105 protein-coding genes and 2 riboswitches (2 of these 107 cut by a window edge) are annotated in these 112897 nt (G+C 62.7%); of the genes, 61 read left to right on the forward strand and 44 right to left on the reverse strand.

What is annotated here, in order from left to right; all coding sequences use genetic code 11:
• The 6 genes from alr to tsaD all read left to right on the forward strand — a co-directional run.
• On the forward strand, positions 1-1053 hold the 3' portion of the coding sequence (gene alr / locus AC1Q6C_RS20035; protein ID WP_158170550.1) for an alanine racemase. 150 nt of this gene lie to the left of the window's left edge; only the last 1053 of its 1203 coding nucleotides appear in the window; its start codon lies beyond the left edge, outside the window; its stop codon occupies positions 1051-1053.
• Complete coding sequence (locus AC1Q6C_RS20040) at positions 1050-2102, forward strand: alpha/beta fold hydrolase (RefSeq protein WP_492666742.1); 1053 nt, start codon at positions 1050-1052, stop codon at positions 2100-2102. The genes alr and AC1Q6C_RS20040 overlap by 4 nt, the downstream gene beginning before the upstream one ends.
• A complete protein-coding gene (gene tsaE / locus AC1Q6C_RS20045) occupies positions 2092-2583 on the forward strand; it encodes a tRNA (adenosine(37)-N6)-threonylcarbamoyltransferase complex ATPase subunit type 1 TsaE (RefSeq protein ID WP_003940673.1) in 492 nt (163 codons plus the stop codon). Before AC1Q6C_RS20040 ends, tsaE begins: the two co-directional genes overlap by 11 nt.
• Before the next feature lie 107 nt (positions 2584-2690).
• Positions 2691-3374, forward strand: coding sequence for a tRNA (adenosine(37)-N6)-threonylcarbamoyltransferase complex dimerization subunit type 1 TsaB (gene tsaB, locus AC1Q6C_RS20050; protein ID WP_065455183.1), 684 nt, complete (start codon positions 2691-2693; stop codon positions 3372-3374).
• A 10-nt stretch (positions 3375-3384) separates the two neighbouring features.
• Entirely contained in the window at positions 3385-3879 is a 495-nt protein-coding gene (gene rimI / locus AC1Q6C_RS20055) for a ribosomal protein S18-alanine N-acetyltransferase (RefSeq protein WP_125052561.1), read from the forward strand.
• Entirely contained in the window at positions 3876-4913 is a 1038-nt protein-coding gene (gene tsaD, locus AC1Q6C_RS20060; protein WP_054827677.1) for a tRNA (adenosine(37)-N6)-threonylcarbamoyltransferase complex transferase subunit TsaD, read from the forward strand. Before rimI ends, tsaD begins: the two co-directional genes overlap by 4 nt.
• A gap of 18 nt (positions 4914-4931) precedes the next feature.
• Here tsaD and AC1Q6C_RS20065 read toward each other — a convergent pair whose 3' ends face one another.
• Positions 4932-6521 (reverse strand): Hsp70 family protein, encoded by a 1590-nt coding sequence (locus AC1Q6C_RS20065; RefSeq protein ID WP_042922496.1) that lies wholly within the window; start codon positions 6519-6521, stop codon positions 4932-4934.
• A 161-nt stretch (positions 6522-6682) separates the two neighbouring features.
• Between AC1Q6C_RS20065 and AC1Q6C_RS20070 the strand changes: the two genes are divergently transcribed.
• Entirely contained in the window at positions 6683-7243 is a 561-nt protein-coding gene (locus AC1Q6C_RS20070; protein ID WP_054782245.1) for a potassium channel family protein, read from the forward strand.
• 19 nt (positions 7244-7262) lie between these two features.
• Here the strand turns inward: AC1Q6C_RS20070 and AC1Q6C_RS20075 are convergent, their stop codons facing one another.
• A complete protein-coding gene (locus AC1Q6C_RS20075) occupies positions 7263-8978 on the reverse strand; it encodes a TIGR03767 family metallophosphoesterase (protein WP_492666743.1) in 1716 nt (571 codons plus the stop codon).
• Between the two features lie 233 nt (positions 8979-9211).
• Between AC1Q6C_RS20075 and groES the strand changes: the two genes are divergently transcribed.
• Both groES and groL read left to right on the forward strand, forming a co-directional pair.
• Positions 9212-9511: a co-chaperone GroES gene (gene groES, locus AC1Q6C_RS20080; protein ID WP_003940763.1), complete on the forward strand. Its 300-nt coding sequence runs from the start codon at positions 9212-9214 to the stop codon at positions 9509-9511.
• 86 nt (positions 9512-9597) lie between these two features.
• Complete coding sequence (groL, locus tag AC1Q6C_RS20085) at positions 9598-11208, forward strand: chaperonin GroEL (protein WP_003940715.1); 1611 nt, start codon at positions 9598-9600, stop codon at positions 11206-11208.
• Between the two features lie 74 nt (positions 11209-11282).
• On the opposite strand, the gene AC1Q6C_RS20090 is transcribed toward groL, so the two are convergent.
• The 4 genes from AC1Q6C_RS20090 to AC1Q6C_RS20105 form a co-directional block, all read right to left on the reverse strand.
• Positions 11283-12020 (reverse strand): anti-sigma factor, encoded by a 738-nt coding sequence (locus AC1Q6C_RS20090; protein WP_064443365.1) that lies wholly within the window; start codon positions 12018-12020, stop codon positions 11283-11285.
• 1 nt (position 12021) lies between these two features.
• Positions 12022-12690 carry a sigma-70 family RNA polymerase sigma factor gene (locus tag AC1Q6C_RS20095; protein ID WP_007728615.1) on the reverse strand — a complete coding sequence of 223 codons (669 nt, stop codon included), beginning with the start codon at positions 12688-12690 and terminating at the stop codon, positions 12022-12024.
• 88 nt (positions 12691-12778) lie between these two features.
• Positions 12779-13444, reverse strand: coding sequence for a fasciclin domain-containing protein (locus AC1Q6C_RS20100; protein WP_007728616.1), 666 nt, complete (start codon positions 13442-13444; stop codon positions 12779-12781).
• A 192-nt stretch (positions 13445-13636) separates the two neighbouring features.
• Positions 13637-13933, reverse strand: a complete 297-nt coding sequence (locus AC1Q6C_RS20105) for a WhiB family transcriptional regulator (protein ID WP_003940939.1) — start codon at positions 13931-13933, stop codon at positions 13637-13639.
• Positions 13934-14701: 768 nt separating this feature from the next.
• Between AC1Q6C_RS20105 and AC1Q6C_RS20110 the strand changes: the two genes are divergently transcribed.
• The 3 genes from AC1Q6C_RS20110 to AC1Q6C_RS20120 all read left to right on the forward strand — a co-directional run bounded on the left by AC1Q6C_RS20110 (position 14702) and on the right by AC1Q6C_RS20120 (position 17076).
• Positions 14702-15400 carry a hypothetical protein gene (locus AC1Q6C_RS20110; RefSeq protein WP_003940892.1) on the forward strand — a complete coding sequence of 233 codons (699 nt, stop codon included), beginning with the start codon at positions 14702-14704 and terminating at the stop codon, positions 15398-15400.
• A gap of 175 nt (positions 15401-15575) precedes the next feature.
• Complete coding sequence (locus tag AC1Q6C_RS20115; RefSeq protein WP_003940953.1) at positions 15576-16154, forward strand: sigma-70 family RNA polymerase sigma factor; 579 nt, start codon at positions 15576-15578, stop codon at positions 16152-16154.
• A complete protein-coding gene (locus tag AC1Q6C_RS20120) occupies positions 16138-17076 on the forward strand; it encodes an anti-sigma-D factor RsdA (protein ID WP_231917247.1) in 939 nt (312 codons plus the stop codon). Before AC1Q6C_RS20115 ends, AC1Q6C_RS20120 begins: the two co-directional genes overlap by 17 nt.
• Before the next feature lie 102 nt (positions 17077-17178).
• Here AC1Q6C_RS20120 and AC1Q6C_RS20125 read toward each other — a convergent pair whose 3' ends face one another.
• Entirely contained in the window at positions 17179-17583 is a 405-nt protein-coding gene (locus AC1Q6C_RS20125) for a DUF5319 domain-containing protein (protein WP_003940777.1), read from the reverse strand.
• A gap of 243 nt (positions 17584-17826) precedes the next feature.
• Between AC1Q6C_RS20125 and guaB the strand changes: the two genes are divergently transcribed.
• The 3 genes from guaB to AC1Q6C_RS20140 all read left to right on the forward strand — a co-directional run bounded on the left by guaB (position 17827) and on the right by AC1Q6C_RS20140 (position 22445).
• A complete protein-coding gene (gene guaB, locus AC1Q6C_RS20130; protein ID WP_003940903.1) occupies positions 17827-19350 on the forward strand; it encodes an IMP dehydrogenase in 1524 nt (507 codons plus the stop codon).
• A 27-nt stretch (positions 19351-19377) separates the two neighbouring features.
• Positions 19378-20517, forward strand: coding sequence for a GuaB3 family IMP dehydrogenase-related protein (locus tag AC1Q6C_RS20135; protein WP_003940976.1), 1140 nt, complete (start codon positions 19378-19380; stop codon positions 20515-20517).
• Positions 20518-20690: 173 nt separating this feature from the next.
• On the forward strand, positions 20691-22445 hold the full coding sequence (locus tag AC1Q6C_RS20140) for a GMC oxidoreductase (RefSeq protein WP_003940689.1): 1755 nt from the start codon (positions 20691-20693) through the stop codon (positions 22443-22445).
• A 69-nt stretch (positions 22446-22514) separates the two neighbouring features.
• On the opposite strand, the gene AC1Q6C_RS20145 is transcribed toward AC1Q6C_RS20140, so the two are convergent.
• Both AC1Q6C_RS20145 and AC1Q6C_RS20150 read right to left on the reverse strand, forming a co-directional pair.
• Positions 22515-24272, reverse strand: coding sequence for an Ig-like domain-containing protein (locus AC1Q6C_RS20145; RefSeq protein ID WP_003940813.1), 1758 nt, complete (start codon positions 24270-24272; stop codon positions 22515-22517).
• Positions 24273-24323: 51 nt separating this feature from the next.
• Entirely contained in the window at positions 24324-26090 is a 1767-nt protein-coding gene (locus AC1Q6C_RS20150; RefSeq protein ID WP_492666744.1) for an Ig-like domain-containing protein, read from the reverse strand.
• 367 nt (positions 26091-26457) lie between these two features.
• Between AC1Q6C_RS20150 and guaA the strand changes: the two genes are divergently transcribed.
• Positions 26458-28029 (forward strand): glutamine-hydrolyzing GMP synthase, encoded by a 1572-nt coding sequence (guaA, locus tag AC1Q6C_RS20155; RefSeq protein WP_007727510.1) that lies wholly within the window; start codon positions 26458-26460, stop codon positions 28027-28029.
• A gap of 53 nt (positions 28030-28082) precedes the next feature.
• On the opposite strand, the gene AC1Q6C_RS20160 is transcribed toward guaA, so the two are convergent.
• Together AC1Q6C_RS20160 and AC1Q6C_RS20165 are read right to left on the reverse strand one after the other, a co-directional pair.
• Positions 28083-28316, reverse strand: a complete 234-nt coding sequence (locus AC1Q6C_RS20160) for a hypothetical protein (RefSeq protein ID WP_003940832.1) — start codon at positions 28314-28316, stop codon at positions 28083-28085.
• Positions 28313-29698: a PspC domain-containing protein gene (locus AC1Q6C_RS20165; RefSeq protein ID WP_161120810.1), complete on the reverse strand. Its 1386-nt coding sequence runs from the start codon at positions 29696-29698 to the stop codon at positions 28313-28315. Before AC1Q6C_RS20165 ends, AC1Q6C_RS20160 begins: the two co-directional genes overlap by 4 nt.
• A gap of 236 nt (positions 29699-29934) precedes the next feature.
• On the opposite strand from AC1Q6C_RS20165, the gene AC1Q6C_RS20170 reads away from it, so the two are divergent.
• From AC1Q6C_RS20170 to AC1Q6C_RS20180, 3 genes are read left to right on the forward strand one after another with little or no spacing between them, the layout of a single operon-like run.
• Entirely contained in the window at positions 29935-31215 is a 1281-nt protein-coding gene (locus AC1Q6C_RS20170; RefSeq protein WP_037125680.1) for an ATP-binding protein, read from the forward strand.
• Entirely contained in the window at positions 31212-31871 is a 660-nt protein-coding gene (locus AC1Q6C_RS20175) for a response regulator (protein WP_003940972.1), read from the forward strand. Before AC1Q6C_RS20170 ends, AC1Q6C_RS20175 begins: the two co-directional genes overlap by 4 nt.
• A gap of 49 nt (positions 31872-31920) precedes the next feature.
• Complete coding sequence (locus AC1Q6C_RS20180) at positions 31921-33375, forward strand: MFS transporter (RefSeq protein ID WP_118602504.1); 1455 nt, start codon at positions 31921-31923, stop codon at positions 33373-33375.
• Here AC1Q6C_RS20180 and AC1Q6C_RS20185 read toward each other — a convergent pair.
• The 6 genes from AC1Q6C_RS20185 to AC1Q6C_RS20210 form a co-directional block, all read right to left on the reverse strand.
• Positions 33372-34580 carry an MFS transporter gene (locus AC1Q6C_RS20185; RefSeq protein ID WP_030535124.1) on the reverse strand — a complete coding sequence of 403 codons (1209 nt, stop codon included), beginning with the start codon at positions 34578-34580 and terminating at the stop codon, positions 33372-33374. The two genes, AC1Q6C_RS20180 and AC1Q6C_RS20185, sit on opposite strands and share 4 nt — an antisense overlap.
• A gap of 188 nt (positions 34581-34768) precedes the next feature.
• On the reverse strand, positions 34769-36163 hold the full coding sequence (locus AC1Q6C_RS20190; protein WP_492666745.1) for a sensor histidine kinase: 1395 nt from the start codon (positions 36161-36163) through the stop codon (positions 34769-34771).
• Complete coding sequence (locus AC1Q6C_RS20195; protein ID WP_492666746.1) at positions 36160-36858, reverse strand: response regulator transcription factor; 699 nt, start codon at positions 36856-36858, stop codon at positions 36160-36162. The genes AC1Q6C_RS20190 and AC1Q6C_RS20195 overlap by 4 nt, the downstream gene beginning before the upstream one ends.
• A gap of 75 nt (positions 36859-36933) precedes the next feature.
• Positions 36934-37575, reverse strand: a complete 642-nt coding sequence (locus AC1Q6C_RS20200) for a phosphatase PAP2 family protein (protein ID WP_042449719.1) — start codon at positions 37573-37575, stop codon at positions 36934-36936.
• Positions 37576-37577: 2 nt separating this feature from the next.
• Positions 37578-38162 carry a M15 family metallopeptidase gene (locus AC1Q6C_RS20205; protein ID WP_003940687.1) on the reverse strand — a complete coding sequence of 195 codons (585 nt, stop codon included), beginning with the start codon at positions 38160-38162 and terminating at the stop codon, positions 37578-37580.
• A 110-nt stretch (positions 38163-38272) separates the two neighbouring features.
• A complete protein-coding gene (locus AC1Q6C_RS20210; RefSeq protein ID WP_003940889.1) occupies positions 38273-38950 on the reverse strand; it encodes a winged helix-turn-helix transcriptional regulator in 678 nt (225 codons plus the stop codon).
• A gap of 135 nt (positions 38951-39085) precedes the next feature.
• Here AC1Q6C_RS20210 and AC1Q6C_RS20215 point away from each other — a divergent pair, with 135 nt between their 5' ends.
• On the forward strand, positions 39086-39922 hold the full coding sequence (locus tag AC1Q6C_RS20215; RefSeq protein ID WP_073512443.1) for a class I SAM-dependent methyltransferase: 837 nt from the start codon (positions 39086-39088) through the stop codon (positions 39920-39922).
• Positions 39919-41310: an FAD-binding oxidoreductase gene (locus AC1Q6C_RS20220; protein ID WP_003940869.1), complete on the forward strand. Its 1392-nt coding sequence runs from the start codon at positions 39919-39921 to the stop codon at positions 41308-41310. Before AC1Q6C_RS20215 ends, AC1Q6C_RS20220 begins: the two co-directional genes overlap by 4 nt.
• Before the next feature lie 9 nt (positions 41311-41319).
• On the opposite strand, the gene AC1Q6C_RS20225 is transcribed toward AC1Q6C_RS20220, so the two are convergent.
• Positions 41320-42519 (reverse strand): serine/threonine-protein kinase, encoded by a 1200-nt coding sequence (locus AC1Q6C_RS20225; RefSeq protein WP_003940952.1) that lies wholly within the window; start codon positions 42517-42519, stop codon positions 41320-41322.
• Between the two features lie 227 nt (positions 42520-42746).
• On the opposite strand from AC1Q6C_RS20225, the gene imuA' reads away from it, so the two are divergent.
• The 7 genes from imuA' (at position 42747) to AC1Q6C_RS20260 (ending at position 50061) form a co-directional block, all read left to right on the forward strand.
• Positions 42747-43622: a DnaE2-dependent mutagenesis accessory factor ImuA' gene (gene imuA', locus AC1Q6C_RS20230; RefSeq protein ID WP_054188133.1), complete on the forward strand. Its 876-nt coding sequence runs from the start codon at positions 42747-42749 to the stop codon at positions 43620-43622.
• On the forward strand, positions 43619-45172 hold the full coding sequence (locus tag AC1Q6C_RS20235; protein ID WP_492666747.1) for a DNA polymerase Y family protein: 1554 nt from the start codon (positions 43619-43621) through the stop codon (positions 45170-45172). Before imuA' ends, AC1Q6C_RS20235 begins: the two co-directional genes overlap by 4 nt.
• 165 nt (positions 45173-45337) lie before the next feature.
• Positions 45338-46183, forward strand: coding sequence for an alpha/beta hydrolase (locus tag AC1Q6C_RS20240; RefSeq protein WP_065352185.1), 846 nt, complete (start codon positions 45338-45340; stop codon positions 46181-46183).
• Positions 46170-46925, forward strand: coding sequence for an alpha/beta fold hydrolase (locus tag AC1Q6C_RS20245; protein ID WP_030535116.1), 756 nt, complete (start codon positions 46170-46172; stop codon positions 46923-46925). Before AC1Q6C_RS20240 ends, AC1Q6C_RS20245 begins: the two co-directional genes overlap by 14 nt.
• A 67-nt stretch (positions 46926-46992) precedes the next feature.
• Positions 46993-47334, forward strand: coding sequence for a DUF6292 family protein (locus AC1Q6C_RS20250; protein ID WP_042923438.1), 342 nt, complete (start codon positions 46993-46995; stop codon positions 47332-47334).
• Positions 47335-47379: 45 nt separating this feature from the next.
• Positions 47380-49017 carry a sulfatase family protein gene (locus tag AC1Q6C_RS20255; protein ID WP_492666748.1) on the forward strand — a complete coding sequence of 546 codons (1638 nt, stop codon included), beginning with the start codon at positions 47380-47382 and terminating at the stop codon, positions 49015-49017.
• Between the two features lie 87 nt (positions 49018-49104).
• A complete protein-coding gene (locus AC1Q6C_RS20260) occupies positions 49105-50061 on the forward strand; it encodes a R2-like ligand-binding oxidase (protein ID WP_003940790.1) in 957 nt (318 codons plus the stop codon).
• 9 nt (positions 50062-50070) lie between these two features.
• Here the strand turns inward: AC1Q6C_RS20260 and AC1Q6C_RS20265 are convergent, their stop codons facing one another.
• Positions 50071-50709 carry an HD domain-containing protein gene (locus AC1Q6C_RS20265; RefSeq protein WP_007727481.1) on the reverse strand — a complete coding sequence of 213 codons (639 nt, stop codon included), beginning with the start codon at positions 50707-50709 and terminating at the stop codon, positions 50071-50073.
• Positions 50710-50834: 125 nt separating this feature from the next.
• On the opposite strand from AC1Q6C_RS20265, the gene AC1Q6C_RS20270 reads away from it, so the two are divergent.
• Positions 50835-51791 (forward strand): GlxA family transcriptional regulator, encoded by a 957-nt coding sequence (locus AC1Q6C_RS20270; RefSeq protein WP_030535113.1) that lies wholly within the window; start codon positions 50835-50837, stop codon positions 51789-51791.
• Here AC1Q6C_RS20270 and AC1Q6C_RS20275 read toward each other — a convergent pair.
• Complete coding sequence (locus tag AC1Q6C_RS20275; RefSeq protein WP_003940761.1) at positions 51776-52621, reverse strand: alpha/beta hydrolase; 846 nt, start codon at positions 52619-52621, stop codon at positions 51776-51778. The genes AC1Q6C_RS20270 and AC1Q6C_RS20275 overlap by 16 nt on opposite strands.
• A 127-nt stretch (positions 52622-52748) precedes the next feature.
• Here AC1Q6C_RS20275 and AC1Q6C_RS20280 point away from each other — a divergent pair, with 127 nt between their 5' ends.
• The 3 genes from AC1Q6C_RS20280 to AC1Q6C_RS20290 are packed head-to-tail and all read left to right on the forward strand — an operon-like array spanning position 52749 to position 54783.
• Positions 52749-53252, forward strand: a complete 504-nt coding sequence (locus AC1Q6C_RS20280; protein ID WP_042449832.1) for a hypothetical protein — start codon at positions 52749-52751, stop codon at positions 53250-53252.
• Between the two features lie 9 nt (positions 53253-53261).
• The gene (locus tag AC1Q6C_RS20285; RefSeq protein WP_007727476.1) at positions 53262-53834 is read left to right on the forward strand and encodes a YdeI/OmpD-associated family protein; all 573 of its coding nucleotides are present in this window, start codon (positions 53262-53264) and stop codon (positions 53832-53834) included.
• Positions 53835-53892: 58 nt separating this feature from the next.
• A complete protein-coding gene (locus tag AC1Q6C_RS20290; protein ID WP_492666749.1) occupies positions 53893-54783 on the forward strand; it encodes a ferredoxin family protein in 891 nt (296 codons plus the stop codon).
• Between the two features lie 54 nt (positions 54784-54837).
• On the opposite strand, the gene AC1Q6C_RS20295 is transcribed toward AC1Q6C_RS20290, so the two are convergent.
• Positions 54838-55821, reverse strand: a complete 984-nt coding sequence (locus AC1Q6C_RS20295; RefSeq protein ID WP_003940911.1) for a hypothetical protein — start codon at positions 55819-55821, stop codon at positions 54838-54840.
• 76 nt (positions 55822-55897) lie between these two features.
• On the opposite strand from AC1Q6C_RS20295, the gene AC1Q6C_RS20300 reads away from it, so the two are divergent.
• The gene (locus tag AC1Q6C_RS20300) at positions 55898-56479 is read left to right on the forward strand and encodes a GNAT family N-acetyltransferase (RefSeq protein ID WP_073512445.1); all 582 of its coding nucleotides are present in this window, start codon (positions 55898-55900) and stop codon (positions 56477-56479) included.
• A 13-nt stretch (positions 56480-56492) separates the two neighbouring features.
• On the opposite strand, the gene AC1Q6C_RS20305 is transcribed toward AC1Q6C_RS20300, so the two are convergent.
• The gene (locus tag AC1Q6C_RS20305; RefSeq protein ID WP_042923456.1) at positions 56493-57107 is read right to left on the reverse strand and encodes an NAD(P)H-dependent oxidoreductase; all 615 of its coding nucleotides are present in this window, start codon (positions 57105-57107) and stop codon (positions 56493-56495) included.
• Positions 57108-57183: 76 nt separating this feature from the next.
• Between AC1Q6C_RS20305 and AC1Q6C_RS20310 the strand changes: the two genes are divergently transcribed.
• Positions 57184-57759, forward strand: a complete 576-nt coding sequence (locus tag AC1Q6C_RS20310) for a TetR/AcrR family transcriptional regulator (protein ID WP_042449699.1) — start codon at positions 57184-57186, stop codon at positions 57757-57759.
• Between the two features lie 2 nt (positions 57760-57761).
• Here AC1Q6C_RS20310 and AC1Q6C_RS20315 read toward each other — a convergent pair whose 3' ends face one another.
• Positions 57762-58685 carry a LysR family transcriptional regulator gene (locus AC1Q6C_RS20315; RefSeq protein WP_492666750.1) on the reverse strand — a complete coding sequence of 308 codons (924 nt, stop codon included), beginning with the start codon at positions 58683-58685 and terminating at the stop codon, positions 57762-57764.
• A gap of 81 nt (positions 58686-58766) precedes the next feature.
• Here AC1Q6C_RS20315 and AC1Q6C_RS20320 point away from each other — a divergent pair, with 81 nt between their 5' ends.
• On the forward strand, positions 58767-59756 hold the full coding sequence (locus AC1Q6C_RS20320; RefSeq protein WP_492666751.1) for a threonine ammonia-lyase: 990 nt from the start codon (positions 58767-58769) through the stop codon (positions 59754-59756).
• A 153-nt stretch (positions 59757-59909) separates the two neighbouring features.
• On the forward strand, positions 59910-61535 hold the full coding sequence (locus tag AC1Q6C_RS20325) for an N-acyl-D-amino-acid deacylase family protein (RefSeq protein ID WP_007727452.1): 1626 nt from the start codon (positions 59910-59912) through the stop codon (positions 61533-61535).
• Between the two features lie 93 nt (positions 61536-61628).
• Here the strand turns inward: AC1Q6C_RS20325 and AC1Q6C_RS20330 are convergent, their stop codons facing one another.
• From AC1Q6C_RS20330 to AC1Q6C_RS20345, 4 genes are all read right to left on the reverse strand, one after another.
• The gene (locus AC1Q6C_RS20330; RefSeq protein ID WP_492666752.1) at positions 61629-62780 is read right to left on the reverse strand and encodes an MFS transporter; all 1152 of its coding nucleotides are present in this window, start codon (positions 62778-62780) and stop codon (positions 61629-61631) included.
• A 286-nt stretch (positions 62781-63066) separates the two neighbouring features.
• Positions 63067-64263: a serine hydrolase domain-containing protein gene (locus tag AC1Q6C_RS20335; protein ID WP_230359677.1), complete on the reverse strand. Its 1197-nt coding sequence runs from the start codon at positions 64261-64263 to the stop codon at positions 63067-63069.
• Positions 64264-64362: 99 nt separating this feature from the next.
• Positions 64363-65547, reverse strand: coding sequence for a serine hydrolase domain-containing protein (locus AC1Q6C_RS20340; protein WP_214924839.1), 1185 nt, complete (start codon positions 65545-65547; stop codon positions 64363-64365).
• Positions 65548-65775: 228 nt separating this feature from the next.
• Positions 65776-66861 (reverse strand): serine hydrolase domain-containing protein, encoded by a 1086-nt coding sequence (locus tag AC1Q6C_RS20345; RefSeq protein WP_228232550.1) that lies wholly within the window; start codon positions 66859-66861, stop codon positions 65776-65778.
• A 301-nt stretch (positions 66862-67162) separates the two neighbouring features.
• Between AC1Q6C_RS20345 and AC1Q6C_RS20350 the strand changes: the two genes are divergently transcribed.
• The gene (locus AC1Q6C_RS20350) at positions 67163-68332 is read left to right on the forward strand and encodes a sensor histidine kinase (protein ID WP_230691755.1); all 1170 of its coding nucleotides are present in this window, start codon (positions 67163-67165) and stop codon (positions 68330-68332) included.
• Positions 68329-69057, forward strand: coding sequence for a response regulator transcription factor (locus AC1Q6C_RS20355; RefSeq protein ID WP_492666753.1), 729 nt, complete (start codon positions 68329-68331; stop codon positions 69055-69057). Before AC1Q6C_RS20350 ends, AC1Q6C_RS20355 begins: the two co-directional genes overlap by 4 nt.
• Before the next feature lie 96 nt (positions 69058-69153).
• Here the strand turns inward: AC1Q6C_RS20355 and AC1Q6C_RS20360 are convergent, their stop codons facing one another.
• The 4 genes from AC1Q6C_RS20360 to AC1Q6C_RS20375 all read right to left on the reverse strand — a co-directional run bounded on the left by AC1Q6C_RS20360 (position 69154) and on the right by AC1Q6C_RS20375 (position 74261).
• Positions 69154-71148, reverse strand: coding sequence for an SDR family oxidoreductase (locus AC1Q6C_RS20360; RefSeq protein ID WP_064689606.1), 1995 nt, complete (start codon positions 71146-71148; stop codon positions 69154-69156).
• A 50-nt stretch (positions 71149-71198) separates the two neighbouring features.
• Positions 71199-71321, reverse strand: coding sequence for a hypothetical protein (locus tag AC1Q6C_RS20365; RefSeq protein WP_003940840.1), 123 nt, complete (start codon positions 71319-71321; stop codon positions 71199-71201).
• 284 nt (positions 71322-71605) lie between these two features.
• On the reverse strand, positions 71606-72073 hold the full coding sequence (locus tag AC1Q6C_RS20370; RefSeq protein ID WP_230359679.1) for a hypothetical protein: 468 nt from the start codon (positions 72071-72073) through the stop codon (positions 71606-71608).
• 67 nt (positions 72074-72140) lie between these two features.
• Entirely contained in the window at positions 72141-74261 is a 2121-nt protein-coding gene (locus AC1Q6C_RS20375; protein WP_007727439.1) for an MMPL family transporter, read from the reverse strand.
• A gap of 71 nt (positions 74262-74332) precedes the next feature.
• Positions 74333-74478, forward strand: a riboswitch (cobalamin riboswitch).
• A 116-nt stretch (positions 74479-74594) separates the two neighbouring features.
• Between AC1Q6C_RS20375 and AC1Q6C_RS20380 the strand changes: the two genes are divergently transcribed.
• The 4 genes from AC1Q6C_RS20380 to AC1Q6C_RS20395 are packed head-to-tail and all read left to right on the forward strand — an operon-like array spanning position 74595 to position 78206.
• A complete protein-coding gene (locus AC1Q6C_RS20380; protein ID WP_029254958.1) occupies positions 74595-75590 on the forward strand; it encodes an ABC transporter substrate-binding protein in 996 nt (331 codons plus the stop codon).
• Positions 75587-76627, forward strand: coding sequence for a FecCD family ABC transporter permease (locus tag AC1Q6C_RS20385; protein WP_050654847.1), 1041 nt, complete (start codon positions 75587-75589; stop codon positions 76625-76627). The genes AC1Q6C_RS20380 and AC1Q6C_RS20385 overlap by 4 nt, the downstream gene beginning before the upstream one ends.
• The gene (locus tag AC1Q6C_RS20390) at positions 76624-77439 is read left to right on the forward strand and encodes an ABC transporter ATP-binding protein (RefSeq protein ID WP_372452363.1); all 816 of its coding nucleotides are present in this window, start codon (positions 76624-76626) and stop codon (positions 77437-77439) included. The genes AC1Q6C_RS20385 and AC1Q6C_RS20390 overlap by 4 nt, the downstream gene beginning before the upstream one ends.
• Complete coding sequence (locus AC1Q6C_RS20395; RefSeq protein WP_081557630.1) at positions 77436-78206, forward strand: (2Fe-2S)-binding protein; 771 nt, start codon at positions 77436-77438, stop codon at positions 78204-78206. Before AC1Q6C_RS20390 ends, AC1Q6C_RS20395 begins: the two co-directional genes overlap by 4 nt.
• Positions 78207-78237: 31 nt before the next feature.
• Here AC1Q6C_RS20395 and phoA read toward each other — a convergent pair whose 3' ends face one another.
• Positions 78238-79770, reverse strand: coding sequence for an alkaline phosphatase (phoA, locus tag AC1Q6C_RS20400; RefSeq protein WP_003940796.1), 1533 nt, complete (start codon positions 79768-79770; stop codon positions 78238-78240).
• Between the two features lie 268 nt (positions 79771-80038).
• Here phoA and AC1Q6C_RS20405 point away from each other — a divergent pair, with 268 nt between their 5' ends.
• From AC1Q6C_RS20405 to AC1Q6C_RS20420, 4 genes are all read left to right on the forward strand, one after another.
• Entirely contained in the window at positions 80039-83326 is a 3288-nt protein-coding gene (locus tag AC1Q6C_RS20405) for an error-prone DNA polymerase (RefSeq protein WP_047271812.1), read from the forward strand.
• 234 nt (positions 83327-83560) lie between these two features.
• Positions 83561-83908 carry a hypothetical protein gene (locus AC1Q6C_RS20410; RefSeq protein WP_007727425.1) on the forward strand — a complete coding sequence of 116 codons (348 nt, stop codon included), beginning with the start codon at positions 83561-83563 and terminating at the stop codon, positions 83906-83908.
• A 14-nt stretch (positions 83909-83922) separates the two neighbouring features.
• Entirely contained in the window at positions 83923-84693 is a 771-nt protein-coding gene (locus AC1Q6C_RS20415) for a glucose 1-dehydrogenase (RefSeq protein ID WP_492666754.1), read from the forward strand.
• Between the two features lie 56 nt (positions 84694-84749).
• On the forward strand, positions 84750-85757 hold the full coding sequence (locus tag AC1Q6C_RS20420) for a zinc-dependent alcohol dehydrogenase family protein (protein ID WP_003940989.1): 1008 nt from the start codon (positions 84750-84752) through the stop codon (positions 85755-85757).
• Here the strand turns inward: AC1Q6C_RS20420 and AC1Q6C_RS20425 are convergent.
• Together AC1Q6C_RS20425 and AC1Q6C_RS20430 are read right to left on the reverse strand one after the other, a co-directional pair.
• Positions 85744-86634, reverse strand: coding sequence for a dienelactone hydrolase family protein (locus AC1Q6C_RS20425; protein ID WP_047271809.1), 891 nt, complete (start codon positions 86632-86634; stop codon positions 85744-85746). The genes AC1Q6C_RS20420 and AC1Q6C_RS20425 overlap by 14 nt on opposite strands.
• Positions 86635-86667: 33 nt before the next feature.
• On the reverse strand, positions 86668-87507 hold the full coding sequence (locus AC1Q6C_RS20430) for a CPBP family intramembrane glutamic endopeptidase (RefSeq protein WP_047271852.1): 840 nt from the start codon (positions 87505-87507) through the stop codon (positions 86668-86670).
• Positions 87508-87592: 85 nt separating this feature from the next.
• On the opposite strand from AC1Q6C_RS20430, the gene AC1Q6C_RS20435 reads away from it, so the two are divergent.
• Entirely contained in the window at positions 87593-87901 is a 309-nt protein-coding gene (locus tag AC1Q6C_RS20435; RefSeq protein WP_003940684.1) for a rhodanese-like domain-containing protein, read from the forward strand.
• Between the two features lie 47 nt (positions 87902-87948).
• Here the strand turns inward: AC1Q6C_RS20435 and AC1Q6C_RS20440 are convergent, their stop codons facing one another.
• Together AC1Q6C_RS20440 and AC1Q6C_RS20445 are read right to left on the reverse strand one after the other, a co-directional pair.
• Positions 87949-88590 (reverse strand): dihydrofolate reductase family protein, encoded by a 642-nt coding sequence (locus tag AC1Q6C_RS20440; RefSeq protein ID WP_003940771.1) that lies wholly within the window; start codon positions 88588-88590, stop codon positions 87949-87951.
• Between the two features lie 74 nt (positions 88591-88664).
• Positions 88665-89750, reverse strand: a complete 1086-nt coding sequence (locus tag AC1Q6C_RS20445; RefSeq protein ID WP_042449826.1) for a TDT family transporter — start codon at positions 89748-89750, stop codon at positions 88665-88667.
• A 91-nt stretch (positions 89751-89841) separates the two neighbouring features.
• Between AC1Q6C_RS20445 and AC1Q6C_RS20450 the strand changes: the two genes are divergently transcribed.
• Positions 89842-90753 (forward strand): LysR family transcriptional regulator, encoded by a 912-nt coding sequence (locus tag AC1Q6C_RS20450; protein WP_030535095.1) that lies wholly within the window; start codon positions 89842-89844, stop codon positions 90751-90753.
• 12 nt (positions 90754-90765) lie between these two features.
• Here the strand turns inward: AC1Q6C_RS20450 and AC1Q6C_RS20455 are convergent, their stop codons facing one another.
• Positions 90766-91446 carry a TetR/AcrR family transcriptional regulator gene (locus AC1Q6C_RS20455; RefSeq protein ID WP_003940897.1) on the reverse strand — a complete coding sequence of 227 codons (681 nt, stop codon included), beginning with the start codon at positions 91444-91446 and terminating at the stop codon, positions 90766-90768.
• Between the two features lie 75 nt (positions 91447-91521).
• Here AC1Q6C_RS20455 and AC1Q6C_RS20460 point away from each other — a divergent pair, with 75 nt between their 5' ends.
• The 3 genes from AC1Q6C_RS20460 (at position 91522) to AC1Q6C_RS20470 (ending at position 97864) form a co-directional block, all read left to right on the forward strand.
• On the forward strand, positions 91522-92658 hold the full coding sequence (locus AC1Q6C_RS20460; RefSeq protein WP_003940727.1) for an FAD-dependent oxidoreductase: 1137 nt from the start codon (positions 91522-91524) through the stop codon (positions 92656-92658).
• A gap of 7 nt (positions 92659-92665) precedes the next feature.
• Positions 92666-93499 carry a DUF3626 domain-containing protein gene (locus AC1Q6C_RS20465; protein WP_230359683.1) on the forward strand — a complete coding sequence of 278 codons (834 nt, stop codon included), beginning with the start codon at positions 92666-92668 and terminating at the stop codon, positions 93497-93499.
• 180 nt (positions 93500-93679) lie between these two features.
• A complete protein-coding gene (locus AC1Q6C_RS20470) occupies positions 93680-97864 on the forward strand; it encodes a bifunctional nitrate reductase/sulfite reductase flavoprotein subunit alpha (protein ID WP_230359684.1) in 4185 nt (1394 codons plus the stop codon).
• 6 nt (positions 97865-97870) lie between these two features.
• Here AC1Q6C_RS20470 and AC1Q6C_RS20475 read toward each other — a convergent pair whose 3' ends face one another.
• Complete coding sequence (locus tag AC1Q6C_RS20475) at positions 97871-98335, reverse strand: tRNA (cytidine(34)-2'-O)-methyltransferase (RefSeq protein WP_230359685.1); 465 nt, start codon at positions 98333-98335, stop codon at positions 97871-97873.
• Positions 98336-98472: 137 nt separating this feature from the next.
• Here AC1Q6C_RS20475 and AC1Q6C_RS20480 point away from each other — a divergent pair, with 137 nt between their 5' ends.
• Entirely contained in the window at positions 98473-99153 is a 681-nt protein-coding gene (locus tag AC1Q6C_RS20480; RefSeq protein WP_042923481.1) for an excalibur calcium-binding domain-containing protein, read from the forward strand.
• A gap of 33 nt (positions 99154-99186) precedes the next feature.
• Complete coding sequence (locus AC1Q6C_RS20485) at positions 99187-99807, forward strand: pentapeptide repeat-containing protein (protein WP_003940770.1); 621 nt, start codon at positions 99187-99189, stop codon at positions 99805-99807.
• Between the two features lie 6 nt (positions 99808-99813).
• On the opposite strand, the gene AC1Q6C_RS20490 is transcribed toward AC1Q6C_RS20485, so the two are convergent.
• Together AC1Q6C_RS20490 and AC1Q6C_RS20495 are read right to left on the reverse strand one after the other, a co-directional pair.
• A complete protein-coding gene (locus AC1Q6C_RS20490; RefSeq protein WP_007727403.1) occupies positions 99814-100089 on the reverse strand; it encodes a DUF1905 domain-containing protein in 276 nt (91 codons plus the stop codon).
• A gap of 32 nt (positions 100090-100121) precedes the next feature.
• Positions 100122-100601 carry a GNAT family N-acetyltransferase gene (locus AC1Q6C_RS20495; protein WP_412770932.1) on the reverse strand — a complete coding sequence of 160 codons (480 nt, stop codon included), beginning with the start codon at positions 100599-100601 and terminating at the stop codon, positions 100122-100124.
• 64 nt (positions 100602-100665) lie between these two features.
• Between AC1Q6C_RS20495 and AC1Q6C_RS20500 the strand changes: the two genes are divergently transcribed.
• Entirely contained in the window at positions 100666-101523 is an 858-nt protein-coding gene (locus AC1Q6C_RS20500) for a bifunctional methylenetetrahydrofolate dehydrogenase/methenyltetrahydrofolate cyclohydrolase (protein WP_064112569.1), read from the forward strand.
• Between the two features lie 5 nt (positions 101524-101528).
• Entirely contained in the window at positions 101529-101813 is a 285-nt protein-coding gene (locus tag AC1Q6C_RS20505) for a DUF3017 domain-containing protein (RefSeq protein WP_003940740.1), read from the forward strand.
• Positions 101814-101818: 5 nt separating this feature from the next.
• Here the strand turns inward: AC1Q6C_RS20505 and AC1Q6C_RS20510 are convergent, their stop codons facing one another.
• The 4 genes from AC1Q6C_RS20510 to AC1Q6C_RS20525 all read right to left on the reverse strand — a co-directional run bounded on the left by AC1Q6C_RS20510 (position 101819) and on the right by AC1Q6C_RS20525 (position 106800).
• Positions 101819-102394 carry an SWIM zinc finger family protein gene (locus tag AC1Q6C_RS20510; RefSeq protein ID WP_050654857.1) on the reverse strand — a complete coding sequence of 192 codons (576 nt, stop codon included), beginning with the start codon at positions 102392-102394 and terminating at the stop codon, positions 101819-101821.
• Entirely contained in the window at positions 102394-104223 is a 1830-nt protein-coding gene (locus tag AC1Q6C_RS20515) for a DEAD/DEAH box helicase (protein WP_492666755.1), read from the reverse strand. Before AC1Q6C_RS20515 ends, AC1Q6C_RS20510 begins: the two co-directional genes overlap by 1 nt.
• Positions 104224-104341: 118 nt before the next feature.
• A complete protein-coding gene (gene metX, locus AC1Q6C_RS20520) occupies positions 104342-105478 on the reverse strand; it encodes a homoserine O-acetyltransferase MetX (RefSeq protein WP_007727395.1) in 1137 nt (378 codons plus the stop codon).
• Positions 105475-106800 (reverse strand): bifunctional o-acetylhomoserine/o-acetylserine sulfhydrylase, encoded by a 1326-nt coding sequence (locus AC1Q6C_RS20525; RefSeq protein ID WP_007727392.1) that lies wholly within the window; start codon positions 106798-106800, stop codon positions 105475-105477. Before AC1Q6C_RS20525 ends, metX begins: the two co-directional genes overlap by 4 nt.
• 143 nt (positions 106801-106943) lie before the next feature.
• Positions 106944-107084, reverse strand: a riboswitch (SAM riboswitch).
• Positions 107085-107389: 305 nt separating this feature from the next.
• On the opposite strand from AC1Q6C_RS20525, the gene AC1Q6C_RS20530 reads away from it, so the two are divergent.
• The 6 genes from AC1Q6C_RS20530 to trpS form a co-directional block, all read left to right on the forward strand.
• Positions 107390-108613 (forward strand): NADP-dependent isocitrate dehydrogenase, encoded by a 1224-nt coding sequence (locus tag AC1Q6C_RS20530; protein WP_230359689.1) that lies wholly within the window; start codon positions 107390-107392, stop codon positions 108611-108613.
• Between the two features lie 199 nt (positions 108614-108812).
• Positions 108813-109952, forward strand: a complete 1140-nt coding sequence (locus tag AC1Q6C_RS20535) for an MFS transporter (protein ID WP_050654859.1) — start codon at positions 108813-108815, stop codon at positions 109950-109952.
• A 36-nt stretch (positions 109953-109988) separates the two neighbouring features.
• The gene (locus tag AC1Q6C_RS20540) at positions 109989-110834 is read left to right on the forward strand and encodes an exodeoxyribonuclease III (RefSeq protein ID WP_080712672.1); all 846 of its coding nucleotides are present in this window, start codon (positions 109989-109991) and stop codon (positions 110832-110834) included.
• Between the two features lie 26 nt (positions 110835-110860).
• Positions 110861-111379, forward strand: coding sequence for a guanyl-specific ribonuclease (locus AC1Q6C_RS20545; protein ID WP_054800923.1), 519 nt, complete (start codon positions 110861-110863; stop codon positions 111377-111379).
• Positions 111379-111873, forward strand: a complete 495-nt coding sequence (locus AC1Q6C_RS20550) for a barstar family protein (protein ID WP_030535081.1) — start codon at positions 111379-111381, stop codon at positions 111871-111873. Before AC1Q6C_RS20545 ends, AC1Q6C_RS20550 begins: the two co-directional genes overlap by 1 nt.
• Positions 111874-111899: 26 nt before the next feature.
• Positions 111900-112897: the 5' portion of a tryptophan--tRNA ligase gene (gene trpS, locus AC1Q6C_RS20555; RefSeq protein WP_003941025.1), read on the forward strand. It continues 37 nt past the right edge of the window; only the first 998 of its 1035 coding nucleotides appear in the window; it begins with the start codon at positions 111900-111902; the stop codon falls past the right edge of the window.

Genomic DNA, 112897 nt, shown 5'->3' on the forward strand with positions numbered 1-112897 from the left:
GCAGCGTTGATGGCGGTCATCAAGGCGGACGGATACAACCACGGCGCAGTTGCGGTGGCGCGGACGGCGCTCTCGGCGGGAGCCCGGGAACTCGGCGTCACCACCATCGCGGAGGCACTGGTCCTTCGCGAGGCAGGCATCACCGCTCCCGTCCTTGCCTGGCTGCACGGCGTCGACGCCGATTTCGGCTCGGCGATCCGATCGGACGTCGAGATCGGCGTGTCCTCCCCGCGACACCTGGCCGCTGTCGTCGGCGCGGCACGGGTTCTGGGACAACAGGCGACGGTGACGCTCAAGGTGGACACCGGTCTCAATCGCAACGGCGTATCGAGAACCGAGTGGCCGCAGATGCTCGACGACCTCGCCACTGCGCGGGACGAGGGCACGATCAGGCTGCGCGGAGTGTTCTCTCACCTCGCGCACTCGGACGAACCGCATCACGACGTCATCGACATGCAGAAGCAGCGTTTGATCGACGCGGTTGCCGACGTCCGCGCTCGCGGATTCGACCCCGAGGTCGTTCATCTTTCCAACTCCGCTGCTACAGTCACCCGTCCTGACCTGCGGTTTGACATGGTTCGGCCGGGAATCGCGATATATGGATTGTCTCCGGTGCCCGAACTCGGAGATTTCGGTTTACGACCGGCGATGACGCTGCGAGCGAAGGTGATTCTGGTGAAGAAGGTAGCCGCCGGAGAGGGCGTCTCCTACGGGCATCAGTGGGTCGCACCGCACGACACCACTCTTGCGCTGCTTCCCGTCGGCTACGCCGACGGTTTGTCTCGCTCACTGAGTGGCAAGTTCGAAGTGCAGTTGGGCGGTAAGCGTCGCCAGGCTGTCGGGCGAATCTGCATGGACCAGGTATTGGTGGACCTGGGGCCGGACGGTGACGGAGTTCGCGAAGGCGACACCGCGATCTTCTTCGGCAACGGCGATCACGGCGAACCCAACGCGCAGGCCTGGGCCGACGTACTCGACACCATTCACTACGAGGTCGTGACCGGGATACGTGGACGCACTGTGCGTACGTACATCGGGGGAGAGACGTCATGAAGACTGCAGGAAAGATGAGCATTCTCGGTGGCCTGCTCAGCGCCGTGGCGCTCGGCTCGATGGCCGGCGTGAACGCATTCAAGACCGCGACGCGTCCGGGCCGGGAAATCTACGCGGACGAGGACTTCGACCTCATGACGCGCGACCGCAAGAGCACGGTGCGCACCGAGGACGGTGTCGAGCTGGCAGTTCGCGAAGTGGGACCGGACGACGCTCCGCTGACAGTCGTTTTCGTGCACGGATACTGCCTGAGTGCGCTGTCCTGGCATTTCCAGCGCCGCCAGCTCGAAGAGCGATGGGGCAACAAGGTTCGCATGGTGTTCTACGACCAGCGCGGACACGGAGACTCGGGCATGCCGCGTTCGAAGAGTTGTACGGTTTCTCAGCTCGGCCGCGACCTCGCGACCGTCGTCGATGCCAAGGTACCCAAGGGACCGATAGTTCTGGTCGGTCACTCGATGGGCGGCATGACGGTACTCGCGCTCGCCGGTCAGCGACCCGAATGGTTCGAGGGCCGAGTCATCGGCGTGGGGCTGGTCGCGACGACGGCGGCAGGCCTGGCGGAGACCGGCCTGACCCGCAATCTGCAGAATCCGATCATCGACGGATTCCGGTTGGCAGTGCGCACCTCACCAGGAGTAGTTCAGCATGCCCGGGGCGCTGCGCGAGTATTGATCACGCCGATCCTGCGTGCGGCCTCGTACGGCACCGATGTCAGCCCACGGCTGCATGAACTCTCGGACGGCATGCTCGACCGCACCTCGGTTGTGACCATCGTCAATTTCCTGCGGACGTTGGAACTGCACGACGAGTCCGCTTCTCTCGAGGTCCTCGCGCACACACCGGCAGTCGTGATCTGCGGCGATCAAGACATGATGATTCCGTTCGTCAGCTCCAAGCGTCTCGCTGCCGATCTCCCCGAATCCGAACTCGTGCGAGTTCACGGGGCCGGCCATCTGGTGCAGCTCGAGTTCCCGGCGATCGTGACGGACGCAATCGACAAGTTGGTGCAGCGAGCGCAGGTAGAAGAGCGGTCCGATGTCGGCTGAGAACTCCACGGGACTTCCCGTGTCCGGACAGATCACGTTGGAAACGGCCGAGGATACCGAGGCTTTCGGCCGACGCTTGGCGGCGGGACTTGTTGCCGGCGACCTGGTGGTGCTGGACGGTCCACTCGGGGCAGGCAAGACCGCGTTGACGCGCGGAATCGGCGCCGGGCTCGGGGTGCAGGGCCGGGTGACGTCCCCGACGTTCGTCATCGCTCGTGAGCATCGTCCGGGCACCCGCCCCGGCGGCGGAGTTCCCGTCGGCATGATCCACGTCGACGCATACCGGCTGGGAGACAGCGGACCGCATGCGCTCGACGAACTCGATGCCCTCGACCTCGACACCGACCTCACCGATGCAGTGGTGGTGGTCGAATGGGGTGGTGACGTCGTGGAAAGGCTCGTCGAACGGCACCTGCGAGTGCAGCTTCATCGGGAACCCGAATCGGATGTGCGGACTGCGAGTTGGTCCTGGACGTCGTGAAAGGGAGTTTGGTGTCACAGACGTCGTGAAACGGCGTTTCGTGTCACAGACGTCGTGACCCTCCCGGGCCGGAAGTAGTTCTTCACGTGCGGGTACCCTGAGAAATCGTGCTTGTTCTCGCAATTGACACCTCCACTCCGGCAGTCACTGCCGGAGTCGTCTCCCTGTCGGCTTCGTCACCGGACCCAGTGTCACCGGACGCAGAGTCACCGGACACAGTGGAGACGCTTGCCGTGCGTGTCACGGTCAATCCTCGTGCGCACGCCGAGGTCTTGACCCCTCACGTCCTCGAATGCCTCGCCGAGGCAGGGCTCACACCGGCCGACTTGAACGCCGTCGTCGTGGGTGTCGGGCCAGGGCCGTACACCGGACTGCGTGTCGGCATGGCGACGGGCGCTGCCTTCGGCGACGCACTCGGTGTTCCCGTGTACGGCGTGTGCAGCCTCGATGCGATCGCGGCTGCGGTACCGACCACACCGAGCCTGCTCGTCGTGACTGACGCGAGGCGTCGCGAGATCTACTGGGCGCGCTATGACGGCGGAGTGCGCGTCGAAGGACCGGCTGTGAATTCCGCCGGCGACGTCGATCCTTCGCCTTCGACGCTGATTGCCGGATCCGCTTCGCACGTGGACTTCTTCGATCTACCCGTCGACCCGGCGGAGACACCTTCACCGGCCGGGTTGGTGACAGTCGCTGCTCGCGAGATCCTGGCCGGTTCGGTTCCGGCCCCGCTGGAGCCGCTGTACCTCCGACGCCCGGACGCGAAGACCCTTGCAGAACGTGGCAAGTGAGGCAGAGCAGATGAAGTACAGCATCGAGCCGATGAACGTCGATGACACCGAACGGTGCGCGGAGTTGGAGCGCGCGTTGTTCGCGGGCGACGGACCCTGGAGCGCACAAGCGTTCGTCTCGGAACTTGCAGGCGCACATAATCATTACTTCGTTGCCCGGGAGCCTGACGGTCACGTCCTCGGCTACGCCGGAGTCGCATTGTTGGGGGCGTCGCCGAACATGGAGGCCGAGGTTCACACCATCGGTACAGATCCCTCGGCTCAGCGACTCGGAATCGGCGGCGCGTTGCTCGATGCGCTTCTGACTCTGGCGGATTCACGGCAGTGCCCGGTGTTCCTGGAAGTGCGCACCGACAACCAACCTGCCATCGCGCTGTACCGGCGCGAAGGATTCGAGATCGTCGGAACACGAAAGAAGTACTACCAGCCCAGTGGGGCAGATGCGTACACGATGAGACGGCCTGCCGTGCTCGGTGTCCGCGAAATTGAGGAGCAGCAAGCATGATCGTCATGGGTGTCGAAAGTTCTTGCGACGAAACAGGTGTCGGTATCGTCCGCTGGAACGGTGACGGAACCTGCGAATTGTTGGCCGACGAGGTGGCATCGAGCGTGGATCAGCACGCCAGGTACGGGGGAGTGGTTCCCGAAGTGGCCTCGCGGGCTCACCTCGAGGCGATCGTGCCGACGATGCGCCGTGCCCTTGCTGCCGCCGGTATCGAGAAGCCCGACGCGCTGGCCGTCACCATCGGACCCGGCCTGGCCGGCGCGCTGCTGGTCGGTGTAGCCGCAGCGAAAGCCTATGCGGCAGCATGGAACATCCCGTTCTATGCGGTCAATCATCTCGGCGGTCACGTCTCGGTGGACACTCTCGAGCACGGTCCGTTGCCCTCGTGCGTCGCATTGTTGGTCTCCGGCGGTCACACACACCTGCTTCACGTCGAAGATCTGGGCAAGCCCATTGTCGAACTGGGCACGACTGTCGACGACGCCGCCGGTGAGGCCTTCGACAAGGTGGCCAGACTGCTCGGACTCGGCTTTCCCGGTGGACCGGCACTCGATGCTGCTGCGCAAGAGGGAGATCCGAACGCAATCGCCTTCCCTCGCGGCATGACGGGGCCGCGCGACTCGCGGCACGACTTCTCGTTCTCGGGACTCAAGACGTCCGTCGCGCGCTATGTCGAATCGAAAGAGCGCGCAGGCGAGACCTTTTCGATCCCGGACATCGCTGCCTCGTTCCAGGAAGCGGTTGCAGACGTCCTGACGATGAAGGCAGTGCGTGCAGCCAAGGACGTCGGGGTCGACACGTTGGTTCTCGGCGGCGGCGCCACGGCCAATTCGCGTATCCGCTCACTCGCCGAGCAGCGCTGCGCCGAAGCGGGCATCACGTTGCGCATTCCGAAACCTCGACTGTGCACGGACAACGGCGTGATGATCGCATCGTTGGCCGCTCACCTGATCGGAAACGGCGCAGGCCCTTCGGAATTGAGTGTTGCGACGGACCCGGGGCTGTCGGTCTCCGTCAGCCAGCTGATGCACTGAAAATCGGCCGACTGAGAATCAGCCGACCGGGGCCGGTTCCCGATCCGGTGTGGTCGCGGGACCGTTTTCGGGCATCGAGGTATTCGGTTCACCGGGCTTCGTCGTCGGATCACCACCACCAGGGGTAGTGATTTCGGTTTCGGTGGAACCGGATCCAGGAGTCTCCGGCGTCGTCGGGTTCTCGCCGCCGCTCTCACCCGGGCCGAGACCGCCGCCGGGGTTTGCCTCGGTCGGATCGACCGGGGGCGTCGCCTCGGTGTCCGGCAGCGTCGGCCACCACGCCGGTGGATCGGGCAGCGTGATTCCGGGAATGGTCGGCCAATTCGGAGTGGTCGTTGTCGTGGTCGGCGGCGTGGTTGTCGTCGAGGTGTCCGGGATCGGCGCAGGCGGAAGTGTGTACTGATGCGTTGTGTACGAGTGCGTGTCGTAAGGCTGCGAGTCGAACGGGGTGGTGGGATACCCGTACCGAGGATACGTGCTGCCGGCTACCGAAGGCAGAGGATCATGAGACGGAATGATCGTCGATCCGGTGCTCGGTGTCGCTTCGGGGCTCACCGTCGTCGTGGTCGACCCTGTTCCGACGGGCGAGACCGCGGTGTCGTCGGTCGGCACCAATTCCTTTGCGCCGTAACCGAGTACCAGTCCGCCGACCACGAGCGCACCGATCAACGCTCCCGATACCTTGGCGGTGGATCCGGAGCGCTGGTCACTTCCGGAGCCCAGCAGCGGGAAACGAATTGCGGTGATCGAATCTGCCAGGAGTGCAGCACCTTTGGTTGCCGCAGTCTCGGGCTCGACGATCTCGACCATGGGGACGTCGACGGCAGCGGCGACGGCGGACCGCACGGCCGGAATGTGTGCGCCACCGCCGATGAGTACAACGGCACCGACGGGCCGCGGTGAGCCCTTCACGACTTCACGGATGAAGGTGACGGCGCGCTCTATATCCGGGGCGATGATGGCCTCGAACTCGTCGCGCGTGATCGCCATCGCGTCGATCGGAAGGTCGATGGTCACCTTGGTGGACGTGGACAGTTGCTCTTTGGCGACATGGCACCGGGCGGCAAGAAGTTCCGCGTCGGTGTACCGGCGCAAGTGCCCTGGCGCCTTCTCCGTCACGAAGTCGACCAATGCCCGGTCGATTCCGGCCCCTGCGAGGGCGTCGATACGGTCGGAGTGCAGAACTTCACCGGTGTGGTCGACGACGGACACCGTCAGACCTTGATCGCCGACGTCCACCTGAGCTGTCGTGTCGTACCGCTCGGTTTTCCCTGTCTCGGCGAGATACGCGTGTACGGCGGCAGGTTCGGGGATTGCACGGACCTGCTTCGGCGAGCGCGAAAGAGATGACCTGATGCTCGCGAGTTGATCGTCCGTGCGATAGCTGACACCGATCGAGCGCGGCGCTTCAGATCCGTCCGTTACCTGCGTCGTCATCAGCTTGATGGATGCTCTGACAAGGTCACCGACGTTGGAATTGGCCTGATCCGCCGAGACGAAGCGAGTCTCGGCAGGCACGGCGCCTGGCGCGTTTGTGCTGGTATCGGTGTCGACGAGTGCTGAATAGACACCGGAAGATCCAGTGGAAATTCCCAGTGAACAACTCATCGCACACCTCCTCACAGTCAATACCGGTCAATGTTCAATCGACCGCCGTTATATGAACGTTACAGAAGGTTCGTGAGGATTGCTCCGTGCTTTTCGTCTCCGTGACGTCCTTTTCGGACCGAAAGGGTGGTTTTACCTGCGAAATTGTCGATCATTGATTCATGCGGAAAAAAGGCGATTCTCCCCACATCGACCGGGAACGACGACGCGCGCTGATCCGTGGTGCAGTGCTTCGGCCCACACTGACGGTGATCGCCTTCGGATGCGCGTATTTCTTTCTGCCGTGGATCGATGTACATACCGCCAGTGCAATCTTCCTCTTGATCGGTGGAGGCGCCGCGGTACTTGCCGTGACCACCTGGCAGGTGTGGCGAATTCTGCGTTCCGATGTGCCATCTCTGCAGGCGGTCGAAGCTGTGGCGGTGGTGATGCCGACGTACTTGTTGTTGGTGTCCATCACCTATTTTTCGGTCGAGCATGCAAGCCCTGGCAGTTTCACCGAACCGCTGTCGCGTATGGCGGCGCTGTACTTTTCGTTGTCCGTCTTCTCGACAGTCGGATTCGGTGACATCGCCGCGCAGACGGACCTTGCCCGGGGGCTCGTGAGCCTTCAGATCGTCTGCAATCTGGTGTTGATCGGATTCGGTGTTCGATTCGTCGTTGCCGCAGTGTCGTGGGCGAAATCGCACCGCTCGCCTTCGAGCGGACCTGAAATCACCTAGGACACTGCGGCAATCGGAGTCATGGTCCGGTGTGAACCAACAATTCGACGTTCTGGTCGACGCCGGTACCCGTCAGCTTCGGGTCGCGGTGGATGTCGTTGAACGACAGTTCGCGGTACAGCGAGGCGAGCCCGGCTGCCGACTTGTCGCTGTAGTCGACGGAATTGGGACTCTCCGCCTCGAAGAGCGTCGCAAGCAACGACACCGTTCCGTCATGGTTGTCCGCGATCTCGATGATGCGTCCGAGTTGCGGGTAGTCGATGTGAGAGGCGGTGTTGATCTCCCAGAAGCCCTGCTCGGGGGTCGCGCCGGGCCACGGGGTGATCTTGTTCTCGTGGGTGTGTCCGTTGACCCAGGCAAGTACGTTCGGGAAACGATGCAGCAAGTCGAGAAGCTGTGAACCGCGCAGGCGTGGCTCGAGGACGTTCTCGGGGTCGGGAATGAGATTGTCCATCGTGTCGCTCGTGTGGTGACTGAACAGCACGAAATACGTGTCACCTCGCGACTCGGTGACGCGAGAGCCCGCGGCGTCGTAGTAGGTGCTGCTGCCGGCGCGCAGGGTGTTCTCGATCCACTGGAACTGAGCGGCGCCCAGCGAACCGTCGACGAGGCCCGCGCGGTTGGTGGAGTCCATGCTGATGCCGACGACGCCCGGTGCGATCTCGAACGAGTAGTAACCGATACCGGTTTCGCCGGCGTCGGGGGCGAAACCGTGTCCGACGGGGCCGGGACCGGTGTGCGCGGGATCAAGATGTGCGGCGATGAACTGTCGCGGTGTGAACGGCGCGCGCGACGGGTCGGGGGTGACCTGGCGCGGCGGCGTCGTGAAGGCGGACAGGATTCCGGGTATCGCACTGGGATCGAACTTGGTGGCGACGTCGATCTGCTTGGCCTGCTCCGGTGAACCAGGCACCTCGAATTTGAGAGATCCCGTGTACATCGCTTCGAGCGGCGGGATGCCGCTGGGCACCGTGCCGGACACCGAATCGTCGTGGTTGCCGAACACGCAGTACCAAGGGGTGTTCAGGCCGGGGCTCGACACGGGCGTGAAAGCGGCACCGAAGAAGTCGGGGATCTCCGGGAATCCGGCCTTCTTGTACATGTCGAGCATCGGTGACTCGGGGTTCCAGTAGAGATCGGCACCCGAGTTCTGTACACCCTCGTAGCGGTCCTTGGCACCGGTGTTGGCGACGACGGTTCCGCCGTTGAGTGAGGTGAGGAACCAGTCGAGTTCGGCGAATTCCTTGTTGTCCGTGTTGTCGCCGGTGGTGACGACGGCATCGAAGGGTCGCGACGTGTGCGGGCCACTGCCGATCGAATTGACCCGGCGGACAAGTGAAATCAGCCCGTGCGCCGTCAGGGTCTCCTGGGGGCGGAACGCCGAGCCGGTGATCTGGTGGACGTACTCGAATCGCATGGGGGACTGGGCGTCGACGATGTGGACGTCGGTCAGCTGCACGAGTGAGGCGAGTGCGGTGCGTCGGTCCTCGCGTCCCGACTTCGGCTCGGCCAACTCGCTGCGCACGATGTTCGCCCAACCGGGTCCGGCGGTGAGCTTGGTGTAGCCGCTACTGCTGACGGGGGTGGACACGGACTCGAGAGTGGTGCCAGGACCTGACGTCGGAATGGTCGACGCGCCTGCATATTGCAGGCCCCACGGCTTGCCAAGGCTGACCGCGCCGACGGCGCCGAGTCCGGCGAAGGTCAGAAAACTACGGCGATTGATGTTCGTCACGAAGTGAACAATAGGTGAACGTGGTGGACGGCTGTCCTGTTTCGCTCTGGACGAAGAGAAAAATGCGCCCAGTCCTTGAGGGTTGGCACTCTCACGTATAGAGTGCCAATTGGCGCTGATCGAGTTCCGGCACCCGCGACGACGGGACTGCAGTGACGCGCCGTAAACGGCATACCCAAACAGCTGTCCGAGGATCGCCTCGGACGCACATACCCCAAAGTGGAGGGCTCATCGTGGCGAGCGTCAACATCAAGCCGCTCGAGGACAAGATCCTCGTCCAGGCCAACGAGGCTGAAACGACGACGGCTTCCGGCCTGGTCATTCCTGACACAGCCAAGGAAAAGCCCCAGGAGGGCACCGTCGTTGCAGTCGGCGAAGGCCGCGTCAACGAGCAGGGCAACCGCATCCCGGTCGACGTCAAGGAGGGTGACACGGTCATCTACTCCAAGTACGGCGGAACCGAGATCAAGTACGCCGGCCAGGAATACCTGATCCTGTCGGCACGCGACGTGCTGGCTGTCGTCTCCAAGTAAGACACACGTGATCCGCCCCGGAGTCCACCCAGGATCCCGGGGCGGAATGCGTTCACGCCCCGAAGATTCAGGAGCTGACAGAACAGATGTCCAAGCAAATTGCGTTCAACGAGACCGCACGCCGCGCTCTCGAAGCCGGAGTCGACAAGCTTGCCGACGCCGTCAAGGTGACCTTGGGCCCGCGTGGACGCCACGTCGTGCTCGCCAAGGCATTCGGCGGCCCCACCGTCACCAACGACGGTGTGAGCATCGCCCGTGAGATCGAGCTCGAAGATCCCTTCGAGAACCTCGGCGCACAGCTCGTCAAGAGCGTCGCCACCAAGACCAACGATGTTGCCGGCGACGGCACCACCACCGCGACCGTTCTGGCCCAGGCCATCGTCCGCGGCGGACTCAAGAACATCGCAGCGGGCGCGAACCCGATGGCTCTCGGCGTCGGCATCAACGCCGCAGCAGACAAGGTCGTCGAGGAACTGCTCGCCGCAGCCACCCCCGTCGAGGGCGAGAAGTCGATCGCTCAGGTCGCCACCGTCTCCTCACGTGACGAAGAGATCGGCAAGCTCGTCGGCGAGGCACTCACCCGTGTCGGAACCGACGGCGTCGTGACGGTCGAGGAATCCTCCACCGTTGCAACCGAACTCGTTGTCACCGAAGGTGTTCAGTTCGACAAGGGCTACCTCTCGCCCTACTTCGTCACCGACATCGATGCGCAGAAGGCCGTCTACGAAGACGCGCTGATCCTGCTCTTCCGCGAGAAGATCAGCTCACTTCCCGACTTCCTTCCGCTGCTCGAGAAGGTTGCCGAATCCGGCAAGCCGCTCTTGATCATCGCCGAGGACGTCGAGGGTGAAGTTCTCTCCACCCTCGTGGTCAACTCCATCCGCAAGACCATCAAGGCCGTCGCCGTCAAGGCACCGTTCTTCGGTGATCGTCGCAAGGCATTCCTCGACGACCTCGCAGTCGTCACGGCAGGCACCGTCATCAACACCGACGTCGGCCTCTCGCTCAAGGAAGCCGGCCTCGAGCTGCTCGGCAGCGCTCGCCGCGTTGTCGTCACCAAGGACGAGACGGTCATCGTCGACGGTGCAGGCACCGCTGACGACATCGCGACCCGCGTTGCGCAGCTGCGTCGCGAGATCGAGAACACCGATTCGGATTGGGACCGCGAGAAGCTCGAAGAGCGTCTGGCGAAGCTGTCCGGCGGCGTGGCCGTCATCAAGGTCGGCGCAGCCACCGAAACCGATCTGAAGGAACGCAAGTTCCGCGTCGAGGATGCGGTCAACGCAGCCAAGGCAGCAGTTTCCGAGGGCATCGTCCCCGGTGGCGGATCGGCTCTCGTTCAAGCCGGTACGGCTCTGATCGGGAACCTCGGCTTGACGGGTGACGAGGCCACCGGCGTTGCCGTGGTCCGCGAAGCCCTCAACGCCCCGTTGTTCTGGATCTCCAGCAACGCAGGCATCGACGGTTCCGTCGTTGTCAGCAAGGTCGCCGAGATGACCAAGGGCGAAGGCTTCAACGCTGCCACCCTCACCTACGGCAACCTGCTTGCCGACGGCGTCGTCGACCCGGTCAAGGTCACTCGCTCGGCAGTGGTCAACGCCGCTTCCGTCGCGCGCATGATCCTCACGACCGAGAGCGCCGTCGTCGAGAAGCCGACCGAGGAAGTTGCCGACACCGGACACGGTCACAGCCACTGACTCGCTGCTCGTAGTTTCAACAAAGAAGAGATCCCCCACCGGATTCCGGTGGGGGATCTTTTTTCGTCTGGCGATCAGATGAGCGGGATCGTTGCGAACGGCTCGCTCGTCGGCTGCTGCGATCCGCCGGGCGGTTCGACAGTGAACGCCAACTTCGTATTCGGACCGATGCCGTCGAGCACCACCTGAGTAGTGGGTTTGACGTCGCCCGGAGCCATCGTCCCCATCGGGATCATCGTGGTGTCGTCGGTGTCGCCCGGCACCAGCCACATCTGGTAGACGGTATCCGGACTCGGGGGAGTCACATCGTTCATCACGAGGACTGCGGCGTCTTCGGAGGGCGAGAACAGCGTCGTGGCACTACCGCCGCCCGGGATGTCACGCGTCGTGGCATGAACGTCGGGTGCTGCCATGATTTCGGACGCGGCGTTCTGCGGCGGCGTGTTGTCGGACAGCGTGCGTCCGATTCCGATGCCGCCGACCAGGATTGCGACTGCGGCGGCCGCCGCAAGAGCCATGGTCCACGGGCGTCGACGGTTACGACGCTCGGCCAGCGAAACCGGGGCGTTGGGAGCCGCGGTCTGTTCTGCGATCGAGGCGAGGACGCTTCTGCGCAGCGACGGCGGGGGCTCGACGGCGTCGACGACGGTCATCGCGGCCATGGTTTCGGCGGTGAGCCGGACCTGGGCGTCGAATTCGGCGCGGGTCGCGGAGTCCGAAGCGGCAAGTCGTTTGTCGACCTCACGGCGCTCGTCGAGGTCCAACGCATCGATCGCGTAGGCGTACGCGTAGTCGATCAGCTCTTCGTCCATCTCACATCACCCCCAAACATCCACGTAGGCGCAGTAGTCCGTCGCGAATTCGCGACTTGATCGTGGGAATCGCCACGCCGAGATCTTCGGCCACCTCGCGGTACGTTCGGCCGCCGTAATAGGCGAGAGTCACCGATTGGCGCTGAGTGTCCGTCAGCGTTTCGAGACAGTCGGTGACAGCACGATGCTCGTCTCTTCGTGTCACTTCGTCGCTGACGACGTCGAATTCGGGAGTGGCATTGGTGGTGTCGTAGAGAGCCTGTCGATCCGAACTCGACTGTTCGGAGCGCACGCGATCCACTGCGCGCCGGTGGGCAAGTGTCAGGAGCCAGGAGAGCGCGGACCCCTTGGCGGGGTCGAAGCTGTCGGCTGATTTCCAGGCCTGGAGGTAGACCTCTTGGACCGCTTCCTCGGAGAAACCTGGATCACGGAGTACACGAAGAACCATGCCGTACACACGGGAGCTGGTTCGGTCGTAGAACTCGGCGAAGGCGCTCTGGTCGCCACCGGCGACGTTCGCGAGGATCACTGCCAGCTCGCGTGATTCCGCGATTCGCGCGGTGCGGGCCGCAGAATTGTCCGTCGGGCATGCGTCGGCCGCATCCGACGCATGGTCTGGCTCGCTCACGAAGAGTTGTCTCGCTTCATCGCGTACAACCGTAGCGTGCATGTCCGGTTCTTTTCTCTTGGCCCGCCGTTGGCCGCTGTGCGCCTTTATTAACCGCGGGGGGTTGATAAAGGCGCACAGCAGGTGGGGACTACTGCGGCATCAGCACCGAATCGATGAGGTAGACGGTGGCGTTTGCGGTCTTGACTCCACCGCAGACGACAGTTGCGTCGTTGACCTTGATGTTGTCACCGGATCCGGTGACGGTGACCGTTCCGCCCTCGGCGGTGGGGTGCGTTCCGTCGATCGCGTCAGGGGCGATCTGGCCGGGAACCACGTGGTAGGTGAGGATCTTGGTCAGCGTGGCGCTGTCCGTCTTGAGGCTGTCGATCGTGGCGGGGTCGATCTTGGCGAATGCCGAGTCGATCGGTGCGAAGACGGTGAACTCGCCACCGTTGAGAGTGTCGACCAGGTTGACGTCCGGGTTGAGCTGGCCGGAGACCGCCGCGGTCAAGGTGGTGAGCAACGGATTGTTGGACGCCGCTGTGGCAACCGGATCCTGGGCCATTCCGCTGACCGATCCGGCGCCGCTCGGCACTGCGGCTGCATAGTCGGCACAACCGGCACCGACCAGATCGGAAGCAGGCTCCGCCATCGCGCTGCTGGGAGACATGCTCGATCCCATGGCAGAAGACGTCATGGCGGCGCTGGACGTGTCGGTCGACGAATCGTTGTCGTCCGAGGAGCAACCGACCACGCCGAAGACGGCGAAAGAGGCTGCTGCGGTGACTGCCAGAACTCGAGTAGAGGTGTTCATGGGTCTGCCTTCCTGAAGGGATGTGCTGAGGTGCACTGTCAGAAGGCATTCGGAGGCGGGCGTCGGTCGGATGGGTCGTGTCGGGAATTCTTTTCGACGGTGTCCCGTCCACACGCATTTTCGACGGTGTCCCGTCCACACGCAAAAGCCCCCGAAAACTCTCGGGGGCTTAGTGCGCTCTACCTACGTGTATCAGGAAGCTATGCGGGTGGTGCGACGGTGGCGCGCGTGTAGTTCACGTTCGGTTTCCGACATTCCTCCCCAGATGCCGTACGGCTCGGCGACGGTCAGCGCGTGGCTGCGGCACTGCATCAGGACCGGGCACTGACGGCACATCTCTTTTGCGCGGGTTTCGCGCTGGGCACGTGCTCTACCGCGTTCGCCATCGGGATGGAAGAACATGGAGGAGTCGACTCCGCGGCACAGACCGTGCATCTGCCAGTCCCAGATGTCTGCGTTGGGGCCTGGAAGGTGATTCGGTGCAGGCATGTTGACTCCTTACTGCAAGCTCGCGTTGATCAACGAGCGGACCAAGTTGCCCGGAGGTTATCCGGGCCTTCTGAATCGTTCACGCTTGCTAACCGTAAGGGTGCTGAGTAAATCGCGTCAATAGGCTCGTTCAGTGGCGATCGGCATATATCGAAATGCGAGAGTTAACGAAGTATATATTTACATTTCGGGCCCCTCGTGCGTTGTTCTGCGTCGATGTCGAAATTGGGTCGATCGAGGTGGCGGCCGGCAAGCCTGGCTGCTCGAGATGCGAAACCCACAGATCAGAGATATGTTCGAGGCTGATCGCCCGGCGAAATCACTCAGTCATTCGGCTCGGTTTGCGTCATTTGTCCGATATTGCGTGGGCGGGGTTGCACTCCATTTCGGGACTTAGTGCCCAAGTTTCAACTAGGACATCCGTCCAATAAGTAATGCGCAGTTAACGTCACGGATATATGCCCGTTAAATATCATTACGAGTACATTTGGCAAATCTCAGTTGAATATCTGATTAACTCCGACAAACTTGCCTTTTCGTGTTTCGTGCGACTTTTGGCATCGTTGGTGTGACGCCGGTCGTGCGAATGTCTGCTCGTGCTGCTGCGATGATCAACCTGTGTCGACACCTGCGCGCCCTCAATCACCTGTGCCCAACGAAACAACTGCACTTCCAGGGTCCCTCGAGTCTGCCGCGTTCGGTGCGGATCCGGATCTCGTCCGCCTCCCGGCGCCTTGCTCTACCCGAGATTGGTGGACAACGGCAGTAGTGCTGGGTGGTCAGGGCCACTACGCAAGAGCGCGGGCTGCATTGGATGTCCTCGATCGGCTCACGGCCGGGTTCTCGACGCACTCGGATCGAGTTCTTGCCTCTCTGTCTGCCAGCACGAGGGCGTCGTTTCTTCGCCAGAGCGGACGCCATGCACTCGCGTCCACGTGGGACGGGCGCGCACTGGCGATCGTCGGCGGCCTGCCAGGTGATCCAGAGGCTGCCTGTGACGCTCTGACCGGTCTGGCCGCAGACGCCCTCGGCTGTGGCAGGCTCCCGCTCGGCTGGCGCCTGCTGGCGCAATGTCGGGCGCGTCTGGATGCCGAGGGCGGGCTGTGGCGGCAGGAAATTCGGATCGAATGGGTCTCCGCAGAATTGGCGTTGGCGGGAGGCGACTTCGCTCGTGCCCGCAGACACGCAGAACGCGCCGTCGAATTGTCAGCGGAATCGGAGTCTGTGCGGCACCGCGTGAAGTCGGATCTGCTGCGTAGCGCCGCGCTGACCGGAACAGACGCGAGCGCAGCCGTGAAGATGGCAGCAGATGTGTTCGCGCGGTGCCGGCAATACGGCCTGCTGCCCCTGGCCTGGGCGTCGTCTCTGTTGATCGAAGGTGTCAGCGGTGAGAGAACCTCACCGAGTGCCCGGGAGATCGGCGATCTGATTGCGATGCGTGGTGGATCACTCCTACCTTTGTCGTAACCACTCCACCGAAGTCTCCGGAGAACATTCCAGAAGGAGCTGTATCGATATCGCGACTGCTGGGCAGGTATGCGGAGACCAGTCGGTCCGGATGGTTACTCTTAGAGGGTTCCGCTGAGAGCGGGAGCACACCCGCTCGGGAGGTGCCACTGTAACGCCAGGATTTTCGCTGACGATGACAAATACGAGCGATGAGTTGGACACCGCGGTCGCCGCTGCTGCGCAGGGCGACCGTACAGCTCTAGCTTTGGTTCTGGAGAACATCCGACCGATGGTGGTGCGCTACTGCCGCGGTCGAGTGGGTGCGGCCGAGAGAGGACACCTGTCCGCTGACGACGTCGCACAGGAAGTCTGTCTGGCCGTGATGACCGCGCTGCCGCGTTATCAGGACCAGGGACGCCCGTTCATGGCCTTTGTGTACGGAATTGCCGCGCACAAGGTTGCGGACGCACATCGAAGCTCCGCCCGTAACAAGTCGGAGCCCGTTTCCGAAGTACCGGATGTAATAGCACTGGATGATGGTCCCGAACAGCGAGCTCTCGATTCGGAGTCCAGCAGACAGATGCACGAACTTCTCGGCACACTTCCGGAGAAGCATCGAGAAATCTTGATACTTCGCCTGGTGGTCGGGATGTCGGCCGAGGAAACGGCCGTCGCCGTCGGTAGTACCGCCGGAGCTGTACGAGTCGCTCAGCACAGAGCGATCGCGAAACTGAAAAAAGAAGTGACGAAAGCAGGTGAGAGCTTTGGCTAGAGACGAGGGGCATGACGCTTCGAATCTCGGTGATCTCGCCGACGACGGTACGCCAGTGGATTTGGCTGCGGTTCGGCGTGACGATGCGCTGATCGAATCCATTTCGAATGGTGGGCCGGTAGCAACCGATAGCACCGAACAGTACGAACTTGCGTTGATCCTCTCGCAATGGCGTGACGATGTCGTTGCGACTCCGATGCCCGAGGGTCCGTTATTGGACGATGTCATCGCTGCAATCACAGCGACGCCGTCCGGCTTCTCCGATCGTCAGCGTTCACGTTCCCGTTCTCGATTGCGTGTGGTTCGTCCGATCGCCGCCGCTGCAGCAGTTGCAGCAGTGGTCTTCGGTGGCGCCACGGCGATGGCGTACGACGCCCAGCCCGGCGATGCCCTGTGGGGCGTCAAGCAGGTCGTCTTCGCCGACGAGGCCAACTCGACAGTTGCGAAGATCGACACGACTTCCGAGCTGGAAAAGGCCGAGCGGCTGTTGGCTGCCGGAGACATTCCTGCGGCAAAGATGGTGCTGGACAACGCAGCTCACCGTGCCGATGCAGTCAAGGACTCGCAGGACAAGACCGACCTCGTCGAGCGTTGGGGCAAGTTGATGACGCAGGTCCAGGAGACCACGTCACCCGTAGCGCCGCCGCCGACGAGTGGTCAGCCGGCCGGCCCGACCACTTCGATCACGGCAATTCCGGGCTCCTCGGTCAAACCGCTCAATCCTCAGGGACCTGGCGAACCGACAAGTTCGACCAAACCAGATCCGGGAGTGCAGCTGCAGTTGCCGCCGACGTCGGTTTCCTCGACGCCTCCGACCTCGTTGCCGACGACAACCACGACGACAACGACCACCACCACGACGACGACGTCTCTGGCGCCTGCCTCGTCGCCGTCCGGTGATTTCTCGTCTCCGCCGCCCTGAGACCCGCTCTGATCGGCATCGTTCCGATCTGAATTCATACGAAAGTGGCCGACAAGCAATTGCTTGTCGGCCACTTTCGTATGAGCTTGGGTGAGGTTTCGCTCAGCTGTCGAAACCGTCGCCGTGCATCGCCTCGTTCATCGACGCGTCGGCGTATCCACGGCAGTAGTCCCACGTGACATATGCCTCAGGCATCGGGTCGTAGGCAGGCTCGTGAGGGCGGACGGTTCCGTCCACGAGCAGCTGCAGCAGGTTTGCGCGCAGCATGTCCCAGTCGTGGTAGTGATCCTGTTGGCAGTCCTCGCAGCAGACTACGAGACCGCGGATACCGCGGTGAGCGAGGAGTGCCTCGTAAACAGCGAGGTCAGCGAGATCCTCCTCGACCGCTTGGCGTTCGTGGGGGTCGAGTGGTTGGCCCGGCTCGATGGCATCGAGAGCCGCGGAGGGGTCAGCTGGGTCGCCGGCGAAGGGATCTGGCGGCAGACCGGGGGGCAGTTGATCACGCACAGCACCACGGTACGCAGGTCAGGGGGGTCAGCGCCACTTGTTACGCGTACACGCAGCGTGGGTGGGATGGTTCGGACCTTTGAGTGAGCCGATACCATGGTGTGCAACGCCGGGAAAAGGTGCCAGGAATTTCTTTCCGTGCAGGCGCCTTCTATCCGATATCCAGCTTTCGTAATCCGTTTCGAGGCGGCTGCTACAGCGGTCGCCCTGGGCGAATCTAGGTCCATGGAGGGTCCTGACCGCATGAGTAGTTCTGCAGGACATGTACACACCGGAGGAGACGACCCCAACAAGGTCGCGATGCTGGGACTGACATACGACGACGTGCTGCTGTTGCCGGCTGCGTCCGACGTCATCCCGAGCCAGGTCGACACGTCCAGTCAACTGACCCGCGACATCCGTCTGCGGATTCCGTTGGTCAGTTCTGCGATGGACACCGTCACCGAGTCACGCATGGCAATTGCGATGGCACGCGCCGGCGGCATGGGTGTTCTGCACCGCAACTCGTCGGTTGAGGTCCAGGCAGGACAGGTCGAGACGGTCAAGCGTTCCGAGGCCGGCATGGTGACCGATCCCGTCACGTGTAAGCCGACCGACACGATGGGTGAGGTCGATGCGAAGTGCGCTCGTTTCCGCATCTCGGGTCTGCCTGTCACCGACGACGCCGGCCAGCTGGTTGGCATCGTCACCAACCGGGACATGCGTTTCGAGGTCGACCAGAATCGCCCGGTCGCGGAGATCATGACCAAGATGCCCCTGATCACCGCTCAGGAAGGCGTCACCGCTGACGTGGCACTGGGCCTTCTTCGTCGGCACAAGATCGAGAAGCTGCCGATCGTCGACGGCAACGGCAAGCTCACCGGTCTGATCACGGTCAAGGACTTCGTCAAGACCGAGCAGCATCCCGACGCCACCAAGGACCGTGACGGTCGACTGCTCGTCGGCGCTGCAGTCGGTGCCGGCGATGACGCCTTCCAGCGCGCGATGGCGCTCACCGATGCCGGTGTGGACGTACTCGTGGTGGACAGTGCGCACGGGCATTCGTCCAACGTTCTCGACATGATCGCCAAGCTCAAGCGTGAACTGGGCGAGCGGGTTCAGATCATCGGTGGCAACGTCGCTACGCGCGCGGGTGCTCTGGCACTGGTCGAAGCCGGCGTCGATGCCGTCAAGGTCGGAGTCGGCCCTGGTTCCATCTGCACCACCCGCGTCATCGCCGGTGTCGGTGCCCCTCAGGTCACGGCCATCCTGGAAGCGGTTGCCGCGTGCAAGCCTCTCGGTGTGCCCGTCATCGCTGACGGTGGACTCCAGTTCTCCGGTGACATCGCGAAGGCTCTTGCCGCAGGTGCGTCGACGGCCATGCTGGGTTCACTCCTGGCCGGTACCGCTGAATCGCCCGGCGAACTGATTCTGGTCGGCGGCAAGCAGTTCAAGAGCTACCGCGGAATGGGTTCGCTCGGCGCGATGCAGTCGCGTGGCGAGGCCAAGTCGTACTCCAAGGATCGGTACTTCCAGGACGACGTGCTGTCCGAGGACAAGTTGGTTCCGGAAGGCATCGAAGGACGTGTCCCGTTCCGTGGCCCGCTCTCGCAGGTGACGCACCAGCTCACCGGTGGTCTGCGCGCTGCCATGGGATACACGGGGTCGGCGACGATCGAGCACCTGCAGAACGCTCAGTTCGTCCAGATCACGGCGGCCGGTTTGAAGGAAAGCCATCCGCACGACATCACGATGACTGTCGAAGCACCCAACTACACCGCTCGTTAGCAACCAGTACACGAGAAAGGGGCGCGCGTGCGCGACCTCGTTGAGATCGGCATGGGTCGAACGGCCCGACGTACCTACGAGTTGGACGATGTGAACATCGTTCCCTCCCGGCGAACTCGTTCGTCGAAGGAGGTGTCGACTGCTTGGCAGCTCGACGCTTACAGGTTCGACATTCCTGTCCTCGCACATCCCACCGACGCGTTGGTCTCGCCGACTTTCGCGATCGAGTTGGGTAAGCGCGGCGGCCTCGGTGTCATCAACGGTGAAGGCCTGTGGGGCCGTCACCCCGATGTCGAGGAGAAGCTCCGGCGTCTCGTCGAGATCGCCGAGAAGGACGGTGGCGTCGACGCGGCCATCCGCTACCTGCAGGAGCTGCATGCGGCTCCGCTGCAGGCCGGTCTTCTGGCAGCTGCGGTGGCGCAGGTCCGTGATTCGGGGGTCACCACTGCCGTTCGCGTCAGTCCGCAGAATGCGCGCGCACTGACGCCGGAGCTGATCAAGGCGGGCATCGACCTCCTGGTCGTCCACGGCACGATCATCTCGGCCGAGCACGTCGTGCACACCGAGCAGGAACCGCTCAACCTCAAGACGTTCATCTCGGAACTCGACGTTCCGGTTGTCGCGGGTGGGGTCAGTGACCACCGCACCGCGCTGCACCTGATGCGTACCGGCGCTGCCGGTGTCATCGTCGGGTACGGGTCTACCGAGGGCGCAACCACCACCGGTGAGGTCCTGGGCATCGGCGTTCCGATGGCCACGGCCATTGCCGATGCTGCAGCAGCCAGGCGCGACTACCTCGACGAGACGGGTGGACGCTACGTCCACGTCATCGCCGACGGTGACATCGCAACTTCGGGTGATTTGGCGAAGGCCATCGCCTGCGGTGCCGACGCTGCCGTTCTGGGCACGCCGCTGGCCGTGTCCGCCGAGGCGCCGGGTGGTGGCTGGTACTGGCCGTCCGCTGCGGCTCATCCTTCGGTTCCGCGTGGAGCACTTCTTCCGGTTTCCTATGGTGAGCGTCCGAGTCTGGACCAGGTTCTGAGCGGCCCTTCGGACGATCCGTACGGTTCGCTGAACTTCGTCGGTGGTCTCCGTCGGTCGATGGCGAAGGCCGGATACTCCGATCTCAAGGAGTTCCAGAAGGTCGGGCTGACAGTCCGCGCGTAGTTTGTACCTTTCTGTGGCCCCGGTTCTTCGTGAACCGGGGCCACAGTTCGTTGTGCAGGACTTTCTTCCGTTCCTGATACTTGCGGTTACGCTTATGGGGCCCCTTGTGGTGGTAGTCACAAGGGATAGGTGCATACTGGCGGGTAACTACGGTTCACGGTGGAGGTGTCCTGATGGGCAAGCAACGGGCAACGGACTACGACGTACTGATCGTCGGATCCGGGTTCGGCGGAAGCGTGAGCGCGCTTCGTCTCGTGGAGAAGGGCTACAAGGTCGGCGTCATCGAAGCCGGCCGACGGTATGCCGACGAAGATTTCGCGAAGACCAGTTGGGATCTCAAGAAGTTCCTCTGGGCTCCGAAGCTGGGGTGCTTCGGCATTCAGCGCGTGCACCTGTTGCGCGACTGCCTCATTCTCGCGGGCGCAGGCGTCGGCGGCGGGTCGTTGAACTACGCCAACACGCTGTACCAGCCGCCGGAGCCGTTCTTCCAGGACAAGCAGTGGGCGCACATCACCGACTGGCGAAGCGAGCTCACCCCGTACTACGAGCAGGCTCAGAAGATGCTCGGCGTCGTGCAGAATCCGCACATGACGCCCGCCGACGAGATCATGAAGTCCGTCGCAGATGACATGGGTGTCGGCGACACGTTCATCCAGACGCCCGTCGGCGTCTACTTCGGTGAACCTGGCAAGAAGGCGAAAGACCCGTACTTCGGCGGCGTCGGACCCGAGCGCACCGGTTGCATCGAGTGTGGCGAGTGCATGACGGGCTGCCGTCACGGAGCGAAGAACACGCTCCTCAAGAACTATCTGGGCCTTGCCGAGACAGCCGGCGCCGAGATCATTCCGATGACCACCGTGTCCGGGCTTCGTGAGGCTCGCGACGGTTCGTGGGACGTGTTCACCGAGCGAACCGGTGCATTCGGACGAAAGAACCGCCGCACCTACACGGCTGCGAACGTCATTCTCGCGGCCGGAACGTGGGGCACTCAGCATCTGCTCTTCGACATGAAGGACACCGGAGCGCTGCCCAAGCTCTCCGACAAGCTCGGCGAGCTGACTCGAACGAACTCCGAATCCATTGTCGGCGCAGGCAAGTACAAGGTCGATCCCGCACTCGACCTGACCCGCGGAGTGGCGATCACCTCGTCGTTCCACCCGAGCAGCGACACCCACATCGAGCCGGTCCGCTACGGCAAGGGATCGAACGCGATGGGCCTGTTGCAGACCTTGATGACGGACGGCGGCGGCAAGACGCCCCGATGGATCAAGTTCCTCGGTGTGGTTGCGAAGAATCCGTACCAGATGTTGCGCATGTTGACGGTCAAGGACTGGAGTGAGCGCACGATCATCGCGTTGGTCATGCAGAACCTCGACAACTCCATCACCACGTACACGAAGAAGGGCCTGTTCGGTCGACGCAAGGTCACCAGCAAGCAGGGCCACGGTCAGCCGAACCCGACGTGGATCCCGGAAGGCAACGAGGCGACGCGTCGAGTTGCCGAGAAGATCGACGGCGTCGCGGGCGGCACGTGGGGCGAGATCTTCAACGTTCCACTGACGGCGCACTTCCTCGGCGGTTGCGCTATCGCGTCGGATTCCGATCACGGCGTCATCGATCCGTACCACCGCGTGTACGGCTACCCGACGCTCAGCGTCGTCGACGGCGCAGCGGTCTCGGCCAATCTCGGAGTTAATCCGTCGCTGACCATTGCCGCTCAGGCCGAGCGCTCGGCCTCGCTGTGGCCGAACAAGGGGGAGACCGACCTGCGTCCCGCCCAGGGCAGCGGCTACGAGCGTTTGGCTCCGATTGCACCCAAGTCGCCTGTGGTGCCGGCGTCGGCTCCGGCCGCGCTGGTCCTGCCGATCGTGAAGATCACCGGCGGCAAGACAGCTACCGCTGTTCCGGCGGAGCCGGCAGCCGGATAGTTCGCCGCGAACGAAGATGGGGCGTGTCGTCGAGGATTCGACGACACGCCCCATCTCTGTTTCAGAGTGTCAGCCTCCTAGTGACCCGAACAGAGTGCCGAGGTCGAGGCTGCCCGTCCCGCCTCCGGGCCCGCCGTCCGTATCGCCGGGGACGGTCAGAGTCTGCGGCGCGGATGCGGAGGCCGTGTAGCCCGAAGCGCCCACGAATTCGGCGGTGACACTGTAGGTCCCGGAGTTGTAGAACGTCGCCGGTACCGTTGCGACACCGTTGACCACGTCGACCGGTCCACCGATGAGGGTGTCACCGACCTTGAACTGGACCTTGCCCGTGGCGCCGGACGGATCGACCGTTGCCTTGAGCGTCACCGGGGTGTTCTTCTGAACAGTTCCGACAGCGTCGAGAACCGTGGTCGTCTCGACGTCAGCCGGAGCCGGCGTCGTCACACTGACCGGGAATGCCGGGGCAGCGGACGGTGCGAATCCTGGTGAGCCCGTGAACTTCGCGACAACCTTGTGCGTTCCGGTCGAGGTGAAGGTGTACGGAGCGACGGCAACTCCGTCGGTTCCGACCGGAGCACTGACCGTTTCGGTGCCGTCGACGATGAAATCGACGGTGCCGCCGGTACCCTGCGGATCGACCTTGGCAGTCAGGTTGACGTCCTGTCCGACCTTCGCGGTCGACGGCGACACCGTGGCGGTAGTGGTCACGGCGTCCGGCGGTGCATCGGTCGTGACGGTCACGATCTTGGCCGACGCCGACGTCGACGCCAGGAACCCGGGGGCTCCGCTGTAGCTCGCGGTGATGGAGTGCGGTCCGTCCTCGGTGAAGGTCGGGGAGATGCTGGCCGACCCTCCGGTTACCGGCACGGCGTCCTCGAGTGGGTTGTCGCCGTCGAAGAACTGGACGGTTCCACCGTTTGCGCCGCCGCTCACGTTGGCTGACAGGGTGACGGGAGTTCCGTTCTTGGCGTTGGCCGGTCCGACGACTGTGGTGGTGGTTGCCTTGTCCGCCTCGATGATCCGCGTCGTGGCGAGGGGGCCTGCGCCGCTGTTGAGCGGACCGTTCTCGGCGTCACGCGGGGTGCATCGCGTGGGTGCCCAGGCGGTGATGACCAGGGTGGCCTTGGGGAGGAACGTGAGGAAGTTGCGATCGTTGTTCCACGCTCCCGCGCTGCCGCCGGTGCGTACCTTCATCGCGACGTCCCCTGAATCGCCGGCCTTGAGAACTGCCTTGACCTGGGGGAGCTGGAACTGCGTGTAGCCGTCGGCATTGTTGGAACCGTCGACGTTCTTGCCGGTCGCCTTGACGACGATGCCGCCCTCGGAGTTGATGCTCGAGCTGGGGCTGTTTCCGATGACCTGGTTGTTTCCGGAGAGGCGCAGAATCGTTCCGTTGGGATCGACGTTGCCGTTCTCGTTGACGCGCAGGATGTTCGGCGCTACACCGCTGAGCCCCGCCGAAGTGCCGGGGACGATGGTGGCTTCCACCAGGGTGGCGTTCGCAGGAACGTCGACGTCGACCTTGATGCGGGAGACGTTCTGGACGGTCGCCCCGGAAGCGGAGCCGGGAAAGGCGATGGGGCCGGGTTGGATGGTGACCTCGAAGGTTTCACCGGCGCCGATGGATTCCGGTGCGTCGACGATGACCGAGCCGGACTGTGACTGCGTGGTCGGACCGGCGACAGCGGACGGGGTTGCCAGGCAACTCGTGCCGAAGGTTGTTGTCACGGGGGCCGCTGATGCGGGGATTCCCGCGAGGATGACGCCACTGGCGAGTGCCGTGGCGGCGATCGGCGCCGCGATGCGACGTCTGGAGTACACGAACATGGATTCTCCTGAGCTGGGTACGGGAGTGGTGTCCAAAGCTGATGTGGGGGACTAGCTTCCGAAGAGCGGGATGAGGCCGCTGAGCGAACCGGTGTCCACGCTTCCGGTGCCGCCGCCGTCGGTCGGTGCGGTGCCGACCTGCACGACCGTCGGGCCGGAGACGGAGTTCTTCCAACCGGCGTCGCCGACGAAGTTGGCAGTGAGGCCGAACGTTCCCTCGTCGTCGAAGGTGTGCGTGAGTGTCGCGACGCCGTTGACGACGGCAACGGGTACGCCGATGGGCGTCGTGCCGGACTTGAACTGGATCATTCCGTTTGCTGTTCCGGGTGCGACGGTGGCCTTGAGCTGCAATGCCTTTCCGACCTGAGCCGAGCCGCTGACGGTCAGAGACGTCGTGGTGTCGGCGCGGGCGGGTTCGGGATCGGTGACGTTCACAGTGAACGACGTGGACGTGGAGCCGATGAATCCGGTTCCGCCGGAGAACTCTGCCGTCACGGCTGCAGCGCCCGCTGATGCGAAGGTGTGCGGGAGGATCGCGACGCCGTCACCCGTGCCGACCGGTGCGGTACCGACCTCGGCGCCGTCGACCTTGAACGTCACGGTTCCGCTGCTCGGGATGGGGGAGACGGTGGCCGAGAGGTTGGTCGGTTCACCGACAACAGCGGTGAGTGGTTCGACAACGGTGGTCGTGGTTCCCCAGTCGGGATCGCTGACGTCGAGTTGGGTTGCGGTGGAGACGGAATCGCCGTAACCGGCCTCGCCGGTGAACACTGCGGTGAAGCTGTGGGTACCCGAAGCGTCGTAGCTGCGGGTCAGGGAAGCCGTTCCGTTGACTACAGCCACCGGTGCGCCGAGGTTGGTCTCGCCGTCTTTGAACTGCACCGTGCCCACGGCGTTTGCCGGTGTGACGACAGCGCTCACGGTGATGCTGTCACCTACCAGCGCGGCGTTCGGGGCCGAGATCGTGGTGGTGTCCGCGGAGACGTCGACGGTCTGGACTCCGGAGGTCGAGCTGTGGAATCCCGGACCGGCGTTGTACGCGGCGGTGATGTCGTGGGCGCCGACGCTGTCGAAGGTGTGGGAGAGGGTGGCGCTACCGCCCGAGACCGGGACCGGTGAGCCGATGTCGTTGCCGCCGTCCTTGAACTGGACGGTGCCGCTCGCGTCGGACGGCGCAACTGTCGCGGTCAGGTCGACCGGCGTGCCGACCTTCGCCGTTGCCGGTGCAACCAGTGTGGTTCCGGTGGCGACAGACGGGTCGACTACCTGGACGTTGACGTTGATGGGGTTGAGGCCCTGCTGTGTGCTGAAGGCGTTGACGTCGAAGAGCATGCCGCTGTCGTACGTCCCGAATGCTGTGCCGACGGGGACCGTGTAGGTCGCTTCCAGCGTGACGGGTTGGTTCTTCTTGACGACGAATCCACCGACCAGGAAGGTGCAGCCGCTCGAGCACTTCGCGGAGACTCCGCCGTCTGATTCGTTGCTGATCGTGGCCCGGTTGGTCACACCCAGGTAGGTGGCCTTGGCGCTGCCCGGCACGAGGACGAATCCTGCGGGCGGGATGTCACGGATCTTTGCGATCGACCGTTCGATGCCGCTTTCGTTGTGCTTGATCTCGGTCTTGTACGTGACGGTGTCGCCTGGGTGAACTGCCGCGTTCCCGATGACACTCTTCGTGAAGATCAGGTTGTCGGTCGTGCCGGTGAAAGTGGTCGGCGGGGCTTCGTCAGCAGTGGCCGGAGTGCCGAGGACTAGAAGTCCGGCGGCAGCCGTCACAGCTGCGACAGGTATGGCGAGTCGTCGTATGAATCGACGCACAGGTCCTCCTCGAGGTGAGCGCCGTTCGGCGGCGCCGGCCGTTTGCGATCGTGATCCTGATCACTTGACGGGCGAGATTACCTTTACTGGACGTTTGGTTCAGGCGAATCGGTCAAACGTCCAGAAAATTCACCCTTCGTCCATTTCGGGCTCTGGCCTGCGATGATGCTGCCGAATTGATTGCCGAAGCTAAGGTGCGGGTGATTGGGGCGCCGTTGACCTGGACGGTGGTCTAGATCCGCGCGAGGTCGCCGCGCAGTTCTGAGGGGCGGCCTTTGTAGTGACGTACCTCGCGCTCGCTCGGCCGAGTAGCGGGCTGAGTCCATGCATGCGCAGAAGCGCTGGCTGCGGCGATTAGACTGCACCTGTGGCAGATATCGAGCAGCAGAGACCAGTTCTTGTCGTCGACTTCGGGGCGCAGTACGCGCAGTTGATCGCACGGCGAGTTCGCGAAGCCAAGGTCTACTCGGAGGTGATTCCGCACACCACGACCGTCGAGGAGATCGTGGCCAAGAACCCCTTGGCTGTTGTGCTCTCGGGTGGGCCCTCGAGTGTCTACGCAGACGGTGCTCCCAAGCTTGATCCCGCACTGTTCGATCACGACATTCCGGTTTTCGGAATCTGCTACGGATTCCAGGCAATGGCAGGCGCCCTGGGCGGCACCGTCGCCGAGACCGGTACCCGCGAATACGGCCGTACCGACATCGCGGTATCCGGCGGATTGCTCCACGACGGTCTTCCCTCGACGCAGCCGGTATGGATGAGCCACGGTGACGCCGTCACCGAAGCGCCTTCCGGCTTCGAGGTGACCGCGACCAGCGACGGTGCTCCCGTCGCGGCGTTCGAGGACCGCGCCCGCAAGCTCGCCGGTGTGCAGTACCACCCTGAGGTTCTGCATTCCCCGCACGGTCAGCAGGTCCTGAGCCGCTTCCTGCACGAGATTGCCGGTATTCCGGCAGCGTGGACGGCGTCGAACATCGCCGATGCGCTGATCGAGCAGGTTCGCGAGCAGGTCGGAGACGGACACGCCATCTGCGGTCTGTCCGGTGGCGTCGACTCCGCTGTCGCTGCGGCTTTGGTTCAGCGCGCAATCGGCGACCGGTTGACATGCGTCTTCGTCGATCACGGTTTGATGCGAGCCGGTGAGCGCACGCAGGTCGAGCAGGATTTTGTCGCGGCAACCGGCGCTCGTCTGATCACCGTGGATGCCGCGGACACCTTCATCGGTGAGCTGGCAGGCGTCACCGATCCCGAGACCAAGCGCAAGATCATCGGGCGCGAGTTCATCCGCAGCTTCGAAGGCGCAGTCAGTGATGTTCTGGGCGAGAACGCATCTCATGGTGCGACCGTCGACTTCCTCGTCCAGGGCACGCTCTACCCGGACGTCGTGGAGTCGGGCGGCGGCACGGGAACTGCAAACATCAAGAGCCACCACAATGTCGGCGGGCTGCCGGAAGACCTGCAGTTCAAGTTGGTCGAACCGTTGCGTCTGCTGTTCAAGGACGAGGTCCGTGCAGTGGGCCGCGAACTCGGCCTGCCCGAAGAGATCGTCGGACGCCAGCCGTTCCCCGGTCCCGGACTCGGTATCCGCATCATCGGTGAGGTCACCCGCGATCGCCTCGAGATCCTGCGTCAGGCAGATTCCATTGCGCGCGAAGAGCTTACGTCTGCAGGCTTGGACGGAACCATCTGGCAGTGCCCGGTCGTTCTCCTTGCCGACGTCCGAAGCGTGGGCGTGCAGGGTGACGGCCGGACGTACGGTCATCCGATCGTGCTGCGTCCGGTCTCGAGTGAAGACGCGATGACCGCGGACTGGACGCGTCTGCCGTACGAGACCCTCGAGCGCATCTCGACTCGAATCACCAACGAGGTTGCGGACGTGAACCGCGTAGTCCTCGACGTGACGAGCAAGCCGCCGGGAACTATCGAGTGGGAGTAAAAACAACTGTGCGCCTTTATTAACCCCCCGCGGTTAATAAAGGCGCACAGCAGTTACTTGCGGTTGCGCCGATTCGGCAGAATCACCAGCAGTAGTCCTGCCACGACGGCGGCACCGACGAACAGCCAACGGAATTGAATGTTCGCTGCCGGCGCCAGGGAGAACGGCCCGACCAACGCCCACACACTGACCAGAAGTGCGGCCAGTCCGGCGATCAGCAGAAGTGCCGAGGGGCGCTTGGATTCTCGGGTCTCGTCGTGCTCTGTGGTCTCGTCGTATTCGCTCATGATTGCGTCACCTTCAGACTGCCGAACGTGGCTTTGGCGTTGATGGTCAGTGTGGGCGAATCCGGTGTCGCCTCGCGGCCCCGGTGTACTCCGCCGTCGAGGCAACCGGATCCGTCACCCATGACGACGGTGCAGCTGTTCTTGACGTTGACGGTTGGTGGCACCATGACGACGAACTCGCCGAACGACGCCGCGACGTCGATGGTCTTGTCCTCGGTGAACTTGACCCCGTTGAGGTCGAGAGTGAAGCTTCCGAAGGCTCCCGAGTACGACGGATCCAATTCGGAAGCGGTTGCCGGAGTCCATCTTTGCTCACCCGAGGCGTCGAAATCGATCGGGTAGACCAACGAGGAGAGAAGCACGAAACCCACGAGCGGTCCGGTGACGACCAGCAGGCCGTACCCCTTGCGGAAGAATGCCCCGAGGATCAGGCCGAGCGCGATGACGGCGAGTCCGACAGCACCGACTCGGCCGGGAGTGAACCACTCGTTGCCGGTTGCCGCGCCCGCTGCCCCGGTGACGGCGGCGACGATGATCGCGAGTCCGAGCACCGTCAGCGTCCATCGCGAGCGACGCTTACGTGGTGGCAAAGGCAGCAGCGGCGTGGCTTTGACTGCCGGGTCCGGGAGATCCCAGGCGAACGGAGCGACACCGAGCGGATCCCAGGAGGGCGGTGTGATGGCGGCCTCGCCGATCACCTCGGTCGGATTGGCGGCGGCTGAAGCGCTCGGGTCCTTCGACAGGTTGATCGTCGGATGATCGGCCTGAGATTGCGGTGACTGTTCGGCCGGCCGTTCCTCGGGCACGTAGGTGTCGGGGAGTTTTGTGTACGGCGTGTACACGGGCGGCTGATTGGGTGCGAAGTATCCGGGAGTGAACGGCCCGGGCGTGAATCCCGTGCCTGGATACGCGGTACCCGCGCCGACGTACGGTGACGTGCTCTGCGGCAGCGCAGGCGGGACCGGCGCTCGTTGGTAGAGCAGCCACAGGCCTCCGACCATCAGAATCAGCCCGATCAGACCGGAACCACCCAGGCCGACGCCGACAGGCCCGACGGTCGTAGCCGCGATGGCGAGAGCCACCAACAAGACGATGGTCTTGGTACTGGAATCGGAGCTGTGTCCGCGGCCCATCAGCGACTGTGCGGGGGACGATCCGTCACCGGCGCGGGCGAGCACCAACCACCCGGCGAGGTAGAGAAGGATGCCTGAACCGCCGAAAATAGTGGAGGCCACAAACGCGACACGTACCAGAATGGGGTCGATGCCGTACCGGTATCCGATTCCGGCGCATACCCCGGCCACGTGACCTTGTGCCGGCAGACGCACGGGGCGGGTCCGCCACAGATCCTGGATCTGTTCTTGGAAAGTCGGATTGTTCATGAATCAATCCTGGCTTCCGGGGCGGCCTCCGCGCATCAGGGCCAACCCTGATCTTTGTGACGATCGGGGCCAGGGGCGCCGCCCTGATTCAGGGTTGGACCCTGATGTGACTGCGAGTGGTTCGTGCCAGTATCGACTATGTGCAATATCTGTCAGATCCGCCGTTCGTGAGCGGTCCCGCTCCCGGGTTCACGGGAGGCCCGCCCGTCAACGGGGTACCGTTGCATGCCGTACCCATGAAGAAGGGTGTGCCCATTCCAGGCGGTGTTCCATTGCGAAAGCTGGAGCGGCGCTCCGGCGGTCGCATCGTCGCCGGTGTTGCAGGCGGTATCGCCGATCATCTCGGGATCGACGTCCTGAAGGTTCGAGTCGCCTTCGCGATTCTGGCGGCGATGGCCGGATCCGGCATCGTGATTTACGGCGCCCTCTGGATCTTCACCTCAGCCGGCACGGACACCCAGAAGCCGTCCGCGGCCGAGCGGCAGCGGGCGTACGGATTGATCGCACTCGGATTGGGCGGCGCAGCCGCGTTGTCCTGGCTGTTCAGCGGCACAGCGGGTTCGGTGCTCGCACCGTTCTTCGTCGTCGCGATCGGTGCCGCTTTGGTGTGGCGCGAGTTCGACTCCGACGGTCCCCGGACCGTCATCGGCTTGCCGCAGCGGCCTACCGTTCTCACGTGGGCGCGGGTGGTCGGGGGAGCGACCTTGATCATCTTGGGTCTCGGCGTCGTCGTCCTCGCTCAGGTCGACCTCGAAGCACTGCGCTCGTCCCTGCTGGCCGTGGTGGTGACGCTGATCGGTGTCGGATTGTTGACGGTGCCGCTGTGGCTGCGGATGTGGAGGGCTCTCGGCGCCGAGCGTGCGGCCCGAATTCGCAACGACGAACGTGAAGAGATCGCCTCGCATCTGCACGACTCCGTACTTCAGACGTTGGCGCTGATTCAGAAGCAGTCCGACAATCCGCAAGAGGTGGCGCGCCTGGCCCGTGGTCAGGAACGCGAGCTGCGCAAGTGGTTGTTCAGCGGCGGGGATATCGACCACACGAGCCTGACCGAAGGTCTGAAGATCATCGCCGGTGAAGTGGAGGACCAGCATGGCGTCACGGTCCGCCCCGTCACGGTCGGCGACGTACAACTCGAAGGCGAAGGCGTCGAGAACGGTCTGCCCAAGGAAGCGTTCACCGCGCTCCTCGGTGCGACGCGTGAAGCTCTGGTCAACTCGGCAAAGCACTCGGGGGAGAAGGAAATCAATCTTTTCGCCGAGGTCGAGGGCGACCAGGTCAGTGTGTTCGTTCGTGATCGCGGAGTCGGATTCGACGTCAATGCGGTGCCGGAGGACCGTCAGGGTTTGGCCAAGTCGATTCGTGGTCGCATCGAGCGACGGGGTGGCCGCGTCGTGGTTCGATCCGACATCGGAAAGGGCACCGAGATCCGCGTGCACATGCCGCTCGGTGACTCTGCTCTAAAGTGGGACCAGACTGCTGACCGTGTCGACAACCCCGAGGAACAGCCCCAGTGACTTCGCTTGCGCCGCCCCCGTACCGCGTATTTCTTGTCGACGATCATGCAGTGTTCCGCTCCGGGGTGAGGGCGGAACTCTCGCGCGAGGCAGACATGGACGTAGTCGGTGAAGCCGGTGGCGTCGCTGAGGCGATCGCGGGTATCAACTCGACGAAACCGCATGTCGTTCTGCTCGATGTCCACATGCCTGACGGTGGTGGAGTGGCAGTTCTGCGCGGAATCGATTCCGGCCCGGTGTGCTTGGCGCTCAGCGTTTCCGATGCGGCCGAGGACGTGATCGCGGTGATCCGCGGCGGTGCGCGCGGGTACGTGACCAAGACGATCTCGGGATCCGAACTGGCCGAGGGTGTACGACGCGTTGCCGGTGGTGACGCAGTGTTCGGGCCTCGCCTGGCAGGCTTCGTACTGGACTCCTTCACCGGGCGTTCCAACGCACCCGAGCCGCAACTCGATCCGGAACTCGACTCGCTGACTCCGCGAGAACTCGAAGTGCTCAGATTGCTGGCACGTGGGTACACCTACCGTGAAATCGCCGAGGACCTGGTGATTTCCGTGAAGACGGTCGAGACTCACGCATCGAACGTCCTGCGAAAGACTCAGCAGTCCAATCGCAATGCGTTGACGCGTTGGGCACATCGCCGCCAGATCGACTGAATTCCCGCGCGCTCTTTCGCGATTGCGTGCGAAGGCGCACCATGGACCGATGACGGAACCACTGGCGCTCGCGTCGAAGCGTGGGCGTTGGGTTGTCGCCGCCACCGTTCTCGGCTCGAGCATGGCTCTCCTCGACGGCACCGTCGTCAACATTGCTCTTCCTCACATCGGTGAAGAACTGGGTTCCGGTGTCGCCGGACTGCAGTGGACGCTCAGCGGTTACACCTTGGCCTTGGCGTCGCTGATTCTGCTCGGGGGAGCCCTCGGTGATCGTTGGGGTCGGCGACGGGTATTCGTGTGGGGGACGGTCTGGTTCGCGGTCGCGTCGTTGCTCTGCGGAATTGCACCGGACATCACGTTTCTGGTGATTGCACGAATCCTGCAGGGAGTGGGAGCTGCGCTCTTGACACCTGGCAGCCTTGCCATCATCTCCGCGTCACTTCGTGAGGAGGACCGCGGCGCGGCAATCGGATTGTGGTCGGGTTTAGGTGGTGTTGCCGGCGCCATCGGACCGCTTTTCGGTGGTTGGCTGGTGGAAGTGGCGGGATGGCGATCGGTATTCCTGCTCAATATCCCGCTGGCGATCGTCGTGGTGTGGGCAGCGGTGCGCCATGTACCGGAGAGCCGCGACCCGCATCCGCCCAAGCACCTGGACGTGGTCGGATCTGCCTGCGCAGTAGTCGGTCTCGGCGCACTGACGTACGGGCTGATCGAGGTCAACCCGATAGTCGGGCTGATCGGAGTGATCGCGCTCTGCCTGTTCGTTGTGGTGGAACGACGCTCACCGAGTGCCCTTGTGCCACCGTCCCTGTTCCGCTCGCGGATGTTCGTCGCGGCTAATCTGGTGACCCTTGCGGTCTATGCGGCGCTGGGCGGTGTGTTCTTCCTGCTCGTGCTGCAACTGCAATTGGTTGCCGGGTACTCGCCGGTGGCTGCCGGCGTCGCAACGGTACCGATCACCGTGGCATTGCTGCTGTTGTCTTCGCGCGCGGGCAGTTACGCGCAGACGCACGGACCGCGGTTGCCGATGACGGTCGGGCCCGCCGTTGCCGCGGTGGGGTTGGTGTTGATGACGCGGATCGGCCCGGATGCGTCGTACCTGACCGTCGTGCTGCCGGGAGTTCTGGTGTTCGGGCTCGGCCTGGCGGTGATGGTCGCGCCGTTGACCGCCGCGGTGCTTGGTTCGGTACCGGTGGAGCAGTCCGGAATCGCATCCGGTGTGAACAATGCCGTTGCTCGCACGAGCCAACTGCTTGCCGTCGCGGCCTTGCCTGCCCTTGTGGGTATCGACGCCGAAAGTCTGGTCGATCCGACGAGTTTCTCCGACGGGTTCCGGTACGCGATGTACATCTGTGTGGCACTGCTGTTGATCGGTGCAGCGATCGCCGCGACGCTGATCCGAACTCCGACAGTAGAGCCTGTTCAGGAAGCGGATTCGGTTGCCTGCAAGCCGCATTGTGATCTGACGGGACCTGCAGTGCAACCGAATCCGATGAGGGACTAGACGCTGATGTCGCGATCGCGGCTGGGCACCAAGGGAATTGCTGCGGCGGGAAATGCCGCGACTATCGCGAAGGCGAGCGGGTAGCCGACCGCGCCGATCAGCGCACCGACCACCGGGCCCACTGCTGACGCGGCAATGAACTGCCCGGTGTTCTGTGCGCCCAATGCTTTTCCTTGCCATTTCGGCCCGGCAGCTTCGGCGACGGAAGTGAATGCCAAACCGTTGTCGGCGACGCTGATAGTGGTTGCCAGCAGCAGGATCAAGGCGGGAACGCCCCAAGGCGCTGCGCCGGCTGCCGCCATTGCCAACATGACCGCAGACGCGGAGACGGCAACCAACCGCAGCGGGCCTACTCTGCTTCCGGCGCGATCACTCCAGATGCCGACAACGATGCGTCCGAGTGCACCCACGAACTGGGAGATCCCGATCAGGAGCCCAGCGGGCGCAGCGTCCCATCCTTGCTCGCTGATCAGCCAGACCAGACCGAATGTCGAGAGGGTGAACTGCGGAAACACCAGCAGTGCCGAGACGACGTGAATGCGCCACAGGAACCAGTTCGAGCGATAAGGATTTACCGTTTCGACCGGGATGTCTGTGGGCCGCGCCGCCGGCCGCGGGGGATTGATCAATGCGACGGCGCAGATCAGGGCGAGAACGCCGTTGAGAGCTACCGACAGTCCGACGGCCGAACCGATTCCTACGTTAGCAGCGAGAGTCGGGATGGTCAGCGACGCGATGGTCACGCCCAGGGGCTGTGACATCTGCCGGATTCCCATCGCGAGGCCGCGCCGATCCTTGGGAAACCAGCCGACCACAACACGTCCACTGGCAGCGTTGGTGCTCGCCGCAGCCATTCCGCCCAGCAGAAATGCGATCCCGAGGAGGGTGTAGTTGTCGGTGGTGGTCGCGGCCAGCGCGGCGATCGCCGTCAGGCCGAGCCCGATGGAGATGACCCATTTCTCGCCGAATCTGTCAGCCATCGCTCCCCACGCCACCAGCGTGAGAACCATGCCGAAAGTGGGTGCAGCGGCCAGAGTTCCGGCCTGCGTCAACGAGAGGCCGTGCTCGGAATGCAGCAGCGGGATCAAAAAGGCGGGGGTGCTGACGAAGACGGTGCCTGCGGCCTGGGCTGCGACGCCGATTCCGAGCATCGTCCACGCCTTCGGGGAGACGGCCGTCTTTTCCAGCCGCGACGCCTGCGTCATGGTGCCCTCCGATCTCTACGCTGTTCGACGATGCCGACGCTACTCGCGTGGTTTCACATGTTGAAACCAGAATCCCACTATTTGGTCAAACGCGGACGGTTCAGGGTGCGAAGTGCCCACCCCTTTTCGAGCGAACGGTACGACGATCGCCTTGGGTGCGCCGAAAGGTACGTTCGCTCGGGAAGGGGTCAGCGACGGGGCAGGCGAACCGTGAAGACCGTGCGACCATACACCTGGTCGACGCCGATGGTGCCGCCGTGCAGGTGCACGTTCTCGACGGCGAGCGAGAGTCCGAGTCCGCTGCCCTCGCTGCGTCCGCGCGCGGTGTCGACCTTGTAGAACCGCCGAAAGATCGCCTGCCGGTCTTCGGGTGAGATGCCGGGGCCGTGGTCGACGACGGTGATGACGGAGAAACCGGATTCGACGCTCAACTCGACGCGAACCGGGGGCGCTCCGTGGCGCAGTGCATTGCCGACGAGGTTGGCGACGACAATGTCGATCCGACGCGAATCGACTCTGGCGCTGACACTTTCGGGTGCGCGCAGTTCGACGGTGTCTGTCCATCCGCGGCTCTCGAGTGTGCGCTCGGTCAATTCGACGAGGTCGACGTCGTCGAGGACGAGGTGCGCTTGCTGAGAGTCGTGGCGAGACATTTCGATGAGGTCTTCGACAAGTCGAGTGAGCTTGCCGATCTCACTGCTCACGATGCGCGCGGCAGCGGCGGCGTCGGGCGGAAGATTGGGGATCTCTTCACGGAGGATCTCACTGACCGGCACCAGTGCTGCGAGCGGCGTCCGGAGCTCGTGGGAGACGTCTGCGACAAACCTTCTCGACTGCTCTTCCGATTCTTCCAGACCTCGGATGACCGCTTCGTTGCGAGCGACCATGTTGTTGAACGTTGTTGTGACCTGGGCGAGTTCGGCTACTCCGTCTTCGGGGAGTCGGACGCTGAGGTCGCCGTCGGCAGCGCGGGCGGCCGCCTTGTCCAGGCGTTTGAGCGGACGGACAAGCGTCGACGCGATCCACAGCCCGAGTAGTCCGCTCACCAACACACCGGCGGCGAGGGTGAGGCCGACAGCTCGAAGCAGGTCGTCGAACTTGTCCTGCACTCCTACCAGCGGCCGGATGGTGACGGCTTTGACCAATGTCTCGTTGTCGTAGCTGTCGTCCGCGCTCATGTCCACGACATTGACGGACATTCCCAACATGATGCGCTGGGAGTCGAGCCTCTCGAAACGGATCAGCTTCGGACTGTCCAAACCTTCGTCGAAGCTGGGCGGAATGGTCGCCGCATCCACGGATCCTTGACGGATGACTTCGCCGTCGACGATCAGCGTCATGTCGGACTGGAAGATCTGTTGGAGGTTGGCAGGCGTCAACTCCTCTACCGGTGTTCCGTTGACGTATTGCAGTTCGTCGCGAAATTGTGCGGTCGCGACATCCTGAGCGTTGGAATAGATCCACGACCGCGCCATGAACGAGACGACACCCGCGGTTGCCCCGGCGATGATCACGACGATTGCGATGAACACGAGCACGAGCCTGGTTCGCAGACCGTCGACCTGAAGCCAGGTCGGTCTCATCGGGCTGGGCTGGTGTTGAAGCGATACCCGAACCCGCGCACCGTTTCGATGACGGTCGGCGCGGCCGGGTCGTCCTCGATCTTTCCGCGCAGCCGCTGCACTGCTGCATCGACGATTCTGGAATCACCCAGATACTCCTGGTCCCAGGCTGCGGACAACAACTGTCGGCGGCTCAGGACCTGTCCGGGGTTCTCGGTCAGCGCCAGGATCAGTCGGAGTTCGGTCGGGGTGAGGGTCAGCAGCATCCCGGCCTTGCGGACCTGCAGCGACGACCGATCCAATTCCAGGTCGCCGAACGTCTCTGCACCCGGCGTCGCATCCGGGCGCGTCGTTGCCGGTGCCGAGCGCCGCACGACGGCTTTGATACGAGCGTCGAGGACGCGCGGACTGGCCGGTTTGACGACGTAGTCGTCGGCACCGGCTTCCAGGCCGGCGACGGTGTCGATGTCGTCGGACCGAGCGGTCAGAATGATGATCGGGATCGAACTTCGGGTGCGGATACGTCGGCAGATCTCGTAACCGTCGGCACCCGGCAGCCCGAGGTCGAGTAGGACGAGGTCCGTGGCACCCAGGGTGTCGTCGAAATCACCGTTACCGTCGGGGCGATGGCTGACGTCGTGCCCGAGTCGGTTCAGTCCCAACGTGATTGCCTCGGCCACTGCTGGATCGTCTTCTATGAAAAGAATGCTCACCATGAGCTCACCTTGGACTCGCCATGATCAGGGGCCTTCTGCGGTCGGAGAAATCTCGGTCAGCCAAGGGTACAGGGGTCACACTCGCGAGAGTCGCTCGTTGCCTGAGTCTGCCAGCACCGCATGCCGGGCGACGCTGGTGTTCAACGGAAATGCCGACACAGCGAGGGTGTAGCAGCCGACGAGCAGTAGTGCACCGATCACGTCGCTCGGGCGGTGCCATTGCAGCACGACTACCGAGATCGCGGTTCCGATGGTGATCAGCGCACCGTTGACCGCAACGACCGCCCGCCACCTCGAGGGCGTGACGATCACGATCGCGCAGACCAGAGCAGCTATGGCCGTCAAAGTGCCGCTGGGGAAGGAATTGTGCATCACCAGACCGTTCAGGTCCGGTCGATCCAGCGATTGTTTGAGAACCCAGGCCGTCGTGATGGGGCCGAGGGTCACGACGACGACGCGTAAAGCTAGCGCAATCGGGTTGTTGCGCAATGTGATCATGAGCGCCACGAGCACTCCTCCCACTATCAGTATCGGGGTGACGAGGCCGATGAACTCGGCGGAGAACACGCTGAGGCGTTCGGAGGTGGCCGCACCCACCATGAGTTGTTGGTCGACGATCTGACCACCGGTCGTGTTGACCGCCAATTCGAATTCGACGACTCCGAGGATCAAGACTGCCAGTGCGGCAATCAGTCTCGCTGGCTTGACTCGTGTCATGATCAGCCTTCCGCTCTCTCGTCCGAGGGGTTGCTCAGTTGTGGCGGGCATTCCCCGCCAGGAGTGGTTGCCAATTCGAAATGCCACATCTCGTTGGCGTAGGTCTGGCAGAGGCCGTAATCGCTGCCGTGCTGAATGAGCCAGTCATCGGCGTCGGTCGGTCCGATGTCGACGGCCTGTCCACTGACATGCTTGGACAGGCTCGGCGAGTGCACCCACTTGGACGCTTCGTCCACGCTGCCGTACTTGACGACGGCTTCGTCGAACAGTCGCTGTTGGTATGCCGCGGACCGCCAACCCGACGTGACGTGCATGTCCACGCCGGATGCCTGTGCGTCGGCCGCTGCCGACTGGAGCGCCGCGAGCAGTGCGGAATCGAGACGGGCAAGCGCGGGCACATGAGTGTCCTGCAAGCTGATGCCGTCCTCGATCTCGCCGCCTGAAGGTCCTGAATCAGGCTGAGTGGCAAGGTAGTTACCGCTCTTCGGTTGTGCTTCTTCTGTGTACGAGCAGGAGCTGAGCGCGACCGCACCGAGCACGACTGCACCGAGTGCGACGAAGCGGATGATTCCGCGGTGGCTGGGCATACAACAGAGACTTCTCGGTCAGTGTCACCGGCAGGTGGTCACCGTTCGTCGACGGTGTCACGGTCTGCAACAGCTCTGTAACAGGACGGAACGGGGCTGGTGAGCGCGCGCTACGCGGGGCGCGGGATCGACGCGAAAGTCGACAGCTCGAACCACGAAGGCAAGCTACGACGCAACGCAGTAGGCCCAGAAATGGTGACGTCACCGGACCGTATGGCGTCCGACCAGGTCAGGTTACCTCGCCAGATCTCGGTCATCTGTCGCAAGCCCGCAGAGACCGACACTGCAACGTCGAAACCCGGATCGATATCGCACATGTCCACCTCACCGGAATTGATGACGAGCCACCAGTTCCGCGAATGTCCACGTACTCCGGAGAATGCGAAGTGCACCACGGTCTTGCCTTCAGGCACCACGGAATGATCCACGCGGCGATGCATGTCCCACAGCAGCAGCTTCGGATCCAGATCTTCGTCGCCCAGTTCACCGATCCACCTGGTACCCCAGATGCCGAGAGCTTCGACCACAGGGCGCAGTTCGCGGCCGGCGTCGGTCAGACGATAGCTGACGACACAGTCGGTTTCTTCTCGCTCCACGATGCCGGCGACCGCGAGTTGGTGAAGCCGGGTCGAGAGCAGAGTCGGTGACATTCGCGGGAGCCCGCGGCGGAGATCGTTGAAATGTTCGCTTCCCATGATCAGTTCGCGGAGGAGAAGCAGTGTCCACCGCTCGTCGAGTAGCTCCATCGCCTTGGCGACGGGGCAGAACTGGTGGTACGAGGACCCCATCTCTCGATCGTAGGCCTCCGGGGTGCTCCGGTACAGATTTCGTACTGGAGAGGAGCGAACCGTCGTCGTAGCGTCGGAGTAACGGCATGAACGCTGTCAGGCTCCGAGTACGAAAATTATTGAAGGAGAACGGTAATGAGTGAATCAACGGGGACTCTCGGGTTGGACCGGGAGCTGAAGGCCAAGCACCGGGCAATGTGGGGGCTCGGTAACTATCCGGCGGTGGCGACGCAGGTCATCGCGGAACTCGGACCTGTATTGGTGCGTGAATGCGGCGTGCAGAAAGGAGATCGGGTGCTCGACGTCGCGGCGGGGTCCGGCAACGCCGCCATTCCGGCGGCTGCGCTGGGTGCGCAGGTGATCGCCACCGACCTGGCTCCCGAACTGTTCGTGGCAGGACGGGAGGCCGCGGCGCTCGCGGGTGTCGAACTCGATTGGCAGGAGGCCGATGCCGAGGCTCTTCCGTTCGGCGACAACGAGTTCGACGTAGTGCTCTCGTGCGTCGGTGTGATGTTTGCCCCGCATCATCAGCGCGCCGCGGACGAACTTTTGCGAGTATGCCGACCCGGCGGAAAGATCGGAGTGCTGAGTTGGACTCCGACGGGGTTCATCGGCGAGATGTTCAAAACGATGAAGCCGTATGCACCGCCCCCGCCTCCTGGTTCGCAGCCGGCGCCTTTGTGGGGCGACGAGAACCATGTTCGTGATCTGCTCGGCGATGTTGCCGCAAGGAAAGACGTACTTCGTGTGGACACATTCAGCGGGCCGGAAGATTTCCGCGATTTCTTCAAGAAGAATTACGGCCCGACCATCGCGGTGTACCGGAACATCGCCGACGATCCTGACCGCACACAGGCGCTCGATCGCGATCTGCTCGAGTTGGCAAAGAACTACGGCAGCGGAAGCGAGCCGTTCGTGATGGAGTGGGAATACCTGCTTCTCACCGCGACACCCGACGAGGGCGGTGCATGATGACGACGGTCGAGTTCGCGCCACTGAAATCGGCGATCACGGGTTCTGTGTTCAGCCCCCGAGATCCGGAGTACGACGACGCCAGGTCGATCTGGAACGGGCAGATCGATCATCGTCCGGCGGTGATCGCCAGGTGCCGGTCGGCGTCGGATGTGTCTGTGGCACTTGCATTTGCCAGAGCCCATTCGTTGGAGGTCTCGGTCAGAGGTGGTGGGCATTCCTACCGAGGTACCTCGGTGTGTGAAGGCGGTGTGATGATCGATCTCAGTGCGATCAACGTAGTCAGTGTCGCCCCGTCCGCGAAGCGAGCCAGGGTCGGTGGTGGTGCGACGATTGCCGACCTCGACGCCGCGACGCAGGAACACGGATTGGCAGTGACCGGTGGAGTGATCAGTGATACCGGCGTCGGTGGCCTGACCCTCGGCGGCGGCATGGGGTGGTTGACGCGCACGCTCGGCCTGGCGATCGACAATCTGGTGTCGGCAGAGGTGGTGCTCGCCGACGGTTCGATCGTGCGGGCCTCCGAGAACGATCACAGCGACTTGTTCTGGGCGCTGCGCGGCGGCGGCGGAAACTTCGGAGTGGTCACCGAGTTCGAGTACCGTCTGAGCGAGATCGGTCCGGAAGTGCATCTGGGACTGTTCTTCTGGGGGATGGAGGACGGACCCGCAGCGCTTCGTCTGTGCCGCGAAGTGGTGCCTGCCCTGCCGAGAAATGCCGGAGCGATGGTTGCCGTCGGTTTGTCCGCGCCTCCGGCACCGTTTGTTCCGGATCAGTTTCACCTGCTGCCCGGATACGCGTTGCTGGTAGCCGGTTTCGGATCGGAAGAGGAACACTCGAACGCGATTGCGCCGATTCGAGAGGGCGTGCCGACGCTGTTCGAGTTCGTCACCCCGCTCCCGTACATCGGTTTACAGTCGATGCTCGACGAATCGGAACCATGGGGTGCATACGCCTATGAGAAGGCCTTGGACCTGGTGGATTTCTCCGACGACGTGATCGATGTTCTGACCGAGCAAGCGGGCAAGAAATCGTCGCCGATGTCCTTCATGCCGATCTTTCCGCTGCAGGGAGCTTTCACCTCCGTCGGCGAGGACGACACTGCGTTCGGTGGTTCTCGCACACCACATTACGTGTGCAACATGACGGCTACGGCCACCGATGCCGGGACACTGGAATTGGATCGATCGTGGGTGCGTGAGACCTGGGAAGCCTTGCGTCCTTTCTCGTCCAATCAAGGCGGGTACGTCAACTTCATGACCGATGTCGACGAGGACCGAGTGCGAGCGTCCTACGGTGCGGCGAAGTACGCGCGATTGTCCGCCGTCAAGGCGAAGTACGACCCGGACAACGTGTTTCACCTCAACGCAAACATTCTGCCCGCGTAGAGCGTCCGGTCAGGCCGTGAACACCAGGATGACGACGATCAGTGCGGCCAAGATGATGACGGCAACCATGCCTGTCATGGCGAGGGGAGCCCAAGCCACTACCTTGTCGCGGGTGCTGGCATCGGCGGGGCCGGTCGGTATCCGCGGCGGCCAGGAGAACATGTCCATGGGGCTGGGAACGTTCCGCAGTGGCGTGTTCTGTTGCACTGCAGGCAGTCCGGTGATCGTGGAGCCGGTCAGGCGATTGCGGCGGTGTGGGTCGGCGAGTTGTGTGGTGCGGTGAGCCCACGCCGGCACGGCGCCTTCGGACGAGTAGACGGGAGCGTCGATCAACTGCTCGATCGTGCCACCGCCCGTCGCGGCTGCAGCGAGCGCGTCGCGTGCCTGAGCCATCGTCGGCCGACGGGTGGGGTCCGGCTCGAGGAGCTGAAGGAGAACGTCGGTGAGCGGTCCGGACTTGGTGGGTCGGTAGATCTCGGCCTTGGCGACACGATGCAGTAGAGCGATGGCGTCCGAGTCGATGCCGAAGGGCGGTTGACCCTCGATCACCGTGTAGAGCGTCGACCCGAGTGAGAAGACGTCACTGGCCTCGGTGGGATCGTCGCCGCGGGCAACTTCGGGTGCAAAGTACGCGGGAGTGCCGGTGATGACCTCGTCCTGGGTGTCGGATACGTCGCTCTTTGCGCGGGCGATGCCGAAGTCACTGATCTTGACGGTGCCGAGAGACTTGCCTCGGTCGGCGATCAGGATGTTGCCGGGCTTGATGTCGCGGTGGACGATGCCGGCGGCGTGCGCCTCGGTGAGCGCCGCAGCGATCTGCGCGCCGATCTGCGCGACCTCCAGCGGTGGCAACGTGTCGGCCAGGTTCATCGCCTGGGCGAGGCTGCGGGCGGGGAAGTACTCCATGACCAACCACGGTTCACCGGACTCGATCGCGACGTCGTACATGGCGATGGAGTGGGGGTGGGTGAGCTTTGCGGCGTTCCTGCCTTCGCGCAATGTACGTTCACGGACCTCTTCGGCCGTTTCGGTGTCGAGGCCTTCCGTGCTTGTGACCTGTTTCACCGCGACGTCACGGCTGAGGAGGGTGTCGCGGGCCAGCCAGACGGCGCCCATGCCTCCGTCGCCGATCTTGGAGCGGAGTCGGTACCGCCCCGCCAGCAGGTATTCGGGCCCGATGCCCCTCCCGGTCTGCTCCTGAGCTGTCACATCTCAAGGTTAATGGATTGATGCCACTGTGACGCTCGAGGCTCCTGTGAACTGGGTTTTTTGCTCTGCTTGACGTGTCGGGGGTGACACGGTTTACTGAAAACAGTTCGAAAATATGTTCGAAATTGCTGTTCGTTGGATGCATGTCAGACCCGACTTCCCCGCGGTTTGCCGGCTGGTTATGGATTGCTGCCGAGTGAGTTTTTCCGGTGTTCCGGAGGATGGGGATGACCGAGGTGACCGAGTTGGTGGAGCTGTCGGCAGATGCGGCGGGGTTGTCCCGTCAGGATCGGCTGGCACAGCTCCGCCGACAGATCGCGTCCATTCCCTCTCGCGGCGATACGTCGTTTTCGGGACCGAGTGTTTCCGTGGCTGGTGTTTCCGGGACAAGTGCAGCAGCCTTCGAGAGTGTTGCCGACCGGGAAATACCGGTCGTGGACCGCGCGCACAAGGCTGGTGTTCTCCCAGTGCCGGAAGGTATCGGGGCATTGCTACCGCAGGGCGGTTTGGTGCGCGGAACCGTGGTGTCCGTCGAGGGCGCTGCTTCCTTGCTCTTGGGATTGGTCGCGTCCGTGACGGCGTCCGGGGGGCATGTGGCAGTCATCGGGCAACCTCGACTGGGATTGCTGGCGGCGTACGAGATGGGTGCGCAACTGGAACGTCTGGCGCTCATTCCGGCGCCTGGGCCGGATCCGGTCGAGATCGCTGCTGTGCTGCTCGACGGTATGGATCTGGTGATTCTGGGATTGGCGGGTGCGTCGGTATCCCCGTCGCGTGCGCGAGCGGTGGTGGCGCGCGCCCGGAGCAAGGGCTCGACTCTTGTTGTCACCGAAGGTCACTGGGACGGGGCCGAAGTTCGGTTGGACGCTCGGGTTCATGGTTACGGTGGGTTCGGTCAGGGCCGTGAGTTGGGGCGTGGTCGGCTCAGTTCCCTGAGCCTCGCGGTTCGTGCTCGGGGGCGCTCGTTCCAGCCCCGGACCACGCGTCTGGACATCTGTAGTGCAGCCGGGCGGGTCGAGTGGGTACCTTCCCGGCCGGTCGAGGCCGTGTCGGAGCAGGTGGTGTCGTCGCGGGTGGTGTCGTCGCGGGTGGTGTCACTGTGAGCAGAGTTCTGGCGTTGTGGTGCCCGGACTGGCCGGCGGTGGCAGCGGCAGCGCTTGCCGATCTTCCTGCCACGCATCCTGTCGCAGTCACCTCGGGTAATCGGGTGATCGCATGTTCGGCGACGGCCCGCGCGGAGGGAGTGCGACGAGGCCTGCGCCGACGCGAGTCGCAGGCCCGCTGCCCGGAACTGTATGTGGCGATGGCAGATCCGGAACGCGACGCCAGATTGTTCGAGCCGGTCGCCGCGGCCATCGATGCGGTGGCACCGGGCGTCGAGGTACTTCGTCCTGGTTTGTTGGTGCTCAGTGCGCGAGGTGTCAGTCGGTACTTCGGTTCGGAGGAAGCCGCGGCGGAACGATTGGTGGATCAGGCATCTGCTGCGGGCGTCGAGAGTCAGGTGGGTGTGGCGGATCAACTGTCCACAGCGGTCATTGCCGCGCGCCGGGCAGCGCTGGTGCCGCAGGGGGAGGGGGCACGGTTTCTGGCGCCGCTACCCATGCCGGAGTTGGCGGCCGAGCCCAGTCTGTCTGCGCCGCATCGCGGGGAGTTGGTGGATCTGCTGCGCAGGCTCGGGATCAGAACCATCGGTGCTTTCGCGGATTTACCGGCAGTGGACGTCGCTTCGCGTTTCGGGGCCGATGCGGTGCTCGCGCATCGTGCGGCGCGCGGTGAACCCGAGCGGCCACCGTCGGCGCGGACGCTTCCGCCGGATCTGGAAGTGGAGCAGCATTACGATCCGTCGATCGAGCGGGTGGATGCCGCAGCGTTTGCCGGGCGCGCCTTGGCGAGTCTCCTGCACGACAAATTGTCGGCTGCCGCAGTGGCGTGCACCCGTCTGTCGATTTCGGCCAGCACGGGTAACGGTGAAAATCTTTCTCGGACTTGGCGTTGCGCCGAACCTCTGACACCGGAGGGAACGGCCGATCGAGTGCGATGGCAACTGGACGGCTGGCTCACCGGGCGCAGTGAGACCCGGCCGACCGCAGGCATAGCGGTGTTACGTCTGGAACCGGTGGAGGTGGTCAGTGCCGGCGCTTTGCAGTTAGGGCTGTGGGGCGGTGTCGGCGACGAGGAGGAGCGGGCCAGGCGAGCATTGGTGCGCGTGCAAGGTCTTCTGGGCGGCGAATCGGTTCAGGTCGGTGTCCTGAGCGGTGGTCGAGGGCCCTCGGAGCGAATTACCCTGTTGCCCTTGGGTGACGAGCGGGTAGCTGCTCATGATCCGACAGCCCCGTGGCCTGGTCGTCTGCCGCAGCCGTCTCCGGGGTCGATCTTCGTCGACAATCCCAAGGTATGGCTGGAGGATGTAGCCGGCAACGCCGTGTACGTCACTGAGCGCGGTGTCTTCAGCTCGCAGCCGGGAAGGCTGAAGTGGGGGAGCAAGGAATGGGCAGTGCAGGGATGGGCCGGGCCCTGGCCGGTGGACGAGCGATGGTGGGACGCAGCCTCGGCGCGCACGGCCGCGCGGGCTCAGGTGCTGTTGGAGGAATCGCGGGCGTTGCTGATGATCTGTGAAGGCGGTGGATGGTCGGTGGAGGGCGTGTACGAATGAGCTCGCAGGTACAGCCAGCTGTACCGGACATGGTCGAGTCGACTGTACGAACAGTAGGGGCGCTGGCGCCATCGCACTGACGCCATCGGGCGCTTAGCGTTGATGACATTCAAAAACTCACTGTTGCAATGATTCTCGTCGTTGCAACTCTTCGCGAGGAGTGTCATGAAAACGGCGGGTCGAGCTGACGTTTCCGGAACCGATCGACTTCACTACGAGCCGATGGAGCTACGCGACGCACAACTTCTGGCGTACGACGAGACCGGCGAAGGCCGGATCGTGGAGGTGTTCGGCGATGTCGCCACAGCCGAGCACATCATGATCTTCGTGCCAGGCAACGACAACGGACTGGGAAACTACTTCGACGAGAACCGTCCGACAGGACCACGCGCGAGCGGATGGACACTGGGAAGGATGCTCCGAACGCTCGGGCCGAACGACCGCGTCGCGGTGATCGTGTGGGTCGGTTATCGGACGCCGTGGGGATTTCTCGAGTCGTTCTCCCGGACACTTGCAGAAGTTGGTGCGATAGATCTGGCGCGGTTGACTCGTATCCTGCCGCGATCGGCGCATGTGACGCTCGTCGGGCACAGCTACGGGGCCGTGGTGTGCGGACTCGCTCTCCCGTCGGCGCGAGTGGACGATTGCGTGGTGCTGGGTAGTCCGGGGATGGGGACCAGTTCGCGCGAAGACCTGTGCTTTGCCGGAAATCTCTGGGCTGCGCTTGGTCCGTCGGACTGGATCCGCTACTTCCCACGCGTGAAGATCGGCCGCATCGGGCACGGCCCGTCTCCAGTTCGGGCGCAGCACGGAGCCATTGTTTTCGGTACCGGTGCCGTTCGAGGGCATTGCGGCTACTTCGCCGATGCAAGCGAGTCGCTGCGAAACATCGCGAGGATCGGACTCGGTCGCTACGACGAGGTCACGCGACCAGGGGAGTTGCAGCCTCGGCTGACCGCGTCAGCAATCCGCGAGGACGGGTCTATCCTGGGAACTCGTGAGTGTCGCTAACGTACGAAGTGCCGGCGGGGTCCAGATCAGCTATCGCGATTCCGGCTCGCATCCCAGTGTGGCCGATCTGCCTCCGGTAGTCCTCGTGCACGGGATGGGCGGCGACAGCGGTACCTGGGACAAGTTCGCGCGGACCTTGCGATCACGCAACCGGCGAGTTGTCTCGGTCGACCTTCGCGGCCACGGCCGGAGCGCTCGTGCGTCGTCGTATCTGTTCGAGGAGTTCGCGGACGACGTCATGGACGTGTGTGATCATCTCGAACTCGAGCAGGTGGATCTGGTCGGCCACTCGCTCGGCGGGCACGCGGCGTCGTTGATCGCGCAGAAACGTCCCACTGCGGTGCGGAAGTTGGTCATCGAGGAAGCGCCGTTACCACTACGTGCGGGTGACCCGGAACAGGTGTTCGCGAGGAAATTGCCGAGTGTCCCAGAACTGTGGCATGCCACAACAAGTTTGGTGCGGCATCCGCGAGCCGCGTTGACGTTCGATCGCTCGATGACGCGGTCCGCGCTCGAGCAGTTCCGCCGGCCGGATCCGCAGTGGTGGGATCGGTTGCCGCTCATCGAGGCTGACATGTTGTTCCTGCGTGGAGGTCTGGGCGGGATGGTGGATCCTGTTCGCCTCGACGCTGTTGCAGCCACCGTCGCACGCTGCGAATTGGTCTCTTTCCGTACCGGCCACAGTGTCCACCGCGACGGTCACCGCCAATTCGAATCCGTTGTGTTGCCGTTCATTTCCTGAAAGCGGAATATCAGATCAGTTCCGGGAAGAACCCATCCACAACGCGTGCGGCACCGAATGTACTTCCATGCATACCAACGGCAACGACTGGTCCGCACACGAATACGTCGACGCGGTAGCACGATCAGTTCACGGTGAGACCGTCCGATGGCCGCAGGGTCCGAGCACGGATGCGGTGATCGTTCTCCCCGTTCATGCCCGAAACCATCCGGGGAAGAACGCAGTTCTGCTCTGGAATCACGACTTCGGTTGGTCGTGGGGTGTCGAGGAGGCTGATGTGCGAAGGACGATTTCGATAGTCGACACCCTCGGTATCGGCCGGACACCGGATCCGCTGCGCTGTGCGGATCGGGTTATCGAACTGATCAGCGCACGGGCAGTTTGCTCGCGCATGTGTAGCGAAGAGTGATTCGGTCAACTCTGGGGCGACAACGCCTCCGAGAGGACGACGCCCGTGAACCCAGAGAACGTTCCAGCCCCGCATTGTCATTCATTGCCGCGCCGGACGTTCCTCGGTGGCGTCGGTGCCCTTGTCCTCGCGGGAGTGGCAGACGTCGCGGCCGGCGCGGTGAGCGCGGTGCCGGTACAAGCAGCACCCGCCGATCGGTTTCCGCAGAAACCCAACATCGTTGTCATCATCACCGATCAGGAACGCCGGCCGATGTACTGGCCACAAGGCTGGGCTGAACAGAATCTGCCCAACCGCAAGAGGATTGCCGATCACGGGCTGAGTTTCGACCAGGCAGTGTGCAACACCGCGATGTGCTCGCCCAGTCGCAGTACGTTCTTCACCGGCCTCTACCCCGCGCAGCACGGGGTCACCAGAACGCTCACCGAAGGTGGCACTGTCTCACCCACCGAGCCACAGTTGCAGGTCTCCGAACAGAACATGGCAAAGCTGCTGGCGTCGGCCGGCTACAACGTCCAGTACCGGGGGAAATGGCATCTGAGCAAAGGCGTCGAGGGTGGTGATCCGACAAGCGCGGACGTGGCAGGATTCGGCTTCGAGGGGTGGATTCCGCCGGACGCGGGCCAGGACACCAATCCGGATCACTTCGGTGGCGGGTGCGCAGACCATGATCGCCGTGTCGCCGAGGAAGCTGTCGAGTTTCTCTCCGGACCCGCAGTCGCATCCGGACAGCCTTGGGCGCTGATCGTCTCGTTCGTGAACCCGCACGATGTCCTCGCGTACCCCCAGACGTGGAACGCGATGAACGGCACGTGCGACAACTACGGATCGGACGCGCCAGGCGCCTTCGAGCAGGGTATCGACTTGCCGCCCACCTTCGACGAGATCCTGGCGCTCAATCACAAACCGACAGCCCAGGTTCAGTCGGAACTGCTGTTGGCAGCCGGGCTCGGGCCGCTGCTCGGACCCGATCAGGCGCGTAACTACATCAACTTCTACGCCTATATGCACAAGGTGGTCGACGAACACATCGGCAGCGTGCTCGATGCGATCGAAGCCACTCCACAGATGCTCGACGACACGGTGATCGTTCGGATGTCCGATCACGGGGAGATGGGGATGAGCCACGGAGGTTTGCGGCAGAAAGTGTTCAACGCCTACGAGGAAACACTGCGTGTTCCACTGGTCATCAGCAACCCCTTGCTGTTTCCCGAACCCGTTCGCACCGACGCCCTGGCGTCGTTGATCGACGTGATGCCCACTCTCGCCACACTCGCCCAAGCGCCTGCGCGTCAATCGTGGAACTTCCTGGGTACCGATCTGACACCGGTCATCGTCGACGCTGCGGCGTATCCGAAAAGTCCCAGCGCGCAGGTTCAGGACACGATTCTGTTCACCTACGACGATCAGAACTGTGCGACGCCCGACGGTCAGAACATCGTCACGCAGCCCAACCACATTCGGTGCATACGCGAGAGCCGCTGGAAGTACACGATGTACTTCGATCCTGCGGGAGTTGCTGCGCCGCAATACGAACTGTACGACTTACAAGCCGACCCCTTGGAACTGAACAATCTCGCCAATCCGCTCAACATCGGTTCGTATCGGCCGGATCTGGCAGCTCAGATGAACGCCAAGCTCTTCGCAGTGATGGAGACCAAGGGTGTTTCCCTGAAGGAATAGATCGAATTTCGTCAAAACTGATTCACGTTTCAGTTCTGCGGGCATGCTGGTGGGGCATCTGTCTTCGGTTCAGGAAGAAGGAATGTCATGACTGTCACCTCGCCGGGGCGAGAAGGTTTCAGTTCTCTTCGGTCGGGAGGGTTGAACTGGGATTCGTTCCCACTCCGATTGTTCACCAAGGGAAACGCCAAATTCTGGAACCCAACCGACCTCGATTTTTCGCAGGATGCCCGTGACTGGCAGGAGCTGACCAGCGAACAACAGCGCAGCGCCACCTTCCTGTGTGCGCAGTTCATCGCCGGTGAAGAAGCCGTCACCGAAGACATTCAACCGTTCATGAAAGCAATGTCGACCGAGGGACGATTCGGCGACGAGATGTACTTGACGCAGTTCTGTTTCGAGGAAGCCAAGCACACCCAGGTGTTTCGGCTGTGGATGGACGAAGTGGGATTGACCAGTGACCTGCATTCCTACGTCGCTGACAATCCGTACTACCGGCAACTGTTCTACGAGGAGCTGCCGTCGTCGCTACGCATTCTCGAGACAGACCCCAGCCCGGTCAACCAGGTGCGTGCCAGCGTCACGTACAACCACGTCATCGAGGGCAGTCTGGCGTTGACGGGTTACTACGCCTGGCAGAAAGTTTGTGCGACGCGCGGAATCCTCCCTGGCATGCAGCAATTGGTGCGAAAGATCGGTGACGACGAACGACGGCACATGGCTTGGGGAACGTTCACCTGCCGAAGGCACGTCGCCGCCGACGATCACAACTGGGACGTCGTCCAGCAGCGGATGGGTGAACTCATGCCCATGGCCCTCGGAATGATCAACTGGGTCAACGATCAATTCGAGGTGCAGCCGTTCGGTTTGGACAATCAGGAGTTCCTCGAGTATGCCGCAGACCGTGCGCAGCGCCGACTTTCGGCGATCGAGTCTGCACGCGGGCGCGACGTCGCCGAGATCGACCTCGACTATTCGCCGGAGACCCTCGAGGAAAAGTTCGGGGCAGAAGATGCCGCTGCGATGAGTGAGGCGGCCAAATGACTGCGAATTCTATTGGGGCCAAGCCGAGTTCTGGATGACCTCGACAAAATCGATGTGCCGAAATCCCGGCACGAAATGTTCGAGTACGTCAGCGTTCACCGTCCCGAACGTGCTTTCGGGACGGTGCTTGAAGCCGTCGGTGAAGGCCTTCAAGATCTGATTCTTGAAATCCGGACGGGGGTGGGCCGCGGTGACGGCGTCGATGTCGGCCTGGTCGAGTTCGCTGTATCCGATTCCGAGTACATCGGTCTCCACACCCGCTGTCACCAAGGCGATTTCGGGCTCCAGCCGCGAGGGGACCTCGGGCGTCGTATGTAGAGCGATGCCTTCCCACACTTTGCGGATGTCGGTTTCGTCGACTTCGTAGCCGGTGAGGAATCGCCGCGCTTCGTCCGCGCTGTCCAATTCGAATCGCGCCGTACTGTCCCGGAATTTCTCGGTGAGCCCCAGGTCGTGAAACATGGCGCCGACGTAGAGCAATTCAGGGTCGGCGTGCAGTCCCAAACGCGCGCCTTGCAGCGATCCGAAGAGGAAGACGCGTCGCGAGTGGTGAAACAGTAACTCGGACGCCGTATCTCGGACGAGTTCGGTGGCGTCAGCAGCCATCTTCGAATCGGGGATTTTCACACCGGCAATGATCGTGTTCATCGGTACCTGCTCTGCTCGTCGCTGCTGCGAATTTCTCGGTCTGTCCCAGTGTCGGTCGAGCACGCACGCGGGCGCACCCTGATCTCGGCCATACTGTCCACAGATCAGGACGAAGGGGAGCGATCGTGACCGCAGTGCATCGAGTTGCCGTCCTGGTGTTCGACGGCGTCAAACTGCTCGACGTCGCAGGTCCGAGCGAGGTGTTCGCAGAGGCCAATCGCGGCGGAGCGAACTACGAGTTGGTGATCTGCTCGGTGGGTGGACACGATGTCGACTCGTCGACCGGCATGCGCATTCCGGTCGACTGTGACGTCGCAGATTCCGGTTCCTTCGACACGTTGCTGGTCATGGGTGGCGACGTGTTCCCGTCGATGCCGGTGAGTCCGGAACTGCGTGAGGCAGCGAGCGATCTTGCGGGACGTTCGGGTCGGGTTGCCTCGATCTGTACCGGGACATTCATCCTGGCGGCGAGTGGACTGCTCGATGGACGCCGCGCAACGACGCATTGGCAACACACGGCAACGCTGGCGCGCGCCTATCCGCAGATCACGGTAGTTCCCGACGCCATTTTCATCCAGGACGGCACGGTGTTCTCGTCTGCGGGTGTGACCGCCGGGATCGACCTCGCGCTCGCGTTGCTCGAGCGAGATCATGGTGCAGAAATGGCCCGACGCGTCGCACAGCTTCTGGTGGTATTTCTCCAACGTCCAGGTGGGCAGTCACAGTTCTCGCCGTCGTTGAGCGGGCCGCGGCCCCGGGTGCCCGCGCTTCGCGCAGTGGTCGAGGCGGTGGCGGCCGATCCGGCGGGGGAGTACTCGGTCGACGAACTGGCTGCCCTGGCGCACCTGAGCCCACGGCATCTGACGAGGCTCTTTCGGGAAGAACTCGGTACGACGCCGGCCAAATACGTCGAGTTGATCCGTTTCGACTCCGCGAAAGCGCTCCTCGATGCCGGCCACTCGGTGACCGAAGCCGCGCAATTGGCGGGATTCGGCAGTTCGGAATCCCTACGACGAGCATTTTCGACGCATCTCGGAATCTCGCCGCAGGTGTACCGCCGTCGTTTTCAAGCTTTCGGCTGAGACTGACTTTCGTGCTTGCCTTGCGGCGGGCTCATGCCCTGCTTGTCGAGCCAGGCAAGGCTGTAGTCCGCGATCTCACGCCAGCCGTGGTCGATGGTCAGCGAGTGACCTCGATCGCCGAAGACCTTGTATTCGTTGATCGTCGGGGCCTTGGCGTACTTCTTGAACGAGCTGTCCGAACTGGCTTTCGGGACTGTGCGATCCTTGCCGCCGCCGATCATCAGGAGTGGCCCGCGGCGGGCGTTGAAATCTACTGCAGCGGGGCTGTGGGGCGCGAAGTTGGCGAGTGCTGCCTCGAACAACGGCCGACCAGGGGCGGGAATCGCATACTGCTCGAACAATGCGTCGGACTCGTCCTTGGACACGGCACTGGCGAAGGACTTGTGGAACGACTCTCTGTTGTGTGAGTACGCCTTCCGGTAGTTCCCGGGGTTGGACAGGACCGGGAAAACACTGCCCAGTTGAACGAGGGGAAGTTTCAACACCCCTTTGGGCTGAGCCGGGTCGATGGCAATTGCCGCGGTCGCCAGCTTCTGGCCCAGAAGTTTCTGCGCGATCAAACCTCCGAACGAATGCCCCACCACGATCGGTGGTTCGTCGAGATCGGCTATCACCTTGGCGTAGTGATCCGTCACGTCCTCGATGCCGTGTCCCGCGATGTCTTCCGGGTGTTCACGCGTCTCACCCACGGTCGACGCGTCCCCTGGCCATCCCGGCGCCATTGTGGAGTACCCCTGCGCGCTGAAAACCTGCGCCCAGGGGTCCCACGTGGTCGGGTGCATCCAAAGTCCGTGGATGAACAGAACAGTCGGGTTGGACTTGGGCGACATGCGCGCTCCCCGCTATCGGACCGATGATCGATACGGAATGCCCGCTTTTACAACCTCATTCACATTTTCGGCGAGCTCTTCCGTCGGGCCGTTCCGTTCTGTTGTGCGAAGATGGCACGATCGTGGCATGGCACCAACTGGATCTGCGAAGGCGATGGCACTGTGGACCACCGCTTTTGTTGTCTCACAAGCGAATATTGCTCGCCTACTCGGGCCGGTGGCTCCCAAAGTATTGGAAGTGCAGACGGCGTTCTCCGCTCGCCGGTACGTCGAGATCTTGGACTCCATGGACGACGAGGCCACGGCACGATTTCGTAGTCACTACTACCCCGACTTCGTACATCCCGCGATCTACGCGATGGCTTTGCGGTCAGCGGGCACGAGGCTCGGGGAGCGGGTTCCCCTTTCCCCGGCAACTCGGCGCGCCCTTGCCGTAGTGCCGGTACTGTCGGCGGCCGGTGACTACGTCGAGAACGTGGTCGGACTCCATTTCCTCGATCATCGCGACAGGATCACCGACTCGAGGGTTCGCGCCGCTTCGACCGTCAGTATTGCCAAATGGGTGCTCGCACTCGGAACTCTCGGATATTTGTCGCAGGGTTTTGTCAGGGTATGGGTATCGCGAAAATGAGGAGCACTGATGGCAGTCGAACTCGGCACCGAATACTTCGCTGACGGAGCAGAGTTCCGTCGATGGCTGTCCGAGAACCACGAGGTGGTCCCCGGCCTTTGGCTGAAAATGGCCAAGAAGACCTCGTCGCACAGTTCGATCGACTACGACCAAGCGTTGGACGTTGCCCTGTGCTTCGGCTGGATCGACAGCCTCGCACGGCGAATCGACGACGATTTCTTCGTACAGAAGTTTTCGCGACGCACCGCGCGGAGTCCGTGGTCCAAACGCAACGTCGAGATAGTCGCCCGCCTCGACGCTGCGGGACTTCTCGAGCCTTCCGGCATCGCCGAGATCGAGAAGGCCAAGGCCGACGGTCGATGGGATCGCGCGTACGAGGGATCAGCCAAGGCCGAGGTCCCGAAAGACTTTCTCGATGCGCTCGCGGAAAACCCGAAGGCTCGTGAGTTCTACGCGACGCTCAATTCCACCAACCGATTCACCATCGCGTACCGACTGCAGGAGGCAAAGCGTCCGGAGACGCGAGCCAGGCGGATCGAGAAGTTCGTGAACCAGCTTGCGGAGGGCAAGAAGTTCTATTGAGCTGCCGTGTCACTGGGCCACAGGTACTTGCGAATCGACACCCAGCGAGGCTGACACAATGGGCCTCGTGATCGAAGCCGAAACCTGTTCCGCACTGTCTGCTGTCGATGAGCCGCTGGCAGGCAGCGCTGCCGTCGTGCGGGGCTGGGTATGCCTCGAATTCAATGTCGCGTGGGGTCGTGACGTGTTGGACGGTACGGCCTTGGGGGAGGACCTTGCCGCCGAGCTGAGCCGCCGAGCCGATGCAGCGAACGTGCGAATCATGTTCGTTCGGCGACCCGGGCGTACCGATCCGATGACTGATGGACACACCGTCCTGCTTGCGCGCTCCGATCCGAGCGACTCATGGTGTGAAAGGTTGCACATCGATTTGCCGATGGAATTACTCGACGTCGATTTCTTCTTGTTGGATGGGCCGCCACCAGGACTGGGCGAGCAAGTGACCGAGCCAGTCGTATTGGTCTGCGCGCACGGCAAGCGCGACCAGTGCTGCGCTGTATTCGGCAGGCCGATCGCCGCAGCGCTGATGTCGTCCTTCGGACCCCAGGTGTGGGAGTGTTCGCATACCGGCGGGCACCGATTTGCGCCGTCGATGATCCTGTTGCCGAGCGGCAATACGTACGGCCGCCTGTCGGCAAGTGAGAGTGTCACGGCCGTGGAGGTGGCTTCCCGAGATCAGGTCCATTTGCCAGGCCTGCGTGGACGGAGTTGTTGGTCTCCTGCGGGGCAGGCTTCGGAAATTGCTGTGCGACAGCAAATAACCTGCGGAATCGACGACTTGGCTGTCATCGAGCAGGCGAGTGACGGGACATGCGTCGTCGCACATGTGGACGGCCGGCAATGGGCCGTGGAGACTGCAGTCTCCGAACTCGCGCCGCGTCCACCGAGTTGCGGCGCGGCGCCCAAGCAGGTCAGGCCGGTTGTCGTCACGTCGATTCGAGACCTGTGATTTCATCGTCGGTTTTCTACGATCAGTCTCGATGAACTCGGGTGTGGGTCATCGCTACTGCAACAGGAGCGCAATGACTGCGGGCGGTAATTGACGTTGTCCGAGGAGGTTTACGCGTTGGCATCCGTCGAGTTCGACTGCCATCCGCGTGCCGCCCGATCCGTCGGGACGAAGTACGTCGATCGAAGCGATGTGATGGGCGACGAGATCGCATGGGCCTGCAGGTGGCGCGGTGGATGCAACCTCCATCAGATCAGTACTCTGCTGGCGTGACAAGCGGATTCGGGACTCGGGCAGCGGCGGTTCGGTGGAATAGCGGCACACCAGTAGTCTGCCGACGTCGGAAATCGGTGTAGCCAAAGCTGTTTCCGTCAGTGGGCGCGCGTGAGTGTCTTCGTGTTCTGCCATGCGACTCATGTCAGCTTCAGTGGTCGTCGCGAACGGTTGTCCGATCGACTCCGCGCAGGTTCCGGCGTCATCGGAGGAGATGCCGTCGACCGGATGCTGCGCGCGGCTGATCTCATGTAGTTGGCTCAGGGCTGCGTGTGGTTTCTCTTGCAGTCCGCAGGGCGCGGTCGGCCAGGTAGGGCGTATGGCTGCTCCTGCTTCGTCTACCAGCCACAAACCGGCTGGCGGGACGAGACGGTACGCGCAGTCGGCCCGGACGTTGGCAGGAAATCGACGAGACTGTTCGCGGAATGCATCGTCCACCGCGTGGATGTCCCCCTCGAGGCGTATGGAGTCGATGGTCAACCCACCGTCGGACGTTTCTCCGCGTTCGCATCGAACAACGGCAACGGGGCTGAAATCAGGAGGCGGGTAACCACTTCCCTCGGGGCGAAGTGCGATGCTGCTGTCGCGTGCCTCGGGGGCTACGAGCGCGGCGGTGATATCAGGGGCGAGGCAGTCTGCCCGATCGACCGCCGTCGCGACCGGTGGAGTGAAAGATTCATAGTCTCGAACGCCGGTCCAAACCAACGCAACGGCGACGACACTGACGACGACGATAAAGACCCCAGCTGTGAATCGTCCACTCATACATCGACACTATGTGCTTTTGCGATGGATTGAGGCGAAGTCTCGACCATTGCGGGTGCGACGTAGCATCGCTGCTATGACTGTCGATTTGGTTGCGCCTGACGAGGCCTTGTGGGTGTCCTGGTTGGAGTCGCGTGACGAGTGGGGTGGACCGCAGGCGGATCAGCCCGGTTCGGCGTTGGGAGTTGCGCAACGTCTGGATCTCGACCTTGCGTCACGCGATGGATTCGGGCAGTGGGTTCAGGAGTTGTTGGCGCAGCCCGAGGCGTTGCCGGGGCCCGACATTGTCCCGGCAACCAACTGGTGGATCGTGCGAGACGGCAGGTATCTCGGTGCTATCCAGTTGCGACACAGCTTGAATGAGTTCTTGGCTGATCTTGGTGGTCATATCGGCTACGGGATTCGGCCGTCGGAACGGCGGAAAGGGATAGCGTCGGCTGCTCTGCGGGAAGTGCTCACGTATGCCGGCGACCCGGTGGGGCTCAGTGGCGTCCTGATTACGTGCGACGAGACCAACGCGGGTTCGCGTAGGGCAATCGAAGCGTGCGGGGGACTTCTCGATAGCGTGCGCCCAGCTGATCAGTTGTCGCGCAACCTCGGCCATTCGGGAGACACGCTTCGCTACTGGGCGGCCACGGGCCGGTCAAGCGCCAGTTGACCGTTTTTGACCGTCAACGGGAAGTCGCGGTCGCAGGGTAGGCGACACGGGACGCGATGCTTTCGCTGAGGTCGTGGATTTCTGCGGCGAGGACGTCTCGGCTCTTCGTGTCCGACTCGTGAACGAAGGTTGTCGATCCCAGTGTGGCACCGCAATATTCGATGATTCCGCGTTCGATCTGTGTCCGGAAGGCCTCGTACACGCCGTGTCGGTCGAAACTCTCGGCGTCGTCACCTGCGACTGGAATCAGGTGGACGGTGAGTCGGTCCAGTTTCTTCACGAATTCGCTTCCCGGGGTGAATTCGTACGCCCATCCGCTGACGAAGACTCGATCGATCCAACCTTTGAGTAGTGCGGGCATCGACCACCAGTACATCGGAAACACGAGAATCAGATCGTCTGCACGATCGATTCGGTCCTGCTCGGCTACAACGTCGGCCGGGGGAGTCCCTTTGCCGCGGAACAGGTTCACATCGGCTTCGGCGAATCGGGGATCGAAACTCTCGGCATGTAGGTCCGCGAAGTCGACGTCGCCGCCCAGGTCGCGGATCGCGTCGGCGGTAGAACGGGCGACATGCTGGGTAAGTGACTGGGGATCGGGGTGGGAGACTACGACGAGTGTGGTCATGAGCGTCCTTCGGTAGATGGTGCGCTTATGTACTAAGAGTAGGTTACTATTGGTATATAGCGCAAGGAGGTGTCCGATGGCACGTACGAGACTGTCGCGAGCCGGCAGGTACGAACAACTCGTGGAGGTGTCGTGGGCATTGGTGCGAGAGGAGGGTGCGGACGCGCTGACCCTTGGTCGGTTGGCTGAACGTGCCGGCGTTGCAAAGCCAGTTGTATACAGCCATTTCGCCTCTCGCGCCGCGTTGTTGGCAGCGCTCTTCAAGGAATTCGACGATCGTCAGACTGTGATGCTCGAGGAGTATCTCGATGCCGCGGATGAGTCTCTGAACGGACGCGCGAATGCCATCGCCGACTCCTACGTCGGATGTTCGCTGGCGCAGGGGCGTGAACTGACGGGTGTGCTTGCAGCGCTGGAGGGTTCGCCCGAGCTGGAGCGGGTCAAGCGTGAATCGGAACACGCCTATTCCGAACGATGTCGGGAGGTGCTGACTCCCTTTGGTGCGGGCGGAGGACTTGCGCAACCTTCGATGACCGCAATATTCGGTGCTGCAGAGGCACTCTCGCATGCGGCGGTAGCGGGAGCGCTCTCGCCCGACGATGCTCGAAGCGAACTTGCCGCACTGATAGTCGCGGTGGTCGGCCGGACCTGAGGTCACCGGTTATCTTGGTGCCCATCCAATTCGACGCGCTCACGCATGGATTCGGATATCGCTGTCAGAGTTCTGACGAACGCGTCGATCGCGGGAGCAAGTGGAGGTTTGCCGTAGGTTGCGACGGAGACAGTGCGTCGCTCGCCGGGAATGCGGTGTGCGCGGATACTCGGGTTCTGATGTGCCTGGAGGGCGAGGGCCGGAAGGGTGCTTACCCCGCTTCCGGAGGCGACCAGGGCTTGGACGGCGACGTAGTCGTCGGTCTCGAACTCGATCCGCGGAATGAATCCAGCTCGATTGCAAGCGGTGAGGAGGTGGGCTCGGCAGCTCGGGCAACCGGCAATCCAGGTCTCACCGGCGTAGTCCGTGATCTCGTTGGCGGCGTCTGCATTCCGCGCAGAGGTGATCAGGTACAACGGATCTTCCAGCAAAGTCGTCTGCGCGACATGCTTGAGCCCGACTTCAGGGGTGTCCTCGTGTGCGAAGACAACAGCTACATCGACATCGTTGTTACGAAGCAGTGCAAGTGCTTTGGGTGGTTCTGCATCAACGAGGCTGATGGACACATCGGGGTACTGGGACGTGAACGCTGCCATCGCCTGCGGAATCAAACTCGCCAGGGCTGACGGGAATGCGGCCAGTCGTAGTCGCCCGGTCCTCAGTCCGGCGTACGTCTGGACTTCGGCTACCGCTGCGTCGACGTGGCCGAGGATCTCGGTGGCTCGCCGAACCAGCACTGCGCCGGCGTCCGTCAGGCGCAGTCCACGACCCGCTCGCTGGAACAGTGGAACCCCGACTTCCGATTCGAGCTGTCGAAGGTGGTGACTGATGGAGGGCTGCGCGTAACCGAGAGAATCGGCGGCGGCTGTCACCGATCCTTCCCGTGCAATAGCGACCAGGACCCTCAGCCGAATTAGATCGAGCATGCCAAAATCATAGAAGATTTCGATGCTTTGGACGAAAACACGTATTGGATCTATGAATCGGTGTTTGGCAGGGTGAATCACATGGCACCGGCATCTGATCTCACGGCATCAAACCAGCTACATCCACCCGTATGGGCAGACATCGAGCGTGCCAGTCAGGTCGTCCGACGGCATCTACCGGTCACGCCCCTGATATCGCACCCGACGTTGGGTGCGGGCTCGTGCAGCCAATTGTTCGTCAAACACGAGAACGTGCACCCCACGGGTGCGTTCAAGGTTCGCGGCGGACTGAACCTGGTGGCAGGACTGGATGAGGCGACGCGGGCGCGGGGGATTGTCGGATACTCGACCGGAAACCATGCTCAATCCTTGGCGTATGCCGCAGCGGGTGCGGGCGTGCGGTGTGTGATCGTCATGCCGGTTGGGGCGAATCCAGTCAAGGCTGACGCTGTCCGCATGCTCGGAGCCGAGCTCATCGAGCACGGTGTGAACTTCGACGAGGCACGTGCTCACGCCGATTTCATCAGCGAACGTGACGGCCTGCGTCTCGTGAGCGCCGCCAATGAGCCGGCAATCCTTGCCGGTGTTGCCACGGCCTACGTCGAACTCCTCGAACAACAACCTGATCTGGACGCGGTGGTGGTCCCAGTCGGTGGCGGCAGCGGTGCGGCGGCGGCGTGTCTCGTCGCCAGTGCGCTTGCACCGCACCTGGAGGTCTTCGCGGTGCAGTCGGAGGCTGCGCGAGCGGCACACGACTCGTGGACTTCCGGCACCTGTGTCGAGCGCCCGAACACCACCCGTGTCGAAGGGCTTGCGACCGGTGCCGGGTTCGCACTCACTCAACGTGTCTTGCGTGAACGCCTCGGGGGATTCCTGCTCGTCACGGACGACGACATCACCCTCGCGCAGCGGGCGTTGCTCTACGACGCTCACACTTTGAGCGAAGGCGCCGGTGCGGCCGCACTTGCTGCGGTCTATGCGCATCCGAACACCTTCGCTGGCAAGCGCGTTGCTGTTGTCTGCACGGGCGCCAATGCCTCCGAGAATGAGATCCGCAGGGTCGTCGGCTGACCGATGGCATGATCGGAACCATGGGCCAGTTTGATAGGGCGGCACCAATTTTGCATCGCGTATGTGTGTCTGGAACAAGATTTCGCTTCCACGATTCAGCAAAGTGAACAGGGTCGCATCTCGCGACAGCAAGGCCACCGTGGAGGAGACGTGATGCTGCCGACAATCGTCGTTCGGGACGGGACTGTGCTCGATGGTAGAGGGAGCCCGCCCAGGAAAGCGGATGTTGCGATCTCCGGTGACACGATCGTGGAAGTCGGAACGATCGGTGCTGTGCCGGGGGCGATCGACATCGATGCTCGCGGTTGCATGGTGGCTCCCGGTTTTGTGAATGTGCTCAGCCATAGTTACCTCACGCTGCAGCAAGACCCACGAGGATTGTCGGACTTGTATCAGGGGGTCACAACCCAGGTCTTCGGTGAAGGCGTGTCTCTCGGACCGGTCACGGGTTCGATGACTCCGGCGATGCTCGGATTGGGCGCGATTCCAACTGGGGTGCAATCACATTGGCCGAGGTTGCATGATTTTCTCGAATCCTTGGAGACGAACGGCGTCGGTTTCAACGTGGCGAGCTTCGTCGGCGCGGCGAATCTGCGCATGGTGGTTGCGGGTGTGGACAATCGCCTGTTGAGTGAACAAGAGCTGGCCGAAGCGTGTGCCCTGCTCGACGAGGAGCTTGAAAATGGAGCTCTCGGAGTGGGTTCGGCTCTGATCTATCCACCCGGAAGCTATGCGGATTCCGGCGAGTTGCGAGCATTTTCGCAGGTGCTCGCCAGACACGATGCCGTCCATATCTGCCATCTCCGAAGCGAAGGGCAGAGGTTTCTCGAAAGCATCGAGGAACTGGTCGATATCGCTCGAACGACAGGAGCGCGCGGGGAGATCTACCACCTCAAGGTTGCTGGTAAGTCGCACTGGCACAAAATGTCCGAGGCCTTGCAATTGGTTGAGTCGGCTCGCGAGGACGGTGTGCGAATCACCGCGGACGTATATCCGTACGAGGCGGGGAACACGCTGCTCAGTGCCGCGTTGCCACCGGAGTTTCGGTGTCGTGACACGACGGCCGGGCGCACGCACCTGAACTCGACCGGTGTCCGAGAGCAGATCCGCGAGAGGATCCATCGTGAGGACGAGGACTGGGAGAATCTCTACGCTGCGTCCGGAGGCGCCGATGGGGTGACGATCTTGTCCGAGGTACCGGCACTCGGGATCCGAGCGGGGGAAGCTCTGGGATCTATTGCTCGGAGGATGGGGCATCACGACCCGGTAGACACCATACTGGCTGTTCTCGACGCTCTCCCCACAGCCGAGGCTGCCTATTTCATTGCGTCGGAGGACAACACGCGAACTGCCTTCGAGCGTCCCTGGGTTTCGGTTGGTTCCGATGCCGATGCTCAAAGCACGGAGACCCTTTTCGCGGGGCAACCCGTCCACCCCCGTTCATTCGGAACTTTCGCCCGTATTCTGAGCCGCTACACCCGCGGCATTGGCGGGCAATCAGTCGAGGAATGCGTTCGCCGAATGACCAGCCTTCCTGCTGAAAACTTCGGTTTGGCGAAGCGGGGCTACATTGCGCCAGGGGGATACGCCGATCTGGCGATCTTTGACCCCTCGCAGGTAGAGGATCTCGCGACATACGACAACCCAAGAGTGTATGCGACCGGAATGCGGCACGTTGTGGTCAATGGGCAACCGGCACTGTCGGACGGGGTGCCGACGGGGATGCTTGCAGGGCGCGCACTTCGGCGCTCGCGCAACGGGTTCGATGCAGTGAGGTGACGAGCTGGCACCGGGGTCAGCTCCGGATCGGCGAAGCGGCCACTGCCGGGAACGACCCTTCAGCGGCCACTTCGCCGGACCACGTGAGAGCCTTCAGAATTTCGCCGGGGTTTGCGGAACGATCATGGCCACCAAAGCCGCCGCAGCCGTCGCGCCGACCAGGACTCCGAACGCGGCCATGTACGAGAACTGGTCCACCATCCATCCCATCACGAGGGGGGTGATGAAACCGGCGAGCTGTCCACAACCGTTGATCAAACCCATTCCGGAACCGAGGAATTCGGCTGGCAATGCCCGCAACGGGAGGGCGAAGATCGACATCGAGCACAGTCCGCTGACGCCCATCGCGAGGGTTTGATAGAACGTGAACATCGCGACGGTATCGGTGGTAGGCATCAAGAACAGCAGAATGGCGGAGGTGGCCATGCACGGAACGAGCAGAATGCGCGCGCTGTCGTGAAAGTACTTGTCCACCAGACGTCCACCGACGACGATGGCCAATGCCGTGACGATGAACGGGATCGCCGCGAAGATTCCCGTATCGATCAGCGAGAGCCCCTTTTCGTTGAGGAGGTAGCTCGGCACCCAGGTCAACAGCCCATATCCGGCCATGTTGGCCAGGCAGAACAGAAGTGCGAACTTCCAGACCGAAACGGACTTGAATACCGCGGCGCGTGAGTGTTCACTGGCGAGCGGTTGCAGTGCGGCCTCCGGATCTTCCGTGATCTCTGTGTCCAACGGCGCCGGGAGCACCAACCAGACGACTGTGCCGATCACGGCGCCGACTATGGCCACCAGCCAAAATGCGTCCCGCCAACCGACGGCCATGAGAACTGGGGCGATGATCAGTGGTGCGATGCCGGGGCCCAGGTTGTTTGCACCGATCATGAAGCCCATGGCCGTGGCGCGAGTTTTCGGACGGGTTCGCTCAGCCAGAGCTTTGAACGACGCTGCTGGGAAGAGACCCTGGCTGAGCCCGAACATCGCACGCATGACCATCAGCGAGACGAGTCCCCAGGCGAATCCTGTCAGTGCGGTGAACACCGACCACAGGATCAACGCAACGATCAACAGTGGCCGGGGTCCGAATCGGTCGGCCAGCATGCCGCCGGGGACCTGCCCGAGCATGTAAAAGATGGCGAAGATCGACACGACTCCGCCCAATTGCGTATTACTGAGGGAGAATTCGTCTCCGATCATCGGCAGTGCAAGCCCGATCATCACGCGATCTATCATGTCGATCATCCAGATCGTACTGAGCAGCCCAACAGTCATAGTCGTTGTTCGACGAATTGACTTGTTGTCCAATATGTTTTGTATCGACTTGCCGCCGCTATGCGAAGGTTCCTCAACTGTGGCGCGTTCCGACTTCATCATGCCTCCTGAATTGCGTTGTGCCGCATGGACTGATGAAGTGTGGCAGCGGACACGTAGGCCGCATTGGTCCGTTCGGCCAATAACCGACCGAATGTTTCGTCGGGCGGTACAGCGTCACTCGGGTGAGATTCCGGGTGACGCTGTCACCAGAGCTTTAACTGCACAAAGCTCTGTCCACGGTGTCTACGACGTGTTGCGTGGCGGACGCAGTCGTGGGAAGAGCAGTCACCGCAAGGTTTACGGCGCGCCCGTTGTCGGTGATGCCGCCGCGGGTCTCGTAACCGACTATGTCGCCGCCATGGCCCCAGTAGACCCCGCCGCACGAGAGAGTCCTGCTGGTGAGGCCGAGGCCGTACTCGAGTCCGGTGGGCCCGCCGACGTGGACGGTGGTACGCATCTGGTCGAGTTCGGCTGCGGGGAGCAGTCGTCCGTCGAGTAGCGCGTAGAGGAACTGGTTGAGGTCCGAGGTGGTGGAGATCAGCTGCCCTGCGGCCCATCCCCACGACGGGTCCATCTCTGTGACGTCACTCAGTGGGCTGTCTGGTGCGGTGCGGTGGTATCCCTTGGGATGGGGACCCCGGATGGTCATGTCTCCCGGGGATGGGAAGTAGGTGTCGCGCAGGCCGATCGGCGCGAAGATTCGTCGATTCATCTCCTCAGCGAGGGGGCGGCCGGTAACCTTCTGTACGAGTAGGCCGGCCAGAATGTAGTTGGTGTTGCTGTACCCCCAACTCGTTCCGGGCGGTGCGTCGGCGGGGTGTTGGAAAGCGACGTCGAGCAAATCGTGGGGGTCGGCGTAGCGGTATCTGATCTCTTCGTCATTGACGTGTATTCCGTAATCGGGGAGTCCGCTGGTGTGTTGGAGGAGTTGGCGGATGGTGATGTTGTGGCCATCGATCCCGTCTCCGCGGACGAGTCCGGGTAGGTAGGTCTCGATGGGGGTGTCGAGTTCGATCTTTCCTTCGGCGACCAGTTGCAGGACCACTACTGCGGTGAAGGTTTTGGTGTTGCTGCCGATTCGTATCTGGCCGTTGGGGGGTACCTCTGATCCGGTGGTCAGGTCACCGACTCCTGCGGTGTAGTTGTGGGAGTTGCCGTTTCGGTCTTGGATGCTTGCGAGGGCGGCGGGTAGTCCGTCCTCGCTCACCAGCGCGTCGAGGGAGCGTTGAACCGCGTCGGACTCGGTGGAGGAAGAACCGACGGTATCGGGACTGAGGGCGGATGACGGCGAGCAGGACGCCAGCGTCATGGCACCGAGGGCCGCCGCGGCAACGACCGAAAAGGTCCGGTGCCGTTTGCGGTCCTGCCGGCGATCTGAGGAAGGGAAGCCCTTTCGAATATTGTTACGCATCAGTAGAACTCCTGAGGATTGGTAGGTTCGGGACATCGTTCGCTCGGGAAGAATTGTTGTTCGATGTTGCGTGCGAAGTCGTGCACGAACATGTTTCCTTCACTTCTCGCACATCGCTGCGTCGACAACTCGCTGTGCTGCTACGAAGGCGTCCTCGCTCATCGGGATGTGATTGAGGGTGAGAGTCACAGCGCGTCCTGTGGTATCGACTCCGCCCGAGGTGCCGAAGCCGGGAATTCCGCCGCCGTGACCCCAGATCTCCTTCCCGCAGTAGCTGTTCACGCGGACTAGTCCGAGTCCGTAGCTGTCCTGCGGGCTCCTGTCGAACGGCACGGTGTGTTTCATCTCGGCGAGCCTGTCATTCGAGACGAGATCGCCGCGTAGCAAAGCCGTGAAGAAAGTGTTGAGGTCGGCGCCCGTTGCGACCATCGCACCTGCGGTGTCGGCCCACGACACGTCGCCATCGGTGACATCGACCTGAATGCCGTCAATCGGGTGATAGCCCTGTGCATGAGAACCGCGGATCTGTGTCTCGCGGGAGGCGGGAAAATAGGTGTCCATCAGTCCGAGCGGATCGATTATGCGGGTGGTGATCTCCTGCGCGGCAGGGCGTCCTGTGACCTTCTCGATGAGCATCCCGAGCAGAATGTAGTTCGTGTTCGAATAGACAGCCTTGTCTTTGGCTGCCGGGCCGGGTGGAAGAGACATCGCGATATCGACCAGTTCAGTGGGGGAGAAGTGCTCCGGTGGTTGTGCGCTTGTCCCCACCAGCAGCTGGCCGGGCTTGATGTCTTCCGGCCGTGCTCCGCCGGCGGCGAGGTAGTCCGTCAGTCCACTGGTGTGCTGCAAGAGATCTCGAATGGTGACTCGGTTGCCGTCGTTCCCGTTGCCTACGACCGTTCCGGGCAGGTAGTGCTCGATGCTCATATCGAGGTCGAGCAGTCCGTCGTCGACGAGTTGCATGACGACGGTCGAGACGAAGGCCTTTGTGTTGCTGCCGATTCGGACCCGCGCATCATCGGGGATAGGCTCGCCGGTGGCGGTGTTTCCCATTCCTGCACGAATGATGCGAGTGCCCCGCGACGGGTCGGAGATCACGAGTTGTGCGCCGGGGATCCCCTGCTCGATGACGCCGTCGAGCGCCTGTTGCACGGCAGCGTCGCTTTGCCGAGTGGAATCAGTGGAGTCAGTGGTGTCACCACATCCGCTCACGCCCAATATGAGGGCTGCAGCGGTGACTGCCGGAAGCACGGTGAGCAGGGGGCGACGTCGAAGGGTGGTCATTGGTTGTGGTCTCCTGTTCGTCGAATCTCGTGGTGAGTTCCACATGCAGAGAACAGTATTGACGTGCGTACGCGTCCTCCATGGTGCGAAGTGCAGTCTCTCGGTGGTGCGTGCCGGAGCGTACGGGGTGTAGCTGGCTGCACCTCGGAGTCCGGCGTCTCGCGGCCGATACTGTCGGTTTGACGAGCTATTTCGGAGTAGGCGGCCTTTGGTGATTGACAGGAGGCCTCAGCGACAAAGGGCGATATCCACCGCGTGTTCGAGTTTTCTCCGGGTGGCGTCGTCGACTACTTGCATGCTGACCGCGATGTTCGCTTCGCGTCCGTCGTCGGTAGCGCCCCCGCGTGTCTCGTATCCAGGGAAACTGCCGCCGTGGCTCCAGGACAGGCCGCCACACGGTAGCGGGCGGCTGACCAATCCAAGTCCGTAGCGGGCATCGGGTCCGAAGGTTTCCTCCGCGGGGACGGTAGTGCGCATCTGGTCGAGTTGGGCTGCGGGGAGCAGTCGTCCGTCGAGGAGTGCGTGGAGAAACTGGTTGAGGTCCGAGGTGGTGGAGATCAATTGCCCTGCGGCCCATCCCCACGAGGGGTCTATCTCTGTGATGTCGACGGGAGGCGCGTCCGATGACTCCCGGTAGTAGCCGCGGGGGTGAAGTTCCGAGATCTTCTCGTCGTATGGTTCAGGAAAGTATGTGTGCTGCAGATCGATCGGCGCGAAGATTCGCCGGTTCATCTCCTCGGCGAGGGGTTTTTCAGTGATCTTCTGTACGAGTAGGCCGGCGAGGACGTAGTTGGTGTTGCTGTACTTCCAACTCGTTCCGGGGGCGAAGTCGGCAGGATGTTCGAGCGCGATGTCGAGAAGTTCGCGTGGGTCGTAATATCGGACTTCGTCTTCCAGGTAGTTGCTGTAGTTGGGGAGTCCGCTGGTGTGTTGGAGGAGTTGGCGGATGGTGATGTTGTGGCCGTCGATCCCGTCTCCGCGGACGAGTCCGGGTAGGTAGGTCTCGATGGGGGTGTCGAGTTCGATCTTTCCTTCGGCGACCAGTTGCAGGACCACTACTGCGGTGAAGGTTTTGGTGTTGCTGCCGATTCGTATCTGGCCGTTGGGGGGTACCTCTGATCCGGTGGTCAGGTCACCGACTCCTGCGGTGTAGTTGTGGGAGTTGCCGTTTCGGTCTTGGATGCTTGCGAGGGCGGCGGGTAGTCCGTCCTCGCTCACCAGCGCGTCGAGGGAGCGTTGAACCGCATCGTGCCGCGCAGCGACGGTATCGGCGGACGACGAGCACGCACCGAGGGTGACCACGCTGAGAGTCATTGCGACGGAACAGAGGGCGCGGTGCCGTTTCCGGCTTTGTCTTTGGGGTGAGGGAGGCTGGCCCTGTCGACTGTGGCGGCGCATCAGTAGAACTCCTTGGAGAGATTGATCGGTCTGGACACGATCCTGTCTGCTGGAGGATTGGTCGCGCATCGCTCCGACGCGGGAAAACCATCTCCCTCGATCGGGGGAGGCCATCGCCGAGCGGCCCAGTCATACTTGTCGAATCATGATCACCGGACTACGACCGCTGATGCGGGGCTCTACATACTCAGCTGTACTTTTCGCCTTTTGTGGTGTGTTGGCAAGCCTGCCACTTCTGGTGGTTGCGATGTTGCCTGCTCTCGCGTGGCAATCCGCACCCGAGTTCGTCCGGGTGCTTTCGGTCCTGCTCATATGGGTGACTTTGGTAGGAGCACTCGGCCTGGTGCATCCTGTGCGACGCGCGCTCATCGTTTCTGCCCGCCGACTGCTGCAGGTGTCGCTGCCGAGTCCAGCGCTCGGACACCGTACTCCTAACCTCTCGGACATTGATCGCTGGCGGGCCCCGCTCTGGATTGTCCTGCATGTCATGGTGGGTTGGCTGGCGGCGCTCGCGACCAGCGTCCTTTTCATCATGGGGATTTCGCTCCCGGGGAACTGGCTCGGCGGCACGGCGCGAATCAGTCTGTTCGATACGTCGGTTGACGTGACGGGTGGATGGACCTGGGTCGTGGCGGCCGGCTGCCTCCTGCTTGCGGTAGGAATTTGTGTCCTGGTGGCAACACTGCTGAGATGGCTGGCGCCACGACTGTTGGGGCCGTCCACGGCTGAACGGCTCGCGCTGGCGGAAGAACGTGAACTGCAACTGGCCGAACGTAATCGGGTCGCTCACGAGTTGCACGACTCGATCGGACACACGCTCACCGCCGCCACGATCCAGGCGGCGGTGGCCGGCGAGGTGCTTGCCTCCGATCCTGCCGCAGCGAGGGCCGCCATGCGTAGCATCGAGGAGTCGACACGGGCAGCGCTCGAGGACCTGGACTACGTACTGGGTGTACTTCGCGAGGAGAGGCCTGGGGCTGTACCTTCTCGGACGCTGTCGGACTTGCCTGCGTTAATTGATCGGTTGCGGCATGCGGGGGCGGTTGTGGAGGTGAACCTGTCGGGTGACCTTTCACAGATCCAGGGGACACTCTCTCGCGCGGCGTACCGGATCCTGCAAGAGGGGACGACCAATGCTCTGCGGCACGGGGACAGCGGGCCGATCGAAATCACGGTGGCAGTCGGCTCGGAGAGCGTCGAGCTCAGAGTGGTCAACAGCATCGGGGCAGTGACCGGGGGAAAGGCAGACGTAGTTCGAAGATCAGGGCGCGGCCTGGCAGGTTTGGCCGAGCGCGTGCGACTCTTGAACGGTGAGTTCAAGGCTGGACCGGACGGAGCCCAGGGCTGGCGATTGAGTGTTCAGTTGCCGGTACGGGTGGCACGATGACCGAAGCCAATTGGAGTGAGGACGCCGCCAAACCTGCAAGCATGCCAGTCACCCTGCTGATTGCGGATGACGACGACGTTACCCGCAGCGGCCTGCGTATGCTGCTCGCAGCTCAGCCCGGGATTGTGGTCGTCGGCGAGGCTGCCGACGGTATCGAAGCAGTGGAGCTTTCGCGGCAACTTCGTCCGGATGTGGTGCTGATGGACGTGCGGATGCCGCTGCGCAACGGAATAGAGGCAACTCGGCACCTCCAGGCCGAGTGCACCGAACCGCCGAAAGTCTTGGTAATCACCACTTTCGAAAACGATGGCTACGTCACGGCCGCACTCAGTGCGGGCGCGAGTGGCTTCGTGCTGAAGCGGCTCCCAGTCCCGCAGATCGCAGCGGCAGTACGTGTGGTGGCGGCGGGCGAAGTGATCCTGTTCCCTGCCGCGCTACGCCGGATGGTTACGCCACGCCCGTTGGTCTCCGCTGAGGCGTTCCCGAATGCAGCGCTGACAGCAAAGGAGGAAGAGGTATTGCGGTTGATGGCCACCGGGCTGTGCAACTCGGATATTGCTCAGGTTCTGGTTGTGAGCCTGGAGACAGTGAAAACGCATGTCGGGAACGTGCTGGCAAAGCTCGGTGCTCAGAATCGGACGCACGCTGTCGTCATCGCCTACGAGTCTGGTCTGGTGGTCCCGGGGTCAGGCACCGATACGGAACCCTGTGCAACTGGCGGTTGATTGCTTTTGTCAGCGTGACCCGGTGAGGATTCGCCGACTGAACCTACAGATCCGTTCCTCTTGCCGAAACGCTCCGAGACGAAGTCACACCACCGGTCACCAGTGCGTACCGGGCACGAGTCGGGCGGCACGACGGCCGAGTTTGCGGATGCGCGAGCGCGAGTGGTGCTGTCGCGCCGGTGTTGCCGGAGCGTCTGCCGGAGTTTCCTTGTCTACCTGACCCTTTGCCGCCGGAGAATCGGGGAAGGCCTGGTACATCTGGTTGAGAATTCGGTCCTTGGTGTGCGGTGCGAACAGGGTTCCCAGATCACCCAGGGTTCCCAGTGGTACGTCGATGCGTTTGGGGCGGTCGATCAGCGCGCGGATCACCATTGCCGCAGCCTTTTCCGGGCTGGTGATCGGGCCGTTGTTGTATTCGCCGGTCGGAGCGATCATCGGTGTTTCGACCAGCGGCATGTGGATGGTCGTGAAAGTGATTCCGTCCGCCAGGGTTTCAGAGGCGGCTACGTCCGAGAAACCGTCGAGGGCGGCCTTGCTCGCCACGTAGGCCGAGAATCTAGGCGTTGCCGCCTGGACTCCCGCGCTGCTGATGTTCACGATGTGGCCGAAGCGGCGAGAACGCATGGTCGGTAACAAGGCGAGCACCAATCGCACAGCGCCGAAGTAGTTCACGGCCATCGTTCGTTCGTAGTCGTGGAAACGATCAGTGGAGTGGTAAATGCCGCGCCGGATGGATCGGCCGGCGTTGTTTACCAACATGTCTACGTGATCGTGTTCTGTCAGAATGCTTTTGATCGTGTGCTGGACCGACTCGTCGTCGGTGATGTCGCAGGGGTAACCGAACGCCTTGCCTCCGGCTGATCGAATCTCCTGTACTGCGGCATCGAGTTCGTCGGTGCGGCGTGCGATCAGGAGAACGGTGGCGCCCTTCTGAGCGGCGGCAATGGCCGATGCCTTGCCGATTCCGGAAGAGCCTCCGGTGATCAGAACGATCCGACCGACGAGTGGTCCTTCGGGACTGTTACGTCGTGCGCGATTGGGATCGAGGTTTGCGCGCCAGTACTTCCACAACACAGTGGAGTACGACCCGAACTCGGGGACCGCCAGTCCTGATCCGGCCAGGGCGGCAACGGTTCTCGCGGAGGTGAATGTCGGCGCCATCGTCATGTTGTCGAGTAATGCTGCAGGCATGCCGATGCGATCGAGGAAGACCTTCCGCGCCGATTCTGCCGAATCCATCGGCAATGGCGAGACAAAGGGTTTGGCGATCACGCCCGGCAGGCTGAGTGCGGGCCGGGGCGCTCCGGCGGCCTTGGCGAGTCCGGCATAGATTTCGCGTACCGGTTGAGGTTTCGGATTCACGAGATGGAATGCTTCGCCGTCGTGGCCGGGCGCGTGCATCAATTCGACGAGGGCGGCGGCTACGTAATCGACGGGCACCACATTGGTTGCGCCGAGGTTGGGGATCGGGACGGGGAGTGCTGCAGGTAGTTTCGCGAGTAGCGCCAGTCCTGGAAACAAGTAGTACGGACCGTCGATCTTGTCCATCTCCCCGGTGACGGAGTTGCCGACCACGGCAGACGGCCGATAAACACGCCAGGTGAGGCCTTCTCGTTCTCGAACGAGCTTCTCGGCCTCGAACTTGGTTCGGTGGTAGGGCGTCGGAAAGCCTTGGCCGCAATCGAAATCGGTCTCGCTGAACGTGCCCGGATAGTCGCCTGCGACTGCGACCGATGACACGTGATGAAGGGTGGCTCCCAGTTTCGCAGCAAGTTCGACCACGGAGCGTGTGCCCTCGACATTCGTCGAAGCCTGCTCGTCTCCGGCGGTGATGTCGTAGATCGCGCCGAGGTGAAGGACGTGGTCGGCAGGTGGGGGAGAATCGATGCCCAGCCCAGGCTCGGTCAGATCTCCAATGAGCGGATGCACGCGATCGCCGCCGGGAATTGCCGACACCTGTTCTTCGAGTTTGGCGACAGAACCGGCTCTGACCAGCACATGGATCTGAGCAGTTTGATCACGCTCGAGCAGGAGTGGCAGTGCAGCTCGTCCGAGAAATCCGGTACCGCCAGTGACGATGTATGTGGCCATAGTCGGTAACTTACTCCAAAGTAAGATCAGCGGCTAGAGGGAAACGAACATCAATGCGTCATGACCCCGTCCTCGGCGTCGAAGTCGATGCCCGCGGAGATGATTCCGGAGAACAAGAACGCGACGGCAAGCGCAAGAGCGGGGATTGCAAGGATCCATTCGAAAATTGTCATGCTCCAAGTCTGACGAAATCAGCTTCGGAGAACATCGCCCTGCGGGGCGATTTAGACGATCGGGCAGTCATCCTCGAGGACGACTGCCCGATCAGGGAAATCCACTAGGTCTGTTGCTGAAGAGTTTCGGGCGCAGTGGGGTGCGCACTCGTCCTTGCGTCGCGTGACGTGATTTCGGATGAGATGTGGGCGGCCGTTGTTCCGAGGGTGTGAAGGCCATGCGCCGTCCGCCAGTAGACCGGCGCACCATCGTCGAGGCGATGGAGTGGCCAGGCCGGCAAACCCTAGGCCGGTTCAGCGCCCGACAAGTCCTCGACCGCATACGGGGTCGTTCCTTCGAACAGAACACCGATCCCGAAAGGATCGGCCATCTCGAGCCTTGACTCAGCGAACCGCAGCAGCCAGGTTCCGTCAGCCCAGATCACCGCCTCAGGTTCGCCGAACAGTGACTCCGTGGCGTCCAACTCCACGAGTTCGGAGTGGCGGAGGCCGAACTGTGGCCCACGCAGCTGTTGACGCAGGTAATCGGCGGCGACTTCGGCAAACTCACCGAACCGGGCCATCACGGTCGCAGCGAGCTCACACACCGCAGACTCCGGCACGGTGGCCGGCTCGATAACCAGACTCACCGGCCTGGAGTCACCGACCCCCTGGACATCGATGCTCGATGTCCAGCACGCCAACGAATCGTCCGAGTCGACACGCGAAAACACTGCTGAGCCGACCACAACACTCTCAGGTAAGTCATCCACGACCCCTAGTCAAACACGGCTCTCCGCAGGATCCCAGGCACTCTTCAGCGACATGATCCAGTCGCGATCAGTGGCCGATGCCGACCTTCGCGTGAACCTTTTTCATCCACACAGGAGCCCACCAGTTCGCTTCGCCCATCAACTTCACGAGCGAGGGCACGAGCAACATGCGGATGATGGTCGCGTCGACGATCAGCGCGACGATCATGCCGACGCCCAGGAACTTCATCACTGACAGCCCTGACATTGCGAAGGCCCCCGTCACCACTATCAGGAGTAAGGCGGCAGCCGTCACGATGCGGCCGGTGCGCTCGGTTCCGAACTTGACCGCTTCCTCTGTCGTCGCTCCCGCGTTCTTGGCCTCGACCATCCGTGACATCAGGAAAACCTCGTAGTCCGTGGACAATCCGAACACCACCGCCAGGATGAGCACGACAAACGTCGCCTCCAGCGGAGTTTGACTGACCCCGAGGAGTTCGACGCCGTGTCCGTCCTGGAAGACGAAGGTGAGGACACCGAAGGTGGTCGCGAGACTCAGGGCTGCCATCAGCACCGCCTTGATCGGCAGCACCACCGAACCGAACGCGAGGAACAACAGGATCAGGGTGGATCCGACCATGATGAGGATCATCACCGGTAGCCAGTGCAGGACGGCGTTGTTGCCGTCGTCGACCATGGCTTGACCGCCGCCGACAAGCAGCACCGTTCCGTCGGGAGCGGAGATCGCACGCAGATCTGTCACTGCGGCGCTCTGTGATTGGGGTGTAGAGCCCTCGCTGTAGAGAGCCTGAACCGCGACGAGTTGATTGGTGCTCGCGACGACGGTCGCCTGACCGATGCCCTCGACTCGACCGGCGGACTCGGCGATCGCTGCACCTTCGGCCGGGGTGAGAGTGTTCCCGTCCTCGGCCTGAAGGATCATCGTTGCGCCATTTCCGGTTTGCGGGAAGTCGTTGACCAACGTGTCCATTGCAACGCGAGCGGGGTCGTTGTCCGGTAGTGCGGTGTACGAGAGTTCTCCCAGCCGGGCGCCGAGCAGCGGCGAGGCCATCACGAGCAGCACAGCCACGATTGTCACCGAGACTGCGACCGGACGCTTCATCACCCACGTGACGACGCGGCCCCAGAACTTGCGCGAGCGTTCCTCGCCGCGTTGCGCCGCATCCTTGCGCCATGTCAGGGCGTTGATGCGATGCCCCAGAATGGCAAGTAGCGCAGGCACAGCGGTCAGCGACAGGACGGCCGCGCTCAATACCGCAGCGATCGCGCCGAAGCCCAGAGACCGGATGACGGCCTGGGGGAATACGAGCATGCCGCTGAACGCACAGATCAGCAGTAGACCCGAGAACATGACGGTGCGACCCGCCGTCAGAACTGTCCGCTGAGCAGCCGCTCCCGGGTCCGAGCCCGAATTCAGTTCTTCACGGAACCGACCGACCACGAACAGTCCGTAGTCGATGGCCAGTCCCAACCCGAGAAGAGAAGCGACGTTGATCGAGAACGAGGACACATCGGTGATCAGCGTGAGGATTCGCAGAACCGCCAAAGCACTCAGGACACTGAGTACACCCACGAACACGGGCACGGCAGCAGCGACGATGCCGCCGAAGATGAAGACCAACAGCACCAGAGTGATCGGAATGGCGATGGCTTCGGCGACCACCAGGTCCTTCTCGAGCTTGGTGTTGAATGCGACGCCGACGACGGTGTTACCCGCGAATTGTGCCTCGGCACCTTCGACTTCGAGCTTCGGCAGGAGATCGGCGAAAGTGGCGGGCGTGACGCCCGAGTCCGGTGCCAACGTGATCGCGACGGCCGCCATGGATCCGTCGTTCGAGAGCAGGCTGGCCTTCGCTGCGGCGTCTGTTCCCCAATACGATTTCACCGAAGCGGTCGGCACTTCGGTTTTGAACTGGTCGACGGCGGCTGTCACTGCCGGCCCGATGTCGTCCAGAGTCTTGCCGTCCGTGGGCGAGTAGATCGCGATGATGTCCGGGGTCTGCGGTCCGAGATTGTCTTCGATGATGTCGGCGACCTTCGCGGAGTCGCTGCCCGGATCGATGAAGCCGCCCTGGCTGAGCTTGCCGAACACTCCGAGTCCCCACACCCCACTGATGAGAACTATCAGAACCGCGAGGCTCAGTACCCACCATTTCCGGGCGACGACGGTTTGGGCCCAGCGTGTCATGTATCAACTCCGGTGTGTGGGGGCGTCTGGCCAGATCGACTGTAGTGGGCGTTTGGTCTTGAATCGGAAACGTCATGCATACTGCTCGAAGCACTTGCAAGCCACGCGTGTGGGGGAAGCCGGTCCGAATCCGGCGCTGACCCGCAACGGTAGGTCGATTCTCGGTAGTCACCGAGTGTCGGCAAGCCCGATTACCCGCCGCGCGGTGTGCGACATCCATTCGTCGTGGTCTACGAAAAGGAAGTCCAGCAGGAGCTCTGGCCGAGGATCAGCGTGCGGGCGGAGTTGTCTGTCGGATCCTCATTCGTGGCTCAGAGCCCTTACGAGGTCCCCGTGTCACTTCAGTTCTCCCCGTCCCGCGCCGCCGCTGTTCTCATCGCGGTCGCCTTGGTTTCGGCAGGTTGTTCCAAAGGTCAGGAATCAGAGTCGGCGTCTGCTGCGGAATCCTTCGCACAGCCGGTGTCCGTGACCAACTGCGATCGCGAGATGACCTTCGATTCGCCGCCGCAGCGCATCGTGTCTTTGAACGGACACGTCACCGAAGCCCTCATCGAGATCGGCGCGGGTGATCGGATTGTCGGGCGGGCGTACAGCGACAACCCGCCAACTGCCGAGACCGCCGATGTATTCAACAAGATTCCCAGCCTCTCCGATACGTTCCCCAGCATGGAGCAGGTTCTCGACGTCGATCCGGACTTCGTGGTCGGAGGAATGACCAGTGCCTTCAACGAGAAGCAAGGCCGTTCCCGAGACGCTTTCGGCGAGCGCGGAATCAACACCTTCCTCTTCTCGGAATACTGTGGCACCGGGTTCCCCGACATCGGATTGCTCGAGAACGACTACACGCAACTCGGTCGAGTCCTGGGCGTCGAAGATTCCGCCCGCGAGGTCGCAGAGGAGATCAGCGATGGTCTCGATTCCGTCCGCGCTTCGGTCGGAGACGCGGCGCCGGTACCGACCTTCTTCTACGACAGCGGTGACCAGGTTCCGACGACCATCGGCGGAGTCGGCGTCGGTCAATTGGTCGCGGAATACTCCGGCGTCTCGAACATCTTCGCCGAAGGGACAAAGCCCTACATCGACGCATCGTGGGAAGCTGTTGCCGAGCGTGCACCCCAGGCGATCGTGGTCATCGACTACGGCGACAAGACAGCCGAGCAGAAGATCGACTTCCTCCGTGCCCAGCCGTTGATGGCGACCACCCCTGCTGTGCAGCAGAACCGGTTCGTCGTGGTTCCTCTCGCTGACCTGTTCGAGAGTTCACGGTTGGTGCGTTCGGCACAGACCATCGCAACAGCCTTCCATCCAGGCGCTGACGCGGCGAAGTGACCCGCACGCGTTACGGGTACGGCGCCCTGCTTGTCGGCTTGGCGGTCGCCTTGGCGATCGTCCTGGGGTTGGCCGTCTCCTTGGGATCGGTTCGCATTCCCGTCGGTGACGTCTGGGCGATAGTCGGAGCCCGTTTGGCGCCAGGGACTTTCGAGACGTGGTGGACCGCGGCGCGGGAGTCGATCGTGATCGACTCCCGCCTGCCACGTGCACTCACTGCCGCGGTGGTGGGTGCTTCGTTGGCGATGTCGGGCGCTGTTGCTCAGGCTGTCACACGGAATCCTCTTGCCGACCCGTATCTGCTCGGAGTTTCGTCGGGTGCGGGATTCATGGTGGTGCTCGTGTCGGTGCTGGGTTTCGGCGCCGGCCTCCTCGGGGTTTTCACGATTCCGGTCGCAGCATTCGTCGGGGCGATGATCCCGTTGTTTCTCGCACTGCTGATCGGCGGCCGGTATCCGCAGCCGACCGCGATCATTTTGGTGGGTGTCGCGCTCGCCCAGATATTCTCGGCGCTCATCACCTTTTGCATCCTGGTATTGGCCGATGATCGGCACGTGACGTCGGTGATGCACTGGATTGCCGGCGGATTCGGTGATGCACGATGGTCGACGCTGATCTTCCCGACGATCACACTGGCCGTCGTCGGCACAGCCCTTCTGTTCAGTTCGCGATGGATGGACGTTTTGCAGACCGGTGACGACGGGGCTGCTGCACTCGGTATGAACGTCCGACGGTTCCGTGTGTTGTCCTTGCTCGCGGTCTCCGTACTGGCGGGCGCAGCAGTCAGCGTTGCCGGTGGAATCGGTTTCATCGGTCTGCTGATCCCGCATCTGGCCGGCTTCATCGTCGGCACCAGAGCAATTCGACTGCTCCCTGCTGCAGCCCTGCTGGGCGCCGTCGCGATGGTTGCCGCGGATACCGCTGCGCGCTCGGTGGCACAATCCACTGAAGTTCCGGTCGGAGTGATCACGGCCCTCGTGGGTGCACCGATCTTCGTCTGGATGCTCTACCGGCAGTATCGGAGGCTCGAACAGTGACACAGGCCAGAACAGTGACACTCCCGAAAGACTCCGAAACTGCGCCCCTGCTCGAACTCGTCGAGACCCGGGCGCGGCTCGGAAATCGCGAAGTGTTGCGCGGCATCACTTTCGCAGTCAAGTCCGGTGAAATATTGGGCTTGGTCGGGCCGAACGGCAGTGGCAAGACGACGGCGCTGCGCTGCTGCTACAACGCTTTGACGCCGACAGGTGGCGCAGTTCTGATCGATCAAGTCGACTCGACGACGCTCTCGCGTAAGGACATCGCCCGAACTGTCTCGGCAAGTGTTCAAGAACCCACTGTCTCGGCAGGACTTTCGGTTCGTGAATCGATCGCGCTCGGACGAACTCCGCACCGCAGCTGGTTGGACCGAAGCACGGAGCGCGATACCACCATCGTGGACCGGTGCATCGAGCAGGTCGGTTTGGTCGAGCTTGCCGGACGAGACGTATCGACCCTGTCGGGTGGTGAGCGGCAACGTGTCTCGATAGCTCGCGCATTGGCTCAGGAGCCCAAGGTTCTGTTGTTGGACGAGCCGACCAATCATCTCGATCTTCGTCACCAGTTGATCGTGATGGAACTGCTTACCGAACTTGCGTCGGCGGGGCTCGCAGTTGTGGTCACGATGCACGATCTACGGTTGGCAGTCGAGTACTGCGACAACCTTGCCGTGCTCACCGAAGGTGAACTCCGCGCGTGTGGGTCTACGGTCGAGGTGTTGGACGAGCCGTTGTTGGCCGAGGTTTTCGGCATCAGGGCGCGAGTCGAACGCGGAGTACGTCCGCGGATGGAGATATTGGGGCTGGCATGACGGAATCGGTGGCCGGGATCTACGCCCGTATGGCAGTAGCTGTGCCGTTCTTCGACAACCTGAGCGCGTATCCGGATACGGTGCCCGCGGTGTTGATGACCGACCCCCAGTGGTTGGCAGCACGTGTCGCCGATACGGCAGAGCGATGGGGGAGTGCGGACAGTCGAGTGAACGGCACGTTGTGGTGGTACTCGGCCAGCTCGACGCTGACCGGCATTCCGATCGGAACCGGGATGGTCACCGGGTTCGCGGCCGATCCATCGTTGGACGGTGGGCGGATCTTCTTGCGTGACAACGGCTATCTGGGCGGTTTTGCTGCCGGATCGGTCATTCCGATCTCGCGGAGTGTGGCGGAGTTGGGCCACACGATGTTCCGCTCGCTCAATCCCGTGATCGAGGTACTCGCCGAGGTGTCCGGCGTTCGGCAGCAGGCGCTGTGGGCGATCACAACGGACTCCATCGCCAATCGCAGCCTCGATGCCGCCGGTAATGCGCGGGAGCGCGGAAGTGCATTTGCGGCCGGTCTGATCGAAGTTCTCCGCGGTGAGAACCCGGGCATTCCGGTCCCGCGTTTCGTGGACGTGGATCGCAGAGAATCTGCTGTGCGCGTAAGTAATCCATTGACGCCGGTGGCATTCGGGCGACGCAGATTCACGCAGCGGGCGTCGTGCTGCCTGATCTACGAGGTACCCGGTGAAGGCAAATGCACCAGTTGCCCGAAGCGCGCACCCGAAGATCGGGTGCGCGCCTTGGCCGCTCTGGTGTGACTGTGGGTGGGCGGATTCAGGTGTTATCGGATCAGTGAGCTGCGACCTTGGAACGGTCGAGTCCCAGCGCGTCGGTCATCGTGAAGAACAGGTCGGTCTGGTCCGTGAGACCGCTGACGTTGGCCGCATGCGGGCCGAAAGCTGCTACGCGCAACTGAGTTCCGGTGTGTCCTTCGGACTCGACGGCCGGATCCTCGGACGTTCCGTAGCTGATCGTCATCTCCGAGCCGTCCTTCGTGGTCAGCTTGCGGGTCAGTCCGGGGTAGACGATTTCCTGGGCGCGCTCGACCGGGATGTTCTGGTCCTTGGCGATGGTGGCGATGTCGTCGGCGCTGACATTGGTGACGATCTGGCTGGTGTGAGCGTGGTCGGCTGTGACGATGACCAGGGTTTCTCCGTCGGTCTTCGCAAATTCGAGTGCCTTCTGCACAGCTTCGTCGAGGTCGACGGTTTCACCGATCTGACCGCATGCGTTGGCTGCGTGATCCTGCTTGTCGATCGAGGCACCTTCGACCTGGAGGAAGAATCCGTTGTCGTTGACCTTCAGTAGGTCGATGGCCTTCTGAGTCATGTCCGCGAGCTTGGGTACGTCGGAGGTTCGCTTGGGGTTGTCGACGCAGGTTTCGGCGGGCTGCAGGTAACCGTCGCGGGTGGCGACGGATCCTTCCCAGCGGACGGGCATGTTGCCGTCGGCGAACAAGCCGAGCACGGGTGCATCCTGATCGGCCTTGCCGACCTCGTTCATCTCGGCGGCGTTCTTCACCAGCTGGTAGCCACGGGCGGCGGCCTGCTCATTGAGTGTCTTGCCCTGCCAGTCACCGGCTTTCGCAGTTTCGGCGAAGGACTTGGCGCCGCCGGCAAAGGTGACGTCGGCGCGGGTGTCGAGGAGTTGTTCGCTGATCGATCCCTTGCCGCCGTTCTCGAGGGCGTTCTCCGGGCAGGACTTGGACGTCGCCTCCGGTCCGTAGCACTTGCGGCCACTGACGTGCGCGACCTGCACTGCGGGGGTGGCGTCCTGCACCTCGGCGGTGGAGACGTTGCCGGTGGCCTTGCCGTTCGCCTTGGCGATCTCGAGGACGGTCGACTGGGCCTGCCCCTTGATGTCGACCGAAATCGCGCCGTTGTAGGTCTTGGTGCCGGTGGACCATGCCGATCCGCTGGCTGCGGAGTCGGTGACGTAGTCGGGCTTGCCGTCCTTGGTCAGTGCGTAGTGCGTGTACTGGCCGGTGATCGGCAGGGCGTCGAGGCCGGGGAAGCTGCCCGCAGCGCCTTCGGCGTAGTTGCGTGCGGCGGTGATCTCCGAGTCGCCCATGCCGTCCCCGATCAGGAGGATGACGTTCTTCGCGCCGGAGGCATTGACGGCGTCGCGCACTGCGGCCGACTGATCACCGTCGATGCGACGAGCGCCACCGTTCGAGGACAGTTCGCCGGTCGCGGCGCGATCGACGGTCGCGCCGTTCGAGCCGGTGGCCTCGTCGGCGCTGCTGCTGCAGCCGGCAGCGGCCAGAACGGCGACGGCGCCGGCGACGGCCGTCAACCTACGTGTGTTGCGCGAGAACGACATACGAGTAGTACTCCTGGAAACAGTATGGATGGAGATTATGAACGCCGCTAATGATCTGCGGCGAAAGTGAACGGAGTGCAGACATGCGTACATCTGAATGTGACGAGACGGTGAGGGTTGAGATTCGCTCTGTTGACTGTGGGTGAGTGACCTGTCAGACTGAATCTGCATCGAACATCAGTTCGATGCATGTGGTGCGTCTTCCCTTTCGGCATCCTCGAGCAGTCGGTCGTCCCTGACGGCCGACTCGATCAGGTGCGAGGTCAGTGTGGGTTGGGGAAATGGGCCGCCGACGTGGTCCGAGATGGAACGGGTGCTTTCCGGACGACCCGGCCGTGTGGAACATGAGGATTTGTTTCCGGGCGATGGAAGCGACAGCCCCGCCTGGTCAAGAAAGCGCGGCGAGTACCACGCGGGCGAGCTCACCCGTGGTGCCGGTGTAATTCCTTACGCAGAACTGCACGCTCACTCGGCCTTCAGTTTCCTCGACGGTGCATCACCGCCGGAAGAGCTGGTCGAGGAAGCAGTGCGTCTCGGGCTCGAAGCTATCGCCGTCACCGATCACGACGGCTTCTACGGCGTGGTGAGGTTTGCGGAAGCCGCACGTGAATGGGGAATGCGCACCGTGTTCGGGGCCGAGTTGTCTCTGGATTCGGTACCCAGAACCGGCACGGCAGATCCCGGTGGAACGCACCTCCTGGTACTTGCCCGTGGGCAGGAAGGGTATCGCCGGCTCTCGCGGGAGATCGCTGCCGCGCATCTGGCGGGCGGCGAGAAGGGCAAACTGCAGTACGACTACGACGTGCTGACCGAAGCGGCCGGTGGCCACTGGCAGATCCTGACCGGGTGCCGGAAAGGTCATGTGCGGCAAGCCTTGACGTCGGGTGGTCGCGAAGCAGCGGCGGATGCCTTGGGGGATCTGGTCGAGCGTTTCGGGGCGGAGCGAGTGTCGGTGGAACTCACTCATCATGGGTTGGCGGAGGACGACGAGCGCAATGCCGTTCTGGCCGAATTGGCGAGAGAGCATGGACTACGTACGGTGGCGACCACCGCCGCGCACTTCGCCGCTCCTCCGCGTCGACGCCTCGCCATGGCAATGGCGGCTGTGCGGTCGCGTCAAAGCTTGGACGAGGCAGCAGGATGGTTGGCCCCTACCGGCGGAGCGCACCTGCGGTCCGGCGCGGAGATGGCGGCACTGTTCTCGCTCTATCCCGAGGCTGTCAGTGGTGCCGCCGATCTTGGTCGTGAGTGCGCTTTCGATCTCAAGCTCATCGCGCCCAAATTGCCACCGTTCGACGTGCCAGCCGGGCATACCGAGGCGTCGTGGTTGCGTGAGCTCACCATGGTGGGGGCGCTGGAACGCTACGGACCGCCGGAAGGTGCACCGAAGGCATACAAACAGCTCGAACATGAACTTGCCATCATCGAGGGATTGAACTTTCCCGGATATTTCCTGGTGGTGCATGACATCGTGTCGTTCTGCAAGAACAACGACATCCTCTGTCAGGGAAGAGGTTCCGCTGCGAACTCGGCGGTGTGTTACGCGATCGGCATCACCAATGTCGATCCGGTTCGCAACAAACTGCTGTTCGAGAGGTTTCTTGCGCCTGAACGTGACGGCCCGCCGGACATCGACGTGGACATCGAGTCCGACCGCCGGGAAGAGGCGATCCAGCACGTGTACGCGAAGTACGGGCGTACGTATGCCGCGCAGGTCGCCAATGTCATCACCTATCGAGGAAAGTCGTCGGTGCGGGACATGGCTCGGGCGCTGGGCTTTTCGCAGGGACAGCAAGATGCGTGGAGTAAGCAGGTCGGCCGGTGGGGTGGTATCGACAAGAATGCGGATACCGATATTCCGCGTCCGGTACTCGAACTGGCGGCGCAGATCGAAGGCTATCCGCGGCACCTCGGTATCCACTCAGGCGGCATGGTCATCTGCGATCGTCCCATCGCCGACGTCTGCCCGGTGGAGTGGGCGCGGATGGCCAATCGCAGTGTCCTGCAATGGGACAAGGACGATTGCGCTGCCGCTGGGCTGGTCAAGTTCGATCTGCTCGGCCTCGGCATGCTCTCAGCTTTGCACTACATGATGGACCTGGTAGCCGAACACAAAGGCATCACAGTCGATCTGGCGCAACTCGATCTGTCGGAAACAGCGGTGTACGAGATGTTGCAGCGGGCAGATTCGGTGGGTGTGTTCCAAGTGGAATCACGTGCGCAGATGGCGACACTGCCGCGTCTGAAGCCTCGAAACTTCTACGACCTGGTAGTCGAGGTCGCGCTCATCCGTCCGGGGCCGATCCAAGGCGGATCAGTGCATCCGTACATTCGTCGGCGCAACAAACTCGAACCTGTGTCCTACGACCATCCGTCGCTCGAGAAGGCACTCGAACGCACGTTGGGGGTTCCGCTGTTCCAGGAACAGTTGATGCAGATGGCCGTCGACGTTGCGGGCTTCACGCCGTCCGAGGCCGATCAATTGCGTCGGGCAATGGGATCGAAACGCTCCACCGAGAAGATGGAACAACTGCGCGCGAGGTTCTATCAGGGCATGCGAGACCTACACGGCATCGGTGACGAGGTTGCCGACCGGATCTACGAAAAGCTTTATGCATTCGCTAATTTCGGTTTCCCGGAAAGCCATTCACAGAGTTTTGCCGCGCTGGTCTTCTACTCCTCGTGGTTCAAACTTCATCATCCCGCTGCGTTCTGCGCCGGACTTCTGCGCGCGCAGCCCATGGGTTTCTACTCGCCGCAGTCCTTGGTTGCCGATGCGCGCCGGCACGGAGTGCAGGTACACGGTGCAGACATCAATGTCAGCCTCGCGCATGCCACCGTCGAGGCAGGTGGATTCGAGGTTCGGCTGGGGCTGGGGGAAGTGCGCAACATCGGCGATGCACTCGCCGGGAAAATTGTCGAACAGCGCGACCTCGGTGGACCGTTCACGTCGTTTCTCGATCTGACCGGGCGGGTGGAACTGACTACCGCACAAGCTGAATCGCTGGCGACCGCCGGTGCACTAGCCAGCTTCGGTATCTCGCGTAGAGAAGCGCTGTGGGCAGCGGGCGCTGCGGCGGGGGAGCGCCCCGACCGCTTGCCCGGTATCGGTGCGTCGGTCACAGCTCCCACCCTGCCCGGCATGAGCGACGTCGAATTAGCGGCGGCGGATGTCTGGGCGACAGGAGTATCTCCCGACACGTACCCGACACAATTCCTCCGCCCACAGCTCGACGCGCTCGGCGTGGTGCCGGCGTCGAGACTTCTCGACATCCCGGACGGTGACCGTGTGCTGGTAGGGGGAGCAGTCACACACCGGCAGCGTCCGGCCACAGCTGCGGGCGTCACGTTCATCAACCTCGAGGACGAAACCGGCATGGTCAACGTCGTGTGTTCGGTGGGGTTGTGGGCAAAGTACCGAAAATTGGCAAATACGGCGCCGGCGTTGCTTATTCGAGGGAAGGTGCAGAATGCAGAAGGCGCTGTCACCGTCGTGGCAGACCGGATGCAGCTGATGGATCTGCGAGTAACGGCCAAATCGCGAGACTTCCGTTAACGCCTGATTCTGGCCACCGTGTTAGTGCCGAGAGACAATTTTGTGCCGAGAGGACAAATGTGGAGCTCAACTCTGACCTCCGAGCATATGGTGCGGGTCACATTTGCTCCCTAGGGTTGTCGCTTGAGCGCGATCGATTCACCACACGCAGCCGCGGTCAGTTGCCTTGCGCGTGAATATCGTCGCCTTCCAAACGCGCTGAACCAAAAGCACTTCGAGTCGAAGAGGAACTTCATGAGCACAGCGATTCTCGTCGCACACGTACACCCCGCCGATCCGTCTTCGGAGGATGCGTTCAACCGCTGGTACGACGACGTGCATATTCCGCAGGTCGTCGAACGAGTGCCCGGAGTTGTCTCCGCCTCCAGATTCTTCCTGGCGGATGTGCAGTTGCTGCCCGAGGATGCATTGCCCGCGCGCCGCTACCTGAGCATCTATCAACTCGACACGGAAGATCTCGCGGGCACCGCGCAGGCGTTGGGAAGTGCTTTGGGCGACGGAACTCTCGACATGTCCGAGGCCATCGCGACCACCGGTGACACCGGACCCGAATTGCTTTTCTACGTCCCGACCGAGAATTGAAGGGGAACGCTGACATGTCCGATCTTCTCGCGAACAAAGTTGCAATTGTCACCGGCGCAGGTGCCGGAATCGGCGCCGCCATTGCCCGGGCATTCGGGGCGGAGGGCGCGAGGGTCGTGGTCTCCGACATCAACGGTGGCGGAGCACAGGCAGTGGCGGACTCGATCGACGGAGCTATCGCTGTCACCACTGATGTCACCGACGAACAGCAGGTCAAGGATCTCGTCGCCAGAGCGGTCGAAGAGTTCGGCGGACTGAACGTCGTAGTACCCAACGCCGGTATCGCCACCACGACCCCGCTGATCGAGACCTCGTTCGAGGACTGGCGGAAAGTGATGTCGGTCAACCTCGATGGAGTGTTCTTGACAGTGCGTCATTCGCTGCCCGCTCTCGTCGCATCCGGTGGCGGTTCGATCGTGAACATCTCGTCGATCTCGTCGACCACCGGCTCGCCTTTGATCGGCAGCTATGCCGCAGCCAAAGCAGCAGTTCGCAATCTCACCGAAACCCTGTCAGCCGAACTTCGCTTCCACGGAATCCGCGCGAATGCATTGCTGCCCGCATTCATCGATACCGACCTGGTCAAGAGTCACCAGCAGGATTTCGAGAATGCCCTCGGCCTCGAGTCCGGGGGATTCGACGACTTGATGGTCACGAAGCAGACGCGCTATGGCCGGACCGAGGAAGTTGCCGCCGCCGCAGTGTTCTTTGCGAGCGACCAGTCGTCGTGGTGCAACGGCAGCAGCCTGGTTCTCGACGGAGGGTTCACCGCTTCTCTCCTCTGAGCAGCAGAACCCTTTCCGAACGTCACCCGATCACCATTCGTGCGAGGATCCACACCATGACCAACCGCGCCGTGTACGTACTCCCGCCTGGAGGATTGAACAACCTCGAATCGAGGACGATCGAGACCCCGGGCCCGGGTGCGGGTGAGGTGACGATCGCGATCCACGCGAATTCGCTCAACCACCATGACTACCTCGTGGCGACCGGAGAGATAGCAACCGACGGTCCGCGGATCCTGTTGTCCGATGCTGCCGGGGAGGTCGTTGCGGTCGGAGACGGCGTAACGCAGTTCAGCGTCGGAGATCGCGTGATGAGCACCTATTTGCCGCATTGGCGGAGCGGCACACCGGATTTCGACGGATTCGGAAATTCGCCGGGTGACGGTGTCGACGGGTTCGCCCGCGACACCGTCACCGTGCCGGTATCTGCTGTGACAGTGATGCCGCGAAACTACACCTACGAGGAAGCCGCTACCTTGCCCACCGCGGGATTGTCAGCGTGGCGCGCACTATTTGCCGGAGTCCCGATCATCCCAGGGTCGTCGGTGTTGATCCCTGGGACCAGCACGGTAGCGTTGTTTGCCGTCCAGCTGGCCAAAGCTGTTGGAGCCCAGGTGATCGCAACCTCGTCGGCCCCCGACAAGATGGCTCGATTGACCGAACTCGGTGCCGATCACGTGGTCAACTACCGCGAGCGCCCGGACTGGGGATCGGAGGCGATGCGGCTCAGCGGCGGAATCGATCTCGTCCTCGACGTCGGCGGGCCTTCCACGCTCGGTCAATCTCTCGCTGCAGTCCGACCCGGCGGGCGGATCTGTGCGCTGGGAATCATGAACGGCCCGTCGTCGTCGATCGACCTGACTTCGCTACTGACCAAACAGGTCACCATCGAAGGTGTTCTGGTGGGCAGTCGTGCACATCAGGAGGAGATGGTCGCCGGGCTGGAGAGCCTGGCGCTTCGTCCCGTCATAGATTCTTCCTACAGCCTCGACCACCTCGCTGATGCTTTCGAGCAGCAGAAATCCGGGCAGGCCTACGGCAAGATCGTCATCACAAACCCTTGATCGCTTGCCGGTCCCAACGGGGATCGGTGAGGATTTCCGCCGAGTCGCCGACAAATGCACGTGCGGCAGTCTGGTCGCCGCTGAGGGTGAATCTCAGCCACGCGGTGAGGTAGCCCCGGAATCCTTCGCCGTCTGCGGCCCAATTGTGGCCGACACCAAGCAGTCTGCCGCGGACCGCCGGTCCGGCGGTTTTGTCGAAGTACTCGGCTTGCGGATCGGCGGTGGAGACCGGGTCGTCGGCGCCGGTCATGAAGAACGTCGGTCCGGTCAACTGGGCCGCGTCGATCACGTCGACAGGTCGCGAGGCCCACCACGGGTCCGGCAAATCGAGCACCGCTGTGGCGGTGATCAGATTCGCCGACTGAGTTGCAGCGTTGATCGCGCCGCCTGCCCCCTGGGAGTGGCCGACCGAGGCAATGTTGTCGGTGTCGATCCTCTGGTGAAAAATGCTGTCAGCGTTGGTGTTCTGATCGACGATGTACTGGGCGGCACCCAGAATCTCGGTACCGTCGCCGGTTACGCTGCTGTCGGCCACCACCACGACAAAACCCCAAGAAGCGAGATGTTGCAGGAGCGCTTCGTACTCCTCGTAAGTCGCGTAGCTGCCGTTGCCGAAGGTGATGACGGGATGCCGATTGCCATCAGACGACAAGTCGGCTGGGTAGAACAGTTGGTACCCGGGAACTGAATCGGAAGCCACTTCATGCGCACCCTTGGCTGCATACAGATCGCTGATCGATTCCGACGCGATGGATTCGGTGGTCGCGACTTCGGGAGTTGTCGGAACCCCCGCGGTGGCATGAGTGACGGCACCGGAGAGTGCCAGCACACACGATGCAGTCACGACGGTGAACGAGTACTTGGTTCGAGAAGGCATGGGCACAAGTATGTCTTGTACGGTCGCGGTCGGTCAGGCCGAGACGGGTGTGTGCCGTTCTTCGCCGATTCGATCTCGGATGAGGAAGACGGCGATCACCCCGAAGACGACCAAGAGGACCGTCAGTAGAGAGGTGATGGCGGCGGCGCCGCTCACTTCCGTGGTCACCGAAGTGTCCAGCCCGCCGGTCGAGAGAATTGTGGTGGGGTCGGTGAGGCCGTGTAACACGATTGCGGCCCAGATCGTGCCCGTCACGCGCATTGTCAGGTACATGCACATACCGAAACCGAAGGTGTAGACAACGGTGACCAGAACGGTTGACGCCTTCATCCCGGCGATGAGGTTGACGGTGTGCATGAGTGCAAACACCAGTGAAGACACGACGGCGACAAAGCGTTCCCGGTGGCCGGCGTCGCGCAACATCTTCACTGCCAGGCCACGGGTGGCCAATTCCTCGGTCAGGCCGACGCACGCACCGAGCACCAGCAGGGCGATTACCTCGCCGGTGGTCCAGGCGCTCCAATCGGTTCCCGCCAGATGCGCAACAATGGCGGCGACCACGATGATCGGACCGATCCACATCCAACCGCGCCCACGAATGGGTTGTGGGCCGAAGATGCCGCGCAGCCAGCCGACCTTTGTCGTGAAAACCAGCAGGGCGATCCCGCCGATCGCGATGGGCAATGCGACGCCGAGGAGGATGCTGGAGGCGCTTGCCACGACATTGTCCGTGTCGATCTGGTCTGCAAAAACCCGGGAGGTAACCTGCCCGACAGCAAGATAGAACGCCAGGTAGACGACGATCAGCAGGAGCACTTTCCACACGGTGGGGCGACTCCAAAAACCGGACTTTTCGGGAACCGTATTGGTCATTGTCAGATCGTAAAGGGAGCTGCACGAAAACGCGCGGGTACCGTCTATTCGGACAGCAGCGAACACGAAGGCAGGCGCAGAAGAAATGTTGGAAGTCGATTTGAATGCACTGGACACGGCTTTGGCAGCGGGTGAGCCGTTGATCGACGTCCGTGAGGCCGACGAGTTCGCTCAGGTCCGAGTTCCCGGTGCGACGCTCATTCCGCTCAGCGAATTCGTCTCTCGCGTGGGTGAAATTCCGGACGCGGAAACGGTGTACATCATCTGCGCCGTCGGTGGTCGGAGCTTGCAAGCCGCTGAGTATCTGCAGGCTCGCGGCATCAATGCCGTTTCGGTGGCCGGTGGAACGATGGCGTGGTACCAGTCGGGGCGCCAGGTCGAGACCGGCGAATAGTGCGTAACTGTTGGGGCAGCTCCCGTTTACGGAGCTGCCCCAACACGTCACTTCCGCCAGAACAGGTGGTGCGTCACGCCGCTCGGGCTCGGCACAACGTCGAGGTTGAAGCGGTCGAGTAACTCGTCAGGTGTCTCCCACAGTCGTAGACCGGATCCGAATTCGATCGGGGAGACAGCGATGTGCATCGTGTCGACCAGATCGGCGTCGAGGAATTCACGGATAGTGCTGACTCCGCCGCCGAGTCGAACGTCCTTGCCCTGCGCTGCCTCACGTGCCTGCGCGAGGGCCGTCGCGGGGTCGGCGTCGACGAAGTGGAATGTCGTGTCCGATAGCGTGAACGACGGCCGCACGTGGTGGGTCAAGACAAAAACCGGGGTGTGGAACGGTGGCTCGTCGCCCCACCAGCCCTGCCACTCGAGATTCTCCCAAGGGCCGCGGTAGGGTGAGAATTTGTTGCGGCCCATGATTTCGGCGCCGATGTTGTTGGAGAAGTCCCGCGTGAAATAGTCGTCGAGGCCTCGGCTGCCGCCGGGATCGGTGCGATTGGGCCAGCTGGCCGTAGCTCCTGCCCACGCAAACATTTCACCGTGGTCCAGGCCGAACGGGCTCTCGAAGCTCTGGTCCGGACCGCAGGCAATTCCGTCACTGGAAACGCCGAAATTCTGCACTCGCAATAACTGACTCACCGTGTACTCCTGCTCTCGACAATGGTCTACGTGAGTACAGACCGTACGGCGAGCCAAAACTCATCGGTGCGAATTCATGCAGCCGCCGGTAGAACTCCACTGCGGATCGACCGGACGGTCCTGACCGCGACGGTTGCCCAGATGGGGATCAGTACGGTCAGCAGGGCAAGTGCGATTCCCAGGATCAGGGTGGAACCGGTGGCGACTCCGAAGGCATTCGCTCCGACGGCACATGCTCCGATCGGGAAGGTGAAGCTCCACCAGCCGAGCGAGAAGTCCAAGCCGCGGCGCAGTGCGTGGATGGTGACGACGGTGACGGTGACAAACGCGATCACGCCGATGATTCCGACGACGGTTCCGTAGGCGATCCCGAATTCGTGCAGGGTGTCGGCATGCTCGGGGCTGAGTGCATGCCGTGAGGCGGCGGCCAACAGGTTGGATGCCGCGATCGACTGTCCGATCACGCCCAACGGAATCCACAGTGAGGGAATGGCATTGAACGGGATCACGTCGACGCCGGCCGAACGGTTGCGTGCGAACTGCCTGGCGACGGCTACCAGAATGCCGATGGCGGCGGTCAGCGCCAGAGCGAACAGGATGTAGCAGAAAACCAGTACCGCGATGCGTGGAGCGCCTTCGGGCATGTGGGTGCTGACCGCTGCGCCGGTGGTGGCCGAGACCATCGGAGGTACGACGGGCATGAGCCAGAACGGCATTGCCGTCGCCATCCCGGCATCTCGAACGAGTCGAATCATCATCACGACGTAGGTGACCAGGCCGAGTGCCGTGCCGAGTGTCCACAGTGTCAGCGACACGGTGATCGCCACGTCGTGGCCGAGGAAGTCCGGGCCGGTGATGCCGGTTGCGGATCCCACGGTCAGCAGTGCCATTGCGACGGCGCCGTAGAAGGGGAACATCGCGGGGCTGTGCAGGTAGGCGAGGGCCTGACATCGATGTTGTGACCAATGGGTGGCAAATGCTCCGATCAAGGCGCACAGTACGAGAACCGCCAGAACCCAGAAGATCTCGGAGACCAGTTTCAAGCCCTCGATCTCCGGTTCGAGCGAAGCGGCGGCCACCGACACGATTCCCGTTCCCATCGCTGCCGCGAACCAGTTCGGAGTGATGTGGGCGAAGGTGGAACTCGTTGTGGTGGTCATGTATTTCACTGTCGTCTCATCCGGTCCGTACCGGTAGACCGGTTGTTCTTGAATGCCCACAAACTCGCCTTGTGGGTCTAATCTTGGGACTATGTCGTTGTCTCCTCGGGTGCCTGAACTCAGTGCCCTCGACGTCCTCCTTTCCGTAGGGCGTCTGGGCAGCATGGGTGCTGCCGGCCGGGAGCACGGACTCAGTCAGCAGGCGGTCAGCGCCCGGGTGCGTTCGGTCGAACGCCAACTCGGAATCAAGGTGTTCGATCGAGCGGCGACCGGTGTTCGTCCCACCGCCGAGGGCGGTCTGATTCTCGAGTGGGCAAGTCACATCCTCGTCAGTGCCGAGGAAATGGCATCGGGAGTTGCCGCACTTCGCGGTGAACGCGATGCTGCCGTCACGGTTGCCGCCAGCATGACCATCGCCGAGTATCTGGTTCCCGGATGGACGGTCGCGATGCGGCACAAGTTCCCCAACGTCGTGGCGTCGGTGAGCTTGCACAATTCCTCGGACGTCTCTGCTCAAGTTCAAGCCGGCCAGGCCGATATCGGATTTGTCGAAGGGCCGGATGTGCCGTCGGCGCTCGCGTCGTGCGAAGTAGCGCGTGATCACCTCGTCGTGGTTGTGCCGCCGGGGCACGACTGGGCGAACGGTGTGCCCGTTCCGGTCGAGGAACTCGCACGCACACCGCTCATTCAGCGAGAATCAGGGTCCGGCACGCGCCTGACGCTCGAGAATGCTGTTCCCGATTGTGTGCCGCCGTTGCTTGAGCTCACCTCGTGCACCGCCGTCAAGGCTGCGGTGGTGGCAGGCAACGCCCCGGCTGTTCTGTCGTCGCTGGCAGTTGCCGCCGACCTGACGGACGGCCGACTGGTCGCGGTCAACGTCGACGGCTTGCGGATGCCGCGTCGACTCCAAGCCGTCTGGGATCCCGATCGCGGATTGCGCGGTGCGGCAAGAGATTTCCTCGACATAGCGCTCGGATCCAACACCGCTGTTCATTCACGCTGACGGCTACGGCCGCTATCGGACGGTGTCGATCCCCGCGAGGATGAGCTCGATGCCTGCCAGAAACTGTTCTCGGTCGTCGTGGTCGCGCAACTGCGCCGTCACCTGATTGAGGAACGGGTACTTCGCAGAGTCGAGTTCTTCCCATCGCGTGGCGACGCCCGCGAGGAAAGCGGACCGATCTGTCTCGCGGGGGAGGAGGCGGGCCCCCGCGGCATACTGCCCGGCGAGGCCGAGCACGTAATTCAGGAGTGCGGACGCGCAGTCGAACTGCGCCGGTTGGGGAACGCCGAGCGCCTGGAGTTGCTCGCCGAGACTTTCGAAGATCTGCATCACCGCTGATTGCCACGGTTCACGTGAGAGTTGGGTGCCGACCCAGGGGTGGGCGTCGATCGCGTCGAACACGCCGAGGGTGATGGTCCGGATCGCCTCCCGTGGGGCTGCGCCTTCGGTTGCACCGGTTGTCACGCGGGCGATGACGTCGTCGGTCGCCGCGGCGAGCAGTTCGCTCTTGTTGGCAACGTGCCAGTAAATCGCCCCGCTACCTGTTGCCAGGCGTGCGGAGAGTGCGCGAAATGTCAGCGCGGCTTCGCCCTCGTCGTCGAGGATCTCGATCGCAGCCTCGACGATTCGCTCCTTCGAGAGCGCATCCGTACGTCGTTCGGTCCGCTGATTCCTGGTCGCCATGCGAACCATCTTGACATATCTGGAACGTCGTTCCAAGATGGTAATTGGAACGGCGTTCCAATCGAAGCCTGAAAGGAAACAAACATGAGCAACTCGATAACGATCATCGGGGCGGGCCTCGGCGGTCTGACTCTCGCGCGTGTACTCCACGTTCACGGAATTCCCTCGAAGATCTACGAGGCGGAACCGTCGGCAGAAGCTCGCACGCAGGGCGGCCAACTCGACATCCACGAACACAACGGTCAGGCCGCGCTCGACGCTGCCGGCCTCACCGACGAGTTCCGCGCGATCATCCACGCGGGCGGCGCCGCGTCGCGCGTACTCGATCAACACGCCGCCGTGCTCCTCGACGAACCCGACGACGGCACGGGAACACGTCCCGAGGTGCTGCGCGGCGACCTCCGTCGAATCCTGATTGATTCCCTTCCGGACTACACGATCGAATGGGGACGCAAAGTCGACACTGTGCGCTCGCTCGGAGATGATCGCCACGAGTTGACCTTCGTCGACGGTTCGACAGTGACCACCGACCTTCTCGTGGGTGCAGACGGTGCCTGGTCGAAGATCCGGCCGCTGCTCTCCGATGCGAAGCCGGAATACGTCGGCACCACGTTCGTCGAGACCTACCTCTACGACGTCGACGAGAAGCATTCGGCTGCAGCCGAAGCCGTCGGGGACGGGGCGATGTACGCGCCCGCACCAGGAAAAGCGATCGCCGCGCATCGAGAGGCGGGAGACATCGTGCACACCTACGTTCAGCTGAACCGTCCGGCGGAGTGGTTTGCCGGTATCGATTTCACCGACGCCGCCGCTGCGACAGCGCGGGTCGCGGCCGAGTTCGACTGTTGGGCACCGGAACTCACGGCGCTGATCACTGATGGCGAAACCGCTCCGATTCCGCGCGCGATCCATGCACTTCCCGACGAGCACCGATGGGATCGCGTGCCTGGGGTGACGCTCCTCGGTGACGCGGCGCACCTGATGGCCCCGTCCGGTGAGGGTGCGAACTTGGCCATGTTCGACGGCGCCGAACTGGGAAAGGCGATCGCCGCGCACCCCGACGACATCGAAGGGGCACTCGCCGAGTACGAAGAAGCGATGTTCGTGCGCAGCGCATCCGAGGCCGCGGACTCGCACGTGATCCTTGATCTCTGCCTCGGTGAAGGCGCACCGTATTCACTGGTCGATTTCTTCACCGGCGCTGCTTCCATATCCGGATAATGGGCGAATGCCTGTTGATTCCACTCCTTGGTCTGCCGCGATTGCGCACGTGGGCGGTCTCTCGAAGGGCGGCCCGTTGGATCGAAATCACCGGGTGACGTTGCACTTTCATCCGGACCTCCCGTCTGAACGTGGTCTGACACTGGCCTCGATCGCACGTCAAGGCACCTATGTGACCCAGTTCGAGACTCGAACGAGCAACGGCGGACTGACGGCGCATCACGGCGGCGATCGTTGGCGTTGGGAGAGTCGGATATTCGGCGGAGCTTACGACGAGCGAGAGCCCTCGGAACGGCCGAAGTACGGATCGTTGAACTTCTCCGCCGATCCCTACGGGGCATCCCCTCGGTTCGGCTCGTCCTACTTCCGGCTTGCCGAGCACACGCTCGACCGCACCACTTTCTGCTTTCCCGACAGCGTCTTCGAGCCTGATCATTTCGGAACGGCCGAAGCGATGAGCTTGGTCGGCGCCGCACGGGCTGCCGAGCTCGACGATCCGCTCGACCACTACATCGAGGCGCACGTTCACGGCGTCGTCGACATCGGAACGGACGTCGATTCGCTCGTTCTGGATCCGAGTTACCGGGGCACACGGATCGAAGAGATCGCCCACTCGCTCACGTGCCCGGTGCTGTGGCACGAGGGATACGCGGTCGATGTCGACGAGATAGCCGAACATCCCGAATACCGGGGAGCGGCCGTGATCGACCTTGCCCGAGAAATTGCGCACGGCAGGCGGCTGACGCCTGCCGTCCTGGGGCTCGCACGGGGTGCATCCTTCGATCCGCAGGACGTCAAGAAGGTTTGGCACTACATCGCTCGATTCGGCGGCAGAGCGTAGAACTGGGCATTCGCGTACAGCTGCACGTCGACGACCGCTGGTCCCGGGACCGCACATCGGTCCGAAGGTCGCGGTGAGGAAAGAGTGATTGATACGCAACATCGGGCATGAACTCCCGAAACAACTGCATCCGAAGATAGAAGTCGACCTTGATCCTCGGTCGAAGGGATGCATGAATCGATGGGCGCTCAACTCACCACCACCAGTGTCGACACACTCTGCGCATACTGCGGGGTGGGCTGTGGTCTTGTCCTCGACATCATCACCGATCCTGAGACGGGGCGTCGGAAGGCTGCGAAGTCTTCCGGTCTGAAGACACATCCCACCAACTTCGGGCGTCTGTGCACCAAAGGCACCACGACCGCAGACATGCTCGCCGGCCCGGGGCGCATGGAATCTGCATATCGCCGTCCGCGCCGAGGTGATGCGATCGAAGCGGCGGACATGGCCGCAGTCATCACTGACACCGCCCAGCGCCTGCGGGCAATAATCGACGAGCACGGTCCCGACGCGTTTGCGTTGTACGTGTCCGGGCAGATGTCACTCGAAGCTCAGTACCTGTCGAACAAACTGGCCAAGGGCTTCATCGGGACCAATCAGATCGAATCGAATTCCCGTTTGTGCATGGCGAGCGCCGGCACCGGCTACAAGCAGTCACTCGGGGCCGACGGACCGCCCGGTTCCTATCAGGACTTCGAACACGCCGACGTGTTCTTCGTGACCGGCGCGAACATGGCGGACTGCCATCCGATCCTTTTTCTGCGGATGCAGGAGCGGATCAAGGCAGGCGCGAAGTTGATCGTCGTCGATCCTCGACGCACCGCCACCGCCGACAAGGCGAACTTGTTCCTGCAGATCGCTCCCGGCACCGATCTCGCGCTACTCAACGGACTACTCCACCTGCTCGTCATGAACGGCCACACCGATCCGGACTTCATCGCCGACTTCACCGAAGGCTGGGAGGTGATGCCCAGTTTCCTCGCGGAGTACACCCCGGAGAAGGTCAGTGAGATCACCGGTATCCCCGAAGCCGACATCCGCACTGCAGCGCAGTGGATCGGTGAGGCCGCCAACTGGATGAGCTGTTGGACAATGGGTCTGAACCAGAGCACCCACGGCACGTGGAACACCAACGCCATCTGCAACCTTCACCTCGCGACCGGTGCGATCTGCAAGCCCGGCAGCGGTCCGTTCTCGTTGACCGGTCAGCCGAACGCCATGGGTGGGCGCGAAATGGGCTACATGGGGCCAGGTTTGCCAGGTCAGCGCGCCGTGATGGTCGACGCCGATCGCGAATTCGTCGAGGACCGATGGGGGATCCCGCAAGGCTCGCTGCGCACCGACATCGGCGGTGGCACCATCGACATGTTCTCCCGAATGGCGGCGGGCGACATCAAAGCGTGCTGGATCATCTGCACCAATCCCGTTGCGACGGTAGCCAACCGCAAGACCGTCATCGACGGCTTGGAGAAGGCCCACCTCGTCATCACCCAGGATGCTTTCCTGGGCACCGAGACCAACGAATACGCCGATGTTCTGCTGCCTGCTTCGCTGTGGACAGAGTCCGACGGAGTGATGATCAATTCCGAACGCAACCTGACGCTCTTTCAGCAGGCACTGGATCCGGTCGGGCAGGCGCTGCCTGATTGGCAGATCATCGCCCGGATCGCCTGCGAGATGGGGTACGCCGAAGCGTTCACCTACACCTGTGCCGAAGAGGTGTTCGAAGAGATCAAGCAGTTCTGGAATCCGAAGACCGGCTACGACTTACGCGGCGTCACCTACGAGCGCCTCCGCAAGACATCGATCCAGTGGCCATGCCCGCCAGACAGTGATCAGGACCGTCATCCCATCCGATACGTCAATGACGGTGTCAGTCAAAGACTCCTGATCCGCGAGGACGGCAGCACTCCGAGGCTCGCATTTCCCACCGCCACTGGCCGTGCGATGTTCTTCGCACGGCCGCACATGCTTCCCGCCGAAATGCCCGACGACGACTACCCCTTCCTGCTCAACACCGGTCGTCTCGCGCACCAGTGGCACACCATGACCAAGACCGGCAAGGTGGCCAAGTTGAACAAGCTCAACCCAGGTCCCTTCGTCGAGATCCATCCCGACGACGCCGCCAGGCTCGGCATCGTCGACCAGGATGCGATCGAGGTTGCCTCACGCCGCGGTCGCGCTGTGCTTCCGGCTGTTGTCACCGACCGAGTGCGTCCGGGGAACTGCTTTGCCCCATTTCACTGGAACGACGCCTTCGGTGAATATCTGTCCATCAACGCCGTCACCAACGACGCCATCGACCCTGCCTCGCAGCAACCGGAGTTCAAAGCCTGCGCTGTCACTATGACGAAGGTCGCCGTGAACACACCTGAAACAGTGCTCGCCGAGGCGGCGCTGGTGGCTCCCGCGCCAGCTGATCGGGCGTTGTCGCGAACCGATGTCCTCGCGGGCGTCCTCGGTCAAACAGGAACACCTGCAGTGGTATTCGATCCGCTCCAACAGAGCTACCTGGCCGGCCTTCTCGCTGCGTTGCGTGCGGACGCCGATCGCACTGCCGGGGTACCTACCTTGCCGTCGACGGCACCCTTCGATGCCGAAAAGCGGATGTGGGTCGACGGTGTTCTGGCCGGCCTGTACTCGCGGATCTCACTTCCTGACACCGACGGGCCTGCGTTGTCATCGAGTCCGAGTATTGGATCCGAGCGCGCGCCGATCGTGGTGCTCTGGGCATCGCAGACCGGAAACGCGGAAGAATTCGCTGCTGAGTGCGCCACTCGTCTCGGGGGAATCGGCTTGCCCGTGGTGATGCACGCGATGGACGAGTTCCCGGCCGCCGACCTGGCAGCTACCAGAGAGGTCCTGCTGATCACCAGTACCTCCGGTGACGGCGAATCCCCGGACAACGGCAGCGGTTTCTGGGATGCGTTGTCTGCTGACACGGCGCCCCGCATGTCCGAGACACGTTATGCAGTAATCGCTTTCGGCGACTCGAACTATGCCGACTTCTGTGGACACGGACGAAAGCTCGACGCCCGCCTTGCCGAACTGGGAGCCAGTCGTATCGTCGATCGCGCCGACTGCGAGCCCGATTTCGAGGACACCGCTGCTGGATGGCTGGAGGCGGTCACGGCTGAGCTTCGGAGCTCGGTGGCCGGCGAGACGACCGACGTCCTCGTTGCAAAGAAGAATTCTGGGACAACCGTTGCAACCCCGCCGATTTCACCGGCGATGTCGCCGCCGCTGCGATACAACAAGAAGGCGCCGCTGACCACAGCCTTGACGCGCAATGTCGTGCTCAACCGTCCGGGTTCTTCCAAAGACGTGCGGCAGTTGGGCTTTCACCTTCCAGGTGACACGGTCAGTTACGAAGCCGGCGACGCTCTCGGAGTCTGGCCCCGAAACAGCTCTCCGTTGGTCGACGAGTGGCTCACCCTTACCGGCCTCGACGGTGACGAGACCGTCGAACTGGGGCAGTACGGGGAAATGACGCTGCGTACCGCGCTCACCGAGCGCTTGGAGATCACTCGAATCTCGACCGACATGATTCGATTCGTGCATCAACGAACCCGCGATTCGGACCTGGCCGAGTTGTTGAAGCCGGAGAATGTCTCCACGTTCAAAGACTGGTCGTGGGGACGACAGTCCGTCGACATTCTCGCGCAGTCGCCCGTTCGTGCCTCGACAGACGAATGGCTCTCGCTGCTCAAACCGATTCAGCCGCGGCTATATTCGATATCTTCCAGTCCGAAGGAGAACCCACGCGAAGTGCAGTTGACGGTGTCCGCGGTGCGATACAACGTTGCGGGTGTCCCACGGCGTGGAGTGTGCTCGACTTACCTCGCCGACCACGCTCACGATGACGACATCGGTATCTACGTGCAGAAGTCGACCCACTTCCGGCCACCTTCCGATCCCGAGACCCCGATGATCATGGTCGGTCCGGGGACCGGCATTGCACCGTTCCGTGCCTTCCTGCATGAGCGGCGGGCATTGGGGCACACGGGCCCGAACTGGCTGTTCTTCGGAGAACAGCACGCCGCGACCGACTTCTACTACCGCGAAGAAATCGAAGAATTGCGGAAAGACGGATTCCTCACCGAACTCGACCTCGCGTTTTCCCGGGATCAAGCCGACAAGGTCTACGTGCAGGACCGGATGCGTGAGCGGGGTGCGCTGCTGTGGGAGTGGTTGCAGAAGGGAGCGCACTTCTACGTCTGCGGCGATGCCAACCGGATGGCCAAGGACGTCGACAGTGCCCTCAACGGGGTGGTCGCTCAACACGGGAAACTGGCTCCTCGCAGTGCCGAGGCATACGTGAAGGCTCTTTCGGCGGAGAAGCGCTATGTCCGGGACGTCTACTGACGTCGATCAGACAGCGCCCTTGAACCCGTGCTGACGCCAGGCCTCGTACGTCACGAGGGCGGCAGCGTTGGACAGGTTGAGGGACCGGCGTCCGGGCAGCATCGGGATACGCAGGCGCTCGGTGACGTGTTCGTCCGCCAATACTTCTTCGGACAGTCCGGTGGGTTCGGGCCCGAACAGCAGGACGTCGCCGGGTTGGTAGGCGATATCGGCATACGACGTGGTCGCGTGCGCGGTGAAGGCGAACACGCGAGCGGGGGTGACGGCTTCCCAGGCAGCGGTCAGGTTTTCGTGGACCGTGACAGTCGCCAGGTCGTGGTAGTCCAAGCCTGCGCGCTTGAGCTTCGGCTCCGACAAGTCGAACCCGAGAGGGGCGACCAGGTGGAGTTCGCAACCGGTGCCCGCGACCATGCGGATCGCGTTTCCGGTGTTGGGTGGGATGCGGGGCTCGTGGAACATCACTCGGAACACTCGAGGAACTGTACCGGGCGACGTATCGGTGACCACGTCCGTGAGAAGGCCCGGTCGGGAAGTGTGGGCGAATTGGTAACAAACCGGCCAGTCCGTGCGAATCTATTTCCGGCACTCTACGCAGAACGGACATTTTGATGAACCCTCCCGCCGGTTGGAACCCCGACCCCTTCGACCCCACGATCGACCGTTACTGGGACGGTCAGCAGTGGACCGCGCAGACACGGCCCAAGGGCGTCGACGCACCCACTCAGGCTTTCGGCACTCCCACGCAGGTCTTCGGCGCACCCGGATCGGCGGTGCCGGACACTAACGCCGAGGAAGGCAAGACGCGGCGTAAGTGGCCGTGGATCGCCGGCGCGGCAGTCGTGGGGCTGGTTGCCATCGCCGCGGCGACGGGAGCGGGCAAGTCGGAAGAATCGACGACGCCTGCTGCGACCTCTTCGACGACAGCTGCAGCGACGACAACCAAAAGCACGGTCCCGTCGACGACGAAGACCACGACTTCGTCCCTCTTGCCGACGACGACAACGATCGTGCCGCCACCGACGACAACCACCGTGGCAATCGTGCCGCTGGTTCCGCAGGTCCCGGAGACCACGACTACGCCGTATGTTCCGCCCGCTCCTGCGTACACACCGCCGAAGACAACAGAACCGGCGTACGTTCCGCCGCCGGCCAAGGTGCCCGACGCGGGGGTGTATTACGCCAACTGTGCAGCCGTGCGAGCGGCCGGTGCTGCCCCGATCTACCGCGGCGATCCCGGCTATTCGTCCAAGCTTGATCGTGACGGTGACGGCGTGGCCTGCGAGACCTAGGCGATCGAACCGGTGTCGGTGCGGCGGGGCAGTATGGACGGCATGCTCCCCGAAGAATCCGACGATGTCGTCGGCGAAGATTATTCAGACGCGCGGCTGGCCGGGCAGAAGTGGCGTCAGCGCACTTTCACCAATTGCAATTTCCGAGATGCCGATCTCACGGGACTCACGACGGAGTCGGTGGTGTTCACGGACTGTGATTTCACCGGCACCGATCTGGGGGAGTCCGTGCACACGGGAACTGCGTTTCGCTCGTGCAATTTTGCCCGGACCAGCCTGTGGCACAGCACGTTCCGAAACTGCAGTCTGCTCGGGTCGACGTTCGACGGTTGCCGCATCCGGCCGTTGACGCTCGACGAAGTCGACTTCTCGTTGACCTCACTCGGCGGGGCGGACCTGAGAAAGATCGACTTCACCTCATGCCGCTTCCGTGAAGCGAACCTGGTTCGGGCCGACATGCGGGGCGCGGTGCTGGCGTCGGCGGATCTGTCCGGTGCTCGTACGGGTGGACTCAAACTCGAAGGTGCAGACCTGCGCGGTGCACGGATCGATCCGAGCCTGTGGACGTCCGCGTCCGTCGGAAACGCGCAGATCGAGTTGATGCAGGCGGTGGCGTACGCGTCGGCGCACGGTCTTGTCGTCGACATGAAGTAGCAGCGCCTAGCTCTCCAAGCGCTCCTCGAGGCGCACCGTCACCAGCTCGCCGGTCTCCTTGCCGATGGCTTTGCGAAGATCGGCTTTGACCGGCAGCTTGTGGTTACCGTCTCCCAACGCCATGAACGAACTCTGGAACGGATGTCCGTCGATCGTCCCGCGTACCTTGACCAGGCCGCGGGTGCCGAAGAACTCGGCGGACTCCGGCCAGATCACATAAGTCCACCCGCCCTTGGCGTCGCTCTTCTGCAGGGTGGCCGTGAATTCCTTGTCCAGCAACATGATGTCGGTCCTTTCGAACTCGTCCCAGTCGATCAGCGGATGAATTCCCGTGCGAGCAGATCCATCAGCAGTCCGTCCTTCCACACACCATGGCGATCTCGCGAATACTCGCGCATCACCCCGACGTCTTTGAACCCCACCGATCGGTAGCACGCGATGGCGACGGAGTTGTCGACTTCCGGGTCGATGACCAGACGGTGGAATGCGAGGTCGTCGATCAGGTGGGCACACAGCACCCGTATCGATTCGCGACCGAACCCTCGGCGGTGGAAGTCGGGATCGAGGAACAAGTCGAGCCCGGCGTGGCGGAAGTCAGGATTGTCTTCCGCTTCGTACCACTGGATGAAGCCGATCAGGTGGTCGCCGTGGAAGATGCTGTAGTGCGTGGTGCCGGCTTCCGGCGCCGTAGGCCAGTCGTCGTCGGGATTTTGCCACCACTGCACGACGTCCGGGTGCAGGTGAATTGCCCGCAGACGGGCGTGATGATCGGGCGCGACGGGGGAGAGGAGCACCCTCGGGCCGCGTAGTTCCGGAGCCGTTGTCACTCATCGACCCTAACCTGGAACAATGGTCGCCGTGACTGCAACGATCCTCGACGGCAAAGCTACCCGCGACGAAATCTTCGAAGACCTGAAGGTGCGGGTGAGCGCTCTGAAGGCAGAGGGCATCACACCCGGCTTGGGCACCATCCTGGTGGGCGACGACCCCGGATCCGCGGCTTACGTGCGCGGCAAGCACAACGACTGCGCCAAGGTCGGTATCAATTCTTTGCGACGCGACCTGCCTGCCGACATCACGCAGGAGCAGCTCAACGCGACGATCGACGAGCTCAATGCCAATCCCGAGTGCACCGGCTACATCGTGCAGTTGCCGCTTCCCAAGCACCTTGACGAGAACGCAGCCCTCGAGCGCATCGACCCCGACAAGGACGCCGACGGCTTGCACCCGGTCAACCTCGGTCGACTGGTGTTGGGCAAGGAAGCCCCGCTGCCGTGCACCCCGCGTGGAATCCTGCATCTCCTGCGCCGCTACGAGGTCCCTATTGCAGGCGCACACGTGGTGGTAGTCGGACGAGGCGTCACAGTCGGTCGCCCGATCGGATTGCTGCTGACGCGTCGTAGCGAGAACGCGACGGTCACGCTCTGCCACACCGGTACCCGCGATCTCGCGGCCGAGGTTCGCCGCGCCGACATCATCGTCGCTGCCGCCGGCGTTCCCGGCCTCATCACCGCAGACATGGTCAAGCCTGGAGCGGCGGTCCTCGACGTCGGCGTCAGTCGCACCGACGACGGCCTGCGTGGCGACGTCGCAGCCGACGTCAGCGAGGTCGCCGGCTTCGTCTCACCCAACCCCGGTGGTGTCGGACCGCTGACCCGCGCGTTCCTGATCACCAACGTGGTCGAACGCGCCGAGCGGGTTCTGGCCGAGGCCTGAGTCCGATGTCCTCACTGGTCGGCCTCGCGAAGAAGAATCTGCCCATGCTCGCGGTCCTCGCCGTGATCGCGGCAGCGGTTGTTCTCGTGCTGGCCGACCGGTGGCGCCGCGGCGCCCTCGTCTTCGGTGTTGCCGTCATCATCGGAGCTGCCGCTCGGTGGTTCGTTCCCGAGAACCGTGTGGGGTTGCTCGCGGTGCGTGGAAGGGTCTTCGACACTGCGGCGATGGGCGTTATGGGTGTGCTGATCGCGACGCTCGCCCTGACCATCGATCCGCTCGGTACCGACTGAGAAGATCAGCCCCCGTAGAACGAGCGAATATCGATATCACTCAAAGGGATCCACTCCGGTGAATGTGCGGATGTCGACTTCTTTCCAGCCTTGACCGGTGCACTCCGTAACGTCACCGCAAGTGCAGGTTCCTCGTCGATTCGCCCGGCGAGGGCGTAGATCGCGGCGAGATGGTGAACGCACGGCGAGCGTCTACCTGAGCAGTCGCAGCTGGCAGTGCACTCCGAAAGATCAACGGCTACTGCGATATTTCGAGCCTGCAGTTCGGTGACGATGCTGTCCGGCAGTTCGCCGGTGGATACGGATCTGTTCGCCTTTCCAGCCGAACGGAGAAGGCTCTTCACTGCAGCGATCTCGGATTTGGTCCAGAGCGGGACACCAATCGTCACTGACGAAGTTTTTGCCTTGGTGCTCACCTCGGCGACGACGGTCCCCGACGAGACGACGGTGAACTCCACGGAACCGTTGCGTGCCAGGGTGCGAGCCGTCGGCAGGGACGGGTTCGGACCGGACGCCGCGGTCCGCTCCACCGTGCGCAGCCACGCTCGACCCCAAGCGGTGACGCCGAATTCGTTGGCCATCAGATGATCACCGCGCCGTCGAGTTCGAGAAGTTCACGCAGTTCGGTGTCGGGGAGATCGGCCAGCGCGGCCTCGACGTTCCCGGAGACAGCATCGGCCACAACTCGTTTGGACTCGTGCATCGCTGCTATGTGATCCTCCACGGTACCGCCCGTCACCAAGGTGTGGACGTTGACGGTGCGTTTCTGGCCGATGCGGTGTGCCCGGTCGGTTGCTTGATCCTCGACGGCTGGGTTCCACCACCGGTCGTAGTGCACGACATGACTTGCGCGCGTGAGGTTGAGGCCGAAGCCGGCGGCGCGCAAGCTCAGAATCAGAACCGGTGGTGAATCCGTCTCGTTCTGGAACGCGTCGACCATCGCGTCTCGTTTGTCGGTGTTCAGGCCGCCGTGGAGGAAAGGCACGGCGCCGATTCCCAGTTCGGCTCCCAGGTGTCGCGAGAGCATCTCGCCCATCGTCCGGTACTGCGTGAATATCAGCGCGCGATCGCCGTCGTCGACGATCTCGGCGATCATTTCCGTTGCGCGGTCGAGCTTTCCGGATCTTCCGTAGAGGTCGTCCGTATCGCCGGTGACCTGCGCCGGGTGATTGCATACCTGCTTGAGAGTGGTCAGAAGCGCAAGGATGTTGCCACGCCGGGCGATTCCCGTGCCCAATCCGGAGTCGAACGCATCGGCAACTGCCGACCGGTAGATGCGCGCCTGTTCCGACGTCAGAGTGCACGAGACCGTGGAGAACTGTTTGGGCGGAAGATCCTTGGCCACTATGTCTTTGGTTCTGCGCAGAATGAAAGGATCGATCACCGCGGCAAGTCTGGTCGCCGCGGTGGCCGATCGACCGGATTCGATCGGGACGGCAAAGCGTTGACGAAACCGTGCGCGAGTTCCGAGGACGTCGGGGTTGGCGACGCGAAAGAGTGACCACAATTCTTCGAGGCGGTTCTCCACCGGCGTGCCGGTCATCGCTACCTTGACGTCCGCCGACAACTGCATTGCTGCTTTCGCGGCGAGGGAAGCGGGGTTCTTGATCTGTTGCGCCTCGTCGAAGACCACTGAACTCCAATGGGCCGGGGCCAATTGGGCTGCGTCGGAACGCAAGACGCTGTAGCTGGTCAGAACCGTAGTGCCGGCGGGGATACGAGTGGGAAGTGCACGGGCGGCCCCGTGATGAACGTGCAGTGGCAGATGCGGAGCGAATCGCTCGATCTCGCGGCGCCAGTTTCCTATCACCGAGGTGGGACACACAACCAGATGCGGACCGTCGCCGGCGCGGATCGCGATCATCGAAATCGCTTGCAGTGTCTTACCCAAACCCATCTCGTCGGCCAAGATCCCACCACCCGAACCCGACAGAGCCGTCAGCCAGGCAACTCCCTGCATTTGATACGGGCGAAGAGTCGCCTGAATCTTTGCTCGGCGAAGGCTGTCCACGGCTGTACGCGCATCCGTGAACAACCGCACCGTGGACTCGGCGCTTCGGATCTTCGTGTCGTCGCGCTCGATAGCGGCATGCGCTGCGGTCGGAATGTCATGTGCGCCGGTGTCGATGACGCGCTTCCACGCGAGCAGCGACGATCCGAGGTCGCCGCGACCAGCATCGAGGTTGTGGAACGCGTCGATCGCGGTGGTGAGGTCGAGCAGTTGCGCTCCGACGTCGGTTGCTGTGATCGACTCGTCGACCGGGATCGCAAGCCTGCACACGCCCGGCGACCCGGTCGGCATCCCCAGTGCCGACAGCCGCGCTGCCGGGTCTGCGTCACCCCAGAACGCGAAGGACATGTGCTCGGGAATGTACGTAGCCTGCAGGCGCGTCGAGCATGGCTGATTCACGTTCGCCGATGCTAGCCGCGCCGGCTCACGTTCGCCAATGAGAATGTCGGGAAAACCCGCAGATCAGCTGTGGTTTTCCCGACATTGACGAATCCTGAAAACGTGGCTCTGTGCCGAATCAGCGAGCCGTACGTGCGAACTCCATCGTTCGGCGAAGCAGTCCGGCGACGGCGTCCGCCTCCGTCAGGAAGCCGTCGTGGCCGTCCTTGGACTTGAGAATCTCGAGGCCGCTGCACGTGGAAATTCCGTCGGCGATCTCCTCCTGCAAGCGAAGGGGATACAGCCGATCCGAGTCGACGCCGCCCACCACGACCGGTGCCGTGATCGATGCCAACGCCGCCGCAACACCGCCGCGTCCACGACCGATGTCGTGCCGGTTCATGGCCTCGGTCAGGAGGACGTACGTGCTCGGGTCGAAGCGGTCGACCAGCTTGTCTGCCTGATGTTCCAGGTAACTCTGTACGGCGTATCGTCCACCGTTCCAAGGATTTTCGTCGTTCTGAGCGGAGTTCTCGAAGCGCGCGTCCAGTTCGGACTCGGTGCGGTACGTCAGGTGCGCGATGCGACGGGCGATGCCGAGTCCGGTGCGAGGTGCCCGCCCTGTTCCGTGGTAGTCACCGCCCTGCCAATCCGGATCGGAGACGATGGCAGCGATCTGCGTCGTCTGGGTGCCGATCTGATCTGCAGTGGCCCGTGAACCGGTTGCGAGAACCAACGCGGAGCGAATGCCGTCCGGGTAGGTAACTGCCCATTCGAGGGTGCGCATGCCCCCCATGGATCCGCCGACTACCGAGGCCAACTGGTCGATCCCGAGGAGATCGACGAGCTTCTTCTCCGCCGCGATCTGATCCCGGATGGAGATCTCCGGGAACCTGCTGCCCCACGGCTTGCCGTCGTCGGCCGGCGAACTGGGACCGGTCGTGCCGCGACAACCACCGAGGACATTGGTTGCGATGACGCACCATTCGCCGGTGTCGATCGGTTCGCCGGGGCCGACCATCCCGTTCCACCAGCCGGGGGAGGGCTGATTCGCGGAGATCGGTCCGGTGACGTGTGAGTCTCCGGTCAGTGCGTGCTCGACGAGTACGACGTTGTCGCGGTTCGGGGAAAGCTCACCCCACCGCTGAACGGCGAGCGAAACCGATGGGAGCACCGCGCCGCTCTCGAGTTCCAAGGCACCGATGTCGACGAACCCCACCTGGCCGTCGGGTGGGGGCAGGAGGTCGATCCTGGGCTCCAATTCGTTCACGGTCACGAGTTTGCCACCGCTGCCAGGCCGACGGTGAGATCGGCGAGGATGTCGTCGATTCCTTCGATGCCGACCGCGAGGCGGACGAGCCCGGGTGTGACACCGGAGGCGAGCTGCTCTTCGGGGGTGAGCTGCGAGTGTGTCGTCGACGCGGGGTGGATGACGAGTGAGCGAACGTCACCGATGTTGGCGACGTGGCTGTGCAGCGTCAGGGCGTTGACGAATGTCTTGCCCGCATCGATACCGCCGGGCAGCTCGAAGGTGACGATGGCGCCGGTTCCCTTGGGCGTCAGCTGCTTTCCACGTTCGAACCATGGCGAGGAGGGAAGTCCCGCGTAGGAAACGGAGGCCACCTCGACGTGACCGTCGAGGAATTCGGCGACCTTCTGTGCATTGGATACGTGGCGCTCGATGCGCAGGCTCAAGGTTTCGATACCCTGCGCGATGAGGAACGCGTTGAACGGCGCCACGGCGGAACCGAGATCGCGCAGCAGTTGGACGCGGGCCTTGAGTGCGAACGCCGGCGCGCCGAGGTCCGCGAAGGTGACGCCGTGGTAGCTGGGATCAGGCGTCGTGAAGTTCGTGTGGCGACCCTGCGTCCAGTCGAAAGTGCCACCGTCGACGATGACGCCGGCGATCGCGGTGCCGTGTCCACCAAGGTATTTGGTGGCGGAGTGAACGACGATGTCGGCGCCGTGTTCGAGTGGGCGAAGCAGGTACGGCGTCGCGACTGTGTTGTCCACGATCAACGGAAGACCGTTCTCGTGGGCCAGTGACGAGATACCGGGTAGGTCGAGGATGTGGTTCTTCGGATTGGCGATCGTTTCGCCGTAGAACGCCTTCGTGTTCGGGCGAATGGCTTCGCGCCACTGCTCGAGATTGTCGGGATCCTCGACGAACGTGACTTCGATGCCCAGCTTACGAAGGGTGTAATGCAGGAGGTTGTACGTGCCGCCGTACAGGTACGGGCTGGAGACGATGTGGTCGCCGGCCTCGGCGATGTTGAGGATCGCGATGGTCTCGGCGGCCTGACCCGAGGAGAGGAGGAGTGCGGCGACTCCGCCTTCGAGGGCAGCGATGCGCTGCTCGACGGCGTCTTGTGTGGGATTCATGATCCGCGTGTAGATGTTGCCCGGCTCGGCGAGGCCGAACAGTGCAGCAGCGTGATCGGTGCTGTCGAAGACGTAGCTGGTGGTCTGGTAGATCGGCAGAGCGCGCGCATTTGTGGCGGTGTCCGCTGTTTGTCCGGCGTGCACCTGCTTGGTCTCGAACGACCAGTTGGCGGTCGGATCCGAAGTTGCTGCGGCGTCGGCTGTGTTGTCGGTCATGATCTGTTCACTCCAGTGGTCTGACGGATAGATGTCGGACGGGGGCGAATGATCGCCGCCCCGTGCTGGGGTCTATCTACAAGTGCGACACATACTGAAATACCTCCGTGGGGCTCGGCCCGGTCTGGGGTCCGTCCCTGTCGGACCCGCGCTTGTCACCCGAATTGCGGTGGAACTGCGCGAGCAGATCCACGTCGGGAAACCTGGTCATCACCCGGGGCACCCCACCGCGGTTGGAGGGTTGCCGTCCAGCGAGCCGGGGCTTGACGCTGGCACTCATGACCAAGTCGGATTCTACCGGGAAGTGAGCGCAGTCCTGACACGGGGCGAAATGTGAGCCGCAACCGCACGCGAGGCAGGGCGACGCAGCCCACTAGCAGGCAAAAGTTACTCGCGAGTAGAGACCGATGAGTGGACCTGCCGGTTGCGGCCTCACGGGTTAGCAGTACGCTTGTCTTGTTTGGGACTCATCTCCCGAGATCAGTCCACACCGTCTAGGTTTGATAATCGAACCGTTCGCGGACCCACTCACAAAGTGTGACCGCAACCGTGTAACCAGGGAAACTTCCTAGGAGGACGCGAAGCACCCATGTCCAAAATCAAGGTTGAGGGCACCGTCGTCGAACTCGACGGCGATGAGATGACGCGCATTATCTGGCAGTTCATCAAAGACAAGTTGATCCATCCGTATCTCGATGTGAACCTCGAGTACTACGACCTCGGTATCGAGTACCGCGACGAGACCGACGACCAGGTCACCATCGACGCAGCGCACGCGATCCAGAAGCACGGCGTCGGCGTCAAATGCGCCACGATCACGCCGGACGAGGCACGTGTCGAGGAATTCGGTCTCAAGAAGATGTGGCGTTCCCCGAACGGAACGATCCGCAACATTCTCGGCGGCACGATCTTCCGCGCACCGATCATCATCTCCAACGTTCCGCGACTCGTTCCGGGCTGGACCAAGCCGATCATCATCGGCCGTCACGCATTCGGCGACCAGTACCGCGCCACAGACTTCAAGGTCCCCGGCCCCGGCAAGGTGATGATCACCTACACGCCTGAGGACGGCAGCGCACCGATCGAGCACGAACTGGTCAACTTCCCCGAAGAGGGCGGCGTCGTCCAGGGGCAGTACAACTTCACCACGTCCATCCGTGACTTCGCTCGCGCGTCGCTCACCTACGGACTGCAGCAGAACTACCCGGTGTACCTGTCCACCAAGAACACCATTCTCAAGGCGTACGACGGTGCCTTCAAGGACATCTTCCAGCACGTCTACGAGACCGAGTTCAAGGCTGAGTTCGATGCTGCAGGTCTGACCTACGAGCACCGCCTCATCGACGACATGGTCGCTTCCGCACTCAAGTGGGAGGGCGGATACGTCTGGGCATGCAAGAACTACGACGGCGACGTCCAGTCCGACACCGTGGCCCAGGGCTTCGGTTCGCTCGGCCTCATGACGTCGGTTCTGCTGACACCGGACGGAAAGACCTGTGAGGCAGAGGCTGCTCACGGCACCGTGACGCGTCACTACCGTCAGCACCAGCAGGGCAAGCCCACCTCGACCAACCCGATCGCGTCCATCTTCGCGTGGACCCGCGGGCTCGAGCATCGTGGCAAGCTCGACAGCGCCCCTGAGGTCATCGGCTTCGCGCAGGCGCTCGAAGACGTTGTCATCAAGACCGTCGAAAGCGGCCAGATGACCAAGGACCTCTCGATGCTGGTCGGCGGCGATCAGGGCTACCTGACCACCGAGGAGTTCCTCGGCGCGCTCGACGTGAACCTGCAGAAGGCCATGGCCGCGAAGTAGATTCACCGCTTCACCTGTCAAATGGGACGTCTGGGAAACCGGGCGTCCCATTTGTGTTCGCGGTCTCAAGTGAGTGAACTCACCCGCTCTCACTTGGAAGTTCAACCAGGTGTGAGACCACAATTGATCAGTGACTTCGTCTACCCTCTCCCTTTCTGACACCTCGACACCCGGGGTTCGTTCCGCCAGAGGTCCGGCGATGCTCGCTCTTGCCCTCGGCGGTTTCGGTATCGGCACCACCGAGTTCGTCGCCATGGGATTGCTCCCGGAAATGGCAACCGGGCTCGGTGTCTCGGAACCCATCGCGGGCCACGTGATCTCGGCATACGCGCTCGGGGTTGTCGTCGGTGCTCCACTGATCGCTGCACTCACCGCACGGGTTCCGCGCCGCACCCTGTTGATCGCACTCATGGTCGCGTTCACCGTCGGCAATGCCGCTTCGGTTTTCGCGCCCTCGTACACGACGCTGATGATGGCCCGCTTCGTCGCCGGATTGCCGCACGGCGCCTACTTCGGAGTCGCCGCACTGGTCGCAGCTCACCTGGCCGAACCGGGAAAACGCGCGAAGGCCGTCGCGATGGTGATGATGGGTCTTTCCGTGGCCAACGTGATCGGTGTGCCGGTCGCGGCCTGGATCGGCCAGGCACTCGGCTGGCGCAGCGCCTTTGCCTTGGTTGCGGTGATCGGAGTGGCAACGGTTGCTTCGCTGTTCGTCTGGATTCCGCGGTTGGACGGTATGCCGGTGACGAATCCGATCACCGAACTCGGGGCACTGGGCCGCGTTCAGGTGTGGATGACCTTGATCGTGGGCATGGTCGGATTCGGCGGGATGTTTGCCGTCTACACCTACATCAGTACGACTCTCACCGACGTGTCCGGGCTTGGCGCTTCGTTCATTCCCCTCGCACTCATGCTGTACGGACTGGGCATGGTGGCCGGCAACTTCGTCGGTGGATACCTCGCGGATCGCGCACTGATGAAGGGCTTGTTCCTGTCGATGGGATCCCTCGTTGTGATCCTCGCGGTCTTCGTGATGGCCGTGCGCAATCCGTACACGGCACTGATCTTCGTCTTCCTCATCGGGCTCGCCGGGTCGTCGATGGTGCCTGGCCTCCAGACACGGTTGATGGATGTCGCCGAGGATGCTCAGACCTTGGCCGCGTCTCTCAATCACGCCGCACTCAACATCGCCAACGCCTTCGGAGCGTGGATCGGCGGCGTCGTCATCGCAGCCGGTTACGGGTACACCGCGCCGGCAGCGGTGGGGTCGTTGCTGGCCGTCGCGGGTCTCGTCGTGCTGGCGGTAGCGGTGATTCTGCAGCGTAGGGCCGCGCGCTGACCTGGGCGCCCATCCGCGTCGGTGGAATCGGCTACGGTGCTTGCCGTGCCACAAACTGCTGACTCCCACATTCTTGCGCCCCACACCATCACGTCCGTGAACGTCAACGGCGTTCGAGCAGCTGCCCGCAAGGGCATGCTCGACTGGCTGGAGAAGACGTCGGCGGATTTCATCTGCCTTCAGGAAACGCGTGCGTCGGACGATCAGCTTCGCGAGACTCTCGAACCAGCGCTCGGCAACGGATGGTTCCTCGTCTCCGCCGAGCCGTCCGCGAAGGGACGCAACGGAGTCGCGGTGCTCTCACGCACGGAACCTGACGCGGTGCGGATCGGTCACGGGGACGACGAGTTTCTCGACGCCGGTCGATACATCGAAGCCGACTTCGCCGATCTGACCGTCGCGAGCCTGTACCTGCCCTCCGGTGAGGCGCTCACGCCGAAGCAGGAGGAGAAGGAGCGGTTCATGGCGTCCTTCGCAGTTCACCTCGCTACCACCGCTGCGGCGGCCGAGGCTGCCGATCGTCACGTGGTGGTCAGCGGCGATTGGAACATCGCGCACACCGAACTCGACCTCAAGAACTGGAAGACCAACAAGAAGTCTTCGGGATTCCTCCCCGAGGAGCGCGCCTGGATGGATCTGCTGTTCGCCGAAGATTCCGCGTGGGTGGACGTCTTCCGCGCCCTCCATCCGGGTGTCGACGGCCCGTACTCGTGGTGGTCGTACCGCGGAAAGGCATTCGACAACGATTCGGGTTGGCGTATCGATTACCAGGTTGCCACTCGCGGATACGCCGAGCGGGCCAAGGTCGCGCTCGTGGAACGCGCTGAGTCCTACGACCTCCGTTGGTCGGATCATGCGCCTGTCACCGTCTCGTACCGATAGAGACGCGTATGTCTGAAGGTCTGAAAATGCCGAGCGCAAAGACGCGCAACGCCATCATCACCGTCGTGGTGGCGGTGGTTGCGCTCGTACTGGCGGTCACCCTTTCTTCACGTGACTCCGACAGTTCGGCGTCGTCGGGTACGAAGTCCTCGAGCGTTCAGTCCTCGAGTGTTCAAGCCAAGCCTGGCGCCACCACCAAGGCTGCGCCGTCGAGTTCCGCGCCCTCGAATTCCGCTGCCAAGCCAACGCAGCAGACAAGCACCGATGCGCCGGCGCGAGTGCTCGCCACGCTGGTCGAGATCGACGCCGGGAGGTGGCCGGATTCCGCCAATGCGCCGGGCACCAAGGGCGGCATCACCTTCCGCAACAGCGAAGGCCGCCTACCCGCTGTCGGTGCCGGTGGCGGACGTGTCGTCTATCAGGAATGGGACGTGAACCCGAAGAAGAACGGCCAAGGACGCGACGCCGAGCGAATCGTCACCGGCAACGACGGTTCGGCGTGGTACACCCTCGATCACTACGACACGTTTGTGAGGATTCGCTGATGTCCGACTCGTCTACGGTCAGCGTGGCGCAGTGGCTGGATCCGTCTTCGGATGTGGCTTCAGTGGCCCTGCAGAGCGACCCGGCCGTTGCAGATGATCTTGCACGTCAACTCCGTGCCGAGAATTTTGTCGTTCGGGTGGTTCGCGGCGAGAACATGCGAACAACGGCGCAGGTCTTCGACGAGTTCGCGGCAGCCTTCCAGTTTCCGTCCCACTTCGGACGAAACAAAGACGCTTTCGACGATGTCATGCGCGATCTCGACGACGTCCTCGGACTCGGCGCCGGATATGTAGTTGTGGTCCGAGGCGCGGGTTCTCTACTGTCCGAGCAACAGGATCAGTTGGAGTGGTTCTGCGAAACGATGGACTTCTACGCCGAAGAATGGGAACCCGTCGTTTTCCGGACCGTCTACCAGTTCGGTGCGGAGGACCTCACCGCCCACGGTGAAGACCTCGTCGAACTCGACTACCCGGGCACCACGCCACTGCACTGATTTCCACTCGTGAAAAGATCGGAACCATGTCGACCCCTGCAGAACAGAAGCCCACCGCAAAGCCTCGCGTGCTTTCCGGAATCCAGCCGACGTCGGATTCTTTCCACCTCGGCAACTACCTGGGTGCGCTGCAGCAGTGGGTTCCGTTGCAGGACGATTTCGACGCTTTCTACTTCATTCCGGATCTTCACGCCATCACGGTGACGCAGGACCCGAAGGAATTGCGTCGTCGCACCAAGGTTGCGGTCGCTCAGCTCCTTGCGGTGGGGATCGATCCGGATCGGGCGACGCTGTTCGTGCAGAGTCAGGTTCCCGAGCACGCACAGTTGGCGTGGGTCCTGAACTGCATCACCGGTTTCGGTGAAGCCAGTCGTATGACGCAGTTCAAGGACAAGTCCGCCAAGCAAGGCAGCGACAACGCCAGTGTCGGCTTGTTCACGTATCCGGTTCTGATGGCCGCGGACATCCTTCTGTACCGCCCGCAGCGAGTCCCCGTGGGTGAGGATCAGCGTCAGCACCTCGAACTCGCACGCGATCTGGCCGGCCGGTTCAACACCCGCTACGGCAAGGCGTTCGTCGTTCCCGAGCCGCAGATCATCAAGGGCACGGCAAAGATCTACGACCTGCAGGATCCAACCGCGAAGATGAGCAAGTCCGCCGCCAGTGCGGCCGGACTGATCAATCTGCTCGACGATCCGAAGGTGTCGGCAAAGAAGATCAAGTCGGCCGTCACCGACAACGAGCGCGAGATTCGTTTCGACCCGCAGGCCAAGCCGGGCGTCAGCAACCTGCTCACCATTCAGTCGGCTCTCTCGGGAGTACCGATCGAGACTCTGGTGGCCGGTTACGAGGGCAAGGGGTACGGCGACCTCAAGACCGATACCGCTGACGTGCTGACCGAGTTCGTCACCCCACTCAAGGCGAAGGTCGACGGTTACCTTGCCGACGAGGCAGAGCTGGATCGCATCATCGCGGCCGGAGCGCACCGCGCCCGTGAGGTGTCTTCACGCACTCTCGCCGCCGT

Source organism: Rhodococcus sp. MT28 (assembly GCF_058792695.1).

What these genes read in the sequence shown, in the direction of transcription:
- AC1Q6C_RS20330 (WP_492666752.1), bottom strand. Translation starts at nt 62,780, where the DNA reads ATGATCGACATGATAGATCGCGTGATGATCGGGCTTGCACTGCCGATG.
- AC1Q6C_RS20455 (WP_003940897.1), bottom strand. Translation starts at nt 91,446, where the DNA reads ATGGTTCGCATGGCGACCAGGAATCAGCGGACCGAACGACGTACGGAT.
- AC1Q6C_RS20365 (WP_003940840.1), bottom strand. Translation starts at nt 71,321, where the DNA reads ATGACAATTTTCGAATGGATCCTTGCAATCCCCGCTCTTGCGCTTGCC.
- AC1Q6C_RS20395 (WP_081557630.1), top strand. Translation starts at nt 77,436, where the DNA reads ATGACGGAATCGGTGGCCGGGATCTACGCCCGTATGGCAGTAGCTGTG.
- AC1Q6C_RS20275 (WP_003940761.1), bottom strand. Translation starts at nt 52,621, where the DNA reads ATGTCGCCCAAGTCCAACCCGACTGTTCTGTTCATCCACGGACTTTGG.
- AC1Q6C_RS20240 (WP_065352185.1), top strand. Translation starts at nt 45,338, where the DNA reads ATGAAAACGGCGGGTCGAGCTGACGTTTCCGGAACCGATCGACTTCAC.
- AC1Q6C_RS20480 (WP_042923481.1), top strand. Translation starts at nt 98,473, where the DNA reads ATGAACCCTCCCGCCGGTTGGAACCCCGACCCCTTCGACCCCACGATC.
- AC1Q6C_RS20040 (WP_492666742.1), top strand. Translation starts at nt 1,050, where the DNA reads ATGAAGACTGCAGGAAAGATGAGCATTCTCGGTGGCCTGCTCAGCGCC.
- AC1Q6C_RS20470 (WP_230359684.1), top strand. Translation starts at nt 93,680, where the DNA reads ATGGGCGCTCAACTCACCACCACCAGTGTCGACACACTCTGCGCATAC.
- AC1Q6C_RS20090 (WP_064443365.1), bottom strand. Translation starts at nt 12,020, where the DNA reads ATGGACGAAGAGCTGATCGACTACGCGTACGCCTACGCGATCGATGCG.
- AC1Q6C_RS20200 (WP_042449719.1), bottom strand. Translation starts at nt 37,575, where the DNA reads ATGACACGAGTCAAGCCAGCGAGACTGATTGCCGCACTGGCAGTCTTG.
- AC1Q6C_RS20535 (WP_050654859.1), top strand. Translation starts at nt 108,813, where the DNA reads ATGCTCGCTCTTGCCCTCGGCGGTTTCGGTATCGGCACCACCGAGTTC.
- AC1Q6C_RS20450 (WP_030535095.1), top strand. Translation starts at nt 89,842, where the DNA reads ATGTCGTTGTCTCCTCGGGTGCCTGAACTCAGTGCCCTCGACGTCCTC.
- AC1Q6C_RS20410 (WP_007727425.1), top strand. Translation starts at nt 83,561, where the DNA reads ATGAGCACAGCGATTCTCGTCGCACACGTACACCCCGCCGATCCGTCT.
- AC1Q6C_RS20220 (WP_003940869.1), top strand. Translation starts at nt 39,919, where the DNA reads ATGATGACGACGGTCGAGTTCGCGCCACTGAAATCGGCGATCACGGGT.
- AC1Q6C_RS20265 (WP_007727481.1), bottom strand. Translation starts at nt 50,709, where the DNA reads ATGAACACGATCATTGCCGGTGTGAAAATCCCCGATTCGAAGATGGCT.
- AC1Q6C_RS20360 (WP_064689606.1), bottom strand. Translation starts at nt 71,148, where the DNA reads ATGGCCACATACATCGTCACTGGCGGTACCGGATTTCTCGGACGAGCT.
- AC1Q6C_RS20320 (WP_492666751.1), top strand. Translation starts at nt 58,767, where the DNA reads ATGGCACCGGCATCTGATCTCACGGCATCAAACCAGCTACATCCACCC.
- AC1Q6C_RS20490 (WP_007727403.1), bottom strand. Translation starts at nt 100,089, where the DNA reads ATGTTGCTGGACAAGGAATTCACGGCCACCCTGCAGAAGAGCGACGCC.
- tsaE (WP_003940673.1), top strand. Translation starts at nt 2,092, where the DNA reads ATGTCGGCTGAGAACTCCACGGGACTTCCCGTGTCCGGACAGATCACG.
- AC1Q6C_RS20165 (WP_161120810.1), bottom strand. Translation starts at nt 29,698, where the DNA reads ATGAACAATCCGACTTTCCAAGAACAGATCCAGGATCTGTGGCGGACC.
- AC1Q6C_RS20300 (WP_073512445.1), top strand. Translation starts at nt 55,898, where the DNA reads ATGACTGTCGATTTGGTTGCGCCTGACGAGGCCTTGTGGGTGTCCTGG.
- AC1Q6C_RS20550 (WP_030535081.1), top strand. Translation starts at nt 111,379, where the DNA reads ATGTCCGACTCGTCTACGGTCAGCGTGGCGCAGTGGCTGGATCCGTCT.
- rimI (WP_125052561.1), top strand. Translation starts at nt 3,385, where the DNA reads ATGAAGTACAGCATCGAGCCGATGAACGTCGATGACACCGAACGGTGC.
- AC1Q6C_RS20325 (WP_007727452.1), top strand. Translation starts at nt 59,910, where the DNA reads ATGCTGCCGACAATCGTCGTTCGGGACGGGACTGTGCTCGATGGTAGA.
- AC1Q6C_RS20180 (WP_118602504.1), top strand. Translation starts at nt 31,921, where the DNA reads ATGACGGAACCACTGGCGCTCGCGTCGAAGCGTGGGCGTTGGGTTGTC.
- AC1Q6C_RS20105 (WP_003940939.1), bottom strand. Translation starts at nt 13,933, where the DNA reads ATGCCTGCACCGAATCACCTTCCAGGCCCCAACGCAGACATCTGGGAC.
- AC1Q6C_RS20345 (WP_228232550.1), bottom strand. Translation starts at nt 66,861, where the DNA reads ATGACTCTCAGCGTGGTCACCCTCGGTGCGTGCTCGTCGTCCGCCGAT.
- AC1Q6C_RS20140 (WP_003940689.1), top strand. Translation starts at nt 20,691, where the DNA reads ATGGGCAAGCAACGGGCAACGGACTACGACGTACTGATCGTCGGATCC.
- AC1Q6C_RS20070 (WP_054782245.1), top strand. Translation starts at nt 6,683, where the DNA reads ATGCGGAAAAAAGGCGATTCTCCCCACATCGACCGGGAACGACGACGC.
- AC1Q6C_RS20415 (WP_492666754.1), top strand. Translation starts at nt 83,923, where the DNA reads ATGTCCGATCTTCTCGCGAACAAAGTTGCAATTGTCACCGGCGCAGGT.
- AC1Q6C_RS20445 (WP_042449826.1), bottom strand. Translation starts at nt 89,750, where the DNA reads ATGACCACCACAACGAGTTCCACCTTCGCCCACATCACTCCGAACTGG.
- AC1Q6C_RS20355 (WP_492666753.1), top strand. Translation starts at nt 68,329, where the DNA reads ATGACCGAAGCCAATTGGAGTGAGGACGCCGCCAAACCTGCAAGCATG.
- AC1Q6C_RS20205 (WP_003940687.1), bottom strand. Translation starts at nt 38,162, where the DNA reads ATGCCCAGCCACCGCGGAATCATCCGCTTCGTCGCACTCGGTGCAGTC.
- AC1Q6C_RS20425 (WP_047271809.1), bottom strand. Translation starts at nt 86,634, where the DNA reads ATGCCTTCTCGAACCAAGTACTCGTTCACCGTCGTGACTGCATCGTGT.
- AC1Q6C_RS20340 (WP_214924839.1), bottom strand. Translation starts at nt 65,547, where the DNA reads ATGACCACCCTTCGACGTCGCCCCCTGCTCACCGTGCTTCCGGCAGTC.
- AC1Q6C_RS20260 (WP_003940790.1), top strand. Translation starts at nt 49,105, where the DNA reads ATGACTGTCACCTCGCCGGGGCGAGAAGGTTTCAGTTCTCTTCGGTCG.
- AC1Q6C_RS20510 (WP_050654857.1), bottom strand. Translation starts at nt 102,394, where the DNA reads ATGGCCAACGAATTCGGCGTCACCGCTTGGGGTCGAGCGTGGCTGCGC.
- AC1Q6C_RS20505 (WP_003940740.1), top strand. Translation starts at nt 101,529, where the DNA reads ATGTCCTCACTGGTCGGCCTCGCGAAGAAGAATCTGCCCATGCTCGCG.
- AC1Q6C_RS20335 (WP_230359677.1), bottom strand. Translation starts at nt 64,263, where the DNA reads ATGCGTAACAATATTCGAAAGGGCTTCCCTTCCTCAGATCGCCGGCAG.
- AC1Q6C_RS20435 (WP_003940684.1), top strand. Translation starts at nt 87,593, where the DNA reads ATGTTGGAAGTCGATTTGAATGCACTGGACACGGCTTTGGCAGCGGGT.
- AC1Q6C_RS20145 (WP_003940813.1), bottom strand. Translation starts at nt 24,272, where the DNA reads ATGTTCGTGTACTCCAGACGTCGCATCGCGGCGCCGATCGCCGCCACG.
- AC1Q6C_RS20250 (WP_042923438.1), top strand. Translation starts at nt 46,993, where the DNA reads ATGCATACCAACGGCAACGACTGGTCCGCACACGAATACGTCGACGCG.
- AC1Q6C_RS20100 (WP_007728616.1), bottom strand. Translation starts at nt 13,444, where the DNA reads ATGAACACCTCTACTCGAGTTCTGGCAGTCACCGCAGCAGCCTCTTTC.
- AC1Q6C_RS20095 (WP_007728615.1), bottom strand. Translation starts at nt 12,690, where the DNA reads ATGCACGCTACGGTTGTACGCGATGAAGCGAGACAACTCTTCGTGAGC.
- AC1Q6C_RS20430 (WP_047271852.1), bottom strand. Translation starts at nt 87,507, where the DNA reads ATGACCAATACGGTTCCCGAAAAGTCCGGTTTTTGGAGTCGCCCCACC.
- imuA' (WP_054188133.1), top strand. Translation starts at nt 42,747, where the DNA reads ATGACCGAGGTGACCGAGTTGGTGGAGCTGTCGGCAGATGCGGCGGGG.
- AC1Q6C_RS20185 (WP_030535124.1), bottom strand. Translation starts at nt 34,580, where the DNA reads ATGACGCAGGCGTCGCGGCTGGAAAAGACGGCCGTCTCCCCGAAGGCG.
- AC1Q6C_RS20315 (WP_492666750.1), bottom strand. Translation starts at nt 58,685, where the DNA reads ATGCTCGATCTAATTCGGCTGAGGGTCCTGGTCGCTATTGCACGGGAA.
- AC1Q6C_RS20545 (WP_054800923.1), top strand. Translation starts at nt 110,861, where the DNA reads ATGCCGAGCGCAAAGACGCGCAACGCCATCATCACCGTCGTGGTGGCG.
- AC1Q6C_RS20525 (WP_007727392.1), bottom strand. Translation starts at nt 106,800, where the DNA reads ATGACCGACAACACAGCCGACGCCGCAGCAACTTCGGATCCGACCGCC.
- AC1Q6C_RS20460 (WP_003940727.1), top strand. Translation starts at nt 91,522, where the DNA reads ATGAGCAACTCGATAACGATCATCGGGGCGGGCCTCGGCGGTCTGACT.
- AC1Q6C_RS20190 (WP_492666745.1), bottom strand. Translation starts at nt 36,163, where the DNA reads ATGAGACCGACCTGGCTTCAGGTCGACGGTCTGCGAACCAGGCTCGTG.
- AC1Q6C_RS20310 (WP_042449699.1), top strand. Translation starts at nt 57,184, where the DNA reads ATGGCACGTACGAGACTGTCGCGAGCCGGCAGGTACGAACAACTCGTG.
- AC1Q6C_RS20170 (WP_037125680.1), top strand. Translation starts at nt 29,935, where the DNA reads ATGAAGAAGGGTGTGCCCATTCCAGGCGGTGTTCCATTGCGAAAGCTG.
- phoA (WP_003940796.1), bottom strand. Translation starts at nt 79,770, where the DNA reads ATGTCGTTCTCGCGCAACACACGTAGGTTGACGGCCGTCGCCGGCGCC.
- AC1Q6C_RS20305 (WP_042923456.1), bottom strand. Translation starts at nt 57,107, where the DNA reads ATGACCACACTCGTCGTAGTCTCCCACCCCGATCCCCAGTCACTTACC.
- groL (WP_003940715.1), top strand. Translation starts at nt 9,598, where the DNA reads ATGTCCAAGCAAATTGCGTTCAACGAGACCGCACGCCGCGCTCTCGAA.
- AC1Q6C_RS20065 (WP_042922496.1), bottom strand. Translation starts at nt 6,521, where the DNA reads ATGAGTTGTTCACTGGGAATTTCCACTGGATCTTCCGGTGTCTATTCA.
- AC1Q6C_RS20195 (WP_492666746.1), bottom strand. Translation starts at nt 36,858, where the DNA reads ATGGTGAGCATTCTTTTCATAGAAGACGATCCAGCAGTGGCCGAGGCA.
- AC1Q6C_RS20485 (WP_003940770.1), top strand. Translation starts at nt 99,187, where the DNA reads ATGGACGGCATGCTCCCCGAAGAATCCGACGATGTCGTCGGCGAAGAT.
- AC1Q6C_RS20285 (WP_007727476.1), top strand. Translation starts at nt 53,262, where the DNA reads ATGGCAGTCGAACTCGGCACCGAATACTTCGCTGACGGAGCAGAGTTC.
- AC1Q6C_RS20115 (WP_003940953.1), top strand. Translation starts at nt 15,576, where the DNA reads ATGACAAATACGAGCGATGAGTTGGACACCGCGGTCGCCGCTGCTGCG.
- AC1Q6C_RS20160 (WP_003940832.1), bottom strand. Translation starts at nt 28,316, where the DNA reads ATGAGCGAATACGACGAGACCACAGAGCACGACGAGACCCGAGAATCC.
- AC1Q6C_RS20420 (WP_003940989.1), top strand. Translation starts at nt 84,750, where the DNA reads ATGACCAACCGCGCCGTGTACGTACTCCCGCCTGGAGGATTGAACAAC.
- AC1Q6C_RS20295 (WP_003940911.1), bottom strand. Translation starts at nt 55,821, where the DNA reads ATGAGTGGACGATTCACAGCTGGGGTCTTTATCGTCGTCGTCAGTGTC.
- guaB (WP_003940903.1), top strand. Translation starts at nt 17,827, where the DNA reads ATGAGTAGTTCTGCAGGACATGTACACACCGGAGGAGACGACCCCAAC.
- AC1Q6C_RS20530 (WP_230359689.1), top strand. Translation starts at nt 107,390, where the DNA reads ATGTCCAAAATCAAGGTTGAGGGCACCGTCGTCGAACTCGACGGCGAT.
- AC1Q6C_RS20375 (WP_007727439.1), bottom strand. Translation starts at nt 74,261, where the DNA reads ATGACACGCTGGGCCCAAACCGTCGTCGCCCGGAAATGGTGGGTACTG.
- AC1Q6C_RS20280 (WP_042449832.1), top strand. Translation starts at nt 52,749, where the DNA reads ATGGCACCAACTGGATCTGCGAAGGCGATGGCACTGTGGACCACCGCT.
- tsaD (WP_054827677.1), top strand. Translation starts at nt 3,876, where the DNA reads ATGATCGTCATGGGTGTCGAAAGTTCTTGCGACGAAACAGGTGTCGGT.
- AC1Q6C_RS20210 (WP_003940889.1), bottom strand. Translation starts at nt 38,950, where the DNA reads ATGGGGTCCTCGTACCACCAGTTCTGCCCCGTCGCCAAGGCGATGGAG.
- AC1Q6C_RS20290 (WP_492666749.1), top strand. Translation starts at nt 53,893, where the DNA reads ATGGGCCTCGTGATCGAAGCCGAAACCTGTTCCGCACTGTCTGCTGTC.
- AC1Q6C_RS20465 (WP_230359683.1), top strand. Translation starts at nt 92,666, where the DNA reads ATGCCTGTTGATTCCACTCCTTGGTCTGCCGCGATTGCGCACGTGGGC.
- AC1Q6C_RS20215 (WP_073512443.1), top strand. Translation starts at nt 39,086, where the DNA reads ATGAGTGAATCAACGGGGACTCTCGGGTTGGACCGGGAGCTGAAGGCC.